Source organism: Streptomyces sp. NPDC008137 (assembly GCF_042957035.1).
In the GTDB taxonomy this organism is placed as follows: Bacteria; Actinomycetota; Actinomycetes; order Streptomycetales; family Streptomycetaceae; genus Streptomyces.
Map to the genome: position 1 here is coordinate 119,327 of NZ_JBIBHN010000009.1, position 111,193 is coordinate 230,519.

Here is a 111,193-nt window from a genome sequence, read left to right on the forward strand (position 1 = left end):
GCAAGTGCAGGTGCTCCGACGGGAGCGACCGGATCGGCGGGAGCGGCAAGTGCAGGTGCTCCGACGGGAGCGACCGGATCGGCGGGAGCGGCAAGTGCAGGTGCTCCGACGGGAGCGACCGGATCGGCGGGAGCGGCAAGTGCGGGTGCTCCGACGGGATCGACCGGATCGACGGGATCGACGGGGCCGCCCGGATACGCGGAGTTCACCGAGCCACCACCGCCCGGCCGCAGCGGGCCTGCCGGGTCGCCCGGCGCCGCCGAATCCACCGGCCCGCCCTCGTACGTCAGGTCCACGGGATCGCCGTCGATCCCCTCGGGTCCCCCGATGACCACCGGGCCCCGGCCGGTCTCGATCACCTCGACCTCGACCGGCTCCTCGCCCGCCACCTCGATGGTCTCCGTGTGCCGGGCCGCCCGGTGCCAGACCCCGTCCGGGCCGAGGGCCTCCACTCCGGCGCCGGTGCGCCGCAGCCGCTCCCGGTAGAGGTCCTGGTAGTCGGCCATGGCGTTGGTGATGGCCCAGGCGACGGAGCCGGTGTGCCCGAAGTGGGCGATGCCGGGGACACCGGGGACGGCGAGGCCCACGACGTCGAACTCCGGGCAGGACAGATGGATCTGCTGGTAGACGCCCGGGTCCTCGATCCAGCGGTGGGGGTCACCGGCGATGACCGCCTGCCCGGTGACGGTCCGCTCCCCGCTCACCAGCCAGCCGTTGGAGCCGGAGGTGCCGGGGCCGTCGGTGGCGAACAGGCCGACGGCGTCCGCGTCCAGGTGGGCGAGGGCCTGCTCGCGCCAGAGTTTGGCCGGGAACCCGGCGAAGAGGATGTGCGTGGCGAGCCAGACGCCGAGCGGGGTCCAGGGGTGCCAGGGGCCGGGGGTGAGGCCGGTGCGGGCGAACTCGGGGGCGGATCCGGCTCCCTCCGCCAGCCCCGCGTTGACCCCGTCGACGTACGCCCGCACCCACTGGGCCGTCTCGGGGTCCTGTCTCTCCAGCTCCTCGAAGCAGCGTCTCGCCGTGTCGTCGAGTCTGGCCCGTCTGGCGAACCGGTCCCAGGCCAGGGCGCTCTCGCCGAGGAAGGACGCCGAGGTGCCCTGGGCCCGGTGCCGTTCGACCTCCAGCTGCCAGGCGCGGTCGCGGGCGGTGACGCGGCCCTGCGCGTGGGCGAGTTCGGCCGCGCTGCCGGCGCGCAGATGCGGGATGCCCCAGGCATCACGGTAGATCTCGGTGGCCACGCTGCGCCTCCTCTATTCTTTAGGTTAGGCTTGCCTAAGTTAAGACTGTGGCCGGAATCGTACGCGAAGGGGCGGAAAAGCGATGGGGCAGGGGCGGGGTTGGGAAGGCGCGGTCCTCAAACTGCTGCGCGCGAAGGATTTCGTGTTCACCGTGACCGGCTCGGAGGACGTCACCCCGGACTACCGGCGGCTCTCCTTCACCGACGGCGGTCTGCTGACGGCGGCCGGTGTCCATCCGACCATGTGGGTCCGGCTGTGGTTCGACAACGCGGGCAAGCCCCACCAGCGGGCCTACACCCTGGTCGACCCGGACCCGGAGGCCGGCACCTTCAGCCTGGAGTTCGCCCTGCACGAGGGGTGCGCCAGCGACTGGGCCAGGACGGCGAAGCCCGGTGACACCATCGAGGCGACCGTCCAGGGCACCGGCTTCGAACACCCGAGCCCCGCGCCCTCGCACGTCTTCGCCGTCGGCGACCCGGCCTCGCTGCCCGCCATCAACTCCCTGCTGGACGCGCTGGGCTCCGCCCCGGCCACCGTCTGGTTCGAGGGCGGCGGCGAGGACCTGCCGTTCCGCACCGACCCGGCCCGGCACGAGCTGCGTCACGTGCCCCGCCAGGACTCCGGCGCCCAGCTGGTCGACCGGGTGAAGTCGGACCTGCCCGGGCTGCTCCGGGGCGCCTCCGACCCGTACGTCTGGATCGCCTGCGACACGGCGACGACCCGGACCCTGGCGGCGTACGTACGCAAGGAACTGGGGCTGCCCAAGCAGCGGGTGCACGCGCTGGGGTACTGGCGGGCGTCCTAGAGGACCGGCTCCGGGAGCGCGGCCGGGCCCCGGCCGGGGGATGATCGGGGCATGGACGTCACCCTTCACCTCGCCCAGGATCCCGAGGCCGACGCGCTGCTCGGCCGCAGTCCGCTCGCCGCACTGGTCGGGATGCTGCTGGACCAGCAAGTCCCGATGGAGTGGGCGTTCAAGGGTCCGGCGACGATCGCCCAGCGGCTCGGCACGGACGACCTGGACGCGCACGAGATCGCCGCACACGAACCCGAGGCCTTCGCCGCGCTGCTCTCGCAGAAGCCGGCCGTGCACCGCTACCCGGGCTCCATGGCCAAGCGGATCCAGCAGCTGTGCCAGTACCTCGTCGAGCACTACGACGGTGACGCCGAGGCCGTCTGGAAGGACGTCGGCACCGGCAAGGAACTGCTGAAGCGGCTGGCCGGGCTGCCGGGCTTCGGCAAGCAGAAGGCCCAGATCTTCCTCGCCCTGCTCGGCAAGCAGCTCGGCGTGCGGCCGACGGGGTGGAGGGAGGCCGCGGGCGCTTACGGCGAACCGGAGTCCTTCCGTTCCGTCGCCGACATCACCGGGCCCGAGTCGCTGGTCAAGGTGCGCGCGCACAAGCAGGAGATGAAGGCGGCGGCCAAGGCGGCGAAGGCCACCGGCCAGTAGCGGCTGCCCACCGGCCAAGCAGACATCCCTCCCTCCCCGGGCCGTCCTGGGCGACGGACGCCAGCCTCCAGGGCCGCCCTGGCAGGCAGGCATCAAGCCCCCGGGCCGCCCCGGGAGGCGGACGCCAGCCTCCCGGCCCACCCCGGCCCTCAGACCTCAACCTCCCGGCCCGCCCGGGGCGGCGGGCATCAGGCCCCTTGGCCGCGCCCCGGGAGGCAGGGACCCGCCTCCCGGCCCACCCCGACCCCCAGACCTCAAGCTCCCTGCTCACCCGCGGCGGGGAACGCCAACGTCCGGCCCATCCAGACCGGCAGGCATCAGGCCCCGGCCCGCCCCGGGCGGCGGACGCCAGCTTCCCGGCCCGTCCCAACCCGTCCCAACAGGCAGGCAATAGGCCCCCTGGCTCCACCCCGACCGGCAGGCATCAGCCTCCTGGACCGTCCCAGGTGGCGGGTCGCTCCGGGCCGGTCCGAGCATGGACCATGCCTCACGGTCACACCCCACCCGCGACGGGGAACGACCTCCCGTGACCCCCGCCGCACCGCAGCCGGTCCCCCGCGGCACCCGCCGGAAGGCGTGGCCGCGGGTGCTCGTCCTGCTGCTCGCCCTGCTCGTGCCGGGCGCCCACGCCGAGGCCTGCACAGGGCCGATGGCCACCGTCTCCGGGGAGAGCACGGCCGTCGAGTGCGACGTCCTCGACACCGCTCTGCGCCCTTCGGCCCGGGCCGCCCGGCGCACCGCCGTCCCGCTGCGGCCCGCCCCGCTCCCCGCCCCCGGGCCCGCGTACACCGCACCGCGCCCCGTGCCCGTACCGCCGGGCCCGCCGTACGCCCCTCGTCCCCTCCGCTCCGAAGTCCTGCGCTGCTGACCGGACCGGCCCCACCGGCCCCTCAGCCCCGCACGGAACAGGAACAACGAGGAACGGAACGACGAGGAACAGCCATGCTTCAAGACCCGTACGCGGTCCTGCGCGCCCTGCTGCGCGCCGAGGCCGCCCGCAGCGCCCCCAAGCCCCATTCCAAGCCGGACCCACGGAAGCCGCAGCAGCCCTCGAAGGAACGAGAACGCGGCTGATTCCCCCCGCTGATCCCCCGCGGCGGAGGCGGCCCCAGAGAAGAAGCACAGAGAAGAAGCACAGAGAAGCGCTAGCGCCTCCGCCGCCCCGAACGCCGGGCCGTCCCGAACAGCGACCGCGTGATCTCCCGCCCGATCTGCGTCCCCACGGACCGGGCCAGGGACTTGAACACGCCGCTGCCGACCACCTGCTCCACGGCGGACGGCCGTCCCTCCGCACGCTCCTCCACCGGGGCGGTGGCCTCCCGCATCTCGTCCGGCCCCTTCGCCCCGCGGCCGCGCCGGTCGCCCCGGTCGCCCGTCAGCCGCTCGTACGCCGACTCCCGGTCCACGGCCCGGGCGTACCGCTCGTACAGCGGCGACTCCGCCACCGCCCGGTCCAGGGCCTCCTGGCCGACCGGGCCCATCAGGGACTCGGGCGCGCGCAGCCGGGTCGCGGCGACGGGCGTCGGGGCGCCCTTCTCGCTGAGCACCGTCACCACCGCCTCGCCCGTCCCCAGGCCGGTCAGCACCTCTTCGAGGTCGTAGGGGGACTTCGGGAAGGTCTTCACCGTGGCGTTCAGGGCCTTCTGGTCGTCGGGGGTGAAGGCGCGCAACGCGTGCTGGACGCGGTTGCCGAGCTGGGCGAGGACATCGGCGGGTACGTCCTTCGGGGTCTGCGTCACGAAGAAGACGCCGACCCCTTTCGAGCGAATCAGGCGCACGGTCTGCGTGATCGACTCCAGGAACGCCTCCGAGGCGTCATCGAAGAGCAGATGCGCCTCGTCGAGGAAGAAGACCAGCCGGGGCTTGTCGACGTCGCCCAGCTCGGGCAGATCGTGGAAGAGGTCGGCGAGCAGCCACATCAGGAACGTCGAGAACAGCTGTGGCCGGTCCTGTACGGCGCTCAGCTCCAGGACGGAGACGGTGCCGCGTCCGTCCTCACCCGTCCGGAGCAACTCGGCCGTGTCGAACTCCGGCTCCCCGAAGAAGCCGGACGCGCCCTGCGCCTCGAAGGCCGTCAGGGACCGCAGGATCACCCCGGCCGTGGCGGCCGACAGACCGCCGACCGTCTTCAGCTCCTGGCGGCCCTCGTCCGAGGTCAGGAAGGTCACGACGGCCCGGAGGTCCTTGAGGTCGATCAGCTCCAGGCCCTTGCCGTCGGCGTAGTGGAAGATCAGGGTGAGGGACTGCTCCTGGGTCCGGTTCAGCCGCAGCACCTTGGACAGCAGCACCGGTCCGAAGCCCGTGACCGTGGCCCGGACGGGGATGCCGCGGCCGATGCCGCCGAGGGCGTAGTACTCGACCGGGAACCCCGTCGCCTTCCACTGCTGGTGGACGTCCTTGGCCCGGCCCTCGACCCGGGCGTCCCGGCGGCCCGGCGCCGCGATCCCGGAGAGGTCGCCCTTGATGTCGGCGAGGAAGACGGGCACGCCCTGGGCGGACAGCTGCTCGGCGATCAGCTGGAGCGTCTTGGTCTTGCCGGTGCCGGTGGCGCCCGCGACCAGGCCGTGGCGGTTGAGCATCGCCAGCGGCACCCGGATCTGCGCGTCCGGCAGGCACGTGCCGTCCCACAGCAGCGCCCCCAGCTGCAGGGCAGGTCCGGAGAAGGCGTAGCCGGAGGCGATCTTCAGGGCCTCCTGCGGGAGGGCGGCGGCACGCTCCGACACTTCCGGAGCCGGGGCCGACGGCATGGTCTCGCGGTCCGGCATATTCACGCCCCTGTTCCCGGTTCGTACCGCCTTGTGGGGTTTTTTTCAGCGTCGCACTACGGCGCCATGGCTGCGCCCGGAACGTCTTGCCCGGTAGGCTTTCCGTGTGATCTTCAAGCGCATCGGAAACGGCCGGCCGTACCCCGACCACGGCCGGGAAAGCACCCGGCAGTGGGCGGACGTCGCGCCGCGCCCGGTCCGCCTCGATCAGCTCGTGACGACCAAGGGGCAGCTGGACCTGGAGACCCTCCTCGCCGAGGACTCGACGTTCTACGGCGACCTCTTCGCGCACGTCGTGAAGTGGCAGGGCGATCTGTACCTGGAGGACGGCCTGCACCGCGCGGTGCGGGCGGCGCTCCAGCAGCGCCAGGTGCTGCACGCGCGCGTGCTCGAACTCGACTGACCCGACCGATTCGACCGACTCTCCGCCGGTAACGGGTTGGCCCTTTCGGGTTCGTGTGGTCCGTCTGGCCGATGTCGAATGATCATCTAGTAGGCATCGTCGCCCAGGCGCACTACGCTGCGCTCATGAGCATGCTGACTCCCCCCGGCATGGGCGGCAAGTACCGCATCACGGGCAACAAGTACCCCCGGATGCGCGGGCCCCGGCGGCGCGGCAGGCTCGTCGTCGCGGTCGTCGCCTCCGTCGCCGTGCTCGGCGTGGGCGGCTGGGGCACCCTGCAGCTCATCGACGTCTTCACCGGCGGCGGCAGAAAGGCTTCGGCAGCCGGCAACGGCACGGACTGCGCCCCCAGGACCAAGGCGAGCGCCTCGCCCGCCGCCAAGGCGCTGCCCGAGCCGCGCACGATCACGGTCAACGTCTTCAACGCCACCACCCGCAGCGGCCTGGCGAAGAAGACCGCCGACGAGCTGAAGAAGCGCGGCTTCAAGATCGGCGACGTGGGCAACGCGACCAAGCAGTACGACAAGAAGGTCAAGGGCACCGGCGTGCTGCTCGGCCCCGCCGCCGCCCTCGACACCTCGCTGCCCGTGCTCGGCACGCAGCTCCCGGACGCCGAACGGCGGACCGAGGCGGCGCGCAAGGGTGCCGAGGTCGACCTCGTCATCGGCGACGGCTTCAAGGAACTGGCGAAGAAGCCCGCCGCCGACCGGGCCCTGGCCGAGCTGGCCAAGCCCGAGCCGGCGGCTACGCGGAAGAAGGGCTGCTGAGAGGGGTGCTGACAGGGCTGGTGCGAGGGCCCCTCATGGGCCCGGGGGTGTCTTACTCCGCCGCGCCGTACATCCGGTCGCCCGCGTCGCCGAGGCCGGGCACGATGTAGCCGTGCTCGTTCAGGCGCTCGTCGACCGAGGCGGTCACGACCGTCACCGGGGTGCCGGCCAGCTCGCGCTCCATGATCTCGACGCCCTCCGGGGCGGCCAGCAGCACCACGGCGGTCACATCGTCGGCGCCGCGCTTGATCAGCTCCTGGATCGCCGCGACCAGCGTGCCGCCGGTGGCGAGCATCGGGTCCAGCACGTACACCTGACGTCCCGACAGGTCCTCCGGCATCCGCGTCGCGTACGTGGAGGCCTCGAGCGTCTCCTCGTTGCGGATCATGCCGAGGAAGCCCACCTCGGCGGTCGGCAGCAGCCGGACCATGCCGTCCAGCATGCCGAGCCCGGCGCGCAGGATCGGCACCACCAGGGGGCGCGGGTGGGAGAGCTTGACGCCCGTGGTCGTGGCCACCGGCGTCCGGATGTCGACCTGCTCGGTGCGCACGTCGCGCGTGGCCTCGTAGGCGAGCAGGGTGACCAGCTCGTCGGCGAGACGGCGGAAGGTCGCGGAGTCGGTGCGCTGGTCGCGCAGCGTGGTGAGCTTGTGGGCGACCAGTGGGTGGTCGACGACGTGGAGACGCATGTCCACAACAGTAGCCGGGCCGGGTGACACGGGCCGCACGGCGTTCGCCGGCGTCAATCACCCGTCAGGGGGAAGGCGAGGAAGGACGAACTGGGGGTGACGAGCCAGATGCCCGACCGGGATCAACGAGAGGATCCGTCGCCGCGCGCATGGCCCGGGGCGGACCCGGCGGCCGGCCGGACGGACGAGTCGGACGTGTCTTCCGCCGAACGCCGCCGACGCCGCGCCCGCTTCCTGCGCGACCTCGCCGAGGCCCGCGAACTACGCGACCGAGTCCAGCCCCGCCGCGCCAAGACGGCCCGCCTACGGCACGCCATGCGCATGCGCACGTTCCGCTGGTAACGCCGACCGCGCCTGCCGTGGGCGCATGCCGACCGCCCACACGCACCCGTCGGTGGGCCGCACACCTTCCGTCGGTGGGCCGCACACGCTTTCGCCGACAGGTCCCGCGCCCATTCCGCCGGTAGGTCCCGCACACCTTCCGTCGGTGGGCCGCACACCTTCCGTCGGTGGGCCGCGCACTCTTTCGCCGACAGGTCCCGCGCGCGTTCCGCCGTAGTCCCGCACACGTCGGTCCAGGGCGTGGCCTCCACGGGTCCGCCAGTGGGCCCGACGCGTTCGCCACCGCGACCACTGCGTCCGCCCGCTGGTACCCGCACGCGTTCCGGCTGGTGACATCCGCACCGGTCCGCCGGTGGTTTACGCACGCGTTCCGGCCGGTGACATCCGCACCGGTCCGCCGGTGGTTTACGCACGCGTTCCGGCCGGTGACATCCGCACCGGTCCGCCGCTGGTACCCGCACGCGTTCCGGCCGGTGACATCCGCACCGGTCCGCCGGTGGTTTACGCACGCGTTCCGGCCGGTGGCGTCCGCACCGGTCGTGGCATCCGCACGCGTCCATCAGTGTCGTGCCCGCCCCGCGGGTCCGCCGTGGCGCCCGGCGGGTCCTCCCGTGGGAGCCGGATGCGTCCGCCGGCGGCACCGATCGCGTCCCGCCCGTGGAACCCGCCGCCCATCCCCCGGAGGGAACCCGTACGCGCCCGACCGTGGGACGGACCCCCGTGTCTTCCTCCGCGCAGGAAACGGGTGAGGAAACCGTCGGAGAAGATCACGAACCGCGCGGGCGTTGTCGCGGTGACCATGGGTGAAGTGGGGGAAAGCCGCGTACGATCCGCAGGTGGCGGCAACGGGCGGGCGATCGAAACTGCCGGACACAGGGTGCCGAAGACGTCCCCTGAACGCCTTGTTTCTGCCACGATTCCGAGTGGGCGGGGCTCGGACGAGCACTCCCCGCCCTCAACCTCCGCCGGGGGGACCCCCAACCGGCACGCCTCTGACCAGTGGGAGAGTCACGGTGTACTTCGCCGCACTGCTCGCGCGCACCGAAGACGGGTGGAAAGCGAGCGACACAGAGCTCGACGATGTGGAAACCCTGTCGGATCTTGCCGACCTGGCCCGTGAGTCCTCCCCCGACGAGGACACGGTGCTCGTGCTCATCGAGCAGGAGGACGCCTGGTTCGGCGTCGTCCGCGTGGACGGCGAGGACGACCCTCGCATCTACGTCTCCGACGCCGCCGCCGCTGCCCGCAGCAGCTACGGCGAGATCCTCCTCACCGACGAACTGCTCGGCCGCGACCCGGACGACGGGGACGACCTGGACGCCCTCGACCTCGACGGCACCGAGGACGGTGAATCCGACGAGGACGACGCCGACAGCGGCGACGGGGCCACCGGATCGGCGGACGCCGTGCCGCACGGGCCGGTCGGCGACCCCCAGATCCTCGACGACCTCGGCGTCAGCGAGAAGGAGCTGCGTCTGATGTCGACCGAGGCCGTCACCGAGATCGCCGAGTCCCTGGGCGCCTCCGAGACCCTGGAGACCGTCCGCTGACCAGTCCTCCCGCCGGTCAAGGACCGCCGGATCCCGTACGGGACCCCTGGCGGACCGCGATGCGACTCGCCCTGGACCAGGCCGCCGAGGCCGTCCGGGGCGGGGACGTCCCGGTCGGGGCCGTCGTACTGGCCCCGGACGGCACGACCGTGCTCGCGGCCGGGCACAACGAACGCGAGGCCGGCGGCGACCCGACGGCCCACGCGGAGCTCCTCGCCATCCGCCGCGCCGCCGCCGAGCTCGGCCAGTGGCGGCTCGCCGGCTGCACCCTCGTGGTGACGCTGGAACCCTGCACGATGTGCGCGGGTGCCATCCAGCAGTCCCGCGTCGACCGTCTCGTCTACGGCGCCCGCGACGAGAAGGCCGGCGCGGCCGGCTCCCTCTGGGACCTGGTCCGCGACCGGCGGCTCAACCACCGGCCCGAGGTCATCGAGGGCGTGCTCGCCGGGGAGTGCGCGCGGCTGCTGAGCGGCTTCTTCCGGAACCGCTGAATACCGATTTCGGAGCACGCCGGACCTTGCTGTAAGGTCTCCCTCGGTAGCGTGTCCGAGCGGCCGAAGGAGCTCGCCTCGAAAGCGAGTGTGGCGCAAGTCACCGAGGGTTCAAATCCCTCCGCTACCGCTTGTGAAGGGCCCCGTCGTCAGACGGGGCCTTTCGTGCGATCCGCCCCTTCGTGTCCGTGGACCTTCGTGCGATCATGTGCGCTGTTTGGGACACCAGAGACAGGGGAGGCCGCGATGGCGGTGAACGCGAAGAAGGTCGCCGTCTACGTCGTCGTGGTTTTCGGGCTGTACGTGATCGTCACGGACCCGGAGAAGGCATCCGACTACGTCCTTGTAGGGTTCCAGGGCATATCGGACGCCGCCAGTGCCCTCGGCGACTTCGCCACCTGGGTCGCCAACGGAGGAAAGTGATGATCCGCCACCTGGTCCTCTTCAAGCTCAACGAGGGCGTCGAGCGCGACGACCCGCGAGTCGTGCAGGGCGTCGAGGCCTTCCGCGCGCTCGACGGCGCGATCCCCGAGCTCCGGTTCTGGGAGCTCGGCTGGAACATCAGCGACCGCCCCATCGCCCACGACTTCGCCATCAACTCGGCCTTCGACGACGCGGACGCGCTGCGCCGGTACGTGGAGCATCCCGACCACCAGGCGGGTGTCGCGCTGTGGCGCGAGTTCGCCACGTGGGTGATCGCCGACTACGAGTTCTGAGGCGCCCAGCACCTGTGCGCTTCGAGCCCTCCGTCGTCTTGACGGGGGGCTCTTCCGTGGTGCGCGCTGTCTGATGCCGCTTTTCATCCCTCAACACGTAGTTATGGGGTGCTTGCACACAGTGGACATGTCTTGTGATGCTATGACCGCTTTTGATGGAAGAGTTGACTGATGGGTTGACGGATGACGAGGTGGAGTTGACCGTGCTGGCCAGTACTGCGCCTCAGGCACCCTCCTCTGCCTCGGAAGCCTCCTCGGAAGCGACTGCCCCAGCGACTGCCCAAACGGCTCCCCAGCGGAGCCGTGGTGCGGACACGCGCGCCCTCACACAGGTCCTCTTCGGTCAGCTCAAGGAGCTCCAGCCTGGCACGCCGGAGCACGACCGGGTGCGCGGGGCGCTCATCGAGGCCAACCTCCCGCTCGTGCGCTACGCGGCCGCCCGTTTCCGCTCCCGGAACGAGCCGATGGAGGACGTTGTCCAGGTCGGCACCATCGGGCTCATCAACGCCATCGACCGCTTCGACCCGGACCGGGGCGTGCAGTTCCCGACCTTCGCCATGCCGACGGTCGTCGGCGAGATCAAGCGGTACTTCCGCGACAACGTCCGTACGGTCCACGTACCGCGCCGGCTGCACGAGCTGTGGGTGCAGGTCAACAGCGCGACCGAGGACCTGACCACCTCCTTCGGGCGTACGCCGACGACCTCGGAGATCGCCGAGCGGCTGCGCATCACCGAGGACGAGGTGCTCTCCTGCATCGAGGCCGGGCGGTCGTACCACGCGACCTCGCTGGAGGCCGCGCAGGAGGGCGACGGGCTGCCGGGACTGCTGGACCGGCTCGGCTACGAGGACCCCGCGCTGGACGGCGTGGAGCACCGGGATCTCGTGCGGCATCTGCTCGTCCAACTGCCGGAGAGGGAGCAGCGGATTCTGCTGCTGCGGTACTACAGCAATCTCACGCAGTCTCAGATCAGTGCGGAACTCGGTGTCTCGCAGATGCATGTCTCGCGGCTACTCGCGCGTAGTTTCCAGCGATTGCGGTCTGCGAACAGAATCGACGCGTAACCGCAAACACGAGCGACGGGTCACCTGGGCGAGGGAATCGCTCATCAGGGCCATTCTCGGCAGTTGCGGGCCGACAGGCCGTCAGGCCCCTTGTTTGCAGGGCTGATTCGCGTCTCAGATGTCGACATGTCACTACAGCGTGTTGCCGACATGTGACATTCTGCGTGAAGCGCGTTTGCCGGGGCTTCGGCTCCGGTATTCAGGTGAAGGCTGCGTTCCTCAGACGGGAGCGTTCGCCGCGACCGTCCCGCGACCCAAAGGGGGTGGCATGTCCGCAGAACAGGGCAGCTCGAAGGTGCTCACGCTCGCGGAGAGCGAGACAGCTCCCCATGCTCTCGACTCACTCGGCCCCATCGATGATGCTCCGGCCGTCCTGGCGGCCGAGCCCGCCCCGGTGATTCCGACCGCGGGCGCCATCGACACCCGCACCCTGTCCCGCTCCCTGTTCCTGCGGCTGGCCGCGCTCGACGAGGACAGCCCCGAGCGTGCGTACGTCCGTGACACGCTGATCGAGCTCAATCTGCCGTTGGTGCGATACGCCGCCGCGCGGTTCCGGTCGCGGAACGAGCCGATGGAGGACATCGTCCAGGTCGGCACGATCGGGCTGATCAAGGCGATCGACCGGTTCGACTGCGAACGGGGGGTCGAGTTCCCCACGTTCGCGATGCCTACCGTGGTCGGGGAGATCAAGCGGTTCTTCCGTGACACGTCCTGGTCGGTGCGGGTGCCGCGGCGGCTGCAGGAGTTGCGGCTGGCGCTGACGAAGGCCAGTGACGAGCTCTCGCAGAAGCTGGACCGGTCTCCTACGGTCACCGAACTCGCGGCCGTGCTCGGGGTGTCCGAGGAGGACGTCGTCGACGGGCTGGCGGTGGGGAACGCGTACACGGCGTCCTCGCTGGACTCGCCGGCACCGGAGGACGACGGCGGCGAGGGGTCGCTGGCGGACCGGCTGGGGTACGAGGACACGGCGCTGGAGGGCGTCGAGTACCGCGAGTCCCTGAAGCCGCTGCTGGCGAAGCTGCCGCCTCGTGAGCGGCGGATCATCATGCTGCGGTTCTTCGCGAACATGACCCAGTCGCAGATCGGCGAGGAGGTCGGCATCTCGCAGATGCACGTCTCCCGGCTGCTGACTCGGACGCTGGCGCAGCTGCGGGAAGGGCTGATCTCGGACTGACCGGGGGCCGGGGCGCGGTCGCCTCGGCGCGGTCGCCTGCTCGCCGGTGGTGGGTCGGGGCCGCGCCGGGGGGTGTCCGTCCTCGGAACGTCGCGATGGGGTCTCACGCCGACTGACTGTTCGTTGACGCGACAACCGCTGCGGGCGGACACCCCCCGACACGGCCCCTTGCGTGAGCCGGCGGGTGCGGGTTCGCTCGGCTGCGGGCATGCGTGCCGCTTAGGGCGGCACGGGTGGGCGGTGGGGGTCCCCCCGCTCGAGCGAAGCCGAGAGTGGGGGAGGCACCCCGCTACGCGGGGCTGCGCACCCACCCGGCCTCAACACCAACGCCGAGCGCCTCGCCGCGCCGAGTTGCGAACCGCCCGGCCTCAGCAAAAGCGCCGGGTACTCACCGACTTACGCCAGCGCCAGCCAAGCCACCGCCGCGACGACCGCTACGGCGACGACGACGCCGAGGATGAGGCCGATGCGCGGGCCGCCGCCGGCGGGCGTCGCCGCGGCCTGCCGCCCCTGCGGCGCCTCGTCGACGAACGCGCGGAACATCTGGGTGCTGCCGGCAGGGTCGTGGTTGCCCTGGGGGGCCTGGTTGTTAGCCATGGCCCGAGACCCTAGCGAAAACGCCCGGGCTCCCCAAGTGGGGGTTGGTCTTCCGTTTGCCCCGGGACGACCGGTACCACCACCCTCGCCACCAGCACATTTACTGACGCAATACTTGCCTTTGCCAAGTTTTGATGCCGCATTCACCTCCTTTATTTGCCTTCAGCAACCAACAGCTCCTATGGTTGCCCTAAGCAACGAAAGCGGGAGGTGTCATGGCCGAGAGGGCGCAGTACGAAGAGCTGGTCCGCCAGTTCAGTGCCTTCGGTGCCGTGAAGCGGGAGCTCGGCCGGATCATGCCGGCCGAGTGCCCCGGCGGGTCGGCGGCCGTTCTGACCCTGCTGGGCCGCCATGGCGACATGCGCATGAGCAAGCTCGCCGAGCTGCTCGCGGTGGACATGTCGGTCACCAGCCGCCATGTCACGCACGTCGTGGACCGGGGCTGGATCGAACGCTCCCCCGACCCCGCGGACAAGCGCTCGCGCATCCTGCGCCTCACGCCCAAGGGACACGCGCAGCTCGACGAGTTGTCCCGGCGGACCACCGAGGTGCTGGAGGAGCGCCTGAGCGACTGGTCCGACGAGGACGTCCGCCGGCTCACGCAGCTGATGGCGCGGCTGCGGGAGAGCTTCGACTGCCGGACCGGGACCCGGGCCGCACCCAGCGCTTTCGACCAGACCACCCGTACACCCGCAAGCACGTAAGAAAAGGAAGCCCATGGCAACGACCACACCAGCCGGTGTGCGGGCTCATGCCAAGCACGGGGGAGGCTCGCACAGCTCCTCCGGCGACGGCGCTCCGATGACGCACCGGCAGATCATGGAGGCCCTCACCGGCCTTCTGCTCGGCATGTTCGTCGCGATCCTGTCGTCGACGATCGTCTCCAACGCCCTGCCCCGGATCATCGGCGACCTCGGTGGCGGCCAGAGCGCCTACACCTGGGTCGTCACCGCGTCCCTGCTGACGATGACGGCGTCCACGCCGCTGTGGGGCAAGCTCGCCGACCTGTTCTCCAAGAAGCTGCTGATCCAGATCGCGCTCGTCGTGTTCGTGCTGGGCTCGGCCGCGGCCGGCATGTCGCAGAACCCGGGCATGCTCATCGCCTTCCGCGCCGTCCAGGGCATCGGCATGGGCGGTCTGTCCGCGCTGGCCCAGATCATCATGGCGGCGATGATCTCGCCGCGTGAGCGTGGCCGGTACAACGGCTATCTGGGCGCCACGTTCGCCACCGCCATGGTCGGCGGGCCGCTGGTCGGCGGTGTCATCACCGACACCGACTGGCTCGGCTGGCGCTGGTGCTTCTACGTCGGCGTGCCCTTCGCCGTGATCGCCCTGATCGTGCTGCAGAAGACCCTGCACCTGCCCGTGGTCAAGCGGAAGGTCAAGGTCGACTGGGCCGGCGCCTTCTTCATCAGCGCGGCCGTATGCCTGCTGCTGGTCTGGGTGACCTTCGCCGGGGACAAGTACGACTGGGTGTCGTGGCAGACCTACGCGATGGTCGGCGGTTCCGTGGTGCTGCTGGCGGTGTTCGTGCTCGTCGAGGCGAAGGCCAGTGAGCCGATCATTCCGCTGCGGCTGTTCCGCAACCGCACCATCACGCTGGCCTCCGTCGCCTCCCTGTTCGTCGGTGTCGCGATGTTCTCGGGGACCGTGTTCTTCAGCCAGTACTTCCAGCTGGCGCGGGACAAGTCGCCGACGATGTCCGGGGTCATGACCATTCCGATGATCGCGGGACTGTTCGTCTCCTCCACCGTCTCCGGGCAGGTCATCACCCGCACCGGGCGCTGGAAGGCGTGGCTGGTCGCCGGTGGTGTGCTGGTGACCGCGGGCCTCGGGCTGCTGAGCACGATCCGGTACGACACCGAGTACTGGCACATCGCGGCCTTCATGGCGCTGATGGGCCTCGGCATCGGCATGATGATGCAGAACCTGGTGCTCTGCACGCAGAACCAGGTGGAGCCGGGCGACCTGGGCGCCGCCAGCTCCACGGTGACCTTCTTCCGGTCCCTGGGCGGTGCGGTCGGCGTCTCGGCGCTGGGCGCGGTCCTGGGCAACAAGATCACCGACTATGTGAAGGACGGCCTCGCCGACCTCGGCGCCAAGGGCGCGGCCTTCGGTCACGCCGGCACGGGCGGGGGCGGCATCCCCGACCTCGACGCGATGCCCGCGCCGCTGCGCACCGTCGTGGAGAGCGCCTACGGGCACGGTGTCGCGGACGTGTTCCTCTACTCGGCCCCGCTGGCGCTGCTCGCCCTGCTGGTGTCGCTGTTCATCAAGGAGGTCCCGTTGAAGACGAAGGGTGGGCTGGCGCAGGCCGCCGAGCCGGAGACGGCTGCGGCTCCCGCCGGGGCCGAGGCTCCCGCCGCCGAGAAGGCCGTGCCGAGCTGGGCCGTGGCGGAGAGCGAGGCCGTCGACGGCACCGGGGCCGAGGGCACGCAGCGGCTCGCCGCCGTCGCCACGGAGGTGCGTGCCGAGGAGGCCTCCGGCGGTGCTCCCGGCGTCCCCGTTCACGGGTTCGTCCGCGGCGCCGAGTCCGTGCCCGTGCCGCAGGCCGCCGTCACGCTGATCTCGCTGGCCGGGCGTCAGCTGGGCCGGTCCGTGGCGCAGGCCGACGGCTCGTACGCGGTGGACGCCCCGGGCTCCGGGTCGTACGTGCTGATCGCCTCCGCCGACGGCTTCCAGCCGCAGGCGTCCACGGTCGTGGTGAACGGCGAACCGGTCGCCTACGACATCCTGCTCAGCGGCACCAGCGGCCTGACCGGTCTGGTGCGGGCCGCCGAGAACGGGCTGCCGGTGAAGGACGCGATGGTCATCGTGACCGATGTGCGTGGCGATCTGCTGGCCAACGGGACCACCGGTGAGCAGGGCGAGTTCACCTTCGCCGAGCTGGTGCCGGGGGCGGTGACCGTCGCGGTGAACGCCGCCGGATACCGGCCGCGGGCCCTGCCCGTCGAGGTGGGCGGCACCGGGGTCACCCGGGTCGAGATAGACCTGGACTCGGGGGCTCGCGTCCAGGGTGTCGTGCGGGCTCCGCACGGCCCGCTGGCCGACGCCCGCGTGACGCTGGTCGACCAGGCGGGCAACGTCGTCGGCTCGGCCACGACCGGGACGGACGGGGCGTACGCCTTCACCGACCTGGACGGCGGCGAGTACACCGTCATCGCCACGGGCTACCCGCCGGTGGCCACCGCCCTGACGGTCACGGGCTCCGGCGCGGACGGCCACGACATCGAGCTCGCCCACCCCGGCGAGTAGCAACGACCCCGGCCCGTGACAGGTGGGCGCGCTCTGAGCGGAGGTGCGCCCCCTGTCGCGGGCCGGTTTCTTTGATGAGGAGTAGCTGAGATGGGACTGACCGCGAGGATCCGTACCCGGGACGGTTGGGCCGTGTCGCACGCGGTCGTCACGGTGGCGGACATGAGGGGCGCGCAGGTGCTGCGGGCCGAGGCCGACGCGGAGGGCGCCGTGCGGGACGCGACGCCGCTGGAGGCGGGGGCCTACACCGTGATCGTGACGGCTGTGGGCTATGCGCCCGCGGCTTCCAGTGTGATCGTCACCGCGAGCGGGCGGGCCGAGGTCGGCTCGGTGACGCTGGCGCGGCAGGGCGGCACCGAACTGCCGCCGCCCGGCCCGTGGACCGTCGACCCGGTGCACTCCAGCGTGGCCGCCGTGGCCCAGCACCTGGGCATCTCCAGCGTGCACGGACGGTTCACGGAGTTCTCCGGCTCGATCGAGATCGCCCCGGACGACGTCACCAAGTCGCGGGTGGAGGCGGTGATCCGGGCCGCGTCGATCGACACCGGAAACGTCATGCGCGACGGGCACCTGAAGTCGCCGGACTTTCTCGATGTGGAGCGGTTTCCCGAGATCACCTACCGGTCGACGGGGCTCACGGAGGCCGGGTCCGACCGGTGGACCGTCCACGGCGAGCTGGGCATGCACGGTGTCGTACGGCCGGTCGATCTGGACCTCGCCTACCTCGGTACCGGGCCGGACCCGTGGGGCGGCACCCGCGCGGCGTTCCGGGCCACGACCGAACTGCACCGCGAGGACTTCGCGATGAACTACAACCAGGTCCTCCAGGCGGGCATCGCCGCCATCGGTACGACGCTCAAGGTGGAGCTGGACATCCAGGCCGTGCAGGGCGAGTCACTGCCGGCGGTGTGAGGCCGGGTCGCGCGGCTGGGAGACTCTCGCCACCAACTGGTCGCACAGGTCGCGGAGCTTGACGTTCCGGTCCTGCGAGACCCGGCGCAGCCGCTCCAGCGCGACGCGCGCGTCGACCCGCTCCCGGGCCATGAGGATGCCGATCGCCTGGTCGATGACGCTGCGGGAGAGCAGCGCGGTGCGCACATCGGCCGCGGACTGGCGCCCGCGTTCGATCCGCAGCGCCACGTCGATCGCGTCCCCGGCCCGGGCCGCGAACGCACGGGCCGCATCCCGGCCCGCACCCAGCGAGCCGGACTCCTCGCCGTAGAAGTTGAGCGCCGCGCCCGTCTCGCCCTCTATGGCGATGGGCACGGCCAGCACGCACCGGACCCCCTTGGACAGCGCGTAGCGCGTGTACTCCGGCCAGCGTGACTCCGCCGTCAGATCGTCGGCGTACTGCTCTTCGCCGGTCTCGGCGGCCTCCACACAGGGGCCCGAACCGTTCTCGTACTGCCGCAGGTCCAGGCCGCTGGGCAGGCCGTCGCTGCCGGCCAGCGTGAGCAGCCGCCCGGCACGGCGCACCGTGATACTGCACGCGGCGGCGCCGGGCACCTCTCGCACCGCACGGTCGGTCAGATCGTGCAGCAGGGTGTCGAGACCACTGCTGCGCACCATCGCCTGGTCCAGCGTGTCGGACGTCTCGGAGCTCATGACCGTACGTGTATCCCGTCGCCGCCCGCGCACGCCCCCGACGTAACCGGGCTCACGTCAGGTGCTGTTGTGCGTGCCGACGATGCGGCGGGCGATGTCCCGCAGTTTCACGTTCTCCCGCTGGGAGGCCCGCACCAGGCTCTCGAAGGCGGCGGCCGCGTCGATGCCCTGGCGCTCCATCAGGATGCCGGTGGCCTGGCCGATCAGGTCCCGGGTGTGCATGGCCTCGGTGAGCTGCTCGCGCACGGTCGCGGAGTCCAGGGCGATGCTGACGTGCGCGGTGAACAGCCGGCCGATGCGCGTCGCGTCCTCGTCGAAGACGCCCGGCTTGCGCGCGTAGGCCGTGAGCACGGTAAGCCGGCGGCGGTCGGCGCGCAGCCGCAGCGACAGCGCCGAGCGCAGGCCCAGGGCCGACAGCACGTCCCAGCCGTCGTCCGCGTCGCTGTCCCCTATCCGCGCCACCGGGCTGTTCCACAACCGCTCCCAGTGCCCGTGCGGTTCGCGGCCGGTGTGCCGGGCCTCGGCGGAGCGCACGACCTCGTCGGTCCAGGCGAGCGTACGGAGCCGGCTGCCGCGCTCGAGCACGGAGACGCCGGCGTGCTCGGCCCCGGGCATGAGGTGCACGGCCAGCCGGACGGCCGTACGCAGGGTGTTGTGGGGGGTGAGCGTCTCGTGCAGCTGCTGAGACGCCACCGTCAGGGCTTCGGCCAGCTCAAAGCCAGCCGGAAAACGGGGCAAATCAGGAAACTCGGACGCAGCCACCACGAACCTCTTCGGCATGCACGGCCATGGCCGTGCGCAGGAGAGCTCCGCAGCACATTCCCGACTGCGAGCACAGGACGGACAGCACTCTAGCTGCTCGGTTGCGTCCAGGTGACGTCCGGCCGACGGCCGCGACAGGCGCTTCCGCAGCCACACCCCGGCGTGGTGGAATGGGCCCACGGGTCAGGAAGCGGCCTTACCGGAATCCGGACGAACGTCTGCCAGGTGAGTGCTGTGACTTTCATCCCGAATCCCACCGAACCGGAGGACCTGCCCGGACGGGTGTACCTCACGATGCCCGCGGAGATCGACTTCTGCAACGCCGCCGAGCTGCTCCCGCTCATCATGTCCGCGGCCCGGGACCGTGGTGACAGGCTGGAACTGCTCGTCCTCGACCTCTCCCGCACGTCCTTCATGGACTCCCAGGGCGTCCGCCTCATCAACGACATCCGGCACCGGCTGCGCCCCGGGGCCCGGGTGCGTCTGGTGGCCCGGCCCGACGGCGTCGCGAGCAGCGTCCTGGAGCTGACCGGACTGCGCCGGGACGTCCCCGTGTACGACAACCTGGCGGAGGCCATGGCGTCGTAGGCTGCCGCCCATGGCACCGAACATCGCGACGAACACCCGTGTCTCCCTCGACGAGTTGCTCGACTTCGTACGCCCCCGGCACCACGCGATCCTGCTGACCCGACGGTCCGACGAAGGCCCCCAGGGCTCGCCGCTGACCTGCGGCGTCGACGACTCCGGCCGGATCGTGGTCTCCACGTACCCGGAGCGGGCCAAGACCCGCAACGCCAAGCGGGACCCGCGCGTGAGCCTGATCGTCCTGAGCGACGACTGGAACGGCCCGTGGGTGCAGATCGACGGCACCGCCGAGGTCGTCGACACCCCCGACTCCATCGAACCGCTCGTGGAGTACTACCGGAACATCGCCGGTGAGCACCCCGACTGGGACGAGTACCGCGCGGCCATGGCCAAGCAGGGCAAGTCCATCATCCGGATCACACCGGAGCGGTGGGGGCCGGTGGCGACGGGCGGGTTCCCGGCGCGGCTGGTGGAAGGGGAGTAGCCCCGACGGCGGCTCAGGCGCGGGCGACGATCGTCTCGATGCCGGCGATCAGCAGTTCCAGCGCGAACTCGAAGTCCCGCTCCAGCATCTCCGCCACCGTGTCGCCGCCGCGGGCCGCCATCATCTCTTGGGAGTCCCGGATGAGGTCGGCGGCCTGCGAGGACTCGGTCGCCGTGCTCATGGCGTCCTGGAAGTACTCGTCCAGGGTCATGCCGGCGGCCGCGGCCCGGGTGGAGAGATGGCCCTCGAGGGTGCCGTACCCGTAGACGAACTGGAAGACCGCCGAGATGGTGCTCGTCAGCCGGTTCGTGGGCAGCCCGGCCCTGCGGACCACGCGCTGCACGGCCCTCGAGTACGCCACGTTGTGGGGACCGATGTTGAGGTAGGTGCCGACCAGCTGCGACACCCAGGGGTGGCGGACCAGCAGTCCGCGGTACTCCCGGGCGAGGGCACGCACCTGGTCGCGCCAGTCCTCGTCGGCGTCCGCCTCGGGCAGCCGCATCTCGCCCATGGCCTCGTCCAGGGCGAGTTCGAGGAGGTCGTCCTTGGTGTCGACGTACCAGTAGACGGACATCGCGGTGACGTTCAGCTCACCGGCCAGCCGCCGCATCGAGAACTTCGCCAGCCCCTCGGCGTCCAGCAGCCGCATGGTGACCTCGACGATGCGCGCCCGGTCCAGCCCCGAGGGCTGTCCGCCACCGCGCCGCCGGTGCGCCTTGCCGTCCAGCCACACACTGCTCCGGGCGGCTTTGTCGGCTGCTTTCGCCATGGCGCACCTTCCTCGACTTGCTGATGCCGATCATGCTAGGCGCCCCGCTTTTCGCTCGGGGGCGCGAGCGGTGTCGATCTGCGGCTCCGCCGCGTGGGCGCGACCAGCCACAACGGGTCCCGCAGCCACCCGATTGCCCAGCCGCCCAGCCGCCTACGCGGACTCTGCCCGTTCGGCCCGCCGCAACAACGCCGCCGCGACCAAACCACCCAGCAGAACGGCCACCGCGCCCACCAGCTGACTGCTCTCCAGGCCGGAGGCGAACGCGTCGGAGATCCGCGCCTTCTCCTCCGCCGAGTCCGCCGCCGCCAGCGCCGCGGGCAACGACGCCGCGGACACGGCGACCAGCGACCCGAACCGCGAGTTGAGCACGGCACCGAGGACAGCGACACCCAGCCCGTTGCCGAACTCCGCGAGCGTCCCGTTGATCCCCGCTCCCACTCCCGCCTTCTCGGGCGGAATCGCACTCATGATCGCGTTGGCCATGGCCGGCATGGACAGCGCGACACCGCCACCCATGACGATCAGACCGAGCAGCATCCCGCCGTACCCGTGCCCGCCGAACAGCGCGATCGCCGCCAGCCCCGCGGACACCAGGGTCATACCGAGCGCGATGGCCGCCGGCGTCCCGGCCTTGAGCACCAGCTTCGCCCCGACCCCGGTGAAGTTGAGCGCGACGACGGTCAGCGCCAGCGGCGCGGTCCGCAGCCCGGCGTCCAGCGGCTCGTAGCCGAGGACGAACTGGAGGTGCTGCGTGAGCAGGAACAGCGACCCCGTCATGCCGAACGCCACGAGGATCGTGCCCGCGACCGCGCCCACGAACTTCTGGTTGCGGAAGAAGTGCATGTCGAGCATGGGGTTGTCGACGCGCAGCTCCCACATGACGAAGAGACCGAGTACGACCAGGCCGATCAGCGCGGAGACCAGGACCTGGCCGGACGTCCAGCCGTGCTCGGGCCCGGTGATGATCGCGTAGACGCACGCCGTCATGCCGATGGTCGACAGCACCGCGCCGACCAGGTCGGGCCGGTCGCCCGCCGTGTGCTTGGACTCCGGGACGAGCGCGGCGACCGCGACCAGGCCGAGCACGGCGACCGGGATGTTGATCAGGAAGATGGCGCCCCACCAGAAGTGGTTCAGCATCACACCGCCGATCAGCGGCCCGGCCGCGAACCCGAGCGAACTGACCGTCGACCACAGCGCGATGGCCTTCACCCGCTCCTTGTCGTCGAAGATCTGCACGACGACTGCGAGGATCGTGGTCATCAGCAGGGCGCCGCCGACACCCATGCCCGCACGGGCCGCGATCAGCTGCCCCGGGCTCTGGGAGAGCCCGGCCGCCAGCGAGCCCACGCCGAATATCGCGAGGCCCGCCATCAGCAGCAGCTTGCGGCCGTAGCGGTCGGCGGCGTTGCCCGCGGTGAGCAGCAGGCCGGACTGGACCAGCGCGTACGCGTTCATCATCCACTGGACGTCGGCGGTCGTCGCGTCCATCTCGCGAGTGAGCGAGGGGATCGCCACGTTCAGGATGGTGTTGTCGAGCAGCACGGTGAGCTGCGCGAGGCAGATGACACCGAGGATCAGCCAGCGTTGCGGGTGGCCGCCGGAAACCGTCTGTGGTGGGGCCTGTTCCTGTGGGGACGTCGTCATGCTGTACACCGTAGAACAGTTCCCATACGGCGTACAACGCGGTTTGGGGCCGGATACGGCGAAGGGCGGTGGCATTCGGCCACCGCCCTTCGCCCTTCGCCCTACCGGTCCGTACTCAGGTGACCGTCAGCCGCTCGCCTTCTGTGTGAGGTCGTAGAAGGTGGACGAACCGGCCGTGACCTTCTTGAACGTGGACTCGACCCAGGAGGTGATCTGGGAGGACGTGCCGTCGCTGCTGCCGCCCATGCCGCCGCCGCTGCCCGAGCTGATGAAGTAGTGGATCTTTCCGTCCGCCACGTACTGCTTGAACTGGGCCAGCGTCGGGGACGGGTCCGTGCCGTTGAAGCCGCCGATGGCCATCACCGGGTCGCCGGTGGACAGCTGGTAACTCGCCGCGTTCTGGGCGCCGATGGCCGCCGCGACCCAGGTGTAGTCGTCCGCGTTCTTCTCCAGCAGCGCCTTGGCCTCGGAGCTGACGCTGGCGCCGTTGAGCAGGCCGCCCATGCCGCCACCGCCACCCCTGCCTCCCATGCCGCCCATACGGCCGTCGCCGTTCTGCTGGCCTTGCTGGTTCTGGTTCTGGCCGCCGCCGGGGAAGCCGTTGCCATTGCCGGGCAGCTGGCCCTGACCCTGGCCTTGGCCCTGCTGCCCCTGCTGGTTCTGGCCCTGCTGGCCTTGCTGGTTCTGGCCCCCGCCGGGGAATCCGCCCCCGCCGGGAACACCGCCCATCCTGCCGCCACCGCCGGGGCCGCCCCGGCCGCCGGAGACCGCCGGACCCGCGGTGACGATCGAGCCGGAGTGCCCCTCGTTCAGCGTGGTGAGGGTGTACGCCGCCGGACCGGCCAGCGCGGCGACGAGGCCGAGTCCGGCCGCTCCCAGGGCCAGTCGACGGCCCAGCCGGCCGGCGAAGATCAGGCCGAGGGCGGAGGTCAGACCGCCGACCAGGACGAGCCACTTGAGCCACGGCAGGTAGTCGGAGGAGCGGTTGAGCAGGACGTACCCCCAGGCCGCGGTGGCCGTCATCGCGGCCGCCAGGGTCAGCGACGCCCACGCCCTGTCACGCTTCTCCCAGAGCAGCGCCGCACCCATGCCGATCAGCGGGGCGATGTAGGGGGCGAGGGCCACCGTGTAGTACTCGTGGAAGATGCCCTGCATGTAGCTGAAGACCACCATGGTGATCAGCAGCGAGCCGCCCCAGACCAGGAACGAACCGCGCGTCACCGAGGTCCGGCGGGCCATGGGGGTCCCCCCGCTCGAGCGAAGTCGAGAGTGGGGGAGGGTGGCCACCAGGGCGGCGACGAGCAGGATCAGCGCGGCCGGGATCAGCCAGGAGATCTGGCCGCCGATGGAGGAGCTGAACATCCGGTCCCAGCCGGTCTCGCCCCAGGCGCCGCCGCCGTTGCCGCCCCCTCCGCCACCGCCGACGCTGCCGGTCTCGTCGCCGTTGAGGCGGCCCAGGCCGTTGTAGCCGAAGGTCAGTTCAAGGAAGCTGTTGTTCTGCGAGCCGCCGATGTACGGCCGGGACGACGCGGGCCACAGCTCGACGATCGCGACCCACCAGCCACCGGAGACGACGATCGCGACCAGGGCCGCCGCGAGCTGGCCGATCCGCTTCTTCACCGTCACCGGCGCGCAGACGCCGTAGACGAGGGCGAGCGGCGGGAGGATCAGGAAGGCCTGGAGGGTCTTGGCGAGGAAGGCGAAGCCGATCGCGGCACCGGCCCACAGCAGCCACTTCGTCCGGCCGTCCTCCAGGCCCCGGATGACGAAGTAGCAGGCGGCGGCCATCAGCAGCGCCAGCATCGCGTCCGGGTTGTTGAAGCGGAACATCAGCGCCGCGACGGGGGTGAGCGCGAGCACCGCGCCCGCGATCAGACCCGCCGCGGGGCTGAACCGGCGGCGCACGGCCGCGTAGACGACGGCGACCGTACCGACGCCCATCAGGACCTCGGGGACGAGGATGGCCCAGGAGCTGAGGCCGAAGAGCCGCACCGACAGGGCCATCGGCCACAGCGCGGCCGGGGGCTTGTCGACGGTGATGGCGCCCGCCGCGTCCAGTGAGCCGAAGAAGAAGGCCTTCCAGGACTGGCTGCCGGCCTGGACGGCCGCCGAGTAGAAGGAGTTGGCGTAGCCGGAGGCGCTCAGGTTGTAGAGGTAGAGCGCGGCGGTCACCAGCAGCAGGCCGAGGAAGGCCGGGCGGGCCCAGCGGGGGTCCTCGGGGCGGCCGTGCCAGAGCCGCTGCGCGAAGGGCCGCTTCGGTTCACCGGCGTCGGGGGCCGGTGCCGGGGGGCGGGTCCAGGTGTCGGGACTCGTGTCTCTGCCGGTGGTCTGCTGGTCATAGTGGATCGTCATCGGGAGTCCCTCGGGTCGGTGTCGTTCGGCCGCACCGGCTGGAGCCGCATGGTGGCGTCCCTCCCCCACTGGGCGGTGTCGTGCGCGTACTGGGGGGTGCGCTGCGGGAGCGGCCCGTACGGGTCGTGGCGCGCTGTGGAGAAGGTCGGCGAGGACAGGTGGTGGACCGGGGTGGGCGAGGCGGCCACCGGCGGTTCGCCGTCGCGGCGGTCCGGGAACACCCACGCCCGGAAGAGCAGGAAGCGCAGCACGGTCGCCGCGAGGTTGGCGGCGATGAGCACCGCCAGTTCCGTGGAGTGCGCGGGCTCGGAGGTGGCCGCGCCCAGCGCGGCGAGCGAGCCGCTGGTCAGGGCCAGTCCGATGCCGAAGACGACCAGGCCCTGCGCCTGGTGCCGCACGGCCCCGCCGCGCCCGCGCACCCCGAAGGTGAGCCGCCGGTTGGCCGCCGTGTTGGCGATCGCCGAGACCAGCAGGGCGAGCGCGTTGGCGACCTGGGAGCCGGTGAAGAGGCGGAAGCCGCTGTAGAGCAGCAGGTAGAAGAGGGTCGACAGGGCGCCGACCACGCAGAACCCGACGAGCTGGCGGGCCAGGCCCTTCGGTACGTCCTTGATCTCTCGGTCGCGCGGGTCGTCACCGAACGGCCGGGCGATCCGGTCAAGCGGCAGCGAACCGGTGGCCAGGGCCCTGCCGATCCGCCACACGCCCTTGAGGTCGTCGGTCGCGGTCTTGACGATGTGCACGGTCGAGTCGGGGTCGTCGACCCAGTCGACCGGCACCTCGTGGATACGGAGCCCCGCGCGCTCGGCGAGCACCAGCATCTCGGTGTCGAAGAACCAGCCGGTGTCCTCGACGAGTGGCAGCAGTACCTGCGCCACGTCACGGCGGATCGCCTTGAACCCGCACTGGGCGTCCGAGAAGCGGGCCTGGAGCGAGCCGCGCAGGATGAGGTTGTAGGCCCGGCTGATGAACTCCCGCTTGGGGCCGCGCACCACCCGCGAACTACGGGCGAGCCGGGAGCCGATCGCGAGGTCCGAGTGGCCGGAGATCAGCGGCGCCACCAGCGGGAGCAGGGCGTTGAGGTCGGTCGACAGGTCCACGTCCATGTACGCGAGCACCGGGGCGTCGGAGGCCGACCAGACGGCCCGCAGGGCCCGGCCCCGGCCCTTCTGCTCCAGCCGGGAGAGGGTGACCTCGGGAATCTCCGCCGCCAGCCGCGCCGCCACCTGCGGGGTGGTGTCCGTGGAGGCGTTGTCCGCGACCGTGATGCGGAACGCGTACGGGAACGTCCTCACGAGGTGCTCGTGGAGTCTGCGGACGCACGGCTGGAGGTCCTTCTCCTCGTTGTAGACGGGGATCACTACGTCCAGGACAGGCGTACCGGCTGGCGCGGCCGGGAGGTGCTCCCGCGCCGGCAGGGTGCCGGGAGAAGAGTCGGTTCGCATGGAACCGACTCTCGTCAGGCGCCCTGTTGTACCGATGTGGTGACGCTGTGGCGTGCCTGTGAGTGCTGTTGCCAGCTCATTTCCTGCTGCGGCTGCGCCGCGAGCGCGGGCAGGTGCACCGTGAACACGGTCCGCCCGGGCACGCTGTCGACGGTCACGGCACCGCCGTGCGCGGTCGCCACGGCCTGCACGATGGCGAGGCCTAGACCGGTCGATCCGGTGTTGCGGGAACGCGCGGAGTCGCCGCGCGCGAACCGTTCGAAGACGTGCGGGAGCAACTCGGCGGGAATGCCCTGCCCGTTGTCCTCGACGTCCACGCACAGCCAGGGCCCGCGCCGCTGCACCCGTGCGGTGACGGTCGTGCCCGGTGGCGTGTGATTACGGGCGTTGCCGAGCAGGTTGACGAGGACCTGTTGCAGCCGGGCCGCGTCCGCCGACACGAGCGCGGGCTCGTCGGGCAGGTCCAGACGCCAGTTGTGGTCCTGGCCAGCCGCACGCGCGTCGCTGACCGTGTCCACGACCAGCGGTACGAGGTCGGTCTGCTCGAACCGCAGCGGCCGCCCGGCGTCCAGGCGCGCGAGCAGCAGCAGATCCTCGACGAGCAGCGTCATCCGCCCGGCCTCGGACTCGATCCGCCCCAGCGCGTGCCGGGTGTCGGGCCCGACGTCCTCTCTGCCGCGCCTGGTCAGCTCGGCGTACCCGCGGATGGAGGCGAGCGGAGTGCGCAGCTCATGACTGGCGTCGGCGACGAACTGCCGGACCCGCGTCTCGCTCTGCTGCCGTGCGTGCAGCGCCCCGTGGACGTGGTCGAGCATCCGGTTGAGCGCGGCTCCGACCTGCCCGACCTCGGTGTGCGGATCGGTCTCGGAGTCGGGGACACGCTCGCTGAGGTTGACCTCGCCGGTGTGCAGGGGGAGTTCGGAGACGCGGGTGGCGGTGGCGGCGACTCGGCGGAGGGGGCGGGTGGCGACGCCGATGAGCACGGAACCGGCGATGGCGGCGGCGACCAGTCCGGCGCCGGTGACGCTGACCTCGACGAGGATGAGGGTGTTGATGGTGGTGGTGACGGATTCGGTGGGGAGGGCGACGTAGTAGCTGCCGCTGCCGTCGACTTCGGTGACGTACTGAACGCGGTACTCGCCGAGGTCGGGGATGTCGACGGTGTACATGCCGTGCGTCTTCGGCACCTCGGCGAGGGCGGCCCGCTGCTCGTCGCTGAGCTCGACGGCCAGGTTCCGCTGGAAGGGGCCGTTGTCGTTGGAGGTCTCCTTGGCGAAGACCGCCTCGGTGACGCTGCCGTCGGCACCGACCTCGGCGGCGACGGTGCCCGGCTGCGCGGGGCCCATGGCGAAGCCGGTGATCCTGTTTATCGATCCGGCGCCCTGCTGGTCCGCGCTCTGCCCGTTCGTGGAGATCCCGTTCCCGGTTCCGGGGCTCTCGGTCCCGGTTGCGGAGGTCCCGTTCCCGGCCGCGCTTTCTGTCCCGGTCCCGCTGTTGCCGTCTCCGTCCTGCCCGTCCCCGTCGTTCCCGCCCCCGGGTTTCATGGGTCCCGACAGGCGCTTGCCGGCGTCCTCGACCTTCGCGTCCAGCTGCTCGTAGAGATGCGACCTGAGAGCAAGGGTCGTCACGGTCCCGATCACCGCGCACACGACGGCGATCAGCACCACGGACGCGACGACGAGCCGCGTCCGCAGAGTGCGCGGCTTGCCCGCTCGCGCCTGCTTGCCCGCTCTCTGCTGCGGACGCGTCCGTCGTCGCCCGCTCATGACGCCGCGGGCTTGATCAGGTAACCGGCACCACGCCGGGTGTGGATCATCGGCTCGCGCCCGGCGTCGATCTTCCGCCGCAGATACGAGATGTACAGCTCGACGACATTGGCCTGCCCGCCGAAGTCGTACGACCACACGCGGTCCAGGATCTGCGCCTTGCTGAGCACGCGCCGCGGGTTGCGCATCAGGAACCGCAGCAGCTCGAACTCGGTCGCGGTCAGGTGGATGTTGTCCCCGGCCCGGGTCACCTCGTGGCTGTCCTCGTCGAGGGTGAGGTCGCCGACGACCAGCGTGGAGTCGGAGCGCCGGTCGGCGGCACCGGACCGCCGTATCAGCCCGCGCAGCCGGGCGACGACCTCTTCGAGGCTGAACGGCTTGGTGACGTAGTCGTCGCCACCGGCCGTCAGCCCGGCGATCCGGTCCTCGACGGCGTCCTTGGCCGTGAGGAAGAGCACCGGCACGTCCGGCAGCTCCCGCCGCAGCCGCCCGAGCACCGCCAGCCCGTCCATGTCGGGCAGCATCATGTCGAGCACGACGGCGTCGGGCCGGAAGTCCCGCGCGGTCTGGACGGCGCCCTGGCCGTCCCCCGCGCTCCGGATCTGCCATCCCTCATAGCGAAGGGCCATGGAGAGCAGTTCGGTGATCGACAGCTCGTCGTCCACCACAAGCACGCGGACGGGGCTCCCGTCCGGCCTCAGCAGTTCGGTGCGCCCGTGGGGCGAGGTCGTGGTCATGTGAGCACGATGTCGAGGACCTCTGAGAGCACCCTTTCGGGAACCTGTGAATTCCCTGAGAAACGCACAGGCGGTTCTCAGGGAACGCCTGGGAACGCCGGACTTCGGTGGGGTACGGGGTGTCGGGGAAGCTGTGGGTCCGCTGGGCGGGTCAGAACAACCCGTCCTGCACTCCCACCTCCTCCTTGAACTCCGCCACAGGAACGGTCAGTTCCCCACCCACCGCGGGCACCAGCCCCCACCCGGTCATCAACCGCGTATCGAGCACGACGACCCCGCGCCCGGTGGCCAGATGCAGATCGGGCCCGGCGGCTGCCACGAGCTCCCCGCTCACGACCCCACCGGCGACCAGCTCGCTCACACCCCCGACGGCACCGGACAACCCCGCGAGCCCGAACACCTCGACATGATCGACAACCCGCAGCGGCTCCCGCATCAGCGACTCCGGCCACCCCCCGAGCGCCACCGCCCGAGCGTGCAACTCGGCGACCTCACCGGCCCGGTCGGCCGCCACCTCCGGCAACGCGGCCCGCACGACCCGCTTCTCGGCGTATGGAATCCGGTCGGGCACCCCCAGCGCGGCCCGCAACAGCTCCTCGGTGCGCCGCGCGGCCATGAGCGGCCCGGCACCCAGCCAGCTGAAGCAGACGGCACCCTGCTCCAGGAGCCGGGCCGAGCCCCGCTCCACCGCAGTGATCCCGACCTTCGTCATGCCGGGCCCGAACCACGCCAGATATACGTGATACGGCCGGGGGTCGTCCGCGATCGTGTCGGCGGCCACGGAGTGCGCCCGGTCCAGCCGCGCACACTCCTCGCACCGCGCCCCCGTACTCCGCCCCGGCACGGCCACCCGCGCCGGACACGCATGCCCCCGAGCCCCCACACACGTCCGCACGCCCCCCTCCGCGACCCCGAAGGCCACGCGTTTCCCCCAGGTCAGCGCGCTGCGCCGCCCGCCGTCCCACACCAGCACGGGACCGTCCGCCGACCATCGCAGCCCCGAGCACTTCCATGCCTGTGCCATCTCTGACGAGACTAGAGGGCACCACTGACAACGGCCCCGCGGCGCCCGGCCGGGACGATCAACGAGGGCTGCGACGAACCGGCGAGCAGGGGATCACCGCGCTGAATCGGCCCCGGCGGCGGCAGCGGCCACCTCCGACTCCCCGCCCGCACGCACCGGCACCGCGCCACCCAGCGCCGCCGGCCGCCTGCGTCCGGCCAGCCGGCACCCCAGGCACTCGTCGTGCCCACCCGGCGCCGACGAGTCCCGCACCCGCCAAGCCCACTCCTCCCGAGGCCGGAGGCCGGGCCCCTTCCCCCACCCGGCGAGGTGCAGCGCCCAGGTGACGAGCAGAGCCACGACCCCGATCGCTGTCCCACCGGCGATCAGCAACCCCGAGACCATGACGACCCCGGCACCCGCCACAGCGGCCGCGACGCTGCCGATCGCGCATCCGACCCACCCCGCGAACGTGTGCCCGTGGTCATACTCATGTGCGCTCACGCGCCGCCCCCTATCACACCCATGCTGTTTCGGGCCCAAACCTCTCACGGACCAAGGGAATTGGGAATGCCGGCCAAGCCGCGACCGGCCGCCACACCAGAGCAGGCACTCTCGGCGATGGACCACCTCATCGCGACCCACCTGGCCGGACAGCACGAGATCGCCCAGCAGGTCGGCATCAACGTGACCGACCTCACCTGCTTCGCCTACGTCATGGAGGCAGGCGAAAGCCTCCTCACCCCGGGCGACTTGGCAGCCCGCGTCCATGTCACGACCGGCGCGGTGACCGGCATCCTCAACCGCCTGGAACGCGCCGGCTACATCACCCGCCACCCCGACCCGATCGACCGCCGTCGCATCCGCATCGCCGCCCGCCCCGAAGCGGTCACCCGAGTCCTCGGGGTCTACGAGCCGTACCACGCCCGCCTCACGGAACTCTTCGCGGACTACTCCCCCACCGAAGTCGCGGTCCTGAACGACTGGTTCACCCGAGCGACCGCCCTGGCGGCGGACTGCTTGGAGGAACACTGCCGCCCCGACCGGCCCGGGACCGGCCGAGGTCCACGTACCGCCTGAAGGCATCGACCCCGTCCTCGACGAAGGACCACTCCTCGACGGCCTCCCGCAGCTCTCCCTCGGTCACCCACCCATACCAGTCGATCTCCGATGGATCAGGCGCGAGAACGTGACTGACCACGGCTTCGTGCAGGCCGAGCCAGTAGGGGCTGATCAGCCCGTCGCACAGAAACTTGAAGACGAACCGCACCGGCGCCCGCACACCCAGTTCCTCGGTGAGCTCACGCGCAGCCGCCTCCTCGTACGACTCCCCGACCTCTGCGGCACCACCGATCAGCCAGTTGTACTGCCCCGGAAACCGGGGCACCCTCTCCTGCCTCCGATGGACGAGGAAGCGGCCCTGCTGATCGCGGCAGACGGTCGTAGCGACGCGGTGCAGCCAGCGCCTCTCGATGGCCTCACCCCGCTCCACCACACCGAGCACACGATCCTGCTCATCCACCCGCTCCACCGGTTCGCTCATACCCCCAAGATCTCAGCGGGGCATCCGGCTCGAGACCCTGACGGCGGGGCGAGAGGGGCGCGGGCAGGCCATCCGGGCTGAGGCTCACGGCCGCGCGAACGGCTGGTTGCGGATCCCCCTGCCCGCTGCACCTGCTCCTTCTTCTTCTCCTGCTCCTGCTCCTGCTCCTGCTCCTGCTCCTGCTCCTGCTCCTGCTCCTGGACGAAGCGACTCTCTGACCGCGGCGAGCTATCCCGTCTTGCGTGAGTGCCGGTTCGACCGGCGGCGCACGGTGAAGAGGGAGGCGAGGATGCCGAGCGCCCAGGCGATCAGCAGGGCACCCCACAGCGGCATGGTCACCATCGGGATGAGAAGGCGGATCTCGACACTCGTGCGGTTCTCGAAGATGAAGATCAGAGCGACCGCGGTGATCAGAACGAACGGCAGGTAGCGACGGACGCCCGGACGGGAAAGGAACGGCGTACGCGCCTTGTGGCTGGTCTGGGCCATGGGGTGCCTCTCCCTCACGTTCCCCCTGGCTCCAGCGTCCCCTTTCAGCCCACAACCCGCCACCGAAACACCAGGGGCCCGGATCACTCCGGGGCACGATGGGTCACCTGGTTCACATTGAAGAACATCTCCACAAAATCGCAGAAGGGTGGGAAATAGGCGCACCACCAAAGGATGAATGAGATCTCATAGCCCTGCCGCGTCACTCACCTTGGTCCTGATGGTGAGTTCTGAAGATTCACCAGAGGGGTGGCGAAGTATGCGGATTTCAAGAAACCTGATCAATGCACGCCAGCACCATCGCACCAAGTAGAACTCAACTCGAACAAGGAATGCATACACCAACGCCCTTTGCTGCGCCGGGACCGCACAGTTTCTCTTCATTTTTAAATACCTGTCGCGCATCGAGCGCCACCTACAAGACATCAAGGCCTTTGAGCCAGAAAACGCGAAGATTAGGCGAGACCCATAAATGGACCATGCGGCACAATAAAGCACTAAAGCGGCAAAGTAACTGAAAAACATGCATACACCGCACTGCAAGTGAGCGTTACGATAACGTGATCAACTCAGTATTGCCCGAAGAAAGACATAGGCCGCATGCTCGGTTGTCATGAACCGAGCATTTTGTAAGCGAATAGGCGTCACGGTAATCGCTGCTGCCTCCGCCATGATTGTGTCCATCGCCCCGGCTGCCGCGATCACCGACATCAAAATCGCGGGAAACGGGGGAACGTTTACGTTCCATGACGACGGTGACGTATTCGAGGTGTGTGACACCAACGCGGACGGCGCAGCCGTACTGGGTCGACTGTATTACAAGCCGATCGGAGGTGATTGGTACGTAACGGAGGAGGAAGAAGACGGCGGCGACGGCGGGTGTGACAAAATGCCTCATGACGTCAACGGCGTGGGCGACTATCAGATGAAGCTGTACTGGCTGGGTACGGGCTATCCCGGTCTCCTCCAGGCTACGAGTCGCGTCTTCAACGAGTAGAGCCGCAGCGCGCCACGCCTAAGGCTCTGAGGGCAGGTTCGTGACCTGGCCTGTCGCGTCGGGAAGGCACAGGTTCCACAGCTGCGTGTGAGGCGCTGTCGATGATCTGAGTTGCCGTGGTGGACAGACGGCTCCGCGGGCGCGATGGTGCCCGAAGTCAGCTCCCAGGTCAGATAGCTCCTCGCCTATTTTCATCAACCATCGGGCAATCCGCTCCGCAAAAGCGCGAAGCGAAGGGCTGTCCCGTGAGTGGTCTTCGCATCGCCTCCAGAGTCGCCGGCCGCTCTGCACATGTGCGATGCCGACCTTGGCATGGTGGAAGCCGACGCCTTTGGGCGGCTGTCGCGGAGACGTGCATGCGTTCCTCTTCCCTCTCCGGGAATTCGGCCTGGCCATACTCGCGGAGTGCGGGATGACGAGACCCGTACCTCGCCAACCGCCGTCGGCGATCGTAAACGTTCTGCCGACGGCGGCCGTGGCGTAGCAGGACGCCGCATCCAACCAAGATCGCCAACAGTGGGCGGAAAACCGGACGACCAACCTGTCTTCGCTGGAGATCCTCGCCGAGACCTGCTAGCAGGGCCCGTGATCGCAGACCGATGGACGGGTGGTGAATCCCACCGCACCCAAGGTCGAGAAGAATGCCCCGCACTGGTACAAGGAGATGCACGAAGAACTGGCGGGTGCTGGCCCGCCATCTCGGCCGCCGCCATGAGCGACATCGTCCAGGCGCCGTCGGCCTGCTCTCCCATCAGTGGACAGTGGACCTGATCCCGCAGCACAGCAAACGTGAACACCGAGCCCCTCCGGAGCCTTGAGGTTTCAATGCCTACCGTGCACGAGCTCGCCAGTGAATTCCTCCACCTGGTACTCAGTTCTAGCCGGGGGCGGCGCTCTGCTCAGCGCATCTCGACAAGGTGACGCGTCAAGAGGGGAACATGCACCCGCCTCTCGATCGGTCTGAGATCCAGGAGACCGATCGAGAGGGGTCGCAGGTATGGAGTGGAAGACCCACGGTGAGCGTCAGGTCTACACCAACTCTTGGGTGAATCTGTGTCTGGTCGACGTTCAGTAGCCAGACGGACGTAGGTGGGAGTACCACGTTGCCCGCCTCCGGCACCTGGCCGTTGCCGCCGTAGTCCATGACCGCAAGAGGTCCTTATGATGTGGCGGCACCGCTTCATCACGGACTCGTGGGCTTGGAAGCTGCCCATGGGCCTGGTCGAGGACGGCGAGACCCCGGAAGAAGCTGCGGCCCGCAACTCCTGCGCGCCTTCCACGCCGTCACCCGCCCCGTCGCCCCGGCCCCTGAAGCAGAAGAGACCGAACCGACGCCCGAACGGCCTTGCCCCATACCCCGCTGCCGCACTGTTCACCGCTCCGGCCCCGCCCGTCGCGCCGGACCCAGGCCCAACCCCGGCCGCGGCCCCGGTAGCTCCGCGCGTCACCCCGGCTCCCACCCCGCCCCCGCTCAAGGTGCCTGAGCCGCTGCTGACCGAGGCGCGCTCCATCGCCGCGTCCCACCACGCCGAACACGGGACAGCGATCACTCCGGCCCAGCTGAAGACGCGACTCGGCATCGGCCTGCCCATGGCCACCGCCCTCCACGCCGCTCTGTAGGGCCACATCCCGCCGGCCTTTCCGGCGCCTCCCACCCTCGCCCGCCCTGGGCCCGAGCCGTCATGCCTGCGGGCAGCCGCCCGAGCGCTTATCGCTTCTGCCCGCAGGCCCCACTCTCGCGCCAGAAAGGACCCCTGGCACTCATGCACCGCCCCCTCGACCTGCGGCACGTCGTCAGCCCCGGCCTGCGGGACCTGATCGAGCTGGCCAACACCCACAACTTCCCTCCGAACCGAGCAGGAAGCCGCCTGATGGCCAAGCCGAAGAAGAACGCCAACAACGAGGGCACCATCTACCAGCGCAAGGACGGCCGCTGGGAGGGCAGTGCCTACGTCTTGACGACGGACGGCACGTACAAGCGGCGCAGCGTCTACGGCAAGACGTGGGACTAGGCTCACGAAAGGCTGACCACCGGTCCGAGCACAAGCGGCGCTGCTGCGCCCTCGGCAAGTGCTGCACGAAGCTCCCCTCGGACCGAACCGTGCGCTTCCTGCCGGTGATCCTGCGGGCCGCCCTCCAGCACGCCGTGCGTGAGGACGAGCTGCCCCGCAATGTGGCCCGGAACGTGGAGCTGAGCATGGGAACGAAGCGCGAGATGGAACCGCTCACGGTCAAGGAAGGGCGTCAGCTCCTGACGGCGGCCCGAGACAACCGGCTGTGGGCGGCGTACGAGCTGGCGGTCCGCATCGGCCTGCGGCGCGGTGAGCTGCTGGGGCTGCGCTGGTCGGACGTGGATCTCCACGAAGGCGTCCTCACCGTCCGGCAGGCCCTACAGCGGGTCGGTGGCGAGCTGCTGATCGTCGCGCCGAAGACTCAGCGCTCGGCCCGCCGCGTGGCCCTGCCGTCCGAGTGCGTGACCGCGCTTCGCGCTCAGCGCGCCCAGCAGCTCGCCGACCGGAAAGCCGCTGGCTCGAACTGGAAGGGCACGGCCCAGGGCCTTGTCTTCACCACGAAGAACGGCACCCCCATCGAGCCGCGCAACCTGAACCGCTCCTTCGAGGCCCTGTGCGTCCGCGCCGGCGTCCGCAAGGTCCGCTTCCACGACCTCCGCCACACCTGCGCCTCGCTCCTCCACGAACAGGGCGCCGACGCCCGCATGATCATGGAAGTCCTGGGCCCAGCGCTCAGCCTTCGACCGAGTCGGCGACGCGCTGAGGGGTGACGGCAACGATCCGGACGATGACGGCGGCGCGGCCGGTGTCCTCGTAGCTGTCTAGACGCCCTTGGCCTGTTGACCAGCCAAGAAGCGCACGGTCTCCCGCTGTCCGAAAGGCGATCACTCGTTTGCGGGACTTCGGCATACGGGGCCGATTTCGTGACAAGGCTCCCGTCGGCTGCCGAAGGCGGTCGAGCAATCCACCCCCCACTCGAAGGAAGTCGACGATGAGCTTCATCCAGACCGGCAAGATCGACCTGAGGTCTGACAACCCGATCGAGACGAGCGGCGGTAACACCTCGACCTTCACACGCGTCACGTTCCCCACCCCGTTCCCGGCGGGTGCCAACGTCGTCGTCCTCCCGCTGACCCAGACCTTCAACGGCCCGGAGACGCCGGGGATCCGCGTCCATGATGTCACCAACACGGGCTTCCTGATCCGCCTGAACGAGGTGTACGCCGGCGCCACCAAGAGCGATGGGAAGCACATCACCGAAACCATCGGCTGGCTGGCCGCGACCGTCTGAGACCCACGCTCCGGCCGCGCACAGACATCCCTGCTTCTTCAAGCAGTGTGCGGCAAGAGCACTCCGCGCCTTCTGATGCGGTTGCCGTCAAACGCTGCCGTCAAGACATAAGCCAGAGGCCCTGTGGATCACTCCACAGGGCCTCTGGTCTGCTGTGCACTCGGCAGGATTCGAACCTGCAACCTTCTGATCCGTAGTCAGATGCTCTATCCGTTAAGCTACGAGTGCTTGTTCTGTTTTATCGCCGCTTTCGGGCCTTCCGGCTCGCTCGCGGCGACAGGAAGAACATTACATGACTGCCGCCGCCATGTGAAATCCGTTTGCCGTACCCCTTGTGAGCTGCGGAAACGGCTGTTCCGGGCGGTACGACAGCGAAGCCCCGGTCGGGTGACCGGGGCTTCGTGATCAGGTGCGGAGGCGGAGGGATTTGAACCCTCGATGGGATTTAAGTCCCAAACCGCATTAGCAGTGCGGCGCCATAGACCGGACTAGGCGACGCCTCCACGCACATGGCCCGCGCGAGCGCGAGTCGGTGCTTGCCGATGATGACACAGTCGAGCGCCGCGTCACCAATCGCCCCCTACGGTACTAGGCGGGAAGGTCGCAGGGCAAAAGGCTTGTCGGGCTGTCGCGCAACGTCCCGGGGCACGCCGCGTTAGTCAGGGCATGTCGACTGCCATGTCCCGGGCCACCGCCCGGACCGCGCCCCGGACCGCCTCCCGCCCCGGCCTGCGCCGCCTCGCCCTCGGTGCCGCCGCCTCCGTCGCCGCCCTCGGGTCGCTGGCCGCGGTGTCCCCGGCCGCGTACGCCCAGGCCGGGCCCGGTGGCGGCAAGGGCAAGGAGCGGGATCACCTCACCGTCACCGTGCGGAACGCCGGCGGCGGGGCCGACGGGACCTTCGAGCTGTACTGCGGACCCGACGGCGGCAGCCACCCCGACCCGAGCGGCGCCTGTGCCGCCCTGGAGCGGGACACGCGGTGGGGGCAGGAGGTCTTCGCTCCCGCCCCGAAGGGCGGCTTCTGCACCATGCAGTACGGCGGGCCGGCCACCGCGCACGTCACCGGCACCTGGGCCGGACGCCCCGTCGACGCCACGTACGACCGCCGCGACGGCTGCCAGATCTCCCGCTGGGACCGGCTCGTGCCGCTCCTGCCGGACCTGGGGGGCGGGCGGCGCGCCTGAGCCCCGTGTCGACTCCCGTGTCGACTCCCGTGTCGACTCCGATAGCGCCTCCCGCGGCGGTTGCCGTTCCGGTACTCCCCATATCGGCTCCGGTCCGCATATCGCCTCCGGTCCGACCCTCCGCACCTTGTCCGGATTTCGCCCCTCCCCGCCCTCCGTCCCGCCGGGTCGGCCAAAAGGTACAGAAACACCGTCGTCGTAAAGGTCCCGCGAAGGTCCCGCGACGTCGTCGCAGGAGGGCGGGTGTTTGACGGTTACTCGGTCGTCAGTTCGGGGTCACTTGCTCGTGCGACCTCGCTCTCATCCGGCGTCGCGAGCGCAACCGCAGCCCTTAGACTCCCTCGCGTGACACGCTGCGGGACGGTTGGCAAGATGGCCCGAGCGGTCGGCAAGGTGCGGTAACAGGGAGGAAGCGTCTCGTGAGCAGCAGGCCATCCCGAGGCGCTGCTCGCCTCGCAGCCATACTGGATGCGCTCCCCGACGCGTTGGTGCTGGTCAATGCCAACGGGACGGTCGTCAACGCCAACACCATCGCCCTGGAGGCCTTCGAGACTCCGGGCACCGCTCTGGTGGGACGCGGGCTGCTCGATCTGCTGCCGCAGTTCGACTCCAAGCTCATCCCCGGCTCCATGCGACGGCCGGAGCACCTCGATCCGCAGGGCCGGACCAAGCCGACCCGGATGATCGCGCGCAGGACCGACGGGACCGAGTTCCCCGTCGAGGTCACCAGTGCGAATCTGGAGAACGGGCAACAGGCCTACGACGGTTACGGGTACAGCGGTGACGAGCTGCTCATGCTCGTCGTGAGGGACCTGACCGGGACGGTCGACACCGAGGCCGAGCTGGCGCGGTCGCAGCGGCAGACCGAGATGATCCTGCGGGCCGCTTCCGAGGGCGTGGTCGGGACCGACACAGACGGGCGGATCGTGCTCGTCAATCCGGCCGCCGCTCAGATCCTCGGCTTCCGGGCCAGCGATCTCGGCGGCCGTGAACTGCACGAACTCGTGCTGCACTCGCGTGCCGACGGATCGAGCTTCCCGTACGAGGAGTCGCCGCTCGCCGACACCCTGCGCTCCGGTCGCAAGCACCGGGTGCGCGGGCAGGTGCTCTACGCCAAGGACGGCGGCAAGGTGCCGGTCGATCTGACGACCGCGCCCGTGCGGGACGGCGACCAGCTCGTCGGCGCCGTGATGACCTTCACCGACCGGCGGCCGTACGACGCGGTCGTCGAGGAGAAGGAAGCGGCCGAGAAGCGGCATGCGGAAGAGCTGGAGAAGGCCGCCGAGGAGCACGCCTCCGAGCTGACCGCGCTGCGCCAGCGGCACGTCACCGAGCTGGAGGAGCTGGCCGAGCGGCACGCCGAGGAACTCGGCGCGAACGAGGACCGGTACGCCGCGCTCGGGGAGCGCGAGAAGGACCGGTACGAGGCGCTCGCCGCCCGGCACGAGCAGCTTCTGACCCTGCTCGGGCGGTCGCTGCGCGGGCCGCTGGAGGAGCTGCGCCGCGAGCTGGCCGCGCTGGCCTCCGACGACGCCGGGCAGCTGTGGCCCGAGGCCAACCAGGTGCTGCACCACCTGTCCGCCGGCTATTCGCGGATCACGACGCTCATCGACAACGTCCTCGGCTACCAGCGGCTCGACACGGGCAGTGAGAGCGTCGCCCGTACGAAGGTGATGCTGGACGCCGTCGTCGCCGCCGGGGTCGACGGAGCCGTCGAACTCATCGGGCCCGGGCGGGTGCAGTTCGCCGTGCACGCGCCGCCCATCGAGGCCGAGGTCGATCCCCGGCTGCTCGCCACCGCCCTCGCACATCTGGTCGCGGACGTGGCCGGGGTCGACGCGACCGGCAACACGCCCCTGTCGGCGGGCGGTTATCTGGACAACACCGTCGTGGTGGCGGCGGCGCAGCGCGGCGAGGTCGTACGCATCGAGGTGCGCGGGCCGTACGCCGGTGGCGACACGGTGCACGAGCCGATCGTGCGGGGGATCGTCCGGGCGCACGGCGGTGTGCTGCAGACCCATGACGTGCCGGGCATGAGCGGGAGCGCGTACGTCCTCGAGGTGCCGATCGGGGGCGGGGCCGGGGCCGTCGCCGCGGATGCCGCCGCCGAGGCGGTCGACGAGGGCCTCGCCGCGGCCTCGGGTGAGCAGACCTCCGGTGGGGGGCGGCGCCGGGCGCGGCGTGCCACCACCGATGCCTTCCTGGACGCGGACGTTCCCGGTGACGGCGACGAGGCTGACGGGTCCGGTGGTTCCGGTGGGTCCGGGCGGCGCAGGAGGCGGGCCGCCGGGGAACCGGCCGCTCTTCCGGCGCAGGCTTCCGGTCTTCCGGCGCAGGCTTCCGGTGAGGGCGCCGGGTCTGGCGGTACCGGGCGGCGGCGCGGGCGTCCGGCCGAGGACGCGGCGCCGGGGCCCCTCGCTCTCGAGGCCGTCGGGAGTGCCGTCCAGGGTGTCGCCGAGGGGGCCGTCGTCACGGCCGCCGAGCACGCGGCCGGGACCGCCGCCTCGAACACGGGGCTGGGCGGGACCGTTCCGCCGCAGGGCGTGCCCGAGGCCTCCGGGCGGCGGGCCCGGCCTGAACCCGGTGAGCAGCGCGCGCTGCCGCCGGCGCTGCCCGCGCCGTCCGGTGACGCGGGCTCCGCTGCGGACGGTGCGGCACAGGGGCAGGGCCAGCAGCCGACCGGGCGTCGACGGCGTGCGCTGGCCGCCGCCAACGAGCGGGCGGCGGCCCAGCAGGCCGCGGGGCCGCGTCCGGTGTTCGCCCTGCCGCCGGCCGGGGCCGACCAGACGACCCCGGACGCACCGGCCCAGCTGGGCGTTCAGGCCGGGCGGACCGAGCAGGGGCAAGCGCAGGGTCAGGGGCAGGGGGCCGAGGCCGGTGTGGCACCGGCCGGCTCCGGTGACGGCGTGGCCGAGGAGGGGCGGCACGACGCCGTACCGCACGACCAGTCCGCCGATCACACCCCGCCGCAGCCGCATCCCACGAGTGCGCCGACCGGACGTCGGCGGCGGGCCGTGGTGCCGCAGCAGGGCGAGGGCGCAGCGGTGCAGGCGCCCGGAGCGGCGGGTGGCGTGCCTGCGGGTGGCGTGCCTGCGGGTTCCGTACCTGCGGGTTCCGTACCTGCTGCTGCCGTGCCGGCTGGTTCCGTGTCTGCGGGGGCCGGGCAGGGCGTTCCCGCGCAGCAGGACGCCGCGGGGCAGGTCCCGCCGGGGCAGGGCGCGCCCGTCCAGGCCGGGGTGGCCGCCGCTCAGGCCGCGCCGGGTGCCACCGCGCCGGCCCAGGGGAACGCTCCGCAGGGCGGCATCCCCCAGCCGCAGGGCGTCGCCGTACCGCCGCAGGGCGGGCTCGGGCACAGCGTGCAGGCGGCCCTTCCCGGGCAGGCGGTGCAGCCTCCGGCCCTGGGCGCGCAGCCGCTGCCGCAGCAGGGCGTCGCCGCACCGGCGCCGCAGCCCTCCGCCGGGCAGCCGCTCCCCGCCGAGGCCGCACCCGGGCAGGGCACGGCCACTCCGGCCCAAGGCACCCCGGCCCAAGGCGCCCCGGCCCAAGGCGCCCCGGCTCAGGGCGGCACCCCCGCGCCCCAGCCGTGGCCCGCCGCCGAGGACGACGACAGCTTGGGGGCCGGTGTCGCCGTACCCCCGAACGGCACACCTGCTCAGGCGCCGCAGGCGAACATCCCGGCCCAGAACACCCCGGCCCCGGGCACCCCGTTGCCGCCGGAGGGCGCGGCGCAGGGGCAGCGGGCGGCTCAGCCGTTGCCCGCCGAGTCCTCGGCGCCCGTCGATCCGAACTCGACGCAGGGGCGGGCGATCAGCGTGCGGACGCTGGGGCAGGGCGTGCCGTTCAACCGGCAGGCGGCCCAGGTCCAGCAGCCGCCGTCCATGTCCGTCCCGCTGCCGACGGCGACGCCTCCCCCGCACCAGCCGGGCGGATCGGGCCGGCGCCGCAAGCTCGGCACGCCGCCCGACCCGGCCACCCGGACCGACCAGGCCACGCGTACGGAACCGGCGTCCCGCCAGGACCAGGGACCGCGCCCCCAGCAGACGGCGCGCCCGGAGCAGACGGCCAGTCCGGAACAGGCCGCGCGTCCGCATCCGACGGCCGAATCGACGCCCGCGCCGGTCGCCGCACAGGTGCCCGCCCAGGCCTCCGCGCCCGCCCCGGCGCAGCAGTCCCTCGCCGGCCAGTCGCGGCTCGCGCAGCTCACCGAGGGCGGCGGGCGGTCGTACGCCATAGGCGCTCCCGACGAGAACGCCGCCGAGGGGCCCGAGCCGCTGGACGGGCCCGGGGGTGCCGTCGAGGTGGCCGATCCGCCGCGGCCGCAGCCGATGGACGACGAGTTGCCGCCGGAGCCGCTGGACAACCCGCGGCGGCTGCTGGTGTGGCCCGCGCCGGACGTCAGCACCCAGCAGGCGCTGAGCGACCGCGGCTACCGGCCGGTGATCGTGAACTCGCGCGAGGAGGTCGACGCGCAGATCGCGGCGTTCCCCGCCGCGCTGTTCGTCGACCCGCTGACCGGGCCGATCACGCGTACGGCGCTGCAGTCGCTGCGCCAGGCCGCGGTGGCCGCCGAGGTGCCCGTGCTCGTCACGGCCGGGCTCGGGCAGGCGTCGCGGGACGCGGCCTACGGTGCCGATCCGGCCGTGCTGCTGAAGGCGCTGGCGCCGCGCGACAGTGAGCAGCACCCGCCGCGGGTGCTGCTGATCGAGGAGCACGCCGAGATCGCGCTGGCGCTGACGGCGACGCTGGAGCGGCGCGGCATGCAGGTCGCGCGGGCCGCGAGCGACGCGGACGCGGTGACGCTGGCGAGCGACTTCCGGCCGAACCTGGTCGTGATGGACCTGATGCAGGTGCACCGGCGGCAGGAGGGGTACGCCGGGATCATCGACTGGCTGCGCGCGAACGGGCAGCTGAACCGCACCCCGCTCGTCGTCTACACCGCCGCCGTCGACCAGGCCGACCTGCCGCGGCTGGCGTCCGGGGAGACGGTGCTGTTCCTCGCGGAGCGGTCCACCAGCGGCGATGTGCAGACCCGGATCGTCGAGCTGCTGAGCCGGATCGGGACCAACTGAGCACCGAGCGGTAGGTCCTACCGGGCCGTCAGCCTGCGTGCCGCCTCCTTGACCGAGGCGCGCAGGCGGTCCTGGGCGTCCTCCCCGTCGCCGACCAGGATGCGCCGCATCTGCGGGACGACGGCGGTCCAGTTGGCGAGGGCGGTCAGCAGGAACAGCAGGTCGGCCGCGGGGACGGCGTCCGTGATGACGCCCCGGTCCTGGCCGTCCTGGAGGGCGGCGACCTTGCGGGCGTAGTGCTCCTGGCGGGCGGACTCGTGGGGCAGTTCGGCGCTGCCGTACTCCAGGCCCTCCCAGAAGAGCAGGCGCAGCAGCTCCGGGTGGGCGGCGTGGTAGTCCATGACGCGGTCGATCCAGCTCTCGATGTCGTCCGGGACGATGGGGACGTCCTCGGCGAGGTGGAGCATCTTCTTCTCGAGGACGATCGCGAACAGCTCCGCCTTGTTGCCGAAGTAGGCGTAGATGAGCTGCTTGTTGGCCTTCGCCTCGGCGGCGATGCGGTCGATGCGGGCGCCGGCGATGCCGTGCCGGGCGAACTCGGCGACCGCCGCCTCGAAGATCCGGGCCTTGGTGGCCTCGGGGTCCCTTGGTGCCATGGGAGAGAGGGTAGCGCGCCAGGTAACCAACTGTTTGGTTGACAAGGAATCGAAGGGCGGCTCACACTGTTGCCCCATCATCCAACCAACCAGTTAGTTGCTAGAGCCGACTCCAAGGAGTCCCCCTCCATGCCGTCAGCGACCACGACCACCACCACGTCCCGCAGGGCCGACGAGGCCCCGCCGCGGCAGGCCCGTACGCCCGCCCCCGGCCTCTTCCTCACCCTGATCGCCGTGTGCAGCGCGGTCACCGCCGCCAACATCTACCTCGCCGCACCGCTGCTCTCGCTCATGGCCCGCGACTTCGGCTCGGCGCCCTCGGCCGTCGCCTGGATCGCCTCGGTCGCCCAGCTCGGCTACGCCGTCGGCCTGCTGTTCTTCGCCCCGCTCGGCGACAGCGCGAACCGGCGCCGGCTGGTCGCCGGGCTCACCCTCGTCACCACCGTCGCGCTGGGCGCCAGTGCGGCCGCCCCGGGGGTCACCGCCCTCGCGGTCGCCATGTTCGTCGCCTCGGCCGCGACCGTCATCCCCCAGCTGCTCGTCCCGCTGGTCGCCGAACGCGCCCCCGCCGACCGGCGTGCCCGTCATGTCGCGGCCGTCATCGCGGGCCTGTTCACCGGCATCGTCGGGGCCCGGGTCCTGGGCGGGCTGGCCGGGCAGGCCTTCGGCTGGCGCTGGGTGTTCGCGGGCGCCGCCGTGCTCACTCTGGTCCTGGGACTCTCGACCGCGCTCGTCCTGCCGTCCCGGCGGCGGCGGGAAGGCCCGCTGTTCGCCGGACTCGCCGCGCTGCCCTCGGTGCTGCGCCACTCGCCCGACCTGTGGCGGGCGTGCCTGCGGCAGGCCGGGATGTTCGGCGCGTGGAGCGCGCTGTGGACCGCGCTCTCCCTGCTGCTGACCGGGCCCGCTTACGGGCTGTCCCCCGCGACCGCCGGGCTCTTCGGGCTGTTCGGGCTGACGGCGAGTGCGGTGGCTCCGCTGGCCGGCGGGTTCGTGGACCGGTTCGGCGCGACGCGTGTCGTACGGTCCGCGTATCTGCTCGCGGCCATCTCCGTGCCGCTGTTCTGGCTCGGCGGGCAGGCTCTTGCCGCGCTGTTCGCCGCCGCGATCGCGATCCACGCGGCGCTCGTCGCCTCCCATGTCGCCAACCAGACCCTCGCCCTGACCTCCACGTCCACCCCGGCCACCGCCAACACCGCCTATGTGGTCGCCGGCTTCGCGGGCGGCGCCGCCGCCTCGGCTCTCGGCGGGTCCGCCTTCACCCACTTCGGCTGGGGCGGGGTGTGCGCGGTGGCGGGGCTGTGGCTGGTGCTGGGGTGGGGGCTTACCTCGGTGCGGCGGTGAGGTGACGGCGCCGGGCGGGAACGCGGGGCGCCGGGCGAGCGGATGGCCTCCCCCGTGTGAAAGGGCCGCGGATTGCCGTACGCCGGGGTGGACATGATCGTCCTGTGCGCCGCGAAACCGTGACCCTGAGCAGGATCGTTTCGGAGGACTGGCCCGCCGTCCACACCTGGGCGTCTCTGGCCGAGGCCTGCCGCTATCAGCCGTGGGGGCCGAACACTCCTGACGAGACGCGGGAGTTCGTGGCGGGCGCGGTCGCCGCCTGGTCGGACCGGCCCCAGCGCCGGTTCCCCTATGTGGCCCGTCTCGGGCAGGAGGTCGTGGGAATGGGGGAGCTGCGGGTGCGCAGCGCACCTCGGCGCCAGGGCGAGATCTCCTACATCGTGCACCCGCGCGTCTGGGGGCGGGGCGTCGGGACGGAGATCGGGCGGCTGCTTCTCACACATGCCTTCGGCGAACTGCGGCTCCATCGCGTCCATGCCACCTGCGACCCGCGGAATCTCGGCTCCGCGCGGGTGCTGGCCAAGCTCGGTATGACGCTGGAGGGGCGCCTGCGGCACACAGAGCTCATCCGTGACGGCTGGCGGGACTCGCTGGTCTTCGGCCTGCTCGAGGACGAGTGGGACGCGGGGAGCGCCTTGCAGGGGTGAGCCCCTGGCGGTTGGCCAGGGGCTCCGGGGTGTTCGGCGGGGTCAGCCGAGCTGGGTGATGTCCAGGTCGCCCTCCGCGTACTGCCTGCGCAGGACCTTCTTGTCGAACTTGCCGACGCTCGTCTTCGGGACCGCCTCGATGACCGTCCAGCGCTCCGGGAGCTGCCACTTGGCGATGTGGCCCTCGTCGGCGAGGAAGGCGCGCAGGGTCTCGAAGGTGGCGGTGGCGCCCTCCTTGAGGACGACCGTGGCCAGGGGGCGCTCGCCCCACTTGTCGTCGGGGACGGCGACGACGGCCGCCTCGGCGACGTCCGGGTGGGCCATGAGGGCGTTCTCCAGGTCCACGGACGAGATCCACTCACCGCCGGACTTGATGACGTCCTTGGCCCGGTCGGTGAGGGTGAGGTAGCCGTCGGGGGAGATGGTGCCGACGTCGCCCGTCTTGAGCCAGCCGTCCTCGCTGAACTTGTCGGCGGGGCGCAGCGGGTCGGCGTCCGGGCCGTTGTAGTAGGCCCCGGCGATCCAGGGGCCGCGTACCTCCAGCTCACCGGCCGACTCGCCGTCCCAGGGGAGGCGTTCGCCGCCGGGGCCGGTCAGGCGGCCCTCGACACCGGCCGGGAAGCGGCCCTGGGTGAGGCGGTAGGCGAGCTCCTCCGCCGTGCCGACCACGCTGGCCGGGGGACGGGCGATCGTGCCGAGCGGGGACGTCTCCGTCATGCCCCAGGCGTGGCAGACCCGCATGCCCAGCTTGTCGAAGGCCTCCATGAGCGACGGCGGACACGCCGCGCCGCCGATGGTGACCTGGCCGAGGGAGGAGACGTCACGCGGGTTCGCGGTCAGCTCGGCGAGCAGGCCCTGCCAGATGGTGGGCACGGCGGCCGCGTGGCTGGGCCTCTCGCTCTCGATCATCGCGGCGAGCGGGGCCGGCTGGAGGAAGCGGTCCGGCATCAGCATGTTCACGCCGGTCATGAACGTGGCGTGGGGCAGGCCCCAGGCGTTGACGTGGAACTGCGGGACGACGACCAGCGAGGTGTCCCCGTCGGTCAGGCCCATCGACTGGGCCATGTTGACCTGCATGGAGTGCAGATAGATGGAGCGGTGGCTGTAGACCACGCCCTTGGGATCGCCGGTGGTGCCGGAGGTGTAGCACATGGCGGCGGCCTGGCGTTCGTCCAGCTCGGGCCAGTCGTACGACGTCGGCTTCCCGGCGATCAGGTCCTCGTACTCGTGGACACGGGCGGTCGCGTCCGCGAGGAGGGAGCGGTCCCCCGGGCCCGTGACGACCACGTGCTCGACCGTCTTCAGGTGCGGGAGCAGCGGGGCGAGCAGGGGGAGCAGCGAACCGTTGGCGATGATCACGCGGTCGGCGGCGTGGTTGACGATCCAGGCCAGCTGCTCGGGCGGGAGGCGGAGGTTCAGGGTGTGCAGGACCGCGCCCATGGACGGGATCGCGAAGTAGGCCTCGACATGTTCCGCGTTGTTCCAGGCGAGCGTTGCCACCCGCTCGTCGCCGGTGACGCCGAGGTCCTCCCGGAGCGCGTGGGCGAGCTGGGCGGCGCGGGCGCCGATCTCGGCGAAGGAGCGGCGGTGCGGCTCGTCCTCACCGGTCCACGTCGTCACCTGTGATGTCCCGTGGATCGTCGACCCGTGGGTCAGGATCCTCGAGATCAGCAGCGGTACGTCCTGCATGGTGCTCAGCACGGCGTCCTCCCGGGGCGACATTGCCTACGCGGTGGTAAAGGTTGCGCTGATTCTGCTCACATACCGCGTGGTATGTCACTAGGACCGGGCGATCGATCACATCACGCCAAGCGGAATAAGAGGCTCAGCGGGGCCGGGACGGCGTGCGAGCGGCCTGCCGAGCGGGGCTCACTGGCGGACAAGTCCCAGCTCAGCGTCCTCGCGGAGCTTTCCCAGCGCGCGCGAGACGGCGGACTTCACCGTGCCCACCGAGACGCCGAGCACTTCGGCCGTCTGGACCTCGCTCAGGTCCTCGTAGTACCTGAGGACTACCATCGCCCGCTGCCGTGCGGGCAGCCGCATGATCGCCCGCCACATCGCGTCGCGCAGCGCCTGCTGCTCGGCCGGATCGTCACCGCCGGTCACCGGCTCCGGCTCGGGCAGCTCGTCGCAGGCGAACTCGTCGACCTTGCGCTTGCGCCACTGCGACGTCCGCGTGTTCAGCAGCGCCCGGCGCACATAGCCGTCGAGGGCGCGGTGGTCCTCGATACGCTCCCAGGCGACGTACGTCTTGGTGAGCGCGGTCTGCAACAGGTCCTCCGCGTCGCTCGGGTTGCCGGTGAGCGAGCGGGCGGTACGCAGCAGCACCGGCTGGCGGGCCCTGACGTACGACGAGAACGACGGATACGGAAGAGTCCGCGCCGCTGGTGAGGCGGCCTTCGACGCGCTGGTGCAGACGAGTGTGGTCATGGCTCAACGCTATGAGCGGGGCCGGGTCCTGCGGATCGGCCGTAGGTCCCGAAGCGGGGTCCCCCTCAGGTTGTAGGGGTAGGGCCGGCCGCACCTCCTAGAGGTGGAGCGGCGGGACCGGGGTACTGCGGGTTGTCCCCTGCGGGTCGGCGGTGAGTACGAGTCCCGACGTAGGCACGCCCGTCCCCGCCGTCACCAGGACCCGTTCCGCTCCGGGGACCGGATTCACCGCCGTCCCCCTGATCTGCCGGACGGCCTCCGCCACCCCGTTCATCCCGTGCAGATACGCCTCCCCCAGCTGTCCCCCGTGGGTGTTGAGCGGCAGACGCCGCTCGGCCACGAAGTCCGGTGCCTCGCCGGGGCCGCAGAAGCCGAACTCCTCCAGCTGCGTCAGCACGAACGGCGTGAAGTGGTCGTAGAGGATCCCCACGTCGATGTCGGCCGGGGCGAGTCCGGAGGTCCGCCACAGCTGCCGGGCCACCACCGCCGTCTCGGGCAGGCCGGTCAGGTCGTCGCGGTAGAAGCTGGTCATCTGCTCCTGCGCGCGTCCCGCGCCCTGGGCGGCCGCCGCGATCACGGCGGGCGGGTGGGGCAGGTCGCGGGCCCGCTCCACCGAGGTGACCACGAGGGCCTGGCCGCCGTCGGTCTCCTGGCAGCAGTCCAGCAGCCGCAGCGGCTCGACGATCCAGCGGGACGCGGCGTGGTCGGCCATCGTGATGGGCCGGTTGTGGAAGTAGGCCGCCGGGTTGGTCGCCGCGTACGCGCGGTCGACCACGGCGACGTGCCCGAACGCCTCCGGCGTCAGCCCGTACGTGTGGAGGTACCGCTGGGCCGCCATCGCCACCCAGGAGGCCGGGGTGAGCAGGCCGAACGGCAGCGACCAGCCGAGCGCCGCGCCCTCCGCCGACGGCTCGCGGTGCCGGACCCCGGAGCCGAAGCGGCGTCCCGAGCGCTCGTTGAACGCCCGGTAGCAGACGACCACGTCCGCCACGCCCGCCGCGATCGCGAGGGCCGCCTGCTGGACGGTGGCGCAGGCCGCGCCGCCGCCGTAGTGGATCCGGGAGAAGAAGGAGAGCTCGCCGATGCCGGCCGCCTGGGCCACGGTGATCTCGGGGCTGGTGTCCATGGTGAACGTGACCAGCCCGTCGACGTCGGCCGGCGTCAGTCCCGCGTCCGCGAGGGCCGCCCGTACCGCCTCGACGGCCAGGCGCAGTTCGCTGCGGCCCGAGTCCTTGGAGAACTCGGTGGCTCCGATGCCGGCGATGGCCGCACGGCCGCCGAGGGTGTCGTGCCGGCGGGGACTCATGATGGGCCTCCTGGGGTCATGCCCGGCCTCCCGGAGTCGCCGGGTCGGCGAGCGGGTCCGTGGTGGTCCGGCCCTCGGCGAGCGACAGCAGGGTGGATCCCTTGCCGGGCCTCCTCGGCTCACGCGGCGCCAGGCACCCGGGGCGCCGCGAGCACCCGTGGCGGCCAAGGGGACGCGGCCCGTGGCGGCCAAGGGGACGCGGCCCGCGGCGGCCAGGGGGGTCGGCGGCCCGGGCCGCGGGGACGGTGTCGTCGGCCCGGGCCGCGGGGACGGTGCCGTCGGTCATGACGGTGACGGTCCGCCGGGAGCGGTCGCCGTCCCGGCTCCCCCCGGGACCATGACCGTCACCGTGCCGGTGACGTGCGTGCCGATGCCGTTCGTACCGACGACCCGGACTGTCACCCTCTCGCCGTCGGCCTCCTCGACCGTGCCCGTCAGCACCATCGTGTCGCCGGGGTGGTTGGGCGCGCCGAGCCGGATGGCGACCCGGCGCAGCACGGCCCGGGGGCCGAAGTGGTCCGTGATGTAGCGGCCGACCAGGCCGTTGGTCGTCAGGATGTTCATGAAGATGTCGGGGGAGCCCTTCTGCCGGGCCAGGTCCGGGTCGTGGTGCACGTCCTGGTAGTCGCGGGACGCGATCGCCCCGGCGACGATCAGGGTGCGGGTGACCGGGATCTCCAGTGGCGGAAGGCGGTCTCCGGCGTTCACGGCGTCACCCCCTGGAAGACGGGCAGCACCAACTCGTCGTCGTAGCGCCGGAAGTCGAGCCGGACCGGCATGCCGATGCGCACCTTGTCGTACGGCACCCCGACCACATTGCTGACGATCCGCACGCCCTCCGCGAGCTCGATCAGCCCGACCGCGTATGGGGGCTCGAAGGCCGGGAAGGGCGGGTGGTGCATGACGACGTACGAATAGACCGTGCCCTCGCCGCTCGCCTCGACGGTGTCCCACTCCGGGGAGCCGCAGCTGTTGCACCCCGGCAGCCAGGGGAAACGCAGGTCGCCGCAGCCGGTGCAGCGCTGGATGAGCAGCTCGTGGCGGGCCACGCCCTCCCAGAAGCCGGCGTTGTCGCGGTTGATCACGGGGCGCGGGCGGGGTTCCTTCGGGCGCGGCGGCCGGTGTGCGGGGGCGTACTTGAGGATGCGGAAGCGGTGGGTGCCGGCGAGTTCGCCGCCTGCCCGGATGTCCGTACGGGTCGTGACGAAGTAACCCGCCCCCAGCTTCGTGGTCTTGCGGCCCGAGACCGACTCGATCACCGAGTCGAAGGTGATCTCGTCTCCGGGGCGCAGGGGGCGGACGTACTCCTGCTCGCAGTCGGTGGCGACGACCGCGTCGTGGCCCGCCTCGTCGAGCAGGCGGAGGAGTTCGTCGTAGGCCGCCGTGCGTTCCGGGCGGCGGGTGAGGCCCGCCATGGTCCATGCCTGGAGCATGGTGGGGGGAGCGATGGCGTCCGGTCCGGTGTAGGCGGGGCTGGTGTCGCCCATGGCCTCGCACCAGTGCCTGATCATCGGCTCGTTGACGGGGTCCCGGCCGACCCCGGTGGCGGCGGCCGGGCGGCCCTCGTAGGCCTTCAGACGCGCCTCGAACTCCTCGTGGACCTCCGTCTCACCGTTCACGGTTTCTGACTGTCCGTCAGATCCAGGGCGGCGTCAAGATGTCACACCCCACGCACGCGAAAACGCCTGCGCGGCGGTACCGGAGTACCGCCGCTCAGACGCTTGTCACCCCACGAAGCACACACCCCACACGAACGGCGGGCCGATGCCGGTACACCGGCCCGCTCAGCTCACCACCACAGCGGGGTGAAGCTGACGGCGGTGTTGTCGTTGCCCTGGTTGACGGCCGTGAAGGCCGATCCGTTGACCTGGGCGGTGTTGCTCTGGTTCGAGGCACCCTCGCCGACGGCCTGCTGGTTCGTGGTGGACGAGGTGCCGTAGTTGTCACCGCCGACGCCGCTGCCGAGGACGCCCGACTCGGCCTCCGTGACGGAGGCGATCGATCCGTTGTCCGCGAAGGAGCCGTTGTCCGCCGTCGCGATGCCGGTGAAGAGGGCGGCCGCGAGCGGTAGGGCGGAGACGGCGGCGATGACGCGGGCGGTACGGATGCTTGCCATGTTGTTGTCCCTCCAAGGACCTCAGTGACTTCAGTGACTTCAGAACCAACGACTGCGTGGAGAAGTACTGCTGCCTCCAGGGAAGTTGGCCGACCGCCCTGGTCCGTTGCTCGACGTCGCGAGTCCAGAGTTGCCCACCGAATCCCCGGCGAACCACACCGGAAGCCCCCATTCGCACTCAAGCGTGATGACATGTCGATAAACCCCTTTGCATCACTTCAGTACCGGACTGGGGCGGAAGGGGCGGTTCGAACCCTGGTACCGCAAGGGGCGAAGCGTTCCGGCACTTTTCGCGCACAGACCTCCGCCCCGGCGCGTCGCCCACACCCCTCTTTCCTTTTTCGAACGTACGTACGAAACTAGAAGCATGGCCACCACCGACCGGCAGGCCACGACGCTGGCCCTCGCACACGCCCTGTCAGCCGCCGAACGCGGACTGGCCGTCATCCCCCTGTCCCGCGCCAAGCTCCCGGCGCTGCGCTCCCCGCACCGCGACGACCCCGCCCCCTCCCCCTGCCACGGCGCGTGCGGCCGCCTCGGCCATGGTGTGTACGACGCCTCCAGCGACCCGGCCCGCATCCGCGAGCTCTTCGCCGCCGCGCCCTGGGCGACCGGCTACGGCATCGCCTGCGGCCTGCCCCCGCACCAGCTCATCGGCGTCGACCTGGACGTGAAGACCGGCACGGACTCCTCGGCCGCCCTGCGCGAGCTGGCCCTGCGGCATCTGTTCACCATCCCCCCGACGGTGGTGGTCCTGACCCCGTCCGGCGGGCGTCACCTGTGGCTGAGCGGCCCGCCCGACGTGGTGGTCCCCAACTCGGCGGGCCGTCTCGCCCCCGGCATCGACATCCGGGGCGCCGGCGGCTACCTCGTCGGGCCCGGATCCCGCACGGGCCAGGGGGTGTACGCCGCCGCCCCCGGGACCGCGCACCTGGCGCTCGCGCCCTGCCCGCGCTCCCTGCTGCGGCTGCTGCTCCCGCCGCCCCGCTCCCCCCACCCCACACCCCCGTCGGCCGGCGGGCACGGCCAGGGCCTGGTCCAGTTCGTCCTCGCCGCACACGAGGGGCAGCGCAACACCCGGCTGTTCTGGGCGGCCTGCCGGGCGTACGAGGACGGCATCGGCCCGGCGCTCGTGGACGCCCTGGTCGAAGCGGCCCTGGGCACCGGCCTGTCCGAGCGTGAGGCCCGGGCGACGATCGCGTCGGCCGCCCGGATGACGGGGCACCGGCCGTGAGCCGGGCCGCGCCCACCAGCACCGAAAGACCCCCATGCACCAGCACGCCAGACCGCCGGCCATGGCGCTCGCCCGCCTCGTTCTCACCTCCGGCCGCTCGGTGGACCTCGCCGAACTGCGGTTCACGTCGACGTACGGCGACCTGTTCTCGACGTACGGCGACTCGCTGCCGACGTACGGCGACCCGCTGTCGACGTACGGCGACCCGCTATCGACGTACGGCGACCCGCTATCGACGTACGGCGACCCGCTATCGACGTACGGCGACTCGCTGTCGACATCCGGCGACCCACCGGCCGGCTATCCCTGCGAGCCGGTCAACGACCTGCGGATCCGCGAGCTGCTGCGCGCCGCCGAGCGGTCCCACCCCGGCACGCCCGTTCACCTCGTCCCGCCCCCGCGCGAGCGTCCCGACCAGTACGCGGGCGGTCTCGGTCCCGTCGAGGTGCTGCCCGCCGTGGCCTGCGTCGGTACGTTCCACTCCGCCGCCCTCGACCCGGCCCACGACCCGGTCCTGTACCGCTCGCGCCTGTCCGTGGTCTGGTTCCAGCCGGCCCCGCGCCTGCCGTCGGGCTGCGACGCGGAGCGGGCACTGCGGGAGATCGACTGGGCGGGACTGGCCCGGGACACCCGGGCGGCGCTTGCGTAGGGTCGCCCGATGAGCGATTCCCGTACGGAACTGCCGCGCTGGCAGTTCGAGTTGACCTGGTCACTGTTCGAGTACCACCTGGAGCGGCTGGAGCCCGGGGACTTCCTCTGGGAGCCCGTACCCCTCTGCTGGACCATGCGCCGAGCGCCCGACGGCACCTGGACGCCGGACTGGGCGGACACCGAGCCCGACCCCGTGCCCGTCCCGACGATCGCCTGGGTGACCTGGCACATCGGCTGGTGGTGGAGCGTCACCCTGGACCACGCGCAGGGCCGGCCGCCCCGCGACCGCACGGACATCGCCTGGCCCGGCGAGGGCGCCCCGACCGTCGAGTGGCTGCGCGACCTGCGCACTCAGTGGCTGGCGGTGCTGGACGGCCTCACCGGCAGCGACCTGGACGCCACCGCCTCGTTCCCGACGCAGGGCGACCCCCAGTACACCGTCGCGCACATGGTGGCCTGGGTGAACGCCGAGCTGATGAAGAACGTGACCGAGATCGGCCAGCTGCGGCTGCTGCGGGCGGCGTCGGGGCCAGGGCCGGGACCGGGGCAGGGCTCGGGGGCTCGGTCCCCCGTGCGGCGGTAGACCGCCGGCTCCCGGGCCTGGAAGCCGAGCCACACGCAGAGCCGGTTCGCCGCGGCACGGTCCGGCCGGGAGGTGAGGTCGACCGTGCGGGCACCGGCAGGGCGGGCGGGCGAGGCGCAGCTCACCGGGCGCCCGATCGCCGCGCGGTCCAGGGACCGGGCCGTCGCGGACAGCCGCGGGACCAACTGCCCGAAGTCCTCGACGAGTTCCTCACTCGGCCCCCGGATGATCGGGACACGGATGTCCGTGCCAGGAGCGTATCCGCGGGCGGGCCGGGCCATCGGCCGCCGGAAAGAACCGGGCGGCGAACCCGCCAAGGCCGTGACATCGTGGTGCCATGACCATCGACGTCCGGCCTGCCACGGACTTCGAGGACGTCCGTGCCGTGCTCGGGCCGAAGTCGCCCGGGGCGAATGTCTGCTGGTGTCTGAGCTACCGGATTCCCTCCAAACTCAACAAGGAACTGCGCGGCCCGGCCCGCGGTGACCACGTCGCCGAGCTGTGCGGTGCGGAACCGCCCCCGGGCGTGCTCGCCTACGACGGTGACGAACCGGTCGGCTGGGCCGCCGTCGCACCGCGTTCGGACACCTCGTTCGCCCGCAACCGCAAGATCCCGCACGTGGACGATCTGCCCGTCTGGTCCCTGTGGTGCGTCCGGGTCCGCCCCGGCCACCGCAAGCAGGGCATCTCGCACGCGCTCATCGCCGGTGCCGTCGACTTCGCCCGGGCCCGGGGCGCCCCTGCGATCGAGGCCTACCCCCTCGACAACGGCGACGCCAAGGTAGACCTGACGATGGCCTACGCCGGCCTGCGGAAGAACTTCGAACGGGCCGGCTTCACCTACGCGGCCCCCACCACATCGGTCCTGGCCGGCCATCCCCGCGTCCTGATGCGCCTCGACCTGCGCTGAGCGGCCCGGCATGCGAATGCCCGACCGCTGGCGACGGGGGATGCACCAGCGGTCGGGCTATGGCCAAGGGTAACAAGCGCTTACGCGGGAGGAGCCGACTGCCCGTCAGGAAACCCGGGTTGTGACTCGTATCACTGACTGCCGTGAGAGTCCGCCCTGTCGCCGGACCACGACCTCATCGGCCGGCGCACGGCGCGTCGTAGGAGAGCCTGGGCAGGTACGCGCGCCAGGTGTCCGGCGTCAGAACACCCCGGGTCATCGAGCAGATGCGGCGTACGGCCTCGTCGGTGTCCAGGTTCCAGAGCCGGATGCTGTCGGCGCCGCTCGACACCCCGAGCATGTGGCTGTTCGGGCTGAACGCCAGGAAGTTGCCGGTCTTGGCGTTGGGACTCATGGAGTGGCCGATCGCGGTGGCCCCGGCGGGGTCGGAGACGTTCCACAGCCGGACGGTGCTGTCGTTGCCGCCGCTGGCCAGGGTGCGGCCGCTCCGGCTGAACGTCAGCGACACGACGGCTTCCGTGTGTCCCGTGAGGCGCGCCTCCGCGGAGGCCTCGGCAGGGTCCTCGACGTCCCAGAGGCGGACCGAGTTGTCGTCACCGGCGCTGGCCAGCGTCCGGCCGTCGGGGCTGAGGGCGAGGGCGTTGACGGCTCCGAGATGGCCCCTGAGAGGCGCGCGGATCAGGGTCGTACGGCCTGGGTCGGCGGTGTTCCACAGCCTGATGGTGCCGTCCGCGCTGCCGCTGGCCAGCGTCCGGCCGTCGGGGCTGAAGACGAGGGCGTTGACGTAGCCCTTGTGCCCGGCGAGGGGCGCGCCGAGCGCGCGGGGACGGGAGGGGTCGCCGATGTCCCACAGCTGGACGGTGCGGTCGTCGGAGGGGGTCGCCAGGACCCGCCCGTCCGGGCTGAAGGCCACCGGGTCGGCCAGCCGCATCCGCAGGGGGGTGGAGGGTCCGTGCGGGACGGGGCGTTCCGGATCGCCGAGGTTCCACAGTTGCAGGGTCCGGCTGCCCGTCACCACCGCGAGGGTGCGGCCGTCCGGGGAGAACTCCAGGGAGCGGACGCCGCCCTCCGGCCGGAACGGCTTCCCCAGCCGCACGGGCCTGCCCGGCGACCGCACGTCCCACAGCCGCACCCGCCCGTCGAGCGCCGCCGTCGCGAGCACCCGCCCGTCCGGGCGGAACACTCCGCTCCGGCCGGTCATGTCCGATGTCGGCAGCGCCCACAGGCGGACCTTGTTGTCGCCCGCCCCGGTGGCGAGCGTGCGCCCGTCGGGGCTGAAGCCGAGCGCGTACATCTCACCGCTGCTGCCCGCCAGGGGCCCGCCGACCTGCGACGGGTACGCCGGATCACCGACCTTCCACAGACTCGCGGTGCTGTCCGCGCTGGCGGCGGCGAGCATGTTCCCGTCAGGGCTGAAGGCCACGGACCACACCGGCCCGGTATGGCCGGTGAGCGGCGTACCGATCGGTGCCGGGCCACGGGAACCGGCCATGTTCCAGAGCCGTACGGTGTTGTCCGAGCTGCCGCTGGCGAGCGTACGGCCGTCCGGGCTGAAGGCCACCGAGTGCACGGTGGCGGTGTGGCCGGTCAGCCGCTCCCCGGCCCGCTCCGGGCGCCGGGGGTCGGTCACGTCCCACAGCCGGATCGCCCCGTCGTCGCCACCGGTCGCCAGCGTCCTGCCGTCCGGGCTGAACGCCACCGAGCGCACGGCGGTCGAGTGCCCGGTCAGGGGCTCGCCCAGGGGCTTCGGGCGCTTCGGATCGGCCACGTCCCACAGCCGGACGGTGCGATCATCGCCGACGGAGGCCAGCGTGCGCCCGTCCGGGCTGAAGGCGACCAGGTAGATCGTGCTGTCATGGCCGGTCAGCGGCTTGCCGAGCCGCTCCGGGCGCCGGGGGTCGGTCACGTCCCACAGCCGGATCGTGCCGTCGTCGGACGCGCTGGCGAGGGTACGGCCGTCCGGGCTGAAGACCGCGCTGCTCACCCAGCTCGTATGGCCGGTGAGAGGCTCGCCCAGGGGCTTCGGGCGCTTCGGATCGGTCACGTCCCACAGCCGTACGGTCCGGTCGTAGCTGGCCGTGGCGAGGGTCCGCCCGTCCGGGCTGAACGTCGTGAGGTAGACGGCGCCCGTGTGGCCGACCAGCGGCGTGGCCAGCGGGGCGTTCACGATGGAGATCAGGCGGCTGTTCGCGCCCTTGTCGTCCGGCCGCAGCCGGTGCGCCACCAGGTCGAGCTGCGCGGACAGCGACGGATCCGTGTCCTGGACGCGGTCGGCCTGGGCGAGGACCTGCTCGAACACGGCCTCGTCCCGCTGCTTCGAGGCGATGACGGCCGATCCCACGGCCAGCATCGCGAGGACGACCAGCGTCGCCACCGCGCCCCGGCTGATCCAGGTCACGCGCCGGCGCAGCCGGACCGAGGCGGCCAGGAACTCCACCGCGCTCCGGGTCAGGAACCTGTCCCCGGCGGATCGCGCCCAGCCGTGGGCCTGTTCCAGCCGGGAGCCCCGGTAGAGCAGTGACGTGTCGCGGTTCGACTCCTCCCAGGCCCGGCCGTCCTCCTCCAGGCGCTGGCGCAGCAGATTGCCCTGCCGGTCGTCGTCGATCCACTCGCGCAGCCGCGGCCAGGCGTGCAGCAGCGCCTCGTGGGTGATCTCCACGGTCTCCGCGTCGAGGGTCACCAGCCGGGCGCGGACCAGCGCCTCCAGGGACTCCTCGGTCTTGCCCGGGTCGGTGGACTCCTCCGCCAGCTTCCGCCGGGTCCCCCGTCTGCGGGTGGCCTGGGTGTCCTCGCCGAGGCGGACCAGCCGGAGCAGCAGCAGTCGCGCCGCCGTGCGCGCCGCCGGGTCCAGGCCGGACCAGGCCCGCTCCGCGGTCGCCGCGACGGCGCCCTGGATGCCGCCGGCCGCGCGGTAGCCGGCGAGGGTGAGCCGGCCCGCCTTTCTGCGCTGCCAGGTGGCGAGCAGGGCGTGCGAGAGGAGCGGCAGCACGCCCGCGTCGTGCTCCCCCGCAGCCCGAAGGGTGTGCGAGGTCCCCGCACCGCGCGGGCCGTCTGCGCTGACCTCCCTGACGATCAGCTCCGCCAGGCCCGGTTCCAGCTCCAGGCCGACGGCCTTGGCCGGTCCGGTCACCGCCTCGCGCAGCTCCGCCGTGGTCAGCGGACCGAGCACCATGTGCCGGTGCTGGAGCGCGTCGGCCAGCTCGGGATATCTCAGGCACCGCTCGTAGAAGTCGGCGCGTATGCCCAGGACCACGACCGCCGGGGCCGGTTCGTCCCGTCCGGCGGGTGAGCACGCGGCGTGCAGGGCCTCGATGAAGGCACGCCGGTCCGCCTCGTCGGGGCAGAGGGTGAACGTCTCCTCGAACTGGTCCACGATGACGACCGGACGCGCACCGGAGGGCGCCTCGCGCCGCGCCCAGGCGGCGACGGCGGCACGGACGGCGTCCGGGGAGATCGGAACACCGCGTTCCGCCCGCTCCGCCTGCCCCGTCTGCTCCGCCTGCCCCGACCGCTGCACGGCGGAGCCGTCGCGCTCCTCCATCCCCTGTTCCGGTTCCGTGGCGGACTGTTCCGGTTCCGGTCCCGTGGCCGACGGGACGCCGGCGGCTCCCGCCCCGGACAGCAGGACGGGCCGCAGTTCGGGGATGAGCCGGCTCAGCTCCGCCAGCGGATCACCGCCCGGGACGAGTTGCACGACCTCCCGCTCCCGGCCGTGCTCCGCACCGTCGTCGCCGCCCAGCGCGCCGTCCCGCAGGGCGGGCACCAGACCGGCGTTCAGCAGCGAGGACTTGCCCGCCCCCGACGCGCCCACGAGCATGACCAGGCCGCCCGTCCCGGCCACGGCTCCGAGCTGCGCGACGATCGCGTCCGTGCTCCGCTCCCGGCCGAAGAACCAACGGGCGTCCTCCCGGCGGTAGGAGGCCAGCCCGCGGTACGGGCACAACCCGCCGGGCGCGGGCGGTTCCTGCTCCTCGGCGGAGGACGCCACGGGCCGTTCGCCGACCGGGTCGGCCAACGCCTGCTCCCACAGCCGCTGCCACTGGCCGAGGTCGTACAGGCCCGGGGAGACCGGAGCGGGCCGCGAGCGGCGTGCCTCGGGTATCAGTACCTGCAACACGGCCGCGAGAGCGGCGAACTGGGCGGGTACGTTCCGGGCCCGCCGCCAGTCGCTGATGCGCTGGGCGGACACCCGCACGGGCCGCCCGCGTTCGTCGACGCGGTGGAGCCGGACGACCGCTTCGGACACCCGCTTGAGGGGAGGGTTCCCGGCTTCCTTGTACAGCAACGCGAGGCGTTCCGCGAAGGCGGTGCGTGTCCCCGAGTCGGAACCCAAGGTCTCCACTCCTTACTTGTCACGCCTGGACGTCCGGACCGGAAAACTCACTCTATATGCCTGACCTGCGGTAATACCGTCCGTCCGGACTCCGGACCTCCTCGTCGGCGGTGGGGAATGGCAGGATCCGGACGCAGCAACGCACCATTCCGGTCAGCTGCGATCCGCTCCCGTCTCCTGTCGTCCCGCGCCGTGCGGCGCCATCCACGCCGGACGACGGTAGCTCCACCGTCCGGCACCGGTCCCCACGAGGGGAGGGACCGGTGCCGGACGAAGTGGCGATGCTCCCCGCGGACCACACCCGCCGCCTCCCACCGACTCCCGCCGACCCTGGATAACTGACGACTCGTCAGCTATGGTCGCCGCCTGCCGTACCGCTTCCGGAGCGACGTACAGGGGTGAGCGCGATGAGGACACGTCCCGAGAGCCCGGAACCGCAGGGCGATCCACGCTGGGTGGCGATGCTCTACCGGACGGCCACGAACTCCTGGCGGGCCGCGGCGGAGTCGCCCCACCGCTCACCCGTGCTGTACGCGCTCGGCGAGATGACCCAGACCATGCGCGCGCGGGGCGAGGAGGTGACCGTCGCCCTCTGGGGCCCGAAGGACGGCGCGTGGCAGCTGTTCGACACCTCGCTGAAGCAGGCGGCTTCACCTCAACCTCAACCTCGGCCGACGAGCCCGGACGCGGACTCCCCCGGCGAACCGACCGTGCTGGCGGAGCGGATGACCGCCCGCCGCCACCAGGTCCTCATGGCCGGCCTGAGCAAGGCGGGCTTCTACGACCTCACCCCCGAGGACGACAGCACCGTCCAGGCCCTCGTCGAACGGCTCGACGAGCCCGCCGTACGCCGGGTCGCCCACTGGCTCGCCGCCGCCGGCACCCGCTAGCCGGGCCGATTCGGCCGACGGCGCGCTGGGCAGAGGAAGAGTCATGAAGGTCTCCGTCGACCGCGAACTCTGTTACGGCTCCGCCGAATGCGCCCACCGGGCCCCGGCTGTCTTCGAGTTCGTCGACGGATACGGCGTCGTCCGCCCGGGCCACGACAGCGCGGGCAACGCGCCGGAGATCCTGGAAGCCGCGGAGAAGTGCCCGAGCCAGGCCATCACCGTCACTGACGCGCCCTCGTCTCCGGGCCGGCGGTAGCGAGGGCGGTTGCCGATACCCATGCCCGTGCCGTCGTTGCTCGGGGTCTTCGCGCACTCCGACGACGAGTCCCTGGTGGCGGGCGGCATCCTGGCCCGGCACGCATCCTCGGGCGCCGGCACGGCGGTCGTCACGGCGACCTGGGCGGTGGGGGAACTGGGCGCACAGATCCGCGACGTCCGCCCGGAGATCGTCGTCACCCACGACGCCTACGGCGGCCTGACCGGTAGTGGTGGGCTGCGGAAAGGACGTCGACCGCGCCTTCTATTCTCGGAGCGGGGGTGCCATGACCAAACGAGACTGGTACGAGGACAGCGACTACGACAGGGCAGCCGAGCAGACCGATCGGATGGCTCGAATGGGATGGACGGCGGCCCTGGGCCTGACAGGGCTGATGGGCGTCGCCGCAATTGCCGCCATCGCTGCCTGCCTGGCCGCTGCCGTAGGCATGTTCTACGTCGTCATGGTCATTACCCGCTAGCACGTCCGCAGACTTGTCCAGCACGCCCCGGTGGTCCGGCGTCAGTGCATGCCACCAACAAGGCCGACGGCGTCAGTTGCGGAATCATTGCGGTCGCCTACAGGTGACCTGCGTCACAACTCCCCTTGACTGCAGGTAAATCGGTGTCCGAATAGCCGAGATCGAGTTTGCGAATGGCCGATCTGAGCCCACAATGAGCCCCGTCAGACCACGAAAAACCCGCCCTCGCCGGACAGGTTCCTAGGCGTGCACGGCAGGGCGGGTCTCCGAACCTCCAGGAGGCTCAAGATGAGTTTGTCGCCTATCCCGCAGGGGATGTCAATTCCGATCAACCCCGAGCGGCTCATCACGGTCATCGTTTTGATCGTGCTCGTCACGGCGCCGGTCGCCGAAATCGCTAGCGCGTACGCAGACGCAGCGGCTTTGATGACCTTGCTTCTCGGAGGGGTCGGCACGGCAGTGACGTGCAGCAGCCGCAACAGCTGACCCCAGCTCCCGTGTCCCAGCCGTGCCCGATCGAGCGGGGAATCACGGGGGACACCGGGTAGGTGCCGAGCCCGAACATGCGAACGGCCCCTGACCACATCTCCAGGTCAGGGGCCGTTCTCACTGCTCATCGCGCGGAGGCGGTGGGATTTGAACCCACGGTGACATCGCTGCCACGACGGTTTTCAAGACCGTTCCCTTCGGCCGCTCGGGCACGCCTCCCCGCGCCGGCCGTGATCGGCGGCGCGGGGACAAGGGTAACGGGTCGGTGCGCGCGGGTGGGCGTCAGTTGTCGCCGGTGCGCGAACCCAGGGTGACGTCGACGGTCTGCTGCTTGCCGCCGCGCTCGTAGGTGATCGTGACCTTGTCGCCGGGCTTGTGGGTCCAGATCTCGCCGATCAGGGTGGGGCCGGAGTCGATCACCCGGTCGTCGAGCTTGGTGATGACGTCGCCGGGCTTCAGGCCCGCCTTGGCGGCCGGGCCGCCGGGCTCGACCGGTGCCGCGCCGCCCGCGCCCTGGTCGGTGATCTGCGCGCCGTTCGAGCTGTCGTCCAGGGAGACGGACGCGCCGATCTTCGCGTACACCGGCTTGCCGGTCTTGATCAGCTCCTGGGCGACGTACTCGGCCTGGTTGATCGGGATGGCGAAGCCCAGGCCGATCGAGCCGGACTGGCCGGTGCCGAAGCCGCCGTTGCCGGTGGACTGGATCGCGGAGTTGATGCCGATGACGTTGCCCTGCGCGTCCAGCAGCGGACCGCCGGAGTTGCCCGGGTTGATCGAGGCGTCGGTCTGCAGGGCGCTCATGTAGGACGCCTGGCTGCCGCTGCCGTCGCTGGAGGCGACCGGGCGGTTCTTGGCGCTGATGATGCCCGTCGTCACCGTGTCGGACAGACCGAAGGGGGCGCCGATCGCGATGGTCGCGTCGCCGACGGCCACCTTGTCCGAGTCGCCGAGGGTGAGGGGCTTCAGGTCGGAGGGGGCGTCCTTGAGCTTGATGACCGCCACGTCGTAGCCCTGCGCGTGGCCGACCACCTCGGCGTCGTACTTCTTGCCGCTCGGGAAGGTCGCGGTGAGCTTGCCGCCGTCCACCGCGCCCGCCACCACGTGGTTGTTGGTGACGATGTGGCCCTGCTTGTCGAAGACGAAGCCCGTGCCGGTGCCGCCCTCGCCGCTGTTGCTCTCGGCCTCGATCGTGACCGTGCTCGGCAGCGCCTTGGCGGCCACGCCCGCGACCGTGCCCGGGTCGCGCTTGAGGTCGCCGCCGCTGGTGGATGCGGAGACCGTGGTGGAGCCGGAGCTCTCGTCGTTGTTCTTCGCCAGGGTGTAGCCGAGGCCGCCGCCCAGACCGCCCGCGACCAGCGCGGCCGCCAGGATCGCGACGACCAGACCACCGCGGCCGCGGCCGGGCTTCGGCGCCGGCTGCTGGTAGGAGGAACCCCAGCCGCCCGCTCCGTAACCGGCACCGCCGTCACCGTACGACCCTCCGGCACCGCCGTCGCCGTACGACGGGGTGGCCGGCGGCGGGGGCGGCGGCCAGGAGGGGTCGGGGGCGGAGGAGGAGGCGCCGGGATGACCGGCGCCGCCGGGAGCGCCCTCACCATGAGCGCCCTCTCCATGAGCGGCCTGCCCCTGGGCGTCCTGCCCGTACGGCCCCTGCGGCGCCGGAGCAGCGGGAGCATCCACCGGCACGGGGGGTGCGGACGGGGCGGGGGGTACCGCGGTGCCCTCGTTCTCGGTGCTCACAGCTTCTCTCCTCGATCCACGGCTGCTTTTCTGGGTCGCACTCGGTCACGCTTTTTCACGCTGGCGACGGTCCGGCGCGATACAGCTGTGCTTGTCCCTTTGTATGCCGTCAGCTTTTCCCACGGGACGTCAGAGCACCATAAGCGGTGGCTGTGGGTCCGCGGCCATTCTTTATATAGGTCATTACTGCTGAAAAGTATGCAATTCCAGCACCTCCGTACGGACCTGTGAATCCGTCGGGTCCGTACGACCGGACGCGTACCCGGACTCGGTGGCACCATGACGCGGTGACCCACGCACGGCAGCATGTGATTCAAGTCGTCGCCCACCGCGGAGCCTCCGAGGACGCCCCGGAGCACACCCTGGCCGCGTACACCAAGGCGATCGAGGACGGTGCGGACGCCCTCGAGTGCGATGTGCGCCTCACCGCCGACGGCCACCTCGTGTGTGTGCACGACCGCCGGATCAACCGTACGTCCAACGGCCGCGGCGCGGTCTCCGCCCTGGAGCTGGCCGATCTCGCCGCCCTGGACTTCGGCTCGTGGAAGACGCGCGAGGCCTGGAAGGGGCGCGACGAGGAGCCCGACTGGGAGCACCCCCCGGAGGACCGCGAGGCGACCTCCGTACTCACCCTGGAGCGGCTGCTCGGACTCGTCGCGGACGCCGGGCGCCGGGTGGAACTGGCCATCGAGACCAAGCACCCCACGCGCTGGGCGGGACAGGTCGAGGAGCGGCTGCTGGCCCTGCTGAAGCGGTTCGGCCTCGACGCCCCGGCCGCCGCCGAGGAGTCCCAGGTGCGGGTGATGAGCTTCTCGGCCCGCTCGCTGCACCGGGTGCGGGCCGCCTCGCCGACCCTGCCGACGGTCTATCTGACGCAGTTCGTCTCGCCCCGGCTGCGGGACGGGCGGCTGCCCCCGGGCGTGGGGATCGCGGGTCCCTCGATCCGGATCGTGCGCCACCACCCCGTTTATGTGGAGCGCCTGAAGCGGGCCGGCCACCAGGTGCACGTGTGGACCGTGAACGAACCGGAGGACGTGGATCTCTGCATCGACCTCGGTATCGACGCCATCATCACCAATCGTCCGCGTGCCGTGCTGGACCGCCTCGGCCGCTGAGGCCGGCCACACAAGTCCCACCAGACCCACGCACACCTCTTGACCCCACACCTTGACGGGCGGGATCCTCCGGTCTCGGCCACACCGACGAAATCCAGCCACTCGATTACGGGGAGTGCTCCGGCGCGTTCGGTCCGTATTCGATCGTGGTGAATGCGTCACAGGACGTTGATTGGCCGGTTTCCGGTACAGGCCAATGGGGCATCCACACCGTGGCGTGGGGCGAAGGAGGTCTCGGGGGTGGCGTTGGTGGTGGCACAGGAGGTGCCCGCGTCGTCGAGCATGGCCGTACCCCATGGCCCTGCGGGCGTGGGGAAAGCAAGGCACCGTATGCGTTCACAGTTGCGCAGCGGTGGCGTAGCGGATTCGGTCATCGACGACGCCGTACTGATCCTTTCCGAACTTTTGAGCAACGCGTGCAAACACGGCAGACCGCTCGGCGACGCCCTGTCCGGTGACGGCGATGTCCGTGCCGCGTGGCGCGTGGACCCGGCGGGCCGGCTCATCGTCGAGGTCACGGACGGCGGCGGCCCGACCCGCCCCGCTCCGGCGACCCCGTCGGTCACGGCGCACGGCGGCCGCGGGCTGAACATCATCACCGCGCTGGCCGACGACTGGGGCGTCCGCGACGACATCCGCGGCGAGGTCACGGTGTGGGTCATCGTCCACGACGACGTGTACGACCCGGACGCCGGCCACCGCCGCGACGACTTCGTGACGCGCGTCGCGGCCCCGGCGGTGTCCCAGATACCCGGGCTGGACTTCGCGGACGCCTTCGAGGACATGGACTGAGTCACCGGACCCAGGGCTGAGGGCTGTGCCCGTCCGCCGCGCTGGACCGAGTGTTGTCCACAGGATCCCGTCGCCCGAGGCCCGAACGGCTAGGCTCGCGAACGTACGAGACGAGCCGTAACCGGGAGACCCATCGATGGCCAAGAAGCGACCCCAGACGAAGGCCAAGCGCCCGCAGATCACGGATGGCGAGGTCCCGGTCGTAGGCGCTCGCGAGCCCTGCCCCTGCGGAAGCGGCCGCCGCTACAAGGCCTGTCACGGCAGGGCCGCGTCCCACGCCGCGACCGAGCTGGTGCACCGCCCCTTCGAGGGCCTGCCCGGCGAGTGCGACTGGGTGGCCCTGCGCGAGCTGGTCCCGGCGGCCACGGTCGCGCTGCCCCTGAAGGGCGGCCTGCCCGAGGGCGTCCCCGCGGTGACCCTCGCCACGGTCCTGCCGATGGCCTGGCCCGCCCTGCGCCGCGACGACGGCTCGGTCCTGCTCGGCCTGCAGAACGACACCTCGTCCGGCGACATCAGCCGCGACCTCGCCGACACCCTCCAGCGCGCCCTGGAGGCCCAGCCCGGTACGCCCGTGCAGGGCCGCCGCGCCCCGGCCGACGGTCCCCGGCTGCAGGATCTGCTCGACCCTGAGGGCACCTTCGCGCCAGAAGTGCACAGCGGATTCGAGTTCTGGGTCCCGGACACGGAGAACGCCACGCCGGAGGTGACCGCCTCCCTGGAGCGGGCCAACGCCGCGGCCATCCCGACCGTCAAGCTCCAGAGTGTGGACGCCGCCTACTGGTGCGAGACGCCGGAGAAGAACCATCTGCGGTGGGTCATGCCCCACGCCGAGGAACAGCTTCTGGACGCTCTCGCGCGGCTGCACGCCGCGGGCCGCTCCAGCCTCGGCGAGGGCACCCGCCTGGTGGGCTCCTTCCGCGCTCACGGGCTCACGGTGCCGGTGTGGGACCTGCCGAGCGGGGTCACGGCCGAGGACGTGGAGAAGCCGGCGGCCGAGTTCGCCGAGCGCCTCGCCGCCGCCCTGGCCACGGAAGCGCCGCTCACCCCGGACGAGCGCCGTGCCCGCGGCGGCCTCACCAACCGGCAGGTCACGCTCAGCTGATGTGCGCCACCGGGTCCGGCCGGCCGCCACCCCGGCCGACCGGACCCGAGCGCCCCGGGACGGGTGACTGCCCTCACAACTCCCGCTGGAGACAAGCCAGTCGGTGACTGGAAAGGGCGAGATCGAATTTGCGAACCGCCGATCTCTTGTTACCGTTCCTGTAGCCCGGTTGCTGGTGCATCCCCCGTCGCCAGCAACCGGGTCTTTTCGTGCCCGCGACGGTTCACCGAACGCGGTCGTTCGTCAACTACCTGTCCACGCAGGTGAGTTGCTCCCCGAGCGCAGCAGCAGCGGCCCCTGTCCCGCCCGCCGGGCGAACTCCGCGACCGCCGTGTACGCCGCCAGATCCCCCCGCACCGGCTCCCGCGGCGTCTCGCAGGTCCGCGGCTCGTCCTCGGCGCTCACCGCACACGTCATCCGCACGGTCCGGGCGCCGGGCTCCATCAGGGTCAGCACGGCGTCCAGCGCCTCGCCGGTCGCGTTGCGGTAGTAGGTCCGCGCCCAGGTCCGCGCACCCTGCGTCACGACACAGGTCTGCGCCTCGATGCCGTCGGGGGAGGAGACTTCGGGTCCGCAGCGCACAGCGGTCGCCAGGCCCTGGCCCAGTGTGGGCAGGGTGGGAGCCGCGGAGGGCGCGCTTCCGGACGTACCCAGCGCCTTGTCGTCGGCGCCTGAAGAAGGACCATCCGGGGTGGCACGTACCTCGTCCTGTACGGGACGGGAAACGGGCCCACCGCGTACGGATCCCGCGGACGCCACCGCCAGCGGCAGCGCGACCGCGCACACCGCCACGACGCCCGCGAGGGCGAGCAGTCTGGCCTTTCGGGGGTCCCGGGAGCGGCCCCGGGCATGACGCGGCATGACCCCGGAACTTAACGCCCCGAGGCCCGCGCCGGGCCCGGCGCGCCCGACGGTTCTAGAACTCGGGCGCGCTCACACCCGTACGAGTGAGGGCTTCGACCACGGCGTCCACCACGGCCTCGACATCGGGCACCCACGGAGAGGCGGAGCCGGGCAGCGGCGCCCGCTCCCAGCGGATCTCGCCCTGGGCCGTCCCGGACGGGGGCAGGGCCAGATAGCCGCCCTCGCTGTGGAAGCGGAGGGAGCCGGGCACGAAGTCCTTGGCGTAGAGCAGTTCGCCGAGTTGCTCCATGGAGTACGGCTTCACGAGGATCGCCCAGCGGGCGGGAGAGGCCACGACCGGCCCGAGCCGCATGCCCATCCGGTCGAGCGCCTCCAGGGCGCGGGCGGCCGGCAGGGCGGGCAGCGAGACCGCGCAGGGCGCCTTGCCGCCGGTGGCCATGACGATCGGCGCCGTGGGCCGGTTGCCCCACCACCAGCGGACCATGCGGCCGTCGGTGGTGGCCGCGAGGAGGCCTGGGTCGAAGGGGTGCGCGCCGGGCACCGTGCACTCGGGGTCGGGGCAGCCGCAACGGCCCGACACCTGCGGGTCCGCCGCCACGCCCGGGAGTACGGGCCACTGCCATTGCGTCGCATAGGTCAGGGCCGCGCCGATCAGCTCAGGCGTCCCGTCACCGCGCTTGGACAGGAGCCTGCGTCGCCTTCCGAGGATCTCGCGCATGAGCGCTCGTTCCTTTCCGTTGCACGCCTGGCAACACCGTGGTCCACATCACAACATGTGTCGATCGCTTCACTGTGCGTACCTGTTGGCGCATCACACCCCTGCCGTGAGCAGGGGGAACCCCTATGGGTCGAGCCTTGGCTGCCTCCGCGGCCGTCCCGCCCATACTGCGTGTATCAAAAGCACGGGCGTGGCGTAGGGGTGGCGAAGTATGGCGTTTGCCGTCGCGCGTATTTCTCTCCGCCTCCGCCACGGGAGGATGGGGCACGGTCGTCGGTGGATAGGACGCCCGGGTCCGTCGCCAGGTTCCGGGTGATTCCCAACCACCCCTGGCCTTCACCGAGTACGTACCCATCACGACCGTCGTGACGCTCCGTCGAGCAAGCCCAGTCGACCGCAATAAGCCGTCCACTGCGGCAGTTTTAAGCCAACTTTGCATTTCGGCAAGAGGAAGGGGAGTTGCTCCCTCGGGGCTCACGGACACCAGGAATCCCGGCAGGACAATGCTGGACATCTCCTCACGAGTGCGTGTACATGTGGAGACACTGCTGGCGGCGCAGAATGACATGGGGGTTTGCGATGCTTTTGAGCAGTACGCGCCGGTCGGAAGGCCGGAGACCATGAACGCCCCGCACCCTCCGAAAGTGGCCGGAATCGATTCAACGGTTCCTGCACCCGCCCACACTGTCGCGCCCGGCGCGCCGGGTACCTCCCCGGCTGTTCCCGCGAACCCCCCGGCACCGCCCGGCGCGGTACTGCAGGACCGTCTCGCGGGCTGGGTCTCCGACCTCACCACCCTCCACGAGCTGACCGAGCGCCTAACCCGTACGGCCGTGCTCGACGAGGCGCTCCAGGAGGTTCTGCGGGCCGGCGCCGCCCTCGTGGGTGCCCGGCGCGGCCTCGTCGTACTGGAACCCGGCGACGGCCTCGGCCCGGACACCACGATCGGCCTCGGCCTGGCCCGCGCCGACCTCGGCCACATCGAGACCGTGCCGCGCAGCGCCCTGTCCTACGGCCGGTTCCTCGACGGGCTGCCGGGCGGCGAGGACGGGATCGCCGAGCCCGACCTGTTCGCGGCGGAGGGGCTCGACCCCCGCCACCGCGAGGTCGCGGCCCGTCTCGGTTACGCCGCCAGCTTCGCGCTCCCCCTGTCCACCGGGACCGCGGGCCGCCTCGGGGCCGCCGTCTGGCTCTACGACGAACCCGCCGAGCCGGGCGAGCGGCAGCGCCACCTCGTCGGCCTGTACGCCAGGTACGCCGCCGAACACCTCGCCCGGCTCCTGGAACTGGAACGCACGCGCACGGCCATGGCGACGATGTCGGACGAGCTGCTCCCCTCGCGGCTGCCGCGGGTGTCCGGCGTCCAGCTCGCCGCCCGGCACCGCACCGGCCCGCGCGGCGGCGGCGACTGGTACGACGCGCTGCCGCTGCCCGACGCCGCCCTCGGCCTCGCCGTCGGCTCCGTCACCGGGTCGGGGCCCAGCGCGGTCGCGGCCATGGGCCGGTTGCGGGCTTCCCTGCGCGCGTACGCCGTGATGGAGGGCGAGGACCCGGTCGCGGTCCTGTCCGACCTGGAGCTGCTGCTGCGGCTGACCGAGCCGGCCCGCTCGGCCACTGCGCTGTTCGGCTACTGCGAACCTGCCGCCCGCAAGATCACGCTGGCCGGTGCCGGGCACAGTCCGCCCCTGCTCATCGGACAGCGCCGCACGGAGTTCGTGGAGACCTCGGTCTCCGCCCCGCTGGGCATGCTCGCCTGCTGGGAGGCTCCGAGCGTGGAGATCCTCGCCGAACCTGGAGAGACGGTTCTGCTGTACACCGACGGGCTGCTGCACCGCACCGGCGAGGCCACCGACCGCGCCTTCGCCCGGCTGCACGCGGCGGCGGCCGGAGTACCGCGCGCGCTGCGGCACGACCCGGGCGCGATCGCCGACCACGTCCTGCGGAGCGTGCTGCCGGACGGGCTGGACGCGGCGGAGGGAACGGAGGACGTCGTGCTGCTGGCGGTGCGGTTCGAGTAACGCTCCTCGTCATCGCCCTGAGGCCTCTTCCGCGCCGCCGTACAGTGGAGGACGGTCCAGTGCCGTATCGAGGAGGATGACCGTGGCGGAGGAGCTCTCGGGCGCCGTTGAAAATGCTGCTACCGCAGCGCGGCCGGAGACTGCCGAAGAAGAGCCGATCAAGCAGCGGAAGAACGGACTGTACCCCGGCGTGTCCGACGAGCTTGCCGAGAACATGAAGAGCGGCTGGGCCGACACCGAGCTGCGTGACCTCGAGCCCGTCCCCCAGGCCGCCGAGACCGCCGCCCGCCGGGCCGCGCTGTCCGCGCGCTTCCCGGGCGAGCGGCTGGTGATCCCCGCGGGCAACCTGAAGACCCGCTCGAACGACACCGAGTACGCCTTCCGCGCCTCCGTCGAGTACGCCTACCTCACCGGCAACCAGACGGAGGACGGCGTCCTCGTCATGGAGCCCAAGGACGAGGGCCACGAGGCGACGATCTACCTCCTGCCGCGTTCCGACCGGGAGAACGGCGAGTTCTGGCTGGACGGCCAGGGCGAGCTGTGGGTCGGCCGGAGGCACTCCCTGACCGAGGCGGAGCAGCTGTACGGCATCCCCGCCTCCGACGTGCGCGAGCTGGCCGGGGCGCTGGGCGAGGCCACCGGTCCGGTGCGGGCCGTGCGCGGGTACGACGCCGGCATCGAGGCCGCGCTGACCGACAAGGTCACCGCCGAGCGCGACGAGGAGCTGCGGGTCTTCCTCTCCGAGGCGCGGCTGGTCAAGGACGACTTCGAGGTCGGCGAGCTGCAGAAGGCGGTCGACTCGACCGTGCGCGGCTTCGAGGACGTGGTGAAGGTCCTCGACAAGGCCGAGGCCACCTCCGAGCGGTACATCGAGGGCACCTTCTTCCTCCGCGCGCGGGTGGAGGGCAACGACGTCGGCTACGGCACGATCGCCGCGGCCGGGCCGCACGCGTGCACGCTGCACTGGGTGCGCAACGACGGGCCCGTGCGCTCGGGCGACCTGCTGCTGCTCGACGCGGGAGTGGAGACGCACACGTACTACACGGCGGACGTGACGCGCACACTGCCGGTGAGCGGGCGGTTCAGCGAGCTCCAGAAGAAGATCTACGACGCGGTGTACGAGGCTCAGGAGGCCGGCATCGCGGCCGTGCAGCCGGGCGCGAAGTACCGGGACTTCCACGATGCCGCGCAGCGGGTGCTGGCGGAGAAGCTGGTCGAGTGGGGGCTCGTCGAGGGGCCGGTGGAGCGGGTGCTGGAGCTGGGGCTCCAGCGGCGGTGGACGCTGCACGGCACGGGGCACATGCTCGGCATGGATGTGCACGACTGCGCCGCCGCGCGGACCGAGACGTATGTCGACGGTGTGCTGGAGCCGGGGATGTGCCTGACCGTCGAGCCCGGGTTGTACTTCCAGGCCGACGATCTGACCGTGCCGGAGGAGTACCGGGGGATCGGGGTGCGGATCGAGGACGACATCCTCGTGACCGCGAGCGGGAACCGGAACCTGAGCGCGGCGCTGCCTCGGCGGTCGGACGAGGTCGAGGCGTGGATGGCCTCCCTCAAGGGCTGAGTTTCGAGTGCGGGTGCGTGGGGGCTGGTCGCGCAGTTCCCCGCGCCCCTATGGCGTCCAGGAACAGCGTGCCTGCGAGTAGAGGGGCGCTGCCCCTGGGAGTCCAGGCGCGTGCCTGAAGGTCTGTGTCCAGAGCTGTCAGGGCGTCAGCGCCCCGCCTCGTCGCCGTGCCGCCCGCTTCCAGGACACCCCGCGCTCCCGCCTGGACATAGCGCAGGCCCATCGGGCCCGCCGTGTGGAGGAGTTCGGTGTCCTGGAGCGTGGACATCACCGTGAGCAGGGCGTTCAGGCGGGCCTCGGGCTCGTCGGCGCCCTGGGCGCGGGACGTGGCGAGGGCGGTCAGGGCGCGGCGGACGTGAGGGAAGCCGGCCCTGGCCTCTCCCCTCGCGCCGGCGGCTCCGTACTTGGCCGACACCGTGGAGCCGCGTGAGGGGCGGCGCGGGGCGCGGCGGTCCGGGTGGGCGGCGATCTGCTTGGCCAGGGCCGTCGTGTCGGCCGGTCGCGCCCCCGGGCGCAGTGCCGCCGCCGCGACCAGCAGGCCGAGCGTCCACAGGGCGCCCCGGTGGCCGCCGCCCGTCAGACCCACCGTGTGTTCGGTGGAGCGGCCGATGGCGCCCAGGTCCGCGCGGAGCCGGGCGCTGGGCTCGCCCGTGCGGCGGGCCGCGGCGGCCATCGCCGTGAAGCCGGGCAGCAGCGCCCTGGCCGACCACCGCAGGGCGCTGTGGTCCCGGCGGGTGGCCCGGGCGGTCAGATCGCGCGGGTCGGGCAGGCCCGGCTTGGGGGCCAGGACCAGCTGGCCGACCAGCGCGTCCACGGCGGCCTGCGCGAGCGACTCGTCCTCACGGCTGTTCATCGCCGAACCTCAGGAGGAGGAAGAGGAGGAGGACGAGGGAGCGGGGGCGCCGCTCGGGGGTGTGCCGCCTCCGCCGCCGCTGCCCGCGCCGGTGTTCTCGGCGTCCGGGTCGATGCCCAGGGTGAGGAAGCCCTTGTAGCCCTTGGAGGGGTCCTTCTTGTGCACCGCCTTGAGCGTGAGCAGGCCGCTGGACGCGCCGCCGCCGTCGTAGACCATGTCGTCGGCGAGCTTGGTGTAGCTGCCGGTGTGCTTGCTGTACGGCTCCAGGGCGAAGATCGACTCGGCGATCTCGTCGTCGAAGAACAGCTGTCCGGTGAAGTTGACCTTGCCGCCCTCGTAGGTGCCGTCCTCCTTCGCGCCACCGGTGTGGACCTTCAGGTGGATGTGGCAGGTGCGCGGGGTGTACCAGCCCGGCACGATCGTCTCGAACTTGACGACCCCGTTGGCGTTCGCGACCTGGTAGCCGCGCAGATAGGTCTTGTCGTTCGCCGTGGAGCCGTCCTCGCTCTCGGCGGGGGCCGAGCCGCCGGGGTTGGCGGTGGTGTAGCCGGAGTAGTAGCCCCAGGCGTCGCAGTGCCAGATCTCCACGGCCGCGCCGGGCACCGGGGTGCAGCCGTCGGTGGCGTCCACGACGGTCAGGCGCAGGGTCAGCGGGACGCCGCTCTTCCCCTCGGTGATGTCTTTCCGGACCAGCGCGCCGTCGAGGTAGTAGGGCCCCTCGGTGACGCTCGACATCAGCTCCATGCAGGTGCCGGAGCGCGCGGAGGAGGAGGCCGTCGCGGTGGTCGTGGCGGTCGCGGTGTTCTTCGTGTCCGCGAAGGCCGACTGGTAGCCGACCGTGGCCAGCCCTCCGGCGGCGACCGTGCCGCCCGCGACCGCGAGGGCGCGGCGCCGGGTGATGGTGGTGTGCTTGTGGTTTCCCGTCATGAACAGGGAAGTTAGGGACGTCACCCGTCAGGTTCGTGAGGCCTGGCTGAGAGCCGTCTGTGAATCGACCGGAGCCATCCGGCCAACGGGGGCGTAGGTCAAAAAACAGCAGGTCAGCGGTAGTTGGCGTATGAGATCATGGCCGACCTTGCCGGGCCGACTCGGGGAACAGGCGATTCGATCATGAAGAACGTCCAGACGGCGCTGACCATGCAGGACGCCGTCCTCACCCTGCAGAAGTACTGGAGCGACAACGGCTGCATGATCACGCAGCCGTTGAACACCGAGGTCGGAGCCGGTACGGCCAATCCGGCCACGGCGCTGCGCGTGCTCGGTCCCGAGCCCTGGAGCGTGGCCTACGTCGAGCCGAGCGTGCGGCCGGACGACTCGCGCTACGGCGAGAACCCCAACCGGCTCCAGACGCACACCCAGTTCCAGGTCATCCTCAAGCCGGACCCCGGCAACCCGCAGGAGCTGTACCTGGGCAGCCTGCGAGCGCTCGGCGTCGACCTGGGGGCGCACGACGTGCGGTTCGTCGAGGACAACTGGGCCTCACCCGCGCTCGGCGCCTGGGGGCTGGGCTGGGAGGTCTGGCTGGACGGCATGGAGATCACCCAGTTCACCTACTTCCAGCAGGTCGGCGGTGTCGCCCTGGATCCGGTGTCGGTGGAGATCACATACGGCCTCGAACGCATCCTGATGAACCTTCAGGGCGTGTCCCACTTCAAGGACATCGTCTACGCGCCGGGCATCACGTACGGCGAGGTGTTCGGCCAGAACGAGTACGAGATGAGCCGCTACTACCTCGACGACGCCGACCTCGACACCAACCACCGGCTCTTCGAGGCGTACGCGGCCGAGGCCCGGCGCCTGCTCGACCTGGAGCTGCCGGTCCCGGCGTACCTGTACGTGCTCAAGTGCAGCCACACCTTCAACGTGCTCGACGCGCGCGGCGCCATCAGCACCACCGAGCGGGCCAAGGCGTTCTCCCTGATGCGCGGGCTCACGCACGAGTCGGCGAAGCTGTGGGAGCGGCGGCGGGCCTCGCTGGAGTATCCGCTCGGCGTCGCGGCCGCACCGGCCCCGGCCGAGCGGCCCGCGCTGCCCAAGGTGCCCGGCGTCGAGACGCTGCTGTTCGAGATCGGCGTGGAGGAACTGCCGTACGCCGACGTGCCGGCCACCACCGAGGCGGTACGCGAGTCGGTCACCGCGAAGCTGGCCGACACCCGGCTGGGGCACGGCGCGATCACCGTGATGGCCACCCCGCGCCGGATCGTGATCACGGTCGACGGCGTGCAGCCGCGTGAACGGGACACGATGCGGACCGTGCGCGGGCCGAAGGTCGCAGCCGCCTTCAAGGACGGCGCTCCCACCCAGGCTCTGCTGGGCTTCGCCCGCAGCCAGGGCGCCGAACCGACGGACGTGCGGATCGTCGACGTCAAGGGGGTCGAGTACGTGGCGCTCACCCGTCACGAGGAGGGGCGCTCGGCCGTCGAAGTGCTCAGCGAACTGCTCGCCGAGGTCGTGTCCGGGCTGCGGGCCGGGCGCAACATGCGGTGGAGCGATCCGGGGCTGTCGTTCTCGCGTCCCGTCCGCTGGCTGCTCGCGCTGCTGGGACGCACTCCCCTGCCGGTGGTGGTCTCCTCCCTCTCCGCGGGCGACACGACGCGGGTACAGCGCCAGGCCCCCTACCCGGAGGTCCGGGTCACCGCCGCCGAGGGCTACCCGCACTTCCTGCACATGCACGGCATCCTGCTCGACCGGGAGTCCCGGCGTGGCGCGGTGGTCCGCGGTGCCGTGGAGGCGGCGGCCGAGGTCGGCGGGCGGATCGACGTGGAGGGCCAGGCCGGACTGATCGACGAGATCACCGACATCCTGGAGTTCCCGTACGCCGTGCGGGGGTCGTTCGACGAGCGCTACCTCGAACTGCCCGCGAGCGTCCTGACCACGGTGATGCGCAAGCACCAGCGCTATCTGCCGGTGCTGGACGGCGAGCGCCTCATGCCGCACTTCGTCACCTTCGCCAACGCCCTGTGCGACGACGACGTGGTGCGGGCGGGCAACGAGGCGGTGCTGCGGGCCCGTTACGAGGATGCCGCGTTCTTCTGGCGGGCGGACCTGAAGGTGCCGCCGGCGGAGTTCCGGAGCCGGCTGGACAAGCTGACCTTCGAGGACCGGCTCGGTACGGTCGCCGACCGCGCCGAGCGCCTCGCCGTCCTCTCCCTCGATCTGGCCGGGCGGGCCGGTCTGGCCCAGGAGACGGTGGACGTCATCCGTCGCGCCGGTGCGCTGGCGAAGTTCGATCTGGCGTCCCAAATGGTGATCGAGTTCTCGGGACTGGCCGGGGTGATGGCCGAGGAGTACGCCCGCCGGGCCGGCGAGTCCGCCGAGGTCGCCCGGGCCCTAGCCGAGATGGAGTTGCCGCGCTCGGCAGGCGGCTCCCTTCCCGCCGGGGACGCGGGTGCCGTGCTGTCACTCGCCGACCGGTTCGACCTGGTGACGGGCATGTTCATCATCGGGGCCGCACCGACCGGGAGTTCCGATCCGTACGGGGTGCGCCGGGCCGCGATCGGTCTGCTCAACGTGCTGCGGAGCCTGCCCGCGGTGAGCGGGGTGCGGGTGAGCGACGGGCTGCGCGCGGCGGCCGTACGGTATGCCGCGCAAGGCGTCGAGGTGCCGGTCGAGCGGGTCGCCGAGGCCGCCGAGCTGATCACCCGGCGCTATGAGCAGCAGCTCACGGACGCGGGGCATGAACACCGGCTGGTCCAGGCCGTCCTGGTGTGGGCCGACCGGCCCGCCCACGGCGACCGGACGCTGGCCACGCTGGAGCGGCACATCGGCACGGAGGCCTTCGAGGCACTCGCCGCCGCGTTCCAGCGGGTCGTTCGCATCCTCCCCGAGGGCGGCCTCGAGGCGGCGGACCCGTCCCTGCTGACCGCGCCCGCCGAACTGCGCCTCGCCGAGAGCGCCGAGGCCGTACGCCAGGCACTGCAGGGCCGTGAGGGCGAACTCGGGGCACTGATCGAGGTCTCCGGCCCGCTGGTCGAGGCGATCAGCGCCTTCTTCGACGAGGTTCTGGTCATGGACCCCGACCCGGCGGTCCGTGCGGCCCGGCTGGCGCTGCTCGCGCAGGTGGCGGACTTGGCGCGGACGACGCTGGACTGGAGCGCGCTGTAGGGGCCGACACGGCAGCACACGTTTCACGTGAAACACGGCGGTGGTGGTTCACAGCGGTGGTGGTGGTTCATACGGCGATGGTGGTTCCCACGGCGGTGGTGTTTCACGTGAAACACCACCGCGAGGTCAGACCGCCATCAGCGGCGCGGCGCCCTCGCGCCACTTGAGGACCTTGTCGAAGCTCACCACGGCCCCGCCCCGGCCCGGCTTGTTGCCGATGTGGACGTGGTCGGCGAGCTCCTGGATGAGGCATAGCCCCCTGCCGTTCTCCGCGTCGGAGCGCGCGGGCCTGATCGGCGGGCGGGACCGGGCGGGTGGCGCCGGGAATCCCGGGCCCGCGTCGGCGACCTCGATCCGGCACTTCTCGCCGTCGAGGTAGGCCGTGACCCGGTACGCCTCGGATCCAGGGCCGCGTGCCATGTCCCCGCCGTGCTCCACCGCGTTCGCGCAGGCCTCGCTGAGGGCGACGGAGAGGTCGTAGGAGATGTCCGGGTCGACACCCGCGGTCTCCATCGTGCCGATGAGCAGGCGCCGGGCGAGAGGCACGCTGGCAGCTTCGCGCCGCAAATGGAGTGACCACCAGATGCTCATGCTCCAGCCTCCTGGCTGCGGCTCGACATACCGTTACGTATTGCCCCGAGCCCCCGCATGTAAGCGTGAAGTTGACGTGACGCCGCCCATACGGCGGATGCGCGCTGGTCCTGATCGGTGTATGTAGGAGCAAGCATCGGCGCAAGTGGGGGCGCGCGGGTCCAGAGGGTGACGTTCCGGTCGTACGGCATCTTGCGGACCTGGCGCACGAGGCCCGCGGGGCCAGTGCGATGATGAGCCCGCCATGACTGCCCCCCACGCGCGCGCGACGCGCTCCGGACACCCGGTCCGGATCCTGCGGGCCGCGGTGTTCGCCGCGGTCTGCGTCGTGCTGGCCGGGGCAGGTCACGCGCTGGCGTCGTGCGAGGGCATCCCGCTGTGGACGCTGGGCGCCGGCTTCCTCGGGGTGGCCGCGGTGGCGGCCCCGCTCGCGGGGCGCGTGCGCTCGCTGCCGGGGATCGCGGCACTGCTCGCGGTCGGCCAGACGGTGCTGCACACCCTGTTCGGGCTGGGCCAGCACGGTACGGCCGCCACGTCCTCGGTACCGGCGGGCACGAGCGACGCCGCGCTGGTCCAGCAGGCCGCGCGGCTCCTGTGCGGCACGACGGCGGCGGCGATCAGCCCGGCGCAGGCCCACAAGATCCTCTCCGACGCCCGGCTCCAGCCCACGGGCGGCGCCCACACCCATGTGGCAACGGACGCCGCACCGGCCTCGCTGTGGCCCTCCCTGCCGATGCTGCTCGGCCATGTCCTCGCGGCGATCGCCGCCGGCTGGCTGCTGCGCCACGGCGACCTGGCGCTGCTGCGGCTCACCGAACTGTCCGCGCAGGGCGTCGCCGAAGGGGCGCTGGTGCGCTCCCTGCGGGCGGCGTTCGCTCTGGTACGTGCCCTGCGGGCGGGACTCCCGGGAGCGCCTCAGGCCCGCCCGTGCCCCGCGCTCGCCGTGCGGCCCGTGCCTGAGATGCCCTCCACCACCGCACTGCAGCACACGGTGATCCGGCGCGGCCCGCCGGCCCTGACGGCTCCCGCAGCCGCACTCGCCCTCGCCGCCTGACGCGACGCGACCGCCACTCCGCTTCTTCGGATTCCCGGATTCCTCTGAATCCCCGGATTCCCGGACGGCTCGGAGGAAGGGCCGCCGTCGTGCGGCACGCGCGTGTGCGTGTATCCCTCTTCCTCATCCCGACCCGACTCACAGCGGAGTGCTCTCTTCCATGAAGGTTTCCCGTATCGCCGCGGCCGGTGCCGCCGCCGGTGTCACCGTTCTCGCCCTGTCCGCCCCCGCCTTCGCGCACGTCACCGTGCAGCCCGAAGGGGAGGCCGCCAAGGGCGGCTACGCGGTCGTGGACTTCAAGGTCCCCAACGAGCGCGACGACGCCTCGACCACCAAGCTCGAGGTCAACTTCCCCACCGACCACCCACTGGCCTCGGTCATGCCGGAGCCGGTGCCCGGCTGGGACGTCAAGGTCACCAAGTCCAAGCTGGACAAGCCTCTGGAGATGCACGGCGAGAAGATCTCCGAGGCCGTCACCAAGGTCACCTGGACCGCCGACGGCGACGGCATCAAGGCCGGCTTCTTCCAGAAGTTCCCGGTCTCCATCGGCACCCTGCCCGAGGACGCCGACGAACTCGTCTTCAAGGCCCTGCAGACGTACTCCAACAAGGAGGTCGTCCGCTGGATCGAGGTGCCGCAGGAGGGCAAGGAGGAGCCCGACAACCCGGCCCCGGTGCTGGAGCTGTCCGCCGCCTCCGAGGACGGGCACCACGGCTCCTCGGGCGACGAGGCCTCCAACTCCGAGCCTGCCGAGAAGGCCTCCGCCAAGACCGCCGCCGACGAAACCGCCTCCTCCGACAGCACCGACACCACCGCCCGCGTCCTGGGCGTCGTCGGCATCGTGGTCGGCGCGGCGGGCGTCGCCTACGGCGTGCTCGCCGGGCGTCGGCGCTCCAACGCCTGACGCCCCTTCCGTTGCACGGCGCGCGCCGGGTCCTCGCCCCTCGGGCGGGGGCACTCCGGTGCGCGCCGGGTCACCGACATCTGGGATTCCTTTCTATGCGCACCAAGACCTTCGCCGCGGCCGCTCTGCTCGCCGCCGCCTCTCTGACCCTGACCGCCTGCGGCAGCGGCGACGACAGCGACAAGCCCGTCGCCGTGGTGTCGGAGGAGGCCGGCAGCGACAAGGCCGCCACCGTCCTCGACAAGCCGTTCGAGAAGCCGGACCTGGTCCTCACCGACACGCAGGGCAAGAAGTACGACCTCCGCAAGGAGACCGAGGGCAAGCCCACACTGATCTACTTCGGCTACACCCACTGCCCCGACGTGTGCCCGTCGACCATGAGCAACATCGCCGTGGCCAAGAAGCAGCTGCCCAAGGCCGAACAGGACGACCTGCGAGTCGTACTCGTCACCACCGACCCGGAGCGTGACACCCCGGCCGAACTCGGCAAGTGGCTCAAGGGCATCGACCCCCAGTTCATCGGCCTCACCGGCGACTTCGCGACCATCCAGGCCGGCGCCCGCACCCTCGGCATCTCCTTCGACCCGCCGAGGAAGGACAAGAACGGCAAGCTCATCTCCGAGCACGGCACCCAGGTCATCGCGTTCTCGCCGAAGACCGACGGCGGCTATGTGCTCTACGGCGAGGACGCCACCGTCGACGACTACACCAAGGACCTCCCCAAGCTCGTCAAGGGGGCGAACCCGTGAGGCGTCGACTCGGCCCGGCGGCCCTCGTCCTGACCGGGGCGCTGGCCCTGGCCGGCTGCGGCGGCTCGGAATCCGGCTCCGGCTCCGGCAGCGGCTCCGCGGACGGGAAGGCGGAACTCTCCGTCGGCTCCGCGTACATGCCGCAGCCGGTCTCCGACGAGATGGCGGCCGGCTTCTTCACCGTCACCAACAAGGGCGGTGCCGCCGACGAGCTGACCTCGGTCACGAGCGATGTCGCCGGGCAGGTCACCGTGCACGAGACCGTCGGCGGAGCCATGCAGGAGGCCAAGGAGCTGAAGGTCCCCGCCCACGGTGAACTGGTGCTGAAAAGCGGCGGCGACCACCTGATGTTCGAACAGTTGAAGCGCAAGCCGAAGGAAGGCCAGACGGTCACCGTCGAGCTGCGCTTCGCCCGCTCCGGACCCGTCAAGGTCGAGATGCCCGTGAAGTCGGCGACCTACCGCCCGAAGACCGGACACTGAGGGAGGGACCCCTGTGACGCAGACCATCGCCCCCCGCGTCCGGAACCTGGTGCTACTGCTCCTGGCCGCGGCCTGCGCACTCCTCGCCGGAGCCGGCCCGGCCTCCGCGCACGCCGCGGTGACCGGCAGCGACCCCGGGCAGGGGGCGGTGGTCCAGGAGGCACCCGCCCGGATCTCGCTCACCTTCTCCGAGCAGGTCGCGCTGTCCGACGACTCGCTGCGCGTCCTCGACCCCGACGGCAAGCGGGTCGACACGGCCGAGCCGTCCAACGTGAGCGGGACGACGTATGCCGTGGGGCTGAAGCCGGGCCTGCCCGACGGCACCTACACGGTGGCCTACCAGGTCGTCTCCGCCGACAGCCACCCCGTCGCCGGTGCCTACACCTTCTCGATCGGTGCCCCCTCCAAGACATCGGCGACGGTCTCCCAGCAGGCGACCGACGACGGGATCGTCGGCTGGCTGTACGGCTTCGGCCGGTATGTTTCGTATGCCGGGTTCATCGTGATGGCCGGCGGCGCCGCCTTCGTGCTCGCCTGCTGGCGGCGCGGCTCCGGGGTGCGGCCGGTGCAGCGGTTCGTCGTCTCCGGATGGCTCGCGCTCACCGCCGCGACCCTCGCGCTGCTGCTCCTGCGCGGCTCGTACACCGGCTCCGGCAAGGTCGCCGACATCTTCGACCTGTCCCTGCTCGGACAGGTGCTCGAGACCAAGACCGGCGCGGCCCTGGTGTCCCGGCTGCTGCTGCTCGCCGCGGCGGCCCTGTTCATCTCCGTGCTGTTCGGGGCGTACGACAAGCGGGAGGACGCCCAGGAGAAGCGCGATCTGACCTTCGGTCTCGCCGTCGGCGGCGTCGTCGTCGCGGCCGGGCTCGCCGCGAGCTGGGCGATGTCCGAGCACGCCTCGGTCGGGCTCCAGGCAGGCATCTCCATGCCGGTCGACGTCGTCCACCTGCTGGCGGTCGCCGCGTGGCTCGGCGGGCTGGGCGCGCTCCTGGTCGCCCTGTACCGGGCACCCGCCGACACGCCCGTCGACGCGTCGGCCGTACACCGCTTCTCCCGGGTCGCCTTCGGCAGCGTCCTCGCACTGATCGCGACCGGCACGTACCAGTCCTGGCGCCAGCTCGGCTCCTGGTCCGCCTTCACCGACACCCGGTACGGGCAGCTGCTCCTCGCCAAGATCGCCCTCGTGGTCGTCCTGGTCGGGGTCGCGTGGATCTCACGGCGCTGGACGGGGCGGCTGCTGGAGGCGGTGCCGGCATCGGCGGAGCGGGAGATGGCGCGGGTCGGTGCGGTGGCTGAGGCGTCCGGCGCCACGGACGCCGATGTCATTGGCGATGGTCCGACCGGCACGGCCACCGGCCGTGACACCGACGAACGGCCTGACGCCGAAGACGAAGCCACCGAGCCGGCCGACAACACCGAACCCACCGCCCCCGAACCCGCCGACACCGAGCGCGCCGCGCAGCTCGCCCGGCAGCGGGCCGCCCGGGACACCGCCCGGCGGAAGCAGCTGCGGGACGCCGATCCGAACCGCTTCGGCCTGCGCCGCACCGTGCTGACCGAGGCCGGCATCGCGGTCGTCCTGCTCGCCGTCACCACCGTGCTGACACAGACCGAGCCGGGCCGTACGGAACAGGAGGCCAAGGCGGCCACCTCCGCGGCCGCCTCCGCCGACGCCGGAGCATCCGGGGCGCTCACCCTGAACATGCCGTTCGACACCGGCGGCGAGGACGGCAAGGGCATCGTCACGGTCGACCTCGACCCCGCCCGCGTGGGCGACAACGAGATGCACGTCTATGTGGAACGGCCCAACGGCCGGGCCTTCGACATCCCAGAAGTGAAGGTCGACTTCACCCTGAAAGCCAAGGACATCGGGCCCCTGCCCGTCGCCCCCGACCGCATCGCTACCGGACACTGGTCGGCGAACGGAGTGCAGATCCCCATGGCCGGCGACTGGCAGGTCGACGTGACCGTGCGGACCTCCGACATCGACGAGGTGACCGTCTCCAAGAACGCGCAGATCGGCTGAACCACCATGGTTGACCAGTCCACTCCGGAGGCCCGCACTCCCGGCAGCACCCCGGGGGAAACCGAAGCGGCCCCCGCCCGGGAAGGCATCTCACGGCGCCGGATGCTCGGCACCGCCGGTGCCACCGGGCTCGTGCTCGGTACGGCGGGCGCGGCCGGGGGATACGCCGCCGCCCCCTCCGAAGCCGCCGCACCGCTCGCCTCACTCGGCACCGACCGGGCGATGTTTCACGGGAAACATCAGCCGGGCATCACCGACGCCCTCCAGGCCCGCGGCCACGTCGTCGCCTTCGACCTGACGCCGGGCGCCGGCCGCAAGGAGGCCGCCGCCCTGCTGCGCCGCTGGTCGGAGACGGCACGGCGGCTGATGGCGGGCGAGCCGAGCGGGCACGACGACACCGACGTGGCCCGGGACGCCGGGCCCTCGTCACTGACGATCACCTTCGGCTTCGGCCACAGCTTCTTCGCCAGGACCGGCCTGGAGAAGCAGCGTCCGGCCTCCCTGGACCCGCTGCCCGAGTTCTCCTCCGACCGCCTCGACAAGAACCGCAGCAACGGCGACCTGTGGGTGCAGATCGGCGCCAACGACTCCCTGGTCGCCTTCCACGCCCTGCGCGCCATCCAGAAGGACACCGGCTCGGCGGCCCGGGTCCGCTGGCAGATGAACGGCTTCAACCGCTCGCCGGGCGCCACCGCCCACCCCATGACGGCCCGCAACCTGATGGGCCAGATCGACGGCACCCGCAACCCGAAGCCGTCCGACGCCGACTTCGACCAGCGCATCTTCGTCCCGGAGAAGCCGGAGCAGGGCGAACCGGCCTGGATGGCGAACGGCTCCTACGCCGTCGTCCGCCGTATCCGCATGCTCCTCGACGACTGGGAGAAGCTCTCCGGCAAGGCGCAGGAGGACGTGATCGGGCGCCGCAAGTCCGACGGGGCGGCACTGTCCGGTGGCACCGAGACGACCGCGATGGACCTGGAGAAGACGGACGCCAAGGGCAACCTGGTCGTCCCGATCAACGCCCACGCCCGGATCACCCGGCCCGACCAGAACGGCGGCGCGGCGATGCTCCGCCGCCCGTTCTCCTTCCACGACGGCATCGACACCGACGGGGTGCCCGACGCGGGTCTGCTCTTCATCTGCTGGCAGGCCGATCCGCTGCGCGGCTTCGTCCCGGTGCAGCGCAAGCTCGACCGCGGCGACGCCCTGTCGCAGTACATCCGGCACGAGTCGAGCGGGCTGTTCGCGGTGCCGGGCGGGGCCGCGGAGGGCGAGTACGTGGGGCAGAAGTTGCTGGAGGGGTGAGAGTTCGCCTCTGGGCGGTCTTGTGGGGGATGTCGCTTCCGCGAGCCCATTAGGGTGAGGTCATGCCAGCGAGCTATGCGTATCTCGGCCCTGAGGGCACCTTCACCGAAGTCGCCTTGCGCACGCTTCCCGAGGCCGCCACCCGGGAACTCACCCCGTACGTCTCCGTCCAGTCCGCGCTCGACGCCGTACGAACCGGCGAGGCCGAGGCCGCGTTCGTGCCGATCGAGAACTCCGTCGAGGGCGGCATCACCACCACCCTCGACGAGCTGGTGGCAGGCGCCCCGCTGATGATCTACCGCGAGGTGCTGCTGTCGATCACCTTCGCGCTGCTGGTCCGCCCGGGCACCAAGCTGTCGGACATCAAGACGGTCTCCGCCCACCCGGCAGCCCAGCCGCAGGTGCGCAACTGGCTGAAGAAGAACCTGCCGGACGCGCACTGGGAGTCGGCCGCCTCGAACGCGGACGCCGCCCGGCTGGTCCAGGAGGGCCAGTACGACGCCGCCTTCGCCGGCGAGTTCGCGGCCGCCCGCTACGGCCTGGAGGCCCTCGAGACGGGTATCCACGACGCGGAGAACGCCCAGACACGGTTCGTGCTGGTCGGCCGGCCCGCCCGGCCCGCGGCACCGACCGGCGCGGACAAGACATCCATCGTGCTGTGGCAGCGCGACGACCACCCCGGCGGTCTGCGCGACCTGCTGGGCGAGTTCGCCACGCGCGGCATCAACCTGATGCTGCTCCAGTCCCGGCCCACCGGTGCCGGCATCGGCAACTACTGCTTCTGCATCGACGCCGAGGGCCATATCTCCGACCGCCGGGTGGCCGATGCCCTGAAGGGCCTGAAGCGGATCTGCCTCCAGGTGCGCTACCTCGGTTCCTATCCGCGCGCGGACGTGCGGCCCGGGGATGTCCAGCCGCCGCGGCTGGGGACGTCGGACGAGGAGTTCGCGGAGGCGGCCGACTGGGTGGCGCGGTGCCAGGACGGCCGGTTCTAGGCCCGTCCCAGACCCGGTTCCAGGCTGTCGTACCTGCTGATTGTCGTTATCCACAGAAGTTATCCACAGGTTGGCTTCTCGACCTGGGGACAAGTCGACAACGAAGGGCGAGTCAGTCGACAAATCGCCCTACAGGCCCCTGATGCGTCCATCGACGGGCAGGTCACCCTTCGTCCACCGTTTTCCTTTGCGTAACTCTTCAGGGTGACCTGAATCCACTCGAAAGTGAGGATGGAGCGGGTTTGTGCCGGGAATTCTGAGGGGTGGGCAGCCCTTCCGGAGTGATCAATTCCGAAGTCCACAGATCTTCCACACAGCCTGTGGATAACTCTTCAACGAGTGTGGATCCCTGTGGACAACTTGACCCCAAGTCCCGTCCCCCGCAAGGGATTCGAGTCAACGCGACACCTCAGGGATGCCTCGTTCCGGGGAGAGACGGGCTATTTATTGACACTGCGCGCAATTCCCTCATAACGGTACGTAATGCGCAGCCGGAATAGTGAGTCGTGGGCGGTCATCGTGCACCGGTAGCCTTGGGCGCGTGATTGACCTTCGCCTGCTCCGTGAGGACCCCGACCGTGTGCGCGCGTCCCAGCGCGCCCGTGGAGAGGACGTCGCGCTCGTCGACGCCCTCCTGTCTGCCGACGAGCGGCGCAGGTCGTCCGGCGTCCGCTTCGACGAGCTGCGCGCCGAGCAGAAGGCGCTCGGCAAGCTCATCCCCAAGGCGGCCGGGGACGAGAAGGCCGAGCTGCTGAAGAAGGCGGGCCAGCTCGCCGCCGACGTCAAGGCGGCCGACGCGGACCGCGACGCGGCCGCGACCGAGACCCAGGAGCTGCTCCAGAGGCTCGGCAACCTCGTCCACCCGGACGTGCCCGTGGGCGGCGAGGAGGACTTCGTCACCCTGGAGACGCACGGTTCGATCCGCGACTTCGCCGCCGAGGGCTTCGAGCCCAAGGACCACCTGGAGCTCGGCCAGATCCTCGGCGCGATCGACGTGGAGCGGGGCGCCAAGGTCTCCGGCTCGCGCTTCTACTTCCTGACGGGCGTGGGCGCACTCCTGGAGCTGGCCCTGGTGAACGCGGCGATGGCGCAGGCCACCGCGGCCGGCTTCACCCCGATGCTGACTCCGGCGCTGGTCCGCCCCCAGTCCATGGCGGGCACGGGCTTCCTCGGCCAGGCCGCCCAAGACGTCTACCACCTCGCCGACGACGACCTCTACCTGGTCGGCACGTCCGAGGTGGCGCTGGCGGCGTACCACATGGACGAGATCCTCGACGCCGACCGCCTGCCCCTGCGCTACGCGGGCTTCTCGCCCTGCTTCCGCCGCGAGGCCGGTTCGCACGGCAAGGACACCCGGGGCATCTTCCGCGTGCACCAGTTCGACAAGGTCGAGATGTTCTCCTACGTCGCTCCGGAAGACTCGCAGGCCGAGCACCAGCGGCTGCTGGACTGGGAGAAGCAGTGGCTGACCTCCCTGGAGCTGCCGTACCGCGTGATCGACGTGGCGAGCGCCGACCTGGGCGCCTCGGCCTCCCGCAAGTTCGACTGCGAGGCGTGGATCCCGACCCAGGGCAAGTACCGCGAGCTGACGTCGACGTCGGACTGCACCGAGTTCCAGTCCCGCCGGCTGTCGATCCGCGTCCGTGACGGCAAGCAGGTCAAGCCGCTGGCCACGCTCAACGGCACCCTGTGCGCCGTACCGCGCACGATCGTCGCGATCCTGGAGAACCACCAGCAGGCCGACGGCTCGGTGCGCGTGCCCGAGGTGCTGCGCCCGTACCTGGGCGGCCGGGAGGTCCTGGAGCCGGTGTCCAAGTGAGCGACACGGCTTCCCCGGGAGGCTTCCCGTACCGGCTCGTCGCCACCGATCTCGACGGGACGCTGCTGCGCTCCGACGACACGGTGTCGCAGCGCACCCGTGACGCGCTCACCGCCGCCACGGCGGCGGGCGCCGCGCACATCGTCGTCACCGGCCGCGCCGTCCCGTGGACCCGGCACATCCTCGACGACCTCGGCTACCAGGGCCTGGCCGTCTGCGGCCAGGGCGCGCAGGTCTACGACGCCGGCGCGCACCGCCTGCTGACGTCGGTGACGCTGGACCGGCAGCTGGCCGGGGTGGCGCTGGCCAAGATCGAGGCGGAGGTCGGCCCGCTCCACCTGGCGGCGAGCCGCGACGGCCTGGACGGCGAGGTGCTGGTGGGCCCGGGCTACGCGGTCCAGGGCACCCTGCCCGCCACACCCTTCACGGACGCGTCCGACCTGTGGACCGCGCCCCTGAACAAGCTGTACATCCAGCACCCGACGCTGACGGACGACGAGCTCTGCGAGGCGGCGAGGCGCACCGCCGGCGGTTTCGTCACCGTCACGATGGCCGGCGCGGGCATCGTCGAGCTCCTCCCCCTGGGTCTGACCAAGGCGACGGGCCTGTCCCTCGCGGCTCGCCGGCTCGGGATGAAGGCGGCCGACACGATCGCCTTCGGCGACATGCCCAACGACATACCGATGTTCGCCTGGGCCTCCTACGGCGTCGCCATGGCGGACGCCCATGAGGAACTGAAAGCGGTGGCCGACGAGGTGACGTCCTCCCACGACGAGGACGGCATCGCGGTGGTGCTGGAGCGGTTGCTGGGCTGAGCCTTCGTAGCGTGTGCGCGGCGGAGGATGCACGGATCGAACGTGCGCGGGCCTTTCGACCCGACCATGGCTTAGCAAGCCAGTGCCTTACCACTCGGCCAATCCTCCGGGTGGGCGGCCTCACGCGATGTGCGATTCGCGTGCTCGAAGCGGCCGCCCCGGGCAGCTCCCCGTATGGGGCGAGCTCTACGGAGTGGGGTAGCGACTACTCCGGAACCCGCCGCGGGCTGCCCTGAAGGGAGCTGGACGTACTGCCGTGCATGGACATCGTCCCGCTCCTCTCCCAGAACTCGGCGCCGGACTTCCTCGCCCGGCGGGGTGAACACAACCACTCTGCCCGCCGGGCGAATTGGACGCCACCGATTAAATCGCCCGGCCTCAACGCCTGCGCCACCCGCGCCGCCGGGCCTTGCTGAAGAACCAGCCCGCGGGCGGCTCGTCGGAGCGCCAGGGCTGCGGCTCCGGCTCCTCGCGGCGCCAGCGCTCGGCGAGCATACGGGCCCGGGCGGACGGCTCGGAGGTCTCGGCGGAGCGTATGAAGTCGTCGTCCAGAACGAGGTCGTCCCAGGCGTCGTCCTGACCGCCCTCCTCGTAGTGAGCCTTCTCGCCCGCCATCCCCGTCTCCTCCCGGCCGTCCAACTCCCGTGTGGTTCCCCTACATCCCGTTTGCCCAGTGTGCCCTGACAGGGGTGAGGCCCCCGTCAAGGCCCTGGCCGCCCGTCACTCCTCGCCGGCGAGGGTCAGCGAGCGCAGCTTCTGACCGGCGTACCAGGTGGCCAGGACCGTGACGCCCACCAGCAGCACCGTCGCCGTCGTCAGGCCGACGTCCGAGGTCACCAGGTCTCCGCCGGACACCTTCTGGGCCACGGCCAGCGACCACTGCTGGACGCTCAGCGTGCGGGCGCCCGGCACCAGGGAGCCGAACAGGGCCTCCCAGACCAGCGCGTAGACGAGACCGAACACCACCGCGTGCCGGGAGACCGTGCCGAGCAGCAGGAACATCGCCGCGTACGCGATGGAGGCGACCAGGGCCGCGACCGTGTAGGCCACGGCGATCTGCTGGCCGTTGCCGTTCAGGATGAACCCGGCGATGAGCGTCGGCACCGCGGAGAACACCATCGTCACGGCGACGGCGACGATCAGCTTGGTGAAGATGATGGTGGGCCGTTTGATCGGCTTGGACAGCAGGTACACCACCGATCCGTCGTCGATCTCCGGCCCGATCGCGCCCGTTCCGGCGATGACGCCGATGAGCGGCACCATCGTGGCGAGGGCGAGTCCGCCCAGCAGGTCCGAGGCCGTCTGGTCGTCCGCGCCGGTGAGAGCGCGCACCGCCACGGCGATGACGATCAGCAGCAGGGGCAGGGCCCCGAGGATGAGGGCCCGGCGCCGGCCGAGCAGGGCCCGGTAGGTGAGCCGGGCGACTGTGGGGTCGTACATCAGGGCCTCCTACGCCGCGACCAGGTACGAGAAGACGGACTCGAGGGACTCGTCGGACGGCGAGACCGTGAGCAGGCGGATGCCGTGCTCGCGCGCCACACGCGGCAGCAGAGCCGTGAAGCGGCCGAAGTCGACGGCCTGGATGCGCAGCGCGCCCTCGGCGTGGTCGACCTCGATCCCGGACGTCGACGGGTCGGCGATCAGCGCGGCCGCGAGGGCGCGGTCGTCGCTGGAACGCACCAGGTAGCGGTGCGGCCGGTCGGTCATCAGGCGCCGGATCTTGCGGAAGTCACCGCTGGCGGCGTGCCGGCCGGCGACCACGACCTCGATGTGCCAGGCGAGTTGCTCGACCTCTTCGAGGATGTGGGACGAGAACAGCACCGTGCGGCCCTCGTCGCCCATGCGGCGCAGCAGGTCCATCAGCTGCATGCGCTGGCGCGGGTCCATGCCGTTGAAGGGTTCGTCCAGCAGGAGCAGGGACGGGTCGTGGACCAGGGCGGAGGCCATCTTCACGCGCTGTCGCATGCCCTTGGAGTACGTCTGGATCTTGCGGTCCTGCGCGTACTCCATCTCGACCGTGGCCAGCGCCTTCTGGGCCGCCTTGGCGCCCAGGCCGTGCAGTTCGGCGTTGGCCAGGACGAACTCCTTCCCGGTGAGGAAGTCGTACATCGCCTCGCGCTCGGGGACGACGCCGATGTGCTTGTAGATCTGCTCGTTGCGCCACACGGGCTGCCCGTCGAGGGTGACCGTGCCGGTGGAGGGGGCCAGGAAGCCGCCCATCATGTTGATGAGGGTGGACTTCCCGGCGCCGTTGGGGCCGAGGAGGCCCGTGACGCCGGGGCCGATGGTCATGGTGATGTCGTTGACGGCGACCACGTTGCCGAACCAGCGGGAGACATGGTCGATGGAGAGCGTGGTCACAGTCCCACCTTCTTGTAGCGGCGCATCAGGAGGCCGTAGCTCGCCGCGATCAGGCCCAGGGCGACGAGGACGAAGACGACGCCCTCGGCGTTGCTCGGGCCCACCCCGCCGGGGAAGGCGGAGGTCGCGCCGAGGAACGCGGACTGCACACCGTCGACGAGGGTGATCGGCGAGAACAGCCCGATCAACGGCACGGCGTCGCTGCTGCCCTGGACGTCCGCGATGGCCTGCAGGGTCGAGACCGCGCCGTAGGTGATGGTCAGCACGGCGATCACGGCCGCGATGCCGAAGCCGCGGCGCGGGGTGAAGGACGCGATGACCAGGCCGATACCGGCGAACAGCAGTGAGAGCAGTGCCACGGAGACGAGTCCCTGTGCGAATCCCTTGGTCTGGTCGGCGAAGTCGAGCTCGGCCAGCAGCGCGCCCACGTAGAGCACGAGCAGGGGAGCGGCCGTGAGGACGAACAGCGCCGAGGCCAGCGCCGCGAACTTGGCGCGCACGTAGTCGGCGGTCTCGATCGGCCGCGAGAAGTACAGCGGCACGGTCTTGAAGCGCAGGTCGCGCGAGACGGACTGGGGGGCCTGAGAGGCGACGTACAGGCTGATGACGGCCTGCATGACGATCGCGTAGCGCGTGTAGTCCACGGGCAGGGCGCTGGCCTTGGTGGCGACCGCGACGGCGACCATGATGGCCGCGGGCACGCACATCACCACGAAGAGCAGCATCGGCAGCACCTTGGACTTCACCGAGCGGCCGAGGCCGTAGGAGCCGCGCAGGGACTGCGAGTACAGGGAGCGGCGGGCGTAGGCGCGGCCGAGGCGAGGGCCGTCGTAGCTGCGGTAGCCGATGTTGTGGATGCGGGTCTGGTCACCCGGTGCCGGGGCGGATGTCCCCGTGGAGTGCTCAACCGCCATGGCCGACCGCCTCCTTCCGCTGCTCGTGCTCGTCGGTGCTGGTGAAGACCTCGGAGATGTGGTGCCGGCGCTGCTCCATGCGCACCAGGCCGAGTCCGAGGTCGGCGATCACGTCCCGGACCAGGTCGTACGTCTCCTCGCCCTGCGCGGTGAGCAGCAGGACGTGGCCGGCGCCCGGCAGGCCGCTGCCGTCCTCGACGCTCACCCCGCGCGCGTGCAGCGCGTCGCGCACGGCGCGGGTGCCGTCCGGGTGGTCGTCGGTGTCGGTGACCTCGATCGCGAGGGTCGTCGTGGTCTGGGTGAAGTCCGTGGTGGAGCTGGAGCGCAGGAGCTTGCCGCCGTCGATGACGACGACGTGGTCACAGGTGCGCTCCAGTTCGCCCAGCAGGTGCGAGGTGACCAGGACGGAGATGCCGAAGTCGGTGTGGATCCGGCGGATGAGGCCGAGCATCTCGTCGCGGCCGACCGGGTCGAGGCCGTTGGTCGGCTCGTCCAGGAAGACCAGCTGCGGGTCGTGCACCAGGGCCTGGGCGAGCTTGACGCGCTGCTTCATGCCGGTCGAGTAGCCGCCGATGGGGCGGTAGCGCTCCTCGTACAGCCCGACGTGGCGCAGTGTGTCGGCCGTGCGCTCGCGCGCCGCGGTGGGCGGCAGGCCGGACATGCGCGCCATGTGGACGACGAACTCGGTGGCCGAGACGTCCGGCGGCAGGCAGTCGTGCTCGGGCATGTAGCCGACCCGCTCGCGGATGTCGGCGCCCTTGGTGGCGACATCGAGGCCGAGCACGTCGGCGCGGCCCTCGGTGGCGGGGGACAGACCCAGCAGGATCTTGATCAGTGTGGACTTGCCGGCCCCGTTGGCTCCGACGAGTCCGGTCACACCGGGCCCGACGTCCACGGAGAGCCGGTCAAGCGCGGTCACCCTCGGGAACCGCTTGCTCAGGCTTTCGGTCGCGATCACAGTCACCCTTCGAAGGTAGGGCTCGTGAGCGTGGCGGGCGTCACTCCGTGGAGCTGTATTCGGGTCAGCCCTGAGTATTACGGGCCCCTAGGGGGCCTGGTTCTCGAGAGTTACCACGACCGGGAACGCGCTATTGACGATTTCTCTAACAACTGCCAGATTCGCCGGATGACGTTGCTCAAGGGCGCGCGGGAGCGCTGGGTAGGGACCGGCGAAGTCGAGCTGTGCGTGGCCGAGATGGGCGATCCACGTCGCCCGACGGTCGTCCTCGTGCACGGCTACCCCGACAGCAAGGAAGTGTGGTCCGAGGTGGCCGCGCGGCTCGCCGGGCGGTTCCACGTCGTGGCGTACGACGTTCGCGGCCACGGCAGGTCGACGGCGCCGCGGCCGCTGCGGGGCGGGTTCACGCTGGAGAAGCTGACGGACGACTTCCTGGCCGTCGCGGACGCGGTCAGTCCGGACCGGCCCGTGCACCTGGTCGGGCACGACTGGGGCTCGGTGCAGGCCTGGGAGTTCACCACCGTCCGGCGCGCCGAGGGACGTATCGCCTCCTTCACCTCGATGTCCGGGCCGTCCCTCGACCACTTCGGCCACTGGATCAGCCGGCGTGTGAAGCGGCCCACCCCGCGCCGGGTCGGCCAGCTCCTCGGGCAGGGCGCGAAGTCCTGGTACGTGTACCTGCTGCACACGCCCGTGCTGCCCGAGCTGGCCTGGCGCGGCCCGCTCGGCAAACGCTGGCCGAAGGTCCTGGAGCGGGTCGAGAAGGTGCCGCGCGACGGCTACCCGACCTCGTCCCTGCCGTCGGACGCGGCGCACGGGGCCTGGCTGTACCGGGACAACGTGCGGCCCCGGCTGCGCAGGCCGCGCCCGGACGCGCAGGCCCACGCGCCCGTGCAGCTCATCACACCCCTGGGGGACCGGTTTCTGTCGGAGCGGCTCCACGACGAGCTGGAGCGGTGGGTTCCGCGGCTGACCCGCAGGACGCTCCCGGCGGGGCACTGGATCCCGCGCACCCGTCCGGATCAGCTCGCCACGTGGATCGGGGACTTCGTGACGTCCGTCGAGAAAGGCCGGTCTCCGGCGGCGGCGAGCGGCAAGCACGCCCAGCGGTTCTCCGGGCAGCTCGTGCTGGTCACCGGGGCGGGCAGCGGCATCGGGCGGGCGACGGCGCTCGCGTTCGCGGAGGCGGGGGCACGCGTGGTGGCCGTCGACCGGGACGCCGAGTCGGCGGCCCGCACCGCCGAGTCGTCCCGTCTCATGGGCGCCTCGGCGGCCTGGGCGGAGACGGCCGACGTCTCCGACGAGCAGGCCATGGAGAAGCTCGCCGAGAAGGTCACCCTCGAGTACGGCGTGGTGGACGTCCTGGTCAACAACGCCGGGATCGGACTGTCCGGGTCCTTCTTCGACACCACGCCGGAGGACTGGAAGAAGGTCCTCGACGTCAACCTGTGGGGCGTGATCCACGGCTGCCGGCTCTTCGGCCGGCGGATGACCGAGCGCGGACAGGGCGGCCACATCGTCAACGTGGCGTCCGCGGCCGCGTACCTGCCCTCCCGGGCCCTGCCCGCCTACGGCACCTCCAAGGCGGCCGTGCTGATGCTCAGCGAGTGCCTGCGGGCGGAGCTCGCCGGGCGGGGGATCGGCGTGACGGCGGTTTGCCCCGGCATCGTCAACACCGCCATTACGTCCACGGCGCGCTTCGCCGGGGTCGACGCCCAGCAGGAGACTCGGCTCCAGCAGCGCGCCGCCCGTCTGTACGGGCTGCGGAACTATCCGCCGGAGAAGGTGGCGGCCGCGATCCTGCGGGCGGTGGTGCGCGACGAGGCGGTGGTTCCGGTCACGCCGGAGGCGCGGGGTGCGCGGGTGCTGTCACGGCTGGCGCCGGGCATGCTGCGGAGGGTCGCACGGATGAAACCGCCGATGTGACGGCGGCGCGTGCGTACGGCAAGGCGGGCCCAAGGACCCGGTTTTGAGGGCCAGTTGTCCACAGAACCGCCAATTCCGCTGTGGATAACCATACTTGGCTGTGGATCAAACCTCGGAAGCAATACTCGATCGCGTGATTCCCGTCTCTCCCGCACTCTGGTGGCATGGACGAAAGACGCACCGTCAAGGTGTCGAAGTATCTCTCGAAGCACCTGCGCCACCAGCCCGATCGGATCGGGCTGGATCTCGATGAGGGCGGCTGGGTGGAGATCGACACGCTGATCGCCGCGGCCGCCGCGCACGGTTTCCGGTTCACCCGCGATGAACTGGACCATGTCGTCACCACCAACGACAAACGCCGTTTCGCCGTCGAGGGCACCCGGATCCGCGCCAGCCAGGGCCACAGTGTCGAGGTCGACCTCGGGCTGCCGTCGGCGACCCCGCCCGCGCACCTCTACCACGGCACCGTCGCCCGCCACCTGGACGCGATCCGGGTCGAGGGGCTCAGGCCGATGAACCGGCACGACGTACATCTCTCGCCCGACCGCGAGACGGCGACCCGCGTCGGTGCCCGCCGGGGCCGGCCGGTCGTACTGACGGTGGACACGGCCGCCATGCACCGCGACGGCCATGTCTTCCGCGTGAGCGCGAACGGCGTGTGGCTGACCGAGGCCGTACCACCGCGCTATCTCCGCTTCCCCGCACCCCACTGACCTGCTGTGCGGGCCCGGACACCAATGGTGACTGTTTCACGTGAAACACGGGCGCCCCGCAGGGCTCCTTTAGTCTCGATGCCATGAGCCTGCACCTGAGCACCGTGATCCTCCCGTACCGCCGCTGGAACGAAGGCGGCCGTACGACCTGGACGCGCGCCGAGCAGCTCGGCTTCCACACCGCGTACACCTACGACCATCTGTCCTGGCGCAGCTTCCGGGACGGCCCGTGGTTCGGTGCCGTGCCGACTCTCACCGCCGCCGCGGCCGTCACCGAGCGGCTTCGACTCGGCACGCTGGTGACCTCCCCGAACTTCCGGCACCCGGTGACCCTCGCCAAGGAGCTGATCTCCCTCGACGACATCTCCGGCGGGCGGGTCACGCTGGGCATCGGCGCGGGCGGCTCCGGTTTCGACGCCACCGCGCTCGGCCAGGACCCGTGGACCCCGCGCGAGCGCGCCGACCGGTTCGCCGAGTTCGTCCCGCTGCTCGACCGGCTCCTCAGCGAGGACACGGTGTCGTACGAGGGCGACTTCTACTCGGCTCACGAGGCGCGGAACATCCCCGGCTGTGTGCAGCGCCCCAGGCTGCCGTTCGCGGTCGCCGCGACCGGCCCGCGCGGGATGCGGCTCGCCGCCCGGTACGGCCAGGCCTGGGTGACCACCGGCGACCCCAAGCTGTACGAGAACGGCACCCCTGAACAGTCGGTCCAGGCCCTGCGCGGGCAGGCCGAGAAGCTGGCCGACACCTGCGCCGAGGTCGGCCGGGACATGACCGGCCTCGACCGGGTCCTGCTCACCGGCTTCACACCGGACCGCACCGGCCCGCTCCAGTCGCTCGACGCGTTCGTCGACTTCGCCGGCCGGCACGCGGAGCTGGGCTTCACGGAGCTCGTGATCCACTGGCCCATCCCGGACTCGCCCTTCGCGGCGGACGAGAAGGTCTTCGAGCAGATCGCCATGGAGGCGCCGGCGCAGCTGCGCTGAGCCCTTGAGAGGTACTCCTTCGCCGGGAAAGCCCTGGTGAGAAGGGCATCCACTCACCTGTGCGGAGCCCCGCACGCCCGTGCGGGCATCTGCGGGACAATGACCCGGTGACCTCAGCGACCCGACAGCCCGATACCGCGGCCGAGGCCCTCCCGCCGCGGCTGATCGCCACCGACCTCGACGGAACCCTGCTGCGCGACGACAAGTCGGTGTCCCCCCGCACGGTGGCCGCGCTGGCCGCCGCCGAGGAGGCGGGCATCGAGGTCTTCTTCGTCACCGGCCGCCCGGCCCGCTGGATGGACGTCGTCAGCGACCACGTGCACGGCCACGGACTGGCGATCTGCGGCAACGGCGCCGCCGTGGTCGACCTGCACGGAGGCCCCGGCGCCCACAAGTTCGTGAAGGTCCGGGAGCTGGAGCGGGAGAACGCCCTGGACGCCGTACGGCTGCTGCGCGACGCGGCGCCGGGCACGGTGTACGCGGTGGAGCAGACCTACGGCTTCTACCAGGAGCCGGCGTACCCGAAGCTGCACATGGAGATCCCCGACAGCCTCGCCCCGGCGGAGGAACTGCTGGGCCCGGACCACCGGGCGGCCGGGGAGCCGGTGCTGAAGATCCTGGCCTACCACCCTGAGATCGACCCCGACGCCTTCCTGACCCTGGCCCGACTCGCCATCGGCGACCGCGCCAGTGTGACCCGCTCCAGCCCCAGCGCCCTGCTGGAGATCAGCGGCCCCGGGGTGTCCAAGGCCAGCACGCTCGCCCTGTGCTGCGCCGAGCGCGGCATCTCGCACGAGGAGGTCGTGGCCTTCGGCGACATGCCGAACGACGTCGAGATGCTGACCTGGGCCGGCCGGTCGTACGCGATGGGCAACGCCCACCCGGACGTGATCGCCGCGGCCTCGGGACGGACGGTCGCGAACAACGAAGACGGTGTCGCGGTCGTGATCGAGCAGCTGGTGGCCGAGCGGGTGTAGGCGTCACCCGCTCGCCGAGAAGCGGTCGAGCCGCCCCGTCAGAGCGACACCCCACGCGCCTCCAGCCACGACACCGGGTTCACCGCCGAGCCCGTCTCCGGTGTGACCCGGGTCTCGAAGTGCAGGTGGGGGCCGGTGGAGTTGCCCGTCGTGCCCGACTGGCCGATCCACTGGCCGGGGCTGACGTGCTCCCCCTGGTCGACCGCGACGGACGCGAGATGGGCGTACTGCGTGAAGTAGCCGCCCGCGTGCTTCAGCACGATCTCGATGCCGAAGGGGCCACCGCAGGCCACCCTCACCACTCGGCCCGTCCCCACGGACCGCACCGGCGTACCGATCGGCACCGCGAAGTCCTGCCCGGTGTGCCGGCTCGACCACCGCGCCCCGCCGCTGCCGTAGGACGCGGACAGCTCGTACGTCTCCACGGGCGCGACCCACGCACTCGTGAACCCCGTCTCGGGCTGGTCGAGCCGGACGGCCCCACGGCACGCCCCGGCGGCGACCGAGGCGTCCGCCTGCCCCTGGAGCCGCGAGCGGGCCTCCTCTAGCTTCTGCTCGATGCCCGCCTTCAGGTCGGCCAGCTGGACGTTCCGCTTCTCCAGCGCCTCCCACTCAGCGGCGGCCTTGGCCTCGTCCGCGGTGAGCCGCGCCTCGGCCCGGCGGCTCTTGGAGATCGCGTTGTTCACGGCGAGATTCGTCTGCGAGAAGGCGTGCTGACCTCGCATCAGGTCGTCGGGGCTGTCGGCGAGGATCATCTGCGCGGCCACCGGCAGCCCACCACTGCCCCGGTACTGGGCGCGGGCGATCCGGCCCAGGTCCTCGTTCAAGCCCGCGATGTGCCGCCGCTGAGTGTCCAGGAGCGCCTCCGCCCGCTGCGCCTTGGCCCGTTGCTCGTCGGCCTCCTTGCGGCCGGTCTCGTACAGCTGCGTCGCCGCCGCCGCGTCCTCGTACAGCCGCGCCACCTCGGCACTGATGCCCGTGTCACCACCGCTCCCGGGCTCCTTCTCCGCCCCCGTCGGCCGGGCCGCGAGGGCCGCCAGCGCGCACAGCAGGGCCGGAACGAGCAGGCGGTAGCGGCGATATGAGCGCATGTCAGCGATCCTCGCCCAGCCCTGCGGGCCCGGTCCTGTTCACGTCGTACGGCTGGGGGACCGGCTGCTCCGAATGGATCAGAGCGCGCGGACCCGTCAGGGTTCACGCCGCTACCGCGCTCCCGCCAGTTCCTCCGCCGCCGCCTCCCGCTCCGCCAACTCCCGCAGCGGCCCGTCCACCGCCACCAGCTCCGGGTACGACCCGCGCTGCACCACCCGTCCCTGGTCCAGCACGAGCACCTCGTCGACGGCCTCCAGGCCCGCCAGCCGGTGCGTGATGAGCAGGGTCGTACGGCCTTCTGTGGCGGCCAGCAGATCGGCGGTGAGCGCGTCCGCCGTCGGCAGGTCGAGGTGCTCGGCGGGCTCGTCGAGCACCAGAACGGGGAAGTCAGCGAGCAGCGCGCGGGCCAGTGCCAGCCGCTGCCGCTGCCCTCCGGACAGCCATGCCCCGTGCTCGCCCACGAGTGTGTCGAGCCCGTCGGGCAGACCCTCGGCCCAGTCCAGCAGCCTGGCCCGGCCGAGCGCGGCACGCAGCTCGTCCTCGGTGGCGTCCTTCTTGGCGAGCAGCAGGTTCTCGCGCAGTGAGCTGTCGAAAAGGTGCGCGTCCTGCGCGCACAGCCCGACGAGCCTCCGTACGTCGTCACTGTGCAGCGCGTACGCGTCCACGCCCGCCAGCGTGTACGCGCCCGCCCGCGCGTCCAGGAACCGCAGCAGCAGCTGCGCCAGCGTCGTCTTGCCGGAGCCGGACGGCCCGACCACGGCGACCCTGCGGCCCTCCTCAAGGGTCAGGTCGAGCCCGGCCAGCGCGTCCCGGTCCTGCCCCTCGTACCGTGCGGTCAGCCCCTTGACGGCGACCGGGAACGGCGAGACGGGCGCCTGCCGGGGCCGCTCCGGCTCCCCCACGGGCTCCGGGGCGTCCAGCACCTCGTACACCCGCTCGGCGCTCCGGCGCACTCGCTGCCGGTACTGCACGGCGAGCGGCAGCCCGAGCACGGCCTCGAAGGCGGCGAGCGGGGTGAGGACGACGACGGCCATGGTCACGCCGTCCAGCCGCCCGGCCGCGACCGCCTGAGCGCCGGCCAGGGCGGCGGCCGTGACGGTCAGGCCGGAGATCAGCGCGGTGAGCCCGTCGCCGAGGGCGGTGGCGGTGGCGGCGCGCGAGGCGATCCGGGTGAGCGCCCCGTCGGCCTCGCGTGCCCGGGCGGTCCGCGTGGGCAGGGCACCGGCGACGGTCAGCTCCGCGGTTCCGGTGAGCAGATCGGCCACCCGGGTCGCCAGTACGCCGCGGGCGGGGGCCAGCCGGTGCTCGGCCCGTCGCGCCACGGCACCGGTGATCAGCGGCACTCCCACGCCCGCCGCCAGCAGCCCGGCCGCGAGCACGGCCCCCGCCTCCGGCAGCAGCCACGCCGTGAAGCCCACGGACGCGGCCGACACGACGACGGCCGCCCCGGCCGGCAGCAGCCACCGCAGCCAGTAGTCCTGCAGCGCGTCCACGTCCGCGACGAGCCGGGAGAGCAGATCGCCCCGGCGGGTCCGGCGCAGGCCGGCGGGCGCCAGCCGCTCGAGCCGGCGGAACACCGCGACCCTGGTGTCCGCCAGCATCCGCAGCACGGCGTCGTGCGAGACCAGCCGCTCGGCGTACCGGAACACGGCCCGCCCGATCCCGAAGGCCCGCGTCGCCGTCACGGCCATCATCAGATAGAGCACGGGGGGCTGCTGCGAGGCCCGCGAGATCAGCCACCCGGAGGTGGCCATCAGCCCCACGGCGCTCCCGAGCGCGAGACTGCCGAGTAGCAGCGCGAGTCCCAGCCGCCCGCGCAGGGCACCGGACATGGCGCGAACGCGTGTGAGGACAGGGCCCGAAGCGGATTCCCCGTGGGGCTCGGTCAGGTCGACCGGGTCGGGCAGCTCCCCCTCGACGGAACCCGGCTTGCGGACCGAGGCAGGCGCGACGGGCGCAGCGGTCGTCTCGGGCTCGGCCAGACGCACCACCCGGTCCGCGACCCCCAGCAACGCCGGACGGTGCACCACCAGCAGCACCGTCCGCCCGGCCGCCAGCCGCCGTACCGCGGCCACGACCTCGGCCTCGGTGGCCCCGTCCAGCGCGGCCGTCGGCTCGTCGAGCAGCAGCACGGGCCGGTCCGCGAGGAACGCCCGGGCCAGCGCGAGCCGCTGCCGCTGCCCCGCCGACAGCCCGGCCCCGTCCTCGCCGAGCACGGTCTCCACGCCCGCGGGCAGCGCGTCCACGAACTCCAGTGCCCCGGCGTCCCGCAGCGCCCGCCGTACGGCGTCGTCATCAGCGCCGGGCCGCGCCAGCCGTACGTTCTCGGCGATCGTCCCGGCGTACAGATGCGGCCGCTGCGGCACCCACGCGATCCGGGAGCGCCACTGCTCCAGGTCGGCATCGGCCAGGTCGACTCCCCCGGCCCGCACCCGCCCCTCGGCCGGCCGCACGAAGCCCAGCAGCACACTGAGCAGCGTCGACTTTCCGGCCCCGCTCGGCCCGACGAGGGCGACCGTCTCCCCGGGCTCGACGGTGAAGGACACGTCCGCCACGGCGTCCGCCGAGCGCCCCGGGTACCGGACCGTCACGCCCTCGAAAGCAAGCGCCCCCGCGGGGACGTCCTTGGCCCCGGACGCCGGCACGGGCGTCTCCAGGACCTCGAAGATCTCCTCGGCGGCGGCGAGGCCCTCCGCCGCCGCGTGGTACTGCGCCCCGACCTGCCGCAACGGCAGATAGGCCTCCGGCGCCAGGATCAGGATGACCAGACCGATGTACAGGTCCATCTCGCCGTGCACGAGCCGCATGCCGATCGTCACGGCGACCAGCGCCACCGAGATCGTGGCGAGCAGCTCCAGGGCGAAGGAGGAGATGAAGGCGATCCGCAACGTCCGCATGGTGGCCCGCCGGTATTCGCCGGTGATCCGGCAAATCGACTCGGCCTGCGCCTTGGCACGGCCGAAGACCTTCAGCGTCGGCAGCCCGGCGACGACGTCCAGGAAGTGCCCGGACAGCCGGGACAGCAGCCGCCACTGACGGTCCATCCGGGACTGGGTGGCCCAGCCGATCAGGACCATGAAGACCGGGATGAGCGGCAGGGTGCCCACGATGATGGCCGCGGAGACCCAGTCCTCGGTGACGATCCGCGCCAGCACCGCCACCGGCACGACCACCGCGAGACCCAACTGCGGCAGATACCGCGAGAAGTAGTCGTCGAGGGCGTCGACGCCCCGGGTGGCCAGGGCGACCAGCGAACCGGTCCGCTGCCCGCTCAGCCACCCGGGCCCGAGCCGCACGGAACGCTCCAGCAGCCGCCCCCGCAGCTCGGACTTCACCGCCGCGCTCGCCCGGTGCGCGGCGAGCTCGGTGAGCCAGCCGACCAGCGCCCGGCCGACCGCGACGGCGGCCAACAGCAGCAGGGGAGTGGCGAGTTCCGTCACCTGCATCTGGTGCTGGAAGGCGCCGACCACCACCTCGGCGATGAGCATCGCCTGCGCGATGACCAACCCCGCCCCGACGGCACCCAGGGCGACGACCGCCCCCAGGAAGACCCGGGTGGCACGGGCGTACCTCAGCAGACGCGGATCGATTGGTTTCACGTGAAACACACCTCAGTGCGCGGTCTCGGCGATGTGCTGCGTACCGATCCGCTTGCGGAACACCCAGTACGTCCAGCCCTGGTAGAGCAGGACGATCGGGGTGGCGATCCCGGCACACCAGGTCATGATCTTCAGCGTGTACGGGCTGGACGAGGCGTTGGTGACCGTCAGGCTCCAGTCCGGGTTCAGCGTCGAGGGCATGACGTTCGGGAACAGCGTCAGGAAGAGCATCGTCACCGTGGCCACGATGGTGAGCCCTGACAGGGCGAAGGCCCAGCCCTCACGCCCGGCCCGTGCCGCGACCAGCGCCACGAGAAGGGACGCGACGGCCACGACCACCGCGACGAGCGAGGCGCCGTCGCCCCGGTCGGCCTGCGTCCACAGCAGGAAGGCGAGGGCCAGCAGGGCGGTCAGCAGCCCGACGCGCAGCGCCAGCTTCCGTGCCCGCTCCCGGATCTCCCCGACAGTCTTGAGCCCGACGAACACCGTCCCGTGGAAGGTGAACAGCGCCAGCGTGACCAGACCGCCCAGCAGCGCGTATGGGTTGAGCAGGTCCAGGACACCGCCGGCGTAATTGAAGTCCTGGTCGATCTTCACGCCCCGCACGATGTTGCCGAAGGCCACACCCCACAGGAACGCGGGGAGCAGCGAGGTCCAGAAGATCGCCGTCTCCCAGTTGCGCTGCCAGTTCTCCTCGGGCCGCTTGACGCGGTACTCGAAGGCCACGCCCCGGACGATCAGGCAGACCAGGATGAGCAGCAGGGGCAGGTAGAAGCCGGAGAAGAGCGTCGCGTACCACTCGGGGAAGGCGGCGAAGGTGGCACCGCCCGCCGAGAGCAGCCAGACCTCGTTGCCGTCCCAGACGGGACCGATGGTGTTGATCAGCACCCGCTTCTCGGGCCGGCCCCGGGCGAGCAGCTTCGTGAGCACGCCGACCCCGAAGTCGAAGCCCTCCAGGAAGAAGTAGCCGGTCCACAGGACGGCGATCAGGACGAACCAGACGTCGTGCAGTTCCATGACTGTGCAGCTCCCTCGGCCTAGTACGAGAAGGCCATCGGCTTGTCGGCGTCACGGGAGTCGCCGCCGATCTTCGTGGGCGGGTTGAGGTCGGCCTCGGTGAGCTCGGGCGGGCCCGCCTTGACGTACTTGACCAGCAGCTTGACCTCGATGACGGCGAGGATCGCGTACAGCGTGGTGAAGACGACCATCGAGGTGATGACCTCGGCCTGGGAGACCCCGGGGGAGACCGCGTCACGCGTCTGGAACAGGCCGTAGACGACCCACGGCTGGCGGCCCATCTCGGTGAAGATCCAGCCCCAGGAGCTGGCGATCAACGGGAAGCCCAGGGTGAGGATCGCCATGCGCCAGTACCACTTGGTGAGGGTCGGGCCGAGCGCCTTCTTCGGCAGGAGCACGAGGTGCGGCACCTCGTCCTCGCCCACCCGCAGATGCTGTGGCAGCAGGAACTTCTTCCGGGTCAGCCACAGTCCGGCCAGGCCGATGGCGAACGACGTCATACCGAAGCCGATCATCCACCGGAAGCCCCAGTAGGCGACGGGGATGTTGGGCCGGTAGTCACCGGGGCCGTACTTCTCCTGCTCGGCCTTGTTGACGTCGTTGATGCCGGGGACGTACGAGGTGAAGTCGTCCTTGGCGAGGAAGGACAGCAGGCCGGGGATCTCGATGGCGACCTTGTTGTGGCCCTTGTCGACGTCACCGACGGCGAAGATCGAGAAGGGCGCGGGCTTCTCGCCGTCCCAGAGTGCCTCGGCCGCGGCCATCTTCATCGGCTGCTGCTCGTACATGATCTTGCCGAGGACATCGCCGCTGACCGCGGTGAGCATGCCGCCGATGACGACGGTGACCAGGCCCAGCCGCAGCGAGGTCTTCATCACGGGCACGTGCTTCTTGCGGACCAGGTGGAAGGCGGCGATGCCGACCATGAAGGCACCGCCGGTCAGGAAGGCCGCGGTGAGCGTGTGGAAGACCTGGGCGAGGGCGGTGTTCTGCGTCAGCACCAGCCAGAAGTCGGTGAGCTCGGCGCGCCCCTTCGCCTCGTTGATCCGGTAGCCGACCGGGTGCTGCATCCAGGAGTTGGCCGCGAGGATGAAGTACGCCGACAGGATCGTGCCGATGGAGACCATCCATATGCAGGCCAGGTGGATCTTCTTGGGCAGCTTGTCCCAGCCGAAGATCCACAGGCCGATGAAGGTGGACTCGAAGAAGAAGGCGATCAGCGCCTCGAAGGCGAGTGGCGCACCGAAGACGTCACCGACGAAGCGCGAGTAGTCGGACCAGTTCATGCCGAACTGGAACTCCTGCACGATGCCGGTGACCACGCCCATCGCGATGTTGATCAGGAAGAGCTTGCCCCAGAACTTCGTCGCCCGGAGGTACTTCTCCTTCTCCGTCCGCACCCAGGCGGTCTGCAGTCCGGCCGTGAGCGCGGCCAGCGAGATCGTCAGGGGGACGAACAGAAAATGGTAGACGGTGGTGATGCCGAACTGCCATCGCGCCAGGGTCTCCGGCGCCAAAGCCAGGTCCACGTCGCCGCTCCTTACCTACGCTTGTGAAAGCGTTCACATTCACAAGCCATTATGCAGCACGGACTTTCGAGCCCCAAAGGGGGGCCCTGTCACGGCCGACCCCGGGTCGCCCCTTGGCGTGAACTTCAACATATTGTTGAATCGGCGGCATGCAGACACCGCTACGGATACGGATCTCCTGGCCCGCGGGGCACCTCACCGCGACCCTCGACGACACCCCGACCGCCCAGTCCCTCACACAGGCACTGCCCCTCGTCTCCACCGCCCGCACCTGGGGCGAGGAGGTGTACTTCGACATCGGAGTGTCTGTTTCACGTGAAACAGGCGCTCGACAGGTCGTAGAGCCGGGCACGGTCGCCTTCTGGACCGACGGGCCCACGCCGATCTCACAGGGCGCGGAGTGCCGCCTCGCCAGCCCGTGCAACGTCCTGGGCCGCATCGACGGCGACCCCGGCCTGCTCTCGACTGTGCGGGGCGGCGACCCCGTGCGCGTGGAACTCGTGGACGCCTGACCCAGAGCCTGACTCACGGAGCGCTACAGCTCCTTGCGAAACCCTTCCGCCACCTTCAGGAAGATGTCGTTCGCCTCGGTCTCCCCGACCGTGACCCGTACACCCTCACCGGGGAACGGCCGGATCACCACGCCCGCCTGCTCACACGCCTGCGCGAACGCGACCGTGCGCTCCCCCAGCCTCAGCCACACGAAGTTGGCCTGTGTCTCGGGCACCGTCCAGCCCTGGGCGCGCAGCCCGTCGACCACGCGCGTGCGCTCACACACCAGCGAGCCGACCCGGCCGAACAGTTCGTCCTCGGCACGCATCGAGGCGATCGCCGCCTCCTGCGCGAGCTGGCTCACCCCGAACGGCACCGCAGTCTTGCGCAACGCAGCCGCCACCGGCTCGTGGGCGATGGCGAACCCGACGCGCAGTCCGGCCAGGCCGTACGCCTTGGAGAAGGTCCGCAGGACGCAGACGTTGGGCCGGTCGCGGTAGAGCTCGACACCGTCCGGCACCTCGGGGTCGCGGATGAACTCCCGGTAGGCCTCGTCGAGCACCACCAGCACGTCACCAGGCACCCGGTCGAGGAAGCGTTCCAGCTCCGCCCGCCGCACGACCGTGCCGGTCGGGTTGTTGGGGTTGCAGACGAAGATCAGCCGGGTCCGGTCGGTGATCGCGTCGGCCATCGCGTCAAGATCGTGCACGTCACCGGAGGTCAGCGGCACCTGGACCGACCGAGCGCCGCTGATCTGCGTGATGATCGGGTACGCCTCGAAGGACCGCCAGGCGTAGATCACCTCGTCGCCGGGGCCGGAGGTGGCCTGGATCAGCTGCTGGGCGACACCGACCGACCCGGTGCCGGTGGCCAGGTGGGAGAGAGGCACGCCGAAGCGCTCGGACAGCTCGTTCATCAGCGCCGTACAGGCCATGTCCGGGTAGCGGTTGAAGTTGCCGGCCGCCGCCGTCACGGTCTCCATCACGCCCGGCAACGGCGGGTACGGGTTCTCGTTGGAGGACAGCTTGTAGGCCACCGGCCCGCCTGCCGCGGCGGGCTTGCCCGGCTTGTAGGTGGGGATTCCCTCCAGCTCGCCGCGCAGCTTGGGGCTCGTCTCGCTCACCGCAGTCCTCCTCGCGAAGACCGGCGGCCCATGACCGCCGCCGACATCCAATACTCCTCACCTTATGAGGATTCGGCGCCGCTGCGTACACCCACGACGGAGCAGCGAAGCCCGGCCTCCCATGTCCCACCGGCATCAGGGGCAACGCCGCACGAAGGCGTACGAATCCGGGGGCGCGCCGCACATATATCTACGCGCCGGTGGTGTACGCCGTGGCGCGCATCCCCCGTGCAGGTGAGTTGAGACCTCTTCGCAACCTCACCCCCTTGGCAGGCTCGTGCGGGCCGACAAGTCACGTACTGACATGAGAGCGCTTAACTCCCTTGGTTTCCCAAGCAATTGGGGTTAAATGATCATGCAGAAACGTGCCTGTCAACGTCTGCATATGCGTCCGCACTACCCCACCGCATGAGCCCTACTATCGGCTCGCCATGACAGCAGCAGGGAAGCACCAGGTGAGCCGCGCGGAAACCTCACGTCGAGGCAGTCGGCCGGGCCGGGCGGGTATCAGAGACGTGGCCGCCGCCGCCGGAGTCTCCATCACGACCGTCTCCGACGCCCTCAACGGCAAGGGCCGGCTCCCGGACGCCACCCGGCGCCATGTCCGCGAGGTGGCCGACCGGCTCGGCTACCGGCCCTCGGCCGCCGCCCGGACACTCCGTACCGGCAAGTCGGGACTCATCGGCCTGACCGTGACGACGTACGGGGATGAACCTTTCACCTTCACCGAGTTCGCGTACTTCGCCGAGATGGCGCGAGCCGCCACCTCCGCCGCGCTCGCCCGCGGCTACGCCCTCGTCATCCTGCCCGCGACCTCCCGCCACGACGTGTGGTCGAACGTCGCCCTGGACGGCACGGTCGTCATCGACCCCTCCGACCAGGACCCGGTCGTCAGCGAACTCGCCCGACAGGGCCTGCCGGTCGTCTCCGACGGCCGCCCGGCCGGCTCCCTGCCGGTCACGGCCTGGGTCGACAACGACCACGAGGCCGCCGTCCTCGGCATCCTCGACCACCTGGCCGACGCCGGCGCCCGCCGCATCGGCCTGCTGACCGGCACGACGACGGACACGTACACCCATCTGTCGACCACCGCGTACCTGCGCTGGTGCGAGCGCGTCGGCCAGGATCCGGTGTACGAGGCCTATCCGGCGCACGATCCGTGCGCGGGCGCCGTCGCCGCCGACCGGCTCCTCGCCCGCCCCGACCGGCCCGACGCGGTCTACGGGCTGTTCGACCCGAACGGCACCGACCTGCTCGCCGCCGCGCGCCGCTACGGCCTGCGCGTACCGGACGACCTGCTGCTGGTCTGCTGCAGCGAGTCCACCGTGTACGCCAACACCGAGCCCCCCATCACCACCCTCTCCCTGAAGCCGCGCCGCATCGGCACGGCAGTGGTACAACTCCTCATCGACGCCATCGAGGGCGTGGAGTCCGACCGTCCGGTGGAACAGGTGATACCGACGGAGCTGATCGTGCGCACGTCGTCCCAGCGACGCCCGCCGCGCACGACGGTCAGCCCGCCGCGGTCCCCCGAGGGGGCGTAGTTCCCCGGTACCGGGGAACCCCCGGGTCCGGTACCTCGGACCCGGTCGAGGGGACAGTCCCGTGCCTGGGGAGAAACAGGGCCGGTCCCCCGGAGAGAAGGGATCGTTCTCGCGAAGAGAAGGAAAGCGAGGACGGTCACACGGTGGTCAAAGCCCGGCCCAATCGGGGCGAAAGCCGCGGTGAACTGGACTCTTGCTCTGATTCACCACCCCTGGGTCATCACATGGCGCGATCCGCATTCCTATGATGGGCCCACGACACCGGCGGGCCGCTACGACCAGGCAGTCCGATGCGGTGCAGATGCGGCTGGATGGTGGAGGGGTCGATGACTCAGGGGGCCGGTCAGGGACCCGAGGTGGAGCGCACGGCGACGTTGCGCGACTTCCGGGTGCCCGCGTACGTCCACGAGGCCGGTCCGTACGTCCAGAGCACGAGCCCCGGCGAGGTCGCTCCGCCGCCCGAGGAGACCTATCCCGAGGGATACACGCCGACCCAGCGCGACCTTCCCGTGGTCAACCGGGGTGACACTGTCCAGGTGACCGTCGACCCCGAAACCGCCGCGGCCCCGCCCCCGAACACCGGACAGGGCCCGCTGTACGTCGTGGGCGACGTCCACGGCTATCTCGACCAGCTGGTGGCCGCTCTGCAGGAGAAAGGCCTCCTCGACGCCGAAGGCAACTGGTGCGCGGGCACCGCCCGGCTGTGGTTCCTCGGCGACTTCACCGACCGCGGCCCGGACGGCATCGGCGTCATCGACCTGGTGATGCGGCTGTCCGCCGAGGCGGCCGCGGCCGGCGGCTACTGCAAGGCGCTCATGGGCAACCACGAGCTGCTGCTGCTCGGCGCCAAGCGGTTCGGCGACACCCCCGTCAACTCCGGCGCGGGCACCGCCACCTTCCAGGCGGCCTGGCTGCTCAACGGCGGCCAGAAGACCGACATGGACCGCCTCCAGGACCACCACCTGCAGTGGATGTCCCGTCTCGACGCCGTGGAGGAGGTCGACGGCCATCTGCTCGTCCACTCCGACACCACCGCCTACCTCGACTACGGCCGCTCCATCGAAGAGGTCAACGACACCGTCCGCGAGACGATCACGCGCAACGACGCGGACGAGGTCTGGGACCTGTTCCGCAAGTTCACCAAGCGGTTCTCCTTCCGCGACGAGGGCGGCGCGGACGCCGTGCGCTCCCTGCTCGATACGTACGGGGGCACCCGCATCGTTCACGGGCACAGCCCGATTCCGTATCTGCTGGGCGAGGTCGGCTCCGAAGAGGACGAGGACAGCGGCGACCCGGTGATCGAGGGACCGCACGTCTACGCCGACGGACTCGCCATCGCGATGGACGGCGGCGTGACCATGGCCGGAAAACTGCTGGTCCAGCAACTGCCCCTGGCTACGTGAACGTTCACCGGGCAGGCGTTTCCCGTCACAGGACCGGACGGCTGAAGGGCCAATTTCGGTAAACCCCCTGTCACCGCCCACCTCCACGGCTCTACCATCGGCTTATCCGTAGCAGGCTCCCCTCCGTTTCTGCCCGACGGCTCGTCAGCATGCCGAGCCCCAAGCCCTACGGAGCATCGGGGGATGCACATGAACAGCGTTCCGCAGCACCTGCTGAGCGAGGACCGCCAGGAATACGAGCGGATCCTCGATGAGGTGCTGCGCTCCGCCCCACACCGTCCGGAACTGAGCGCCGTCGGACAGCGGCTGAACTCGGAACAACTGCGCACCATGGCGCTGAACGCCACCGCGCTCATCACGGCAGCCGCGTCGACCGAATACCAGCACTACGTCAAGGTCCGTGAGGAACTGCGCCAGCCGGCGTCGTCCGGCACACCGGCCGCGCGCGAGACCGGCTCCTCCGAACCGGGCACGGGCCCGGCGGGGCTGGCCGCCGCCATGGGCGAGGTCGCCGAGACCGCCGGCGCGGGCGCCGTGGCCATCGTCGCCGTCCTCGCACCCGTCCTGGCCGGGACCGCCGCCGCGATCTTCCTGCTCGTCGGCTACATCCTGCAGATGCTCGATCCCGAGCAGGCGTTCGCCCGGACCATGCTCACCACGGGCTGGGTGTTCGGCGCCGTGACCGCGGTCGCGATCCTCGTCGCCGCGGTGGGACTGCTGCTCACCGCCCTGCGCAACAAGCCGACGGCCGAAGGCGGTCCGTACGACGAACTGCACAAGGAGGTGGCCCTGGCCAGGGAGGCCTGGCACGAGGCCCTGCTGGAGCGCGGCATCCTGCCCTTCCTGCGAGAGGCACTCGTCAGCCCGGACGCGGCGGCCGCGCTGCACCACACCTCCTCGTCCGCGCCGATCAGCCGCATCCCGCACCTCGGCTACGACCGCCCGGGTTTCACCAGCCCGGACGAAGGCCACCGCGGCTCGCGGCCGAGCTACAGCAGCCCGGACTACACCAGCCCCGACTATGGAGGACCGGAGCACCAGCCGGAGTAGCGCTGGTTCCGTTCCGTTCCGATCCGCAGGCCAAGGGGCCAGAGCCAGGGACCAGATGTCCCCAGCCCTCGGCCCCAGTGGCCTGTGTGCGGTCGGCCTCGCGGCCTGCGCACGGCCGGATCAGTCCGCGATCGGCAGGTACACCCGGTTCCCGCTAGCCGCGAACTCCTTCGACTTCTGGGCCATGCCCTCCTCGATCTCGGTCCGGGTGCCGCCGTGTTCACGGCGGATGTCCTGCGAGATTTTCATGCTGCAGAACTTGGGGCCGCACATCGAGCAGAAGTGAGCCGTCTTGGCGGGCTCAGCCGGCAGGGTCTCGTCGTGGAACTCCCGTGCCGTGTCCGGGTCGAGGGCCAGGTTGAACTGGTCCTCCCACCGGAACTCGAAGCGGGCGTCGGACAGCGCGTCGTCCCACTCCTGGGCACCGGGGTGTCCCTTGGCTACGTCGGCCGCGTGCGCGGCGATCTTGTAGGTGATGACGCCGGTCTTGACGTCGTCACGGTTCGGCAGGCCCAAGTGCTCCTTGGGTGTGACGTAACACAGCATCGCCGTGCCCCACCAGGCGATCATCGCGGCACCGATGCCGGAGGTGATGTGGTCGTACGCCGGGGCGACGTCCGTGGTCAGCGGGCCGAGCGTATAGAACGGAGCTTCATCGCAGATCTCCTGCTGAAGGTCGATGTTCTCCTTGATCTTGTGCATCGGGACATGGCCCGGGCCTTCGATCATGGTCTGTACGTTGAAACGCTTGGCGATCCGGTTGAGTTCCCCGAGAGTTCGCAGTTCCGCGAACTGGGCCTCGTCGTTGGCGTCCGCGATCGAGCCGGGGCGCAGGCCGTCGCCGAGCGAGTAGGTGACGTCGTACGCGGCGAGGATCTCGCAGAGTTCCTCGAAGTGCTCGTACAGGAACGACTCCCGGTGGTGCGCGAGGCACCAGGCGGCCATGATCGAGCCGCCGCGGGAGACGATGCCCGTCTTGCGGTTGGCCGTCAGCGGCACATAGGCCAGGCGCACGCCCGCGTGGACCGTCATGTAGTCCACGCCCTGCTCGGCCTGTTCGATGACCGTGTCCTTGTAGACCTCCCAGGTCAGGTCCTCAGCCCGGCCGTCGACCTTCTCCAGGGCCTGGTAGAGCGGCACGGTGCCGATGGGGACGGGGGAGTTGCGCAGCACCCACTCACGCGTGGTGTGGATGTTGCGGCCGGTGGAGAGGTCCATGACCGTGTCGGCGCCCCAGCGGGTCGCCCAGGTCATCTTCTCGACCTCCTCCTCGATGGAGGACGTCACCGCGGAGTTGCCGATGTTGGCGTTGACCTTCACCAGGAACCTCTTGCCGATGATCATCGGCTCGATCTCCGGGTGGTTGACGTTGGCCGGCAGCACGGCCCGGCCCGCGGCGATCTCGTCGCGGACCACCTCGGGCGAGACGTTCTCCCGGATGGCCACGTACTCCATCTCGGGTGTGATCTCGCCGCGGCGGGCGTACGCGAGCTGCGTGACCGCCTGGCCGTCCCGGCTGCGACGCGGCTGGCGCGGGCGGCCGGGGAAGACGGCGTCGAGGTTGCGGAGGCCGCCGCGGGGCGAGGTGTGCTTGATGCCGTCGTCCTCGGGGCGGACGGGGCGGCCCGCGTACTCCTCGGTGTCACCGCGGGAGATGATCCAGTTCTCCCGCAGCGGCGGCAGGCCCCTGCGGACGTCGGTGTCGACGAGTGGATCGGTGTAGGGGCCCGACGTGTCGTACAGCGTGACGGCCTGGCCGTTGGTGAGATGCACCTGACGAACCGGCACGCGCAGGTCGGGGCGAGTGCCCTCGACGTACGCCTTGTGCCAGCCGATGGACTTCCCGGCCTCCTCGGACTGTGCGTCCTGAACGGAGGCAGGCGTGCGTGCGTCCTTGTCGGTCATGAGACCTACTCCCTACGCCGGCATTACCCGGTAACAGGTTCGGCGGTCGACGCAGCGGCTTCCGTCTGCCGACGTTCCGTGTGAAACATCACTCGACTTCGGTGATGTTTCATGTGAAACATCGCTGGGACGGAGGTCAGCGCCCTCTCAGCCCGGTGCTCCGAGCTCCCGCGTGTACAAAAGGTGGCTCCACGCTAGCGGCAATTCTGGCGCGGTGAACAGAGGGCCCCCCTTGTTCTTGCGATGATCGGTCGGTGACCACGACGCAGCGTCCCCCTTACCCACCGCCCGAGCCGCCCCGCGGATCCGGTGCCGGAAGCGGCAACGGCCGGGGAGACGGCCACGACTTCGTCCCCGGGGCCGGGTATGGGCCTGGGGCGGGTTTCGGGTCCGGGGCCGGGCCCGGGGACGGTGGTGAGCGTGTTTCCGGCTCGGCCGGGGGGTTCGGGCCGGGCAACGGCCAGGGTGGCGGTTCAGCCGGTGGGCATGGATTCCCTCCCGGCGACGGTCACGGCCCGGGTTCCGGAGGCGGGCACGGGCACGGTTCCGGGACCGGCGGGGGCGACGGCCACGGGCACGGGCACGGATCCGGGACCGGCGGGGGCGACGGCCACGGACACGGCCCCGGTTCCGCGCCAGGTGGCGGACACGGGCACTCGCACAGCCACGGTCCGGCAGCGCCCGTCTCCATGCATCTGCGCAAGATCATCGCGGCGATCCTGATCCCGTTCGGCGCGGCCGTGCTGGTCGGTCTCGTTGTGCTGTGGCCGGGCGGCGCCCCGTCGCACGAGCGCACCGGCGTCGGCTTCGACCGGCAGACCGAGCAGGCCTCCGTCACCAAGGTCGTGGAGATCAGCTGCAAGGAGGCCGGCGCTTCCGGAGTCCCGCCGACCGGCGACACCTCCACCGCCGAGGGCTCCTCCGCGGTGCAGCAGGAGAAGGGCACCTGCAAGCGGGCGACGATCCGGGTCGACAGCGGCAAGGACAAGGGCCGCACCTTCACCGAGATCATCCAGCCGGACCAGTCCCGCCAGTTGCATGAGGGCCAGAAGGTCGTGGTCGCCTACGAGCCCTCCGCACCGAAGGACCTGCAGTACTCGGTCACCGACGTCAATCGCCGTCTGCCCCTGGCCGTGCTGGCCGGCATCTTCGCGGTCGCCGTCGTGGTCGTCGGGCGGCTGCGGGGGGTCATGGCCCTCATCGCACTGGCCATGAGCTTCCTGGTACTGAACTTCTTCATCCTGCCCGCGATCCTGCAGGGATCGAACCCGCTGGTCGTGGCGGTGGTGGGCGCGAGCGCCATCATGCTCATCGCCCTGTACATGTGTCACGGCCTGTCCGCACGGACCTCCGTGGCGGTGCTCGGCACCCTCATCTCCCTGCTGCTGATCGGCGTCCTCGGCTCGGTGTTCATCGACTGGGCGGCGCTCACCGGCAACACAGACGACAACACGGGCCTGATCCACGGCCTCTATCCGACGATCGACATGAGC

Annotated in this window: 102 protein-coding genes, 5 tRNA genes, 3 pseudogenes and 1 riboswitch (1 of these 111 only partly in view); of the genes and pseudogenes, 63 read left to right on the forward strand and 47 right to left on the reverse strand. The window is 71.2% G+C overall.

Annotated features, from left to right (window positions below; all coding sequences use genetic code 11):
• A partial coding sequence (locus ACFZBT_RS17390) for a penicillin acylase family protein (RefSeq protein WP_391103948.1) occupies positions 1–1,235 on the reverse strand: 1,235 nt, incomplete at its 3' end.
• A gap of 82 nt (positions 1,236–1,317) precedes the next feature.
• Between ACFZBT_RS17390 and ACFZBT_RS17395 the strand changes: the two genes are divergently transcribed.
• The 4 genes from ACFZBT_RS17395 (at position 1,318) to ACFZBT_RS17410 (ending at position 3,759) form a co-directional block, all read left to right on the forward strand.
• Complete coding sequence (locus tag ACFZBT_RS17395) at positions 1,318–2,040, forward strand: SIP domain-containing protein (RefSeq protein ID WP_391103950.1); 723 nt, start codon at positions 1,318–1,320, stop codon at positions 2,038–2,040.
• Between the two features lie 51 nt (positions 2,041–2,091).
• A complete protein-coding gene (locus ACFZBT_RS17400) occupies positions 2,092–2,685 on the forward strand; it encodes an HhH-GPD-type base excision DNA repair protein (RefSeq protein ID WP_391103952.1) in 594 nt (197 codons plus the stop codon).
• Positions 2,686–3,211: 526 nt separating this feature from the next.
• On the forward strand, positions 3,212–3,553 hold the full coding sequence (locus ACFZBT_RS17405; protein WP_391103955.1) for a hypothetical protein: 342 nt from the start codon (positions 3,212–3,214) through the stop codon (positions 3,551–3,553).
• A 74-nt stretch (positions 3,554–3,627) separates the two neighbouring features.
• Positions 3,628–3,759, forward strand: a complete 132-nt coding sequence (locus tag ACFZBT_RS17410; RefSeq protein WP_391103958.1) for a hypothetical protein — start codon at positions 3,628–3,630, stop codon at positions 3,757–3,759.
• 71 nt (positions 3,760–3,830) lie between these two features.
• Here the strand turns inward: ACFZBT_RS17410 and ACFZBT_RS17415 are convergent, their stop codons facing one another.
• Positions 3,831–5,450, reverse strand: coding sequence for a helicase HerA-like domain-containing protein (locus ACFZBT_RS17415; RefSeq protein WP_391104454.1), 1,620 nt, complete (start codon positions 5,448–5,450; stop codon positions 3,831–3,833).
• 106 nt (positions 5,451–5,556) lie between these two features.
• On the opposite strand from ACFZBT_RS17415, the gene ACFZBT_RS17420 reads away from it, so the two are divergent.
• Positions 5,557–5,853, forward strand: coding sequence for a type II toxin-antitoxin system VapB family antitoxin (locus tag ACFZBT_RS17420; protein WP_003999914.1), 297 nt, complete (start codon positions 5,557–5,559; stop codon positions 5,851–5,853).
• A gap of 149 nt (positions 5,854–6,002) precedes the next feature.
• A complete protein-coding gene (locus ACFZBT_RS17425) occupies positions 6,003–6,620 on the forward strand; it encodes a LytR C-terminal domain-containing protein (RefSeq protein WP_391104457.1) in 618 nt (205 codons plus the stop codon).
• 52 nt (positions 6,621–6,672) lie between these two features.
• Here the strand turns inward: ACFZBT_RS17425 and upp are convergent, their stop codons facing one another.
• A complete protein-coding gene (gene upp, locus ACFZBT_RS17430; protein WP_189727300.1) occupies positions 6,673–7,308 on the reverse strand; it encodes a uracil phosphoribosyltransferase in 636 nt (211 codons plus the stop codon).
• A gap of 108 nt (positions 7,309–7,416) precedes the next feature.
• On the opposite strand from upp, the gene ACFZBT_RS17435 reads away from it, so the two are divergent.
• The 8 genes from ACFZBT_RS17435 to ACFZBT_RS17470 all read left to right on the forward strand — a co-directional run bounded on the left by ACFZBT_RS17435 (position 7,417) and on the right by ACFZBT_RS17470 (position 12,645).
• Positions 7,417–7,650, forward strand: a complete 234-nt coding sequence (locus tag ACFZBT_RS17435; RefSeq protein WP_391104459.1) for a hypothetical protein — start codon at positions 7,417–7,419, stop codon at positions 7,648–7,650.
• 1,013 nt (positions 7,651–8,663) lie between these two features.
• Positions 8,664–9,200: a hypothetical protein gene (locus ACFZBT_RS17440; RefSeq protein WP_391103961.1), complete on the forward strand. Its 537-nt coding sequence runs from the start codon at positions 8,664–8,666 to the stop codon at positions 9,198–9,200.
• Positions 9,201–9,259: 59 nt separating this feature from the next.
• Positions 9,260–9,691 (forward strand): tRNA adenosine(34) deaminase TadA, encoded by a 432-nt coding sequence (tadA, locus tag ACFZBT_RS17445; protein WP_391103963.1) that lies wholly within the window; start codon positions 9,260–9,262, stop codon positions 9,689–9,691.
• A 45-nt stretch (positions 9,692–9,736) separates the two neighbouring features.
• Positions 9,737–9,821 (forward strand) — tRNA-Ser (locus ACFZBT_RS17450).
• Between the two features lie 116 nt (positions 9,822–9,937).
• Entirely contained in the window at positions 9,938–10,114 is a 177-nt protein-coding gene (locus ACFZBT_RS17455; protein WP_391103967.1) for a hypothetical protein, read from the forward strand.
• Positions 10,114–10,407, forward strand: coding sequence for a Dabb family protein (locus ACFZBT_RS17460; protein WP_376389385.1), 294 nt, complete (start codon positions 10,114–10,116; stop codon positions 10,405–10,407). Before ACFZBT_RS17455 ends, ACFZBT_RS17460 begins: the two co-directional genes overlap by 1 nt.
• A 155-nt stretch (positions 10,408–10,562) precedes the next feature.
• On the forward strand, positions 10,563–11,471 hold the full coding sequence (locus tag ACFZBT_RS17465) for a SigB/SigF/SigG family RNA polymerase sigma factor (RefSeq protein WP_391103971.1): 909 nt from the start codon (positions 10,563–10,565) through the stop codon (positions 11,469–11,471).
• Positions 11,472–11,739: 268 nt separating this feature from the next.
• Complete coding sequence (locus tag ACFZBT_RS17470; protein ID WP_382492514.1) at positions 11,740–12,645, forward strand: RNA polymerase sigma factor SigF; 906 nt, start codon at positions 11,740–11,742, stop codon at positions 12,643–12,645.
• Between the two features lie 396 nt (positions 12,646–13,041).
• Here the strand turns inward: ACFZBT_RS17470 and ACFZBT_RS17475 are convergent, their stop codons facing one another.
• Entirely contained in the window at positions 13,042–13,242 is a 201-nt protein-coding gene (locus ACFZBT_RS17475; protein WP_391103975.1) for a hypothetical protein, read from the reverse strand.
• Between the two features lie 215 nt (positions 13,243–13,457).
• Between ACFZBT_RS17475 and ACFZBT_RS17480 the strand changes: the two genes are divergently transcribed.
• The 3 genes from ACFZBT_RS17480 (at position 13,458) to ACFZBT_RS17490 (ending at position 17,409) form a co-directional block, all read left to right on the forward strand.
• Positions 13,458–13,946, forward strand: coding sequence for a MarR family transcriptional regulator (locus ACFZBT_RS17480; RefSeq protein ID WP_391103978.1), 489 nt, complete (start codon positions 13,458–13,460; stop codon positions 13,944–13,946).
• A gap of 13 nt (positions 13,947–13,959) precedes the next feature.
• Entirely contained in the window at positions 13,960–16,497 is a 2,538-nt protein-coding gene (locus ACFZBT_RS17485; RefSeq protein ID WP_391103981.1) for an MFS transporter, read from the forward strand.
• 90 nt (positions 16,498–16,587) lie between these two features.
• Positions 16,588–17,409, forward strand: coding sequence for a YceI family protein (locus ACFZBT_RS17490; RefSeq protein ID WP_391103984.1), 822 nt, complete (start codon positions 16,588–16,590; stop codon positions 17,407–17,409).
• Here the strand turns inward: ACFZBT_RS17490 and ACFZBT_RS17495 are convergent.
• Both ACFZBT_RS17495 and ACFZBT_RS17500 read right to left on the reverse strand, forming a co-directional pair.
• Positions 17,392–18,102 carry an ANTAR domain-containing protein gene (locus ACFZBT_RS17495; RefSeq protein ID WP_391103987.1) on the reverse strand — a complete coding sequence of 237 codons (711 nt, stop codon included), beginning with the start codon at positions 18,100–18,102 and terminating at the stop codon, positions 17,392–17,394. The two genes, ACFZBT_RS17490 and ACFZBT_RS17495, sit on opposite strands and share 18 nt — an antisense overlap.
• Before the next feature lie 57 nt (positions 18,103–18,159).
• Positions 18,160–18,882 (reverse strand): ANTAR domain-containing protein, encoded by a 723-nt coding sequence (locus ACFZBT_RS17500; RefSeq protein ID WP_391103990.1) that lies wholly within the window; start codon positions 18,880–18,882, stop codon positions 18,160–18,162.
• Positions 18,883–19,098: 216 nt separating this feature from the next.
• Here ACFZBT_RS17500 and ACFZBT_RS17505 point away from each other — a divergent pair, with 216 nt between their 5' ends.
• Entirely contained in the window at positions 19,099–19,452 is a 354-nt protein-coding gene (locus tag ACFZBT_RS17505; protein WP_391104461.1) for an STAS domain-containing protein, read from the forward strand.
• A gap of 10 nt (positions 19,453–19,462) precedes the next feature.
• Positions 19,463–19,933 carry a TIGR03618 family F420-dependent PPOX class oxidoreductase gene (locus ACFZBT_RS17510; protein WP_391103993.1) on the forward strand — a complete coding sequence of 157 codons (471 nt, stop codon included), beginning with the start codon at positions 19,463–19,465 and terminating at the stop codon, positions 19,931–19,933.
• 13 nt (positions 19,934–19,946) lie between these two features.
• Here the strand turns inward: ACFZBT_RS17510 and ACFZBT_RS17515 are convergent, their stop codons facing one another.
• From ACFZBT_RS17515 to ACFZBT_RS17550, 8 genes are all read right to left on the reverse strand, one after another.
• The gene (locus ACFZBT_RS17515) at positions 19,947–20,702 is read right to left on the reverse strand and encodes a TetR/AcrR family transcriptional regulator C-terminal domain-containing protein (RefSeq protein WP_391103996.1); all 756 of its coding nucleotides are present in this window, start codon (positions 20,700–20,702) and stop codon (positions 19,947–19,949) included.
• 153 nt (positions 20,703–20,855) lie between these two features.
• On the reverse strand, positions 20,856–22,352 hold the full coding sequence (locus ACFZBT_RS17520) for an MFS transporter (protein WP_391103999.1): 1,497 nt from the start codon (positions 22,350–22,352) through the stop codon (positions 20,856–20,858).
• 126 nt (positions 22,353–22,478) lie between these two features.
• Positions 22,479–24,704, reverse strand: a complete 2,226-nt coding sequence (locus tag ACFZBT_RS17525) for a glycosyltransferase family 39 protein (RefSeq protein WP_391104002.1) — start codon at positions 24,702–24,704, stop codon at positions 22,479–22,481.
• The gene (locus tag ACFZBT_RS17530; RefSeq protein WP_391104005.1) at positions 24,701–26,146 is read right to left on the reverse strand and encodes a glycosyltransferase; all 1,446 of its coding nucleotides are present in this window, start codon (positions 26,144–26,146) and stop codon (positions 24,701–24,703) included. Before ACFZBT_RS17530 ends, ACFZBT_RS17525 begins: the two co-directional genes overlap by 4 nt.
• A gap of 14 nt (positions 26,147–26,160) precedes the next feature.
• The gene (locus ACFZBT_RS17535) at positions 26,161–27,912 is read right to left on the reverse strand and encodes an ATP-binding protein (protein WP_391104008.1); all 1,752 of its coding nucleotides are present in this window, start codon (positions 27,910–27,912) and stop codon (positions 26,161–26,163) included.
• Entirely contained in the window at positions 27,909–28,649 is a 741-nt protein-coding gene (locus ACFZBT_RS17540) for a response regulator (protein WP_391104011.1), read from the reverse strand. The genes ACFZBT_RS17535 and ACFZBT_RS17540 overlap by 4 nt, the downstream gene beginning before the upstream one ends.
• Positions 28,650–28,800: 151 nt before the next feature.
• Complete coding sequence (locus tag ACFZBT_RS17545; RefSeq protein ID WP_391104014.1) at positions 28,801–29,673, reverse strand: DUF2797 domain-containing protein; 873 nt, start codon at positions 29,671–29,673, stop codon at positions 28,801–28,803.
• A 93-nt stretch (positions 29,674–29,766) separates the two neighbouring features.
• Complete coding sequence (locus tag ACFZBT_RS17550) at positions 29,767–30,156, reverse strand: HGxxPAAW family protein (protein WP_391104017.1); 390 nt, start codon at positions 30,154–30,156, stop codon at positions 29,767–29,769.
• A 66-nt stretch (positions 30,157–30,222) separates the two neighbouring features.
• On the opposite strand from ACFZBT_RS17550, the gene ACFZBT_RS17555 reads away from it, so the two are divergent.
• Positions 30,223–30,732: a MarR family transcriptional regulator gene (locus ACFZBT_RS17555; protein ID WP_391104020.1), complete on the forward strand. Its 510-nt coding sequence runs from the start codon at positions 30,223–30,225 to the stop codon at positions 30,730–30,732.
• Here the strand turns inward: ACFZBT_RS17555 and ACFZBT_RS17560 are convergent.
• Positions 30,641–31,195: an NUDIX domain-containing protein gene (locus tag ACFZBT_RS17560; RefSeq protein WP_391104023.1), complete on the reverse strand. Its 555-nt coding sequence runs from the start codon at positions 31,193–31,195 to the stop codon at positions 30,641–30,643. The two genes, ACFZBT_RS17555 and ACFZBT_RS17560, sit on opposite strands and share 92 nt — an antisense overlap.
• Positions 31,196–31,423: 228 nt before the next feature.
• Positions 31,424–31,684: a hypothetical protein gene (locus tag ACFZBT_RS17565; RefSeq protein ID WP_391104026.1), complete on the reverse strand. Its 261-nt coding sequence runs from the start codon at positions 31,682–31,684 to the stop codon at positions 31,424–31,426.
• Between the two features lie 613 nt (positions 31,685–32,297).
• Between ACFZBT_RS17565 and ACFZBT_RS17570 the strand changes: the two genes are divergently transcribed.
• Positions 32,298–32,681, forward strand: coding sequence for a hypothetical protein (locus ACFZBT_RS17570; protein WP_391104029.1), 384 nt, complete (start codon positions 32,298–32,300; stop codon positions 32,679–32,681).
• A 361-nt stretch (positions 32,682–33,042) separates the two neighbouring features.
• On the opposite strand, the pseudogene ACFZBT_RS17575 reads toward ACFZBT_RS17570, so the two are convergent.
• Positions 33,043–33,161: pseudogene (locus tag ACFZBT_RS17575) on the reverse strand (IS5/IS1182 family transposase); the annotation flags it as partial.
• A gap of 517 nt (positions 33,162–33,678) precedes the next feature.
• Here ACFZBT_RS17575 and ACFZBT_RS17580 point away from each other — a divergent pair.
• The 5 genes and pseudogenes from ACFZBT_RS17580 to ACFZBT_RS17600 all read left to right on the forward strand — a co-directional run.
• Positions 33,679–33,942, forward strand: a pseudogene (locus tag ACFZBT_RS17580) (NUDIX hydrolase); the annotation flags it as partial.
• Between the two features lie 215 nt (positions 33,943–34,157).
• On the forward strand, positions 34,158–34,301 hold the full coding sequence (locus tag ACFZBT_RS17585; RefSeq protein WP_391104484.1) for a hypothetical protein: 144 nt from the start codon (positions 34,158–34,160) through the stop codon (positions 34,299–34,301).
• Between the two features lie 143 nt (positions 34,302–34,444).
• Positions 34,445–34,693 (forward strand): hypothetical protein, encoded by a 249-nt coding sequence (locus ACFZBT_RS17590; protein WP_391104032.1) that lies wholly within the window; start codon positions 34,445–34,447, stop codon positions 34,691–34,693.
• Between the two features lie 89 nt (positions 34,694–34,782).
• Positions 34,783–35,463, forward strand: coding sequence for a tyrosine-type recombinase/integrase (xerC, locus tag ACFZBT_RS17595; protein ID WP_391104035.1), 681 nt, complete (start codon positions 34,783–34,785; stop codon positions 35,461–35,463).
• Between the two features lie 221 nt (positions 35,464–35,684).
• Entirely contained in the window at positions 35,685–35,984 is a 300-nt protein-coding gene (locus tag ACFZBT_RS17600) for a hypothetical protein (RefSeq protein ID WP_391104038.1), read from the forward strand.
• Between the two features lie 155 nt (positions 35,985–36,139).
• Here ACFZBT_RS17600 and ACFZBT_RS17605 read toward each other — a convergent pair.
• Positions 36,140–36,212 (reverse strand) — tRNA-Arg (locus tag ACFZBT_RS17605).
• Positions 36,213–36,396: 184 nt separating this feature from the next.
• A tRNA-Ser gene (locus ACFZBT_RS17610) sits at positions 36,397–36,487 on the reverse strand.
• A gap of 175 nt (positions 36,488–36,662) precedes the next feature.
• Between ACFZBT_RS17610 and ACFZBT_RS17615 the strand changes: the two genes are divergently transcribed.
• Together ACFZBT_RS17615 and ACFZBT_RS17620 are read left to right on the forward strand one after the other, a co-directional pair.
• Complete coding sequence (locus ACFZBT_RS17615; protein WP_391104463.1) at positions 36,663–37,166, forward strand: SSI family serine proteinase inhibitor; 504 nt, start codon at positions 36,663–36,665, stop codon at positions 37,164–37,166.
• A gap of 419 nt (positions 37,167–37,585) precedes the next feature.
• Positions 37,586–42,235, forward strand: coding sequence for a PAS domain-containing protein (locus ACFZBT_RS17620; RefSeq protein WP_391104041.1), 4,650 nt, complete (start codon positions 37,586–37,588; stop codon positions 42,233–42,235).
• Between the two features lie 17 nt (positions 42,236–42,252).
• Here the strand turns inward: ACFZBT_RS17620 and ACFZBT_RS17625 are convergent, their stop codons facing one another.
• The gene (locus ACFZBT_RS17625; RefSeq protein ID WP_391104044.1) at positions 42,253–42,831 is read right to left on the reverse strand and encodes a TetR family transcriptional regulator; all 579 of its coding nucleotides are present in this window, start codon (positions 42,829–42,831) and stop codon (positions 42,253–42,255) included.
• Positions 42,832–42,960: 129 nt separating this feature from the next.
• Here ACFZBT_RS17625 and ACFZBT_RS17630 point away from each other — a divergent pair, with 129 nt between their 5' ends.
• Together ACFZBT_RS17630 and ACFZBT_RS17635 are read left to right on the forward strand one after the other, a co-directional pair.
• Positions 42,961–44,172: an MFS transporter gene (locus tag ACFZBT_RS17630; RefSeq protein ID WP_391104047.1), complete on the forward strand. Its 1,212-nt coding sequence runs from the start codon at positions 42,961–42,963 to the stop codon at positions 44,170–44,172.
• A gap of 104 nt (positions 44,173–44,276) precedes the next feature.
• The gene (locus ACFZBT_RS17635; RefSeq protein WP_391104050.1) at positions 44,277–44,819 is read left to right on the forward strand and encodes a GNAT family N-acetyltransferase; all 543 of its coding nucleotides are present in this window, start codon (positions 44,277–44,279) and stop codon (positions 44,817–44,819) included.
• A gap of 42 nt (positions 44,820–44,861) precedes the next feature.
• On the opposite strand, the gene ACFZBT_RS17640 is transcribed toward ACFZBT_RS17635, so the two are convergent.
• The 7 genes from ACFZBT_RS17640 to ACFZBT_RS17670 form a co-directional block, all read right to left on the reverse strand.
• Positions 44,862–46,541 carry a long-chain-fatty-acid--CoA ligase gene (locus tag ACFZBT_RS17640; RefSeq protein ID WP_391104053.1) on the reverse strand — a complete coding sequence of 560 codons (1,680 nt, stop codon included), beginning with the start codon at positions 46,539–46,541 and terminating at the stop codon, positions 44,862–44,864.
• 147 nt (positions 46,542–46,688) lie between these two features.
• On the reverse strand, positions 46,689–47,249 hold the full coding sequence (locus tag ACFZBT_RS17645) for a SigE family RNA polymerase sigma factor (protein ID WP_391104056.1): 561 nt from the start codon (positions 47,247–47,249) through the stop codon (positions 46,689–46,691).
• 97 nt (positions 47,250–47,346) lie between these two features.
• Positions 47,347–48,555: a lipid-transfer protein gene (locus tag ACFZBT_RS17650; RefSeq protein ID WP_391104059.1), complete on the reverse strand. Its 1,209-nt coding sequence runs from the start codon at positions 48,553–48,555 to the stop codon at positions 47,347–47,349.
• 16 nt (positions 48,556–48,571) lie between these two features.
• Positions 48,572–48,841, reverse strand: coding sequence for a hypothetical protein (locus tag ACFZBT_RS17655; RefSeq protein WP_391104062.1), 270 nt, complete (start codon positions 48,839–48,841; stop codon positions 48,572–48,574).
• A complete protein-coding gene (locus ACFZBT_RS17660) occupies positions 48,838–49,263 on the reverse strand; it encodes a MaoC/PaaZ C-terminal domain-containing protein (RefSeq protein WP_391104065.1) in 426 nt (141 codons plus the stop codon). The genes ACFZBT_RS17655 and ACFZBT_RS17660 overlap by 4 nt, the downstream gene beginning before the upstream one ends.
• Entirely contained in the window at positions 49,260–50,174 is a 915-nt protein-coding gene (locus ACFZBT_RS17665; protein WP_391104068.1) for an OB-fold domain-containing protein, read from the reverse strand. The genes ACFZBT_RS17660 and ACFZBT_RS17665 overlap by 4 nt, the downstream gene beginning before the upstream one ends.
• 170 nt (positions 50,175–50,344) lie before the next feature.
• Positions 50,345–50,671 (reverse strand): hypothetical protein, encoded by a 327-nt coding sequence (locus tag ACFZBT_RS17670; RefSeq protein WP_391104071.1) that lies wholly within the window; start codon positions 50,669–50,671, stop codon positions 50,345–50,347.
• Between the two features lie 367 nt (positions 50,672–51,038).
• Here ACFZBT_RS17670 and ACFZBT_RS17675 point away from each other — a divergent pair, with 367 nt between their 5' ends.
• The 4 genes from ACFZBT_RS17675 to ACFZBT_RS17690 all read left to right on the forward strand — a co-directional run bounded on the left by ACFZBT_RS17675 (position 51,039) and on the right by ACFZBT_RS17690 (position 54,049).
• Positions 51,039–51,905: a bifunctional DNA primase/polymerase gene (locus tag ACFZBT_RS17675; protein ID WP_391104074.1), complete on the forward strand. Its 867-nt coding sequence runs from the start codon at positions 51,039–51,041 to the stop codon at positions 51,903–51,905.
• Positions 51,906–51,966: 61 nt separating this feature from the next.
• A complete protein-coding gene (locus ACFZBT_RS17680; RefSeq protein WP_391104077.1) occupies positions 51,967–52,554 on the forward strand; it encodes a hypothetical protein in 588 nt (195 codons plus the stop codon).
• 9 nt (positions 52,555–52,563) lie between these two features.
• Positions 52,564–53,139: a DinB family protein gene (locus tag ACFZBT_RS17685; protein ID WP_391104080.1), complete on the forward strand. Its 576-nt coding sequence runs from the start codon at positions 52,564–52,566 to the stop codon at positions 53,137–53,139.
• Positions 53,140–53,476: 337 nt separating this feature from the next.
• Positions 53,477–54,049: a GNAT family N-acetyltransferase gene (locus ACFZBT_RS17690; RefSeq protein ID WP_391104083.1), complete on the forward strand. Its 573-nt coding sequence runs from the start codon at positions 53,477–53,479 to the stop codon at positions 54,047–54,049.
• A 175-nt stretch (positions 54,050–54,224) separates the two neighbouring features.
• On the opposite strand, the gene ACFZBT_RS17695 is transcribed toward ACFZBT_RS17690, so the two are convergent.
• Positions 54,225–58,391: an NACHT and WD repeat domain-containing protein gene (locus ACFZBT_RS17695; protein WP_391104086.1), complete on the reverse strand. Its 4,167-nt coding sequence runs from the start codon at positions 58,389–58,391 to the stop codon at positions 54,225–54,227.
• A gap of 398 nt (positions 58,392–58,789) precedes the next feature.
• Between ACFZBT_RS17695 and ACFZBT_RS17700 the strand changes: the two genes are divergently transcribed.
• The 5 genes and pseudogenes from ACFZBT_RS17700 (at position 58,790) to ACFZBT_RS17720 (ending at position 60,495) form a co-directional block, all read left to right on the forward strand.
• Positions 58,790–59,272: a hypothetical protein gene (locus ACFZBT_RS17700; RefSeq protein ID WP_391104089.1), complete on the forward strand. Its 483-nt coding sequence runs from the start codon at positions 58,790–58,792 to the stop codon at positions 59,270–59,272.
• Between the two features lie 43 nt (positions 59,273–59,315).
• Positions 59,316–59,528, forward strand: a complete 213-nt coding sequence (locus ACFZBT_RS17705) for a 4Fe-4S domain-containing protein (RefSeq protein WP_391104092.1) — start codon at positions 59,316–59,318, stop codon at positions 59,526–59,528.
• A gap of 21 nt (positions 59,529–59,549) precedes the next feature.
• A pseudogene (locus tag ACFZBT_RS17710) lies at positions 59,550–59,756 on the forward strand (hypothetical protein); the annotation flags it as partial.
• Positions 59,757–59,814: 58 nt separating this feature from the next.
• A complete protein-coding gene (locus ACFZBT_RS17715; RefSeq protein ID WP_391104486.1) occupies positions 59,815–60,009 on the forward strand; it encodes a hypothetical protein in 195 nt (64 codons plus the stop codon).
• 315 nt (positions 60,010–60,324) lie between these two features.
• Positions 60,325–60,495 (forward strand): hypothetical protein, encoded by a 171-nt coding sequence (locus ACFZBT_RS17720; protein ID WP_391104095.1) that lies wholly within the window; start codon positions 60,325–60,327, stop codon positions 60,493–60,495.
• Positions 60,496–60,630: 135 nt separating this feature from the next.
• On the opposite strand, the gene ACFZBT_RS17725 is transcribed toward ACFZBT_RS17720, so the two are convergent.
• Both ACFZBT_RS17725 and ACFZBT_RS17730 read right to left on the reverse strand, forming a co-directional pair.
• A tRNA-Ser gene (locus ACFZBT_RS17725) sits at positions 60,631–60,717 on the reverse strand.
• Between the two features lie 63 nt (positions 60,718–60,780).
• The gene (locus ACFZBT_RS17730; protein WP_391104098.1) at positions 60,781–62,238 is read right to left on the reverse strand and encodes a trypsin-like peptidase domain-containing protein; all 1,458 of its coding nucleotides are present in this window, start codon (positions 62,236–62,238) and stop codon (positions 60,781–60,783) included.
• 287 nt (positions 62,239–62,525) lie between these two features.
• Here ACFZBT_RS17730 and ACFZBT_RS17735 point away from each other — a divergent pair, with 287 nt between their 5' ends.
• The 3 genes from ACFZBT_RS17735 to ACFZBT_RS17745 all read left to right on the forward strand — a co-directional run bounded on the left by ACFZBT_RS17735 (position 62,526) and on the right by ACFZBT_RS17745 (position 65,247).
• Entirely contained in the window at positions 62,526–63,353 is an 828-nt protein-coding gene (locus tag ACFZBT_RS17735) for a glycerophosphodiester phosphodiesterase family protein (protein WP_391104101.1), read from the forward strand.
• A 153-nt stretch (positions 63,354–63,506) separates the two neighbouring features.
• Positions 63,507–64,145, forward strand: a complete 639-nt coding sequence (locus ACFZBT_RS17740) for an ATP-binding protein (protein WP_391104104.1) — start codon at positions 63,507–63,509, stop codon at positions 64,143–64,145.
• Positions 64,146–64,281: 136 nt separating this feature from the next.
• Positions 64,282–65,247, forward strand: coding sequence for a DUF5926 family protein (locus ACFZBT_RS17745; RefSeq protein WP_391104107.1), 966 nt, complete (start codon positions 64,282–64,284; stop codon positions 65,245–65,247).
• A 243-nt stretch (positions 65,248–65,490) separates the two neighbouring features.
• Here the strand turns inward: ACFZBT_RS17745 and ACFZBT_RS17750 are convergent, their stop codons facing one another.
• Both ACFZBT_RS17750 and ACFZBT_RS17755 read right to left on the reverse strand, forming a co-directional pair.
• Positions 65,491–66,108: a hypothetical protein gene (locus tag ACFZBT_RS17750; RefSeq protein ID WP_391104110.1), complete on the reverse strand. Its 618-nt coding sequence runs from the start codon at positions 66,106–66,108 to the stop codon at positions 65,491–65,493.
• A 55-nt stretch (positions 66,109–66,163) separates the two neighbouring features.
• Positions 66,164–66,829, reverse strand: coding sequence for a bifunctional DNA primase/polymerase (locus ACFZBT_RS17755; RefSeq protein ID WP_391104113.1), 666 nt, complete (start codon positions 66,827–66,829; stop codon positions 66,164–66,166).
• Positions 66,830–67,332: 503 nt separating this feature from the next.
• On the opposite strand from ACFZBT_RS17755, the gene ACFZBT_RS17760 reads away from it, so the two are divergent.
• A complete protein-coding gene (locus ACFZBT_RS17760; protein WP_391104116.1) occupies positions 67,333–68,847 on the forward strand; it encodes a SpoIIE family protein phosphatase in 1,515 nt (504 codons plus the stop codon).
• Positions 68,848–68,923: 76 nt separating this feature from the next.
• Positions 68,924–70,414 carry an aminopeptidase P N-terminal domain-containing protein gene (locus tag ACFZBT_RS17765; protein ID WP_391104119.1) on the forward strand — a complete coding sequence of 497 codons (1,491 nt, stop codon included), beginning with the start codon at positions 68,924–68,926 and terminating at the stop codon, positions 70,412–70,414.
• Here the strand turns inward: ACFZBT_RS17765 and ACFZBT_RS17770 are convergent.
• Both ACFZBT_RS17770 and ACFZBT_RS17775 read right to left on the reverse strand, forming a co-directional pair.
• Positions 70,404–71,267 carry a triphosphoribosyl-dephospho-CoA synthase gene (locus ACFZBT_RS17770; protein WP_391104122.1) on the reverse strand — a complete coding sequence of 288 codons (864 nt, stop codon included), beginning with the start codon at positions 71,265–71,267 and terminating at the stop codon, positions 70,404–70,406. The genes ACFZBT_RS17765 and ACFZBT_RS17770 overlap by 11 nt on opposite strands.
• A gap of 9 nt (positions 71,268–71,276) precedes the next feature.
• Positions 71,277–72,194: an intradiol ring-cleavage dioxygenase gene (locus tag ACFZBT_RS17775; RefSeq protein ID WP_391104125.1), complete on the reverse strand. Its 918-nt coding sequence runs from the start codon at positions 72,192–72,194 to the stop codon at positions 71,277–71,279.
• Positions 72,195–72,377: 183 nt separating this feature from the next.
• On the opposite strand from ACFZBT_RS17775, the gene ACFZBT_RS17780 reads away from it, so the two are divergent.
• Entirely contained in the window at positions 72,378–75,371 is a 2,994-nt protein-coding gene (locus ACFZBT_RS17780) for a glycine--tRNA ligase (RefSeq protein ID WP_391104128.1), read from the forward strand.
• A 126-nt stretch (positions 75,372–75,497) separates the two neighbouring features.
• Here ACFZBT_RS17780 and ACFZBT_RS17785 read toward each other — a convergent pair whose 3' ends face one another.
• Entirely contained in the window at positions 75,498–75,962 is a 465-nt protein-coding gene (locus tag ACFZBT_RS17785) for an ATP-binding protein (RefSeq protein ID WP_391104131.1), read from the reverse strand.
• Between the two features lie 244 nt (positions 75,963–76,206).
• On the opposite strand from ACFZBT_RS17785, the gene ACFZBT_RS17790 reads away from it, so the two are divergent.
• The 9 genes from ACFZBT_RS17790 (at position 76,207) to ACFZBT_RS17830 (ending at position 86,111) form a co-directional block, all read left to right on the forward strand.
• Positions 76,207–77,016 carry a hypothetical protein gene (locus ACFZBT_RS17790; protein ID WP_391104134.1) on the forward strand — a complete coding sequence of 270 codons (810 nt, stop codon included), beginning with the start codon at positions 76,207–76,209 and terminating at the stop codon, positions 77,014–77,016.
• 160 nt (positions 77,017–77,176) lie between these two features.
• Complete coding sequence (locus ACFZBT_RS17795; protein WP_391104137.1) at positions 77,177–77,920, forward strand: DUF1775 domain-containing protein; 744 nt, start codon at positions 77,177–77,179, stop codon at positions 77,918–77,920.
• 95 nt (positions 77,921–78,015) lie between these two features.
• Positions 78,016–78,669, forward strand: a complete 654-nt coding sequence (locus tag ACFZBT_RS17800) for an SCO family protein (RefSeq protein ID WP_391104140.1) — start codon at positions 78,016–78,018, stop codon at positions 78,667–78,669.
• The gene (locus tag ACFZBT_RS17805; protein ID WP_391104144.1) at positions 78,666–79,151 is read left to right on the forward strand and encodes a copper chaperone PCu(A)C; all 486 of its coding nucleotides are present in this window, start codon (positions 78,666–78,668) and stop codon (positions 79,149–79,151) included. The genes ACFZBT_RS17800 and ACFZBT_RS17805 overlap by 4 nt, the downstream gene beginning before the upstream one ends.
• Before the next feature lie 13 nt (positions 79,152–79,164).
• Positions 79,165–81,177, forward strand: coding sequence for a copper resistance protein CopC (locus ACFZBT_RS17810; protein ID WP_391104147.1), 2,013 nt, complete (start codon positions 79,165–79,167; stop codon positions 81,175–81,177).
• A 6-nt stretch (positions 81,178–81,183) separates the two neighbouring features.
• Positions 81,184–82,482: an iron uptake transporter deferrochelatase/peroxidase subunit gene (gene efeB / locus ACFZBT_RS17815; RefSeq protein ID WP_391104150.1), complete on the forward strand. Its 1,299-nt coding sequence runs from the start codon at positions 81,184–81,186 to the stop codon at positions 82,480–82,482.
• A 62-nt stretch (positions 82,483–82,544) separates the two neighbouring features.
• On the forward strand, positions 82,545–83,477 hold the full coding sequence (gene pheA / locus ACFZBT_RS17820; protein WP_391104153.1) for a prephenate dehydratase: 933 nt from the start codon (positions 82,545–82,547) through the stop codon (positions 83,475–83,477).
• A 541-nt stretch (positions 83,478–84,018) separates the two neighbouring features.
• Positions 84,019–85,296, forward strand: a complete 1,278-nt coding sequence (gene serS / locus ACFZBT_RS17825; protein ID WP_391104156.1) for a serine--tRNA ligase — start codon at positions 84,019–84,021, stop codon at positions 85,294–85,296.
• Entirely contained in the window at positions 85,293–86,111 is an 819-nt protein-coding gene (locus ACFZBT_RS17830; protein ID WP_391104159.1) for an HAD-IIB family hydrolase, read from the forward strand. The genes serS and ACFZBT_RS17830 overlap by 4 nt, the downstream gene beginning before the upstream one ends.
• A gap of 21 nt (positions 86,112–86,132) precedes the next feature.
• On the opposite strand, the gene ACFZBT_RS17835 is transcribed toward ACFZBT_RS17830, so the two are convergent.
• The 6 genes from ACFZBT_RS17835 to ACFZBT_RS17860 form a co-directional block, all read right to left on the reverse strand.
• Positions 86,133–86,219 (reverse strand) — tRNA-Ser (locus ACFZBT_RS17835).
• 270 nt (positions 86,220–86,489) lie between these two features.
• The gene (locus ACFZBT_RS17840) at positions 86,490–86,726 is read right to left on the reverse strand and encodes a hypothetical protein (protein ID WP_391104162.1); all 237 of its coding nucleotides are present in this window, start codon (positions 86,724–86,726) and stop codon (positions 86,490–86,492) included.
• A 105-nt stretch (positions 86,727–86,831) separates the two neighbouring features.
• Complete coding sequence (locus ACFZBT_RS17845; RefSeq protein ID WP_391104165.1) at positions 86,832–87,551, reverse strand: ABC transporter permease subunit; 720 nt, start codon at positions 87,549–87,551, stop codon at positions 86,832–86,834.
• Positions 87,552–87,560: 9 nt separating this feature from the next.
• Complete coding sequence (locus ACFZBT_RS17850; RefSeq protein WP_391104168.1) at positions 87,561–88,472, reverse strand: ATP-binding cassette domain-containing protein; 912 nt, start codon at positions 88,470–88,472, stop codon at positions 87,561–87,563.
• Positions 88,469–89,386, reverse strand: a complete 918-nt coding sequence (locus tag ACFZBT_RS17855; protein WP_391104171.1) for an ABC transporter permease — start codon at positions 89,384–89,386, stop codon at positions 88,469–88,471. Before ACFZBT_RS17855 ends, ACFZBT_RS17850 begins: the two co-directional genes overlap by 4 nt.
• On the reverse strand, positions 89,376–90,344 hold the full coding sequence (locus tag ACFZBT_RS17860) for an ATP-binding cassette domain-containing protein (RefSeq protein ID WP_391104465.1): 969 nt from the start codon (positions 90,342–90,344) through the stop codon (positions 89,376–89,378). The genes ACFZBT_RS17855 and ACFZBT_RS17860 overlap by 11 nt, the downstream gene beginning before the upstream one ends.
• A gap of 168 nt (positions 90,345–90,512) precedes the next feature.
• Here ACFZBT_RS17860 and ACFZBT_RS17865 point away from each other — a divergent pair, with 168 nt between their 5' ends.
• From ACFZBT_RS17865 to ACFZBT_RS17880, 4 genes are all read left to right on the forward strand, one after another.
• Entirely contained in the window at positions 90,513–92,270 is a 1,758-nt protein-coding gene (locus ACFZBT_RS17865; RefSeq protein ID WP_391104174.1) for an SDR family oxidoreductase, read from the forward strand.
• A 164-nt stretch (positions 92,271–92,434) separates the two neighbouring features.
• The gene (locus tag ACFZBT_RS17870; RefSeq protein WP_391104177.1) at positions 92,435–92,983 is read left to right on the forward strand and encodes an RNA 2'-phosphotransferase; all 549 of its coding nucleotides are present in this window, start codon (positions 92,435–92,437) and stop codon (positions 92,981–92,983) included.
• An 83-nt stretch (positions 92,984–93,066) separates the two neighbouring features.
• Positions 93,067–93,969 (forward strand): LLM class flavin-dependent oxidoreductase, encoded by a 903-nt coding sequence (locus ACFZBT_RS17875; protein WP_391104180.1) that lies wholly within the window; start codon positions 93,067–93,069, stop codon positions 93,967–93,969.
• Between the two features lie 107 nt (positions 93,970–94,076).
• Positions 94,077–94,946 (forward strand): Cof-type HAD-IIB family hydrolase, encoded by an 870-nt coding sequence (locus ACFZBT_RS17880; protein WP_391104183.1) that lies wholly within the window; start codon positions 94,077–94,079, stop codon positions 94,944–94,946.
• Between the two features lie 38 nt (positions 94,947–94,984).
• On the opposite strand, the gene ACFZBT_RS17885 is transcribed toward ACFZBT_RS17880, so the two are convergent.
• The 4 genes from ACFZBT_RS17885 to ACFZBT_RS17900 all read right to left on the reverse strand — a co-directional run bounded on the left by ACFZBT_RS17885 (position 94,985) and on the right by ACFZBT_RS17900 (position 102,183).
• Positions 94,985–96,037 (reverse strand): peptidoglycan DD-metalloendopeptidase family protein, encoded by a 1,053-nt coding sequence (locus ACFZBT_RS17885; RefSeq protein ID WP_391104186.1) that lies wholly within the window; start codon positions 96,035–96,037, stop codon positions 94,985–94,987.
• Positions 96,038–96,148: 111 nt separating this feature from the next.
• Complete coding sequence (cydD, locus tag ACFZBT_RS17890; protein WP_391104189.1) at positions 96,149–99,637, reverse strand: thiol reductant ABC exporter subunit CydD; 3,489 nt, start codon at positions 99,635–99,637, stop codon at positions 96,149–96,151.
• 12 nt (positions 99,638–99,649) lie between these two features.
• Positions 99,650–100,654: a cytochrome d ubiquinol oxidase subunit II gene (gene cydB, locus ACFZBT_RS17895; protein ID WP_391104192.1), complete on the reverse strand. Its 1,005-nt coding sequence runs from the start codon at positions 100,652–100,654 to the stop codon at positions 99,650–99,652.
• A gap of 20 nt (positions 100,655–100,674) precedes the next feature.
• Entirely contained in the window at positions 100,675–102,183 is a 1,509-nt protein-coding gene (locus tag ACFZBT_RS17900; protein WP_391104195.1) for a cytochrome ubiquinol oxidase subunit I, read from the reverse strand.
• Positions 102,184–102,332: 149 nt separating this feature from the next.
• On the opposite strand from ACFZBT_RS17900, the gene ACFZBT_RS17905 reads away from it, so the two are divergent.
• Positions 102,333–102,695 carry a cyclophilin-like fold protein gene (locus tag ACFZBT_RS17905; protein ID WP_391104198.1) on the forward strand — a complete coding sequence of 121 codons (363 nt, stop codon included), beginning with the start codon at positions 102,333–102,335 and terminating at the stop codon, positions 102,693–102,695.
• Positions 102,696–102,718: 23 nt separating this feature from the next.
• Here ACFZBT_RS17905 and hisC read toward each other — a convergent pair whose 3' ends face one another.
• A complete protein-coding gene (hisC, locus tag ACFZBT_RS17910) occupies positions 102,719–103,798 on the reverse strand; it encodes a histidinol-phosphate transaminase (protein WP_391104201.1) in 1,080 nt (359 codons plus the stop codon).
• A gap of 431 nt (positions 103,799–104,229) precedes the next feature.
• Between hisC and ACFZBT_RS17915 the strand changes: the two genes are divergently transcribed.
• The 3 genes from ACFZBT_RS17915 (at position 104,230) to ACFZBT_RS17925 (ending at position 107,795) form a co-directional block, all read left to right on the forward strand.
• Positions 104,230–105,342, forward strand: coding sequence for a substrate-binding domain-containing protein (locus tag ACFZBT_RS17915; RefSeq protein ID WP_391104204.1), 1,113 nt, complete (start codon positions 104,230–104,232; stop codon positions 105,340–105,342).
• A 311-nt stretch (positions 105,343–105,653) separates the two neighbouring features.
• A complete protein-coding gene (locus ACFZBT_RS17920) occupies positions 105,654–106,745 on the forward strand; it encodes a metallophosphoesterase (protein WP_391104207.1) in 1,092 nt (363 codons plus the stop codon).
• Between the two features lie 183 nt (positions 106,746–106,928).
• Positions 106,929–107,795, forward strand: a complete 867-nt coding sequence (locus ACFZBT_RS17925; RefSeq protein ID WP_391104210.1) for a hypothetical protein — start codon at positions 106,929–106,931, stop codon at positions 107,793–107,795.
• 120 nt (positions 107,796–107,915) lie between these two features.
• Here ACFZBT_RS17925 and thiC read toward each other — a convergent pair whose 3' ends face one another.
• Positions 107,916–109,700 carry a phosphomethylpyrimidine synthase ThiC gene (gene thiC / locus ACFZBT_RS17930; RefSeq protein ID WP_376389268.1) on the reverse strand — a complete coding sequence of 595 codons (1,785 nt, stop codon included), beginning with the start codon at positions 109,698–109,700 and terminating at the stop codon, positions 107,916–107,918.
• Positions 109,693–109,882, reverse strand: a riboswitch (TPP riboswitch). (Overlaps the previous gene by 8 nt.)
• Before the next feature lie 72 nt (positions 109,883–109,954).
• Between thiC and ACFZBT_RS17935 the strand changes: the two genes are divergently transcribed.
• Positions 109,955–111,193 carry the 5' portion of a YibE/F family protein gene (locus tag ACFZBT_RS17935; RefSeq protein ID WP_391104214.1) on the forward strand. 447 nt of this gene lie beyond the right edge of the window, so 1,239 of the gene's 1,686 nt are visible here — the first part of the coding sequence; the start codon lies at positions 109,955–109,957; the stop codon falls past the right edge of the window.

Bases quoted from the DNA above. Each gene is read 5' to 3' on its own strand.
- ACFZBT_RS17395 (WP_391103950.1), top strand. From the start codon at position 1,318: ATGGGGCAGGGGCGGGGTTGGGAAGGCGCGGTCCTCAAACTGCTGCGC.
- ACFZBT_RS17400 (WP_391103952.1), top strand. From the start codon at position 2,092: ATGGACGTCACCCTTCACCTCGCCCAGGATCCCGAGGCCGACGCGCTG.
- ACFZBT_RS17410 (WP_391103958.1), top strand. From the start codon at position 3,628: ATGCTTCAAGACCCGTACGCGGTCCTGCGCGCCCTGCTGCGCGCCGAG.
- ACFZBT_RS17415 (WP_391104454.1), bottom strand. From the start codon at position 5,450: ATGCCGGACCGCGAGACCATGCCGTCGGCCCCGGCTCCGGAAGTGTCG.
- ACFZBT_RS17425 (WP_391104457.1), top strand. From the start codon at position 6,003: ATGGGCGGCAAGTACCGCATCACGGGCAACAAGTACCCCCGGATGCGC.
- upp (WP_189727300.1), bottom strand. From the start codon at position 7,308: ATGCGTCTCCACGTCGTCGACCACCCACTGGTCGCCCACAAGCTCACC.
- ACFZBT_RS17435 (WP_391104459.1), top strand. From the start codon at position 7,417: ATGCCCGACCGGGATCAACGAGAGGATCCGTCGCCGCGCGCATGGCCC.
- tadA (WP_391103963.1), top strand. From the start codon at position 9,260: ATGCGACTCGCCCTGGACCAGGCCGCCGAGGCCGTCCGGGGCGGGGAC.
- ACFZBT_RS17455 (WP_391103967.1), top strand. From the start codon at position 9,938: ATGGCGGTGAACGCGAAGAAGGTCGCCGTCTACGTCGTCGTGGTTTTC.
- ACFZBT_RS17460 (WP_376389385.1), top strand. From the start codon at position 10,114: ATGATCCGCCACCTGGTCCTCTTCAAGCTCAACGAGGGCGTCGAGCGC.
- ACFZBT_RS17465 (WP_391103971.1), top strand. From the start codon at position 10,563: ATGGAAGAGTTGACTGATGGGTTGACGGATGACGAGGTGGAGTTGACC.
- ACFZBT_RS17470 (WP_382492514.1), top strand. From the start codon at position 11,740: ATGTCCGCAGAACAGGGCAGCTCGAAGGTGCTCACGCTCGCGGAGAGC.
- ACFZBT_RS17475 (WP_391103975.1), bottom strand. From the start codon at position 13,242: ATGGCTAACAACCAGGCCCCCCAGGGCAACCACGACCCTGCCGGCAGC.
- ACFZBT_RS17480 (WP_391103978.1), top strand. From the start codon at position 13,458: ATGGCCGAGAGGGCGCAGTACGAAGAGCTGGTCCGCCAGTTCAGTGCC.
- ACFZBT_RS17485 (WP_391103981.1), top strand. From the start codon at position 13,960: ATGGCAACGACCACACCAGCCGGTGTGCGGGCTCATGCCAAGCACGGG.
- ACFZBT_RS17490 (WP_391103984.1), top strand. From the start codon at position 16,588: ATGGGACTGACCGCGAGGATCCGTACCCGGGACGGTTGGGCCGTGTCG.
- ACFZBT_RS17495 (WP_391103987.1), bottom strand. From the start codon at position 18,102: ATGAGCTCCGAGACGTCCGACACGCTGGACCAGGCGATGGTGCGCAGC.
- ACFZBT_RS17500 (WP_391103990.1), bottom strand. From the start codon at position 18,882: ATGCCGAAGAGGTTCGTGGTGGCTGCGTCCGAGTTTCCTGATTTGCCC.
- ACFZBT_RS17510 (WP_391103993.1), top strand. From the start codon at position 19,463: ATGGCACCGAACATCGCGACGAACACCCGTGTCTCCCTCGACGAGTTG.
- ACFZBT_RS17515 (WP_391103996.1), bottom strand. From the start codon at position 20,702: ATGGCGAAAGCAGCCGACAAAGCCGCCCGGAGCAGTGTGTGGCTGGAC.
- ACFZBT_RS17520 (WP_391103999.1), bottom strand. From the start codon at position 22,352: ATGACGACGTCCCCACAGGAACAGGCCCCACCACAGACGGTTTCCGGC.
- ACFZBT_RS17525 (WP_391104002.1), bottom strand. From the start codon at position 24,704: ATGACGATCCACTATGACCAGCAGACCACCGGCAGAGACACGAGTCCC.
- ACFZBT_RS17530 (WP_391104005.1), bottom strand. From the start codon at position 26,146: ATGCGAACCGACTCTTCTCCCGGCACCCTGCCGGCGCGGGAGCACCTC.
- ACFZBT_RS17535 (WP_391104008.1), bottom strand. From the start codon at position 27,912: ATGAGCGGGCGACGACGGACGCGTCCGCAGCAGAGAGCGGGCAAGCAG.
- ACFZBT_RS17540 (WP_391104011.1), bottom strand. From the start codon at position 28,649: ATGACCACGACCTCGCCCCACGGGCGCACCGAACTGCTGAGGCCGGAC.
- ACFZBT_RS17545 (WP_391104014.1), bottom strand. From the start codon at position 29,673: ATGGCACAGGCATGGAAGTGCTCGGGGCTGCGATGGTCGGCGGACGGT.
- ACFZBT_RS17555 (WP_391104020.1), top strand. From the start codon at position 30,223: ATGCCGGCCAAGCCGCGACCGGCCGCCACACCAGAGCAGGCACTCTCG.
- ACFZBT_RS17560 (WP_391104023.1), bottom strand. From the start codon at position 31,195: ATGAGCGAACCGGTGGAGCGGGTGGATGAGCAGGATCGTGTGCTCGGT.
- ACFZBT_RS17565 (WP_391104026.1), bottom strand. From the start codon at position 31,684: ATGGCCCAGACCAGCCACAAGGCGCGTACGCCGTTCCTTTCCCGTCCG.
- ACFZBT_RS17570 (WP_391104029.1), top strand. From the start codon at position 32,298: ATGAACCGAGCATTTTGTAAGCGAATAGGCGTCACGGTAATCGCTGCT.
- ACFZBT_RS17590 (WP_391104032.1), top strand. From the start codon at position 34,445: ATGCACCGCCCCCTCGACCTGCGGCACGTCGTCAGCCCCGGCCTGCGG.
- ACFZBT_RS17600 (WP_391104038.1), top strand. From the start codon at position 35,685: ATGAGCTTCATCCAGACCGGCAAGATCGACCTGAGGTCTGACAACCCG.
- ACFZBT_RS17615 (WP_391104463.1), top strand. From the start codon at position 36,663: ATGTCCCGGGCCACCGCCCGGACCGCGCCCCGGACCGCCTCCCGCCCC.
- ACFZBT_RS17625 (WP_391104044.1), bottom strand. From the start codon at position 42,831: ATGGCACCAAGGGACCCCGAGGCCACCAAGGCCCGGATCTTCGAGGCG.
- ACFZBT_RS17630 (WP_391104047.1), top strand. From the start codon at position 42,961: ATGCCGTCAGCGACCACGACCACCACCACGTCCCGCAGGGCCGACGAG.
- ACFZBT_RS17640 (WP_391104053.1), bottom strand. From the start codon at position 46,541: ATGTCGCCCCGGGAGGACGCCGTGCTGAGCACCATGCAGGACGTACCG.
- ACFZBT_RS17645 (WP_391104056.1), bottom strand. From the start codon at position 47,249: ATGACCACACTCGTCTGCACCAGCGCGTCGAAGGCCGCCTCACCAGCG.
- ACFZBT_RS17650 (WP_391104059.1), bottom strand. From the start codon at position 48,555: ATGAGTCCCCGCCGGCACGACACCCTCGGCGGCCGTGCGGCCATCGCC.
- ACFZBT_RS17655 (WP_391104062.1), bottom strand. From the start codon at position 48,841: ATGACCGACGGCACCGTCCCCGCGGCCCGGGCCGACGACACCGTCCCC.
- ACFZBT_RS17670 (WP_391104071.1), bottom strand. From the start codon at position 50,671: ATGGCAAGCATCCGTACCGCCCGCGTCATCGCCGCCGTCTCCGCCCTA.
- ACFZBT_RS17675 (WP_391104074.1), top strand. From the start codon at position 51,039: ATGGCCACCACCGACCGGCAGGCCACGACGCTGGCCCTCGCACACGCC.
- ACFZBT_RS17680 (WP_391104077.1), top strand. From the start codon at position 51,967: ATGGCGCTCGCCCGCCTCGTTCTCACCTCCGGCCGCTCGGTGGACCTC.
- ACFZBT_RS17685 (WP_391104080.1), top strand. From the start codon at position 52,564: ATGAGCGATTCCCGTACGGAACTGCCGCGCTGGCAGTTCGAGTTGACC.
- ACFZBT_RS17690 (WP_391104083.1), top strand. From the start codon at position 53,477: ATGACCATCGACGTCCGGCCTGCCACGGACTTCGAGGACGTCCGTGCC.
- ACFZBT_RS17700 (WP_391104089.1), top strand. From the start codon at position 58,790: ATGAGGACACGTCCCGAGAGCCCGGAACCGCAGGGCGATCCACGCTGG.
- ACFZBT_RS17705 (WP_391104092.1), top strand. From the start codon at position 59,316: ATGAAGGTCTCCGTCGACCGCGAACTCTGTTACGGCTCCGCCGAATGC.
- ACFZBT_RS17715 (WP_391104486.1), top strand. From the start codon at position 59,815: ATGACCAAACGAGACTGGTACGAGGACAGCGACTACGACAGGGCAGCC.
- ACFZBT_RS17720 (WP_391104095.1), top strand. From the start codon at position 60,325: ATGTCAATTCCGATCAACCCCGAGCGGCTCATCACGGTCATCGTTTTG.
- ACFZBT_RS17740 (WP_391104104.1), top strand. From the start codon at position 63,507: ATGCGTCACAGGACGTTGATTGGCCGGTTTCCGGTACAGGCCAATGGG.
- ACFZBT_RS17745 (WP_391104107.1), top strand. From the start codon at position 64,282: ATGGCCAAGAAGCGACCCCAGACGAAGGCCAAGCGCCCGCAGATCACG.
- ACFZBT_RS17750 (WP_391104110.1), bottom strand. From the start codon at position 66,108: ATGCCGCGTCATGCCCGGGGCCGCTCCCGGGACCCCCGAAAGGCCAGA.
- ACFZBT_RS17755 (WP_391104113.1), bottom strand. From the start codon at position 66,829: ATGCGCGAGATCCTCGGAAGGCGACGCAGGCTCCTGTCCAAGCGCGGT.
- ACFZBT_RS17760 (WP_391104116.1), top strand. From the start codon at position 67,333: ATGCTGGACATCTCCTCACGAGTGCGTGTACATGTGGAGACACTGCTG.
- ACFZBT_RS17765 (WP_391104119.1), top strand. From the start codon at position 68,924: ATGACCGTGGCGGAGGAGCTCTCGGGCGCCGTTGAAAATGCTGCTACC.
- ACFZBT_RS17770 (WP_391104122.1), bottom strand. From the start codon at position 71,267: ATGAACAGCCGTGAGGACGAGTCGCTCGCGCAGGCCGCCGTGGACGCG.
- ACFZBT_RS17775 (WP_391104125.1), bottom strand. From the start codon at position 72,194: ATGACGGGAAACCACAAGCACACCACCATCACCCGGCGCCGCGCCCTC.
- ACFZBT_RS17780 (WP_391104128.1), top strand. From the start codon at position 72,378: ATGAAGAACGTCCAGACGGCGCTGACCATGCAGGACGCCGTCCTCACC.
- ACFZBT_RS17785 (WP_391104131.1), bottom strand. From the start codon at position 75,962: ATGAGCATCTGGTGGTCACTCCATTTGCGGCGCGAAGCTGCCAGCGTG.
- ACFZBT_RS17790 (WP_391104134.1), top strand. From the start codon at position 76,207: ATGACTGCCCCCCACGCGCGCGCGACGCGCTCCGGACACCCGGTCCGG.
- ACFZBT_RS17795 (WP_391104137.1), top strand. From the start codon at position 77,177: ATGAAGGTTTCCCGTATCGCCGCGGCCGGTGCCGCCGCCGGTGTCACC.
- ACFZBT_RS17800 (WP_391104140.1), top strand. From the start codon at position 78,016: ATGCGCACCAAGACCTTCGCCGCGGCCGCTCTGCTCGCCGCCGCCTCT.
- efeB (WP_391104150.1), top strand. From the start codon at position 81,184: ATGGTTGACCAGTCCACTCCGGAGGCCCGCACTCCCGGCAGCACCCCG.
- pheA (WP_391104153.1), top strand. From the start codon at position 82,545: ATGCCAGCGAGCTATGCGTATCTCGGCCCTGAGGGCACCTTCACCGAA.
- ACFZBT_RS17840 (WP_391104162.1), bottom strand. From the start codon at position 86,726: ATGGCGGGCGAGAAGGCTCACTACGAGGAGGGCGGTCAGGACGACGCC.
- ACFZBT_RS17845 (WP_391104165.1), bottom strand. From the start codon at position 87,551: ATGTACGACCCCACAGTCGCCCGGCTCACCTACCGGGCCCTGCTCGGC.
- ACFZBT_RS17855 (WP_391104171.1), bottom strand. From the start codon at position 89,386: ATGGCGGTTGAGCACTCCACGGGGACATCCGCCCCGGCACCGGGTGAC.
- ACFZBT_RS17865 (WP_391104174.1), top strand. From the start codon at position 90,513: ATGACGTTGCTCAAGGGCGCGCGGGAGCGCTGGGTAGGGACCGGCGAA.
- ACFZBT_RS17870 (WP_391104177.1), top strand. From the start codon at position 92,435: ATGGACGAAAGACGCACCGTCAAGGTGTCGAAGTATCTCTCGAAGCAC.
- ACFZBT_RS17875 (WP_391104180.1), top strand. From the start codon at position 93,067: ATGAGCCTGCACCTGAGCACCGTGATCCTCCCGTACCGCCGCTGGAAC.
- ACFZBT_RS17885 (WP_391104186.1), bottom strand. From the start codon at position 96,037: ATGCGCTCATATCGCCGCTACCGCCTGCTCGTTCCGGCCCTGCTGTGC.
- cydB (WP_391104192.1), bottom strand. From the start codon at position 100,654: ATGGAACTGCACGACGTCTGGTTCGTCCTGATCGCCGTCCTGTGGACC.
- ACFZBT_RS17905 (WP_391104198.1), top strand. From the start codon at position 102,333: ATGCAGACACCGCTACGGATACGGATCTCCTGGCCCGCGGGGCACCTC.
- ACFZBT_RS17915 (WP_391104204.1), top strand. From the start codon at position 104,230: ATGACAGCAGCAGGGAAGCACCAGGTGAGCCGCGCGGAAACCTCACGT.
- ACFZBT_RS17920 (WP_391104207.1), top strand. From the start codon at position 105,654: ATGGTGGAGGGGTCGATGACTCAGGGGGCCGGTCAGGGACCCGAGGTG.
- ACFZBT_RS17925 (WP_391104210.1), top strand. From the start codon at position 106,929: ATGCACATGAACAGCGTTCCGCAGCACCTGCTGAGCGAGGACCGCCAG.
- thiC (WP_376389268.1), bottom strand. From the start codon at position 109,700: ATGACCGACAAGGACGCACGCACGCCTGCCTCCGTTCAGGACGCACAG.